We start from the raw sequence: 115,343 nt of genomic DNA, 5'->3' as shown, positions 1-115,343 counted from the left end.
TCGTGATGAAGTAATCACGTTGTCTGATAGTAATCCAGTAAGTCAAGACATAAAAAAGACATTAGATAATATTAAGACTCAAAAACAGGAAGATAAATTTGATTGGATAATACCTGTTTTGGTAGAAGAGAAGGTCGGATAAGTGTCATTTGGAAATAAGAATCTAGAATTGCGAATAATCGTAATGTATAAGTCATACCTCAAAAATTAAAGAGAGATGTTAGCTGAAAAAACAATAGCAAAAGAAGTTCTGAAAAAAGCGTTCGGTACATTATGTACTGCCAAAAGCATGACAGAACTATATGAAGAAAATTTTAAGACAGTTTCAAAATATGTACATGCTACATCCAGAGGGCACGAAGCGATTCAGATTGCTGTAGCTATGCAATTATTGCCTCAGGATTATGTGTTTCCATATTATAGGGATGATGCTATGTTGTTAGGAATTGGAATGAAGCCTTATGATTTGATGTTACAATTATTAGCAAAGAAAGACGATCCTTTTTCTGGAGGAAGAACGTATTATTCGCACCCCAGTCTGAAAGATAATGATAAACCAAAGATCCCTCATCAATCCTCGGCGACAGGTATGCAGGCTATTCCTTCTACAGGAGTAGCTTTAGGAATGCAGTATAGGGAACTAGTTGGTTTAGATGAGAATGTTAAGGAAAAACCTTTTGTGGTTTGTTCGTTAGGTGATGCTTCGGTAACGGAAGGAGAGATTGCAGAAGCATTTCAAATGGCAGCGTTAAAACAGTTACCAATATTATATGTGGTTCAAGATAATGGTTGGGATATTTCTGCAAATGAAGCCGAAACCAGAGCACAAAGCGCCTATGCGTATGCAGCAGGTTTTCACGGACTGGAAGCAATTACTATTGATGGAGCCAACTTTACAGAAAGTTATTTAGCTGTACAAGATGCAATTCGAACGATAAGAGAAGAAAGAAGACCAATTTTAGTGCACGCAAAAGTACCGTTGTTGAATCATCATACATCTGGAGTACGAATGGAATGGTATCGAGATGATTTGGAAGAAGCGAGATCTAGAGACCCATATCCAGTTTTAAAAAATCAACTACTGGACGCTGGTTTTGCTAAAGATGAATTGGATCGGATGGAAGCAGAAGTAAAAGAAACAGTTGCAAAAGATCTTCAGGAAGCAATGAAAGCGAAAGATCCCATACCGGAAGATTTGTTTACCCACGATTTTGCACCTACTTCAATTACAGAGGAAACAGGAGAACGATCTCCTTCTGATAAGGAAGCGGTAGTGATGGTTGACTGTGCTTTATTGGCTGTAGAAGAATTAATGCAAAAACATAAAGAATGTTTATTGTATGGGCAAGATGTTGGGGGTCGATTGGGTGGCGTGTTTAGGGAGGCAGCCACACTGGCTCAAAAATTTGGTGATGAACGCGTTTTTAATACTCCAATCCAAGAAGCTTTTATCGTTGGGTCAACCGTAGGAATGTCTGCTGTAGGACTGAAACCTATTGTAGAAGTACAGTTTGCAGATTATATCTGGCCTGGACTCAATCAATTATTTACTGAAGTAAGTAGATCTTGTTATTTGTCTAATGGAAAATGGCCGGTATCAATGATCCTGAGGGTACCAATTGGTGCGTATGGTAGCGGTGGACCTTACCATTCATCTTCAGTGGAGTCTGTGGTGACAAATATTAGAGGAATCAAAATCGCATACCCAAGTAATGGAGCTGATCTAAAAGGATTAATGAAAGCAGCATATTATGACCCTAATCCTGTGGTGATTCTAGAGCACAAAGGATTATATTGGTCTAAGGTAAAAGGAACCGATGCGGCTAGAACTATTGAGCCTTCTGAAGATTATATATTACCGTTTGGTAAAGCCAATATCGTTCAACAAATTTGGCAGAAAGATGAGAAAGAAACATTAACCATAGTAACCTATGGGATGGGAGTGCATTGGGCACTTAATGCAACAAAAGATTTAAAGGATGTTGTAGAGATCATAGACTTGCGAACACTCTATCCTCTAGATGAGGTAACCATTATGGAATCTGTAAAAAAGACCAATAAATGTCTAGTGGTAACAGAAGAACCTACAAATAATTCTTTTGCCAGAGCATTATCCGGAAAAATTCAGGAAGAGTGTTTTCGTTATTTGGATGCGCCAGTAATGATTGTTGGTTCGGAGAATATGCCTGCAATACCACTTAATAGTACATTGGAACAAACGATGATCCCATCTACGGAAAAAGTAAAAGAAAAGGTCAAAGAGTTGCTGAGATATTAACAGGATTATAGACATCAACACGAAGCCTCATTCATTTTATTATGGATGAGGTTTATTTTTTGGCTCGAATCTAAAAATGTAAGTTTTAACTTACATAATGAGATTAAATAAGCATTTTAAAGTGTTAAAATACTTTTTTTACAGATAAAATACACAAAAAGTTTGGTGGATTAAGAAATAGTAGTATCTTTACACCAGAGTTAATGAGTTAACGTTTTCATCCTCCCCAAGATGAAAACATTTATAAAAAGTGAGTTTTAATTTTAGAATAAGCCCCTAAATTAAGATGATTTGTGTGAAGAAAAAGAGCGTGGAGACGCTCTTTTTTGTTTTCCAATATTTTTACTAAATGTTCTCTATAATTTTCTTTGTACCCCAAAAATGTAATCTTTCACTTTTTCCAAACATATTTATCGAAAAGATGCTTTTCGCCATAGATTTAGTAAATACAATTTGTAGGTAAAAAACTACATTTTTTAACTTTTTAACTTTTTAAGTATGTTAAAATACTTTTTTTACAGATAAAATACACAAAAAGTTTGGTGGATTAAGAAATAGTAGTATCTTTACACCAGAGTTAATGAGTTAACGTTTTCATCCTCCCCAAGATGAAAACATTTATAAAAAGTGAGTTTTAATTTTAGAATAAGCCCCTAAATTAAGATGATTTGTGTGAAGAAAAAGAGCGTGGAGACGCTCTTTTTTGTTTTTCTAACTTTATTAGTTGAATCATCTATACTGCTATTACTTCCAAGAATGTAAAACTACTTATTTTTTAAACTTAATTAAAATTATTTATTCATTTAAATAAATGACTATCAATTGTTTATAATTTAATTTGATTTTTTTTGGATATTTTTTTAGGGTGTTTTTGATAGATATATGTTTTAGGGTTGTAAAAATTTTAAAAACGTAAAAAAACAATCATGAAAAAAATCATTTTATTATTAACCGTAGCCACTTCGATTATGTTTACATCTTGTAGTTCTGATGATGATAATTCTGGACCAGTAGATGCACAGGACAAATTTATTGGAGTTTGGAAAATAACTCAAGAGTTTGAGGATGGAGTAGAAGTGACTGTCGAGACCTGCGACTTACAGGATGTTCTTACAGTAACAGAAGATGAAAAATTTAGTGGTACCAGTCATGTTATGCAAAATGGTGCTTGTGTATTGGAAGATACATTTACAGGTACTTGGGAAAACTTAGGGAATAATAAATACAAGATTACTTCGGATATGGATGGAGCTGAAGCTGTAGAAGCAACCATTACTTTTTTTGCTAATACGATGACGGTGACATTTAATGATGAAGACGGGGAGTTTAGACAAATATTGACAAAAATATAAGAATCAGTAAAAATTCAAAAAGACAGCAGTTATGTTTATAGCAGTTGTCTTTTTTTATTAAAAATTAAAGCGAAAGACTAAGTCTGGTGTAAAACGAAGAGAGTTATTTTCGAAACCTTGTAAAAGAAAATCTTGATCTTGTCTAATTCCTTGGCTAATGGTGTTTTTTCTGTTATAAATGTTTCGTAAAGAAATACCAATCATTCCATTTACATTTTTATCAGAATTTATATTATATCTATAGGTAACAGAGGCATCCAGCCTATGGTATGATTTGAATCTACTAGAATTAATTCCTCTCGGATCAGTGACTCCACCATCAAGATCAGTATCATCACCGAATATTCTTGTATAAGGTCTTCCAGAAGCATAATTCCATCCTAAAGCGAATTCAAATTGATTGACTTTTAGCGTCTGTGAAAGATTAAATACGTGACGTTGATCAAAACTTCCATTGTAATAGGTGTCCTGCACTAGAGGAAAAGAAGTGATAGTTTTACTAAGAGAATATCCTGCCCAGAACCTATAGTTATTGACTCTTTTTTTTATTAAAAAATCAACACCTATTCGTTCTTCTTTTCCGAAAAATATATTAGTATCATCATCATCGGGAAGTGCTAGGTCTAATAATATCACATCACTTAAAGAAGATATATCTTTTATTTTTTTGTAATATCCTTCTATATCAAAATTCCACCCATTATACGTATACAAAGCGCCAAATGTAAATTGCATACTTTTTACTACTTTAATAAAAGGAATATCTATTTCTTCACTACTAGAAGAATTGTTAGAGAGAATCCAAATATTATCTGCAGCTGGAAGAGTTGGAATTCTCCCAAATACACTACTGCTATTAGTGAGGTTGTTAAGTTGTTGATTTTTTAGTTCTGCAGAAGTATTAAGTGTAAGATTATTCCATAATTTATAAGAAGAAAACATACGGGGCTCTATAAAAAAAGAACCAATATTACTTAATTGAGAGCCTCTTATACCAATATTTATAAATGTTTTGGATGTTTTGTATTTATATTCTGTGTATAAAGTGTGATTGTTTCCGCTTCCATTTAGGGAGATTCCATTTTCTTGAAAATCTGGTTCATTATCAGGAAAAATAGTTTTGATTTCATATTCCGCTTGATTATAGGTAAACTGATATCCTAGATCAAGTGATTGTTTTTTATCAATAGGTAAGTGTAACCTATATTCTCCTCCTATATCTTTAAGTGTATTGTTTAGAATTTCAGTATTATCATCAGTATCATTTGTTCTATCTTCTATTTTGCTATATCGCTGATCATAAGATGAAAAATAAAAATTCACATTTTGATGCACATTATTACGATACTTTTTATCCCAATTAAGACTAAAACCAAGATTTCGAACCTTTAGAATATCTTGTACTCCTACTTCCGTATTAAATTCTGGTATTGCGATACTTTTAATATTATCAAGTCTATTTTCGGCAAAAATAGAACTGAACTTTACCGTATTATTTTCATTGGGTTTCCAAAGGATTTTGAGGTTACTATCTGAAAAGTAAAAATCATCTTGTCTAGATCTTTCTTCTGCTGTAGCATCATCTCCCACATCTGGGATAGTCGCTCGGGTGTTTTGAAATACTTTTCTAACTAGATTGTTATAGGCTATATTTTGATAGATATCTGTGGTGGATCTGCGACCAGCAAGTAAAAACCCTATTTTATTTGATAAAGGGACTTTTATATACGCATCTACATGTGTTAAATTAAGACCTCCTCCCACTTGGTTTTTTTCAATAAGATCATCATCAGATTTTATATCAATTACTCCAGATATTCGATCTCCGTATCGCACACTGGTGCCACCACGATATACGGTTACACTTTTAGTAATATATGGATTAAACGAAGATATTTGATTAAAAAAATGGCCATTATGATACATCTTGATTCCATCCCAAAGCACTAAATTTTGGCCAGGAGTTCCTCCACGAATGTATAATCCAGCAGGATCTTCTGTTGGGCTGGCAATACCTGGGATCAATTGTAAACTTTGCAATACATCGGGTTCTACAAGTCCTGGTAGGATACGGAGTTTTTTCGTTGATATATTTACTGATGCATCTTGATTTTTTTGTATCCCTCCGGTAAGATATTCTTTAACAAGAACCTGACCTAAATTTTGGATTTCAGGTTGTAATCTAATAGTATCGCAATTAGTGGTTAACTTAGAAATTTTAATCGTTTGGTTTTTGTATCCTAAATATGATATGGATATAGAATCATAAAGGTGAAGTTGTAAATTAAAAGTACCTTTTTTGTTCGTAATTCCAACTGTTTTTTTATTTATGAGTATATCAGCTTGAGGCAGTTCAAATTGAGAGACTGCATCTATAACGATACCACAAATATTTTTTATAGTATCATTCTTGATTAAAATATAATCGTTTTCGCCTATTTTTTGTAATTGGTAAGAAGTCTGAAGCTCTAGCATCCTTTGTAATGAAGCAATAGACAAACTCTCTTTTTGTACATCTAGTAAGATGTTTTCTGCAACATCCACATCATAAGAAAGGTCGAACTTTAATTGGTTTTCAAAAGCTTTTAATATAATCAATAGGGGTTGAGTTTCAGATGTCTTTGGTATATCCACAGTTTGTGAATAACCAATGATGAAACCGAAAAATATTAAAAATGTAGTTAGTTTAAATAATCTCACTTATTTTTTAACGATATATTTTTTTTAGTATTTATTGTATAACTAATATTCATAGGTTCAAAACAAGTTTTCAATGCATTTTCAAGATCATTGTGTACAAAAAATCCAGAGAATAACCTATTAACATCAACCTCATTAGTAGTGATATGAATATCATATTGCCTTTCTAGTTCTTGGATAAGTTGTTGTAAAGTAACTTGACTAAATGTACTTTTACCTTGCATCCAACTCGGTCTAAATCCTTTAACTTCTTTGGAATCTATAGAGCCTTCGGTATTAGATTTAATGGCTTCTCCAGAAGTTAAAACAACTGTTTCTTTTGTGTTTCTTACTTGTATTTTTCCTTCAAAACATTGTACTTCTATATATTTATTTCGGGAATAAACATTAAATTCTGTTCCCAGAACTGTAACGTTACCATTTTTAGTTTTTACAGTAAAATTAGAACCTTTTTCTACATCAAAAAAAGCCTCTCCATTTAGGTAGATGATTCTATTCTTGGTAAAAGATTTTTTATCATATTCTATAGAGGAATCCGAATTTAAAGTAACTACAGATTTTTCTGGTAGTGTCCAAGTTTTAGTTTCGGCCATTTCCGTGCGTACCTCTATCGTAGTGAAAAACACTGTTCTCAATCCAAATAATATAACAACTACTGCCGCAGCGGCATATAACCAAAATCGGGGTTTAATTACTTTACTTTTGAGGATAGTCCTATATGCTTTGTTATACTCCTTTTGATTCTCAAATCCTTTATCTATATCAAAAACGGGGCGTTCAAATTTTTCAACCCCTTGTAAAATATCTTTATAGGCTAGATAATCTTTTGAATTTTCAAATTCTTGCTTCTCTTCTTTAGAGATATCATCTGCCAGCCATCTTCCTAGAAAATCATCCTTATCCATAATATTTGGTATTATTACTACATCTATAACAGGAAACCTTACAATACTTCATAGCGAAACTTACACATTACCTATTTTTTTTCTCAACTCTATTAATGCTAACTGCATTCTTTTTTCTATAGCTTTTACAGAGATATTAAGCATTTCTGCAATTTCTTTATACGTTTTCTTTTCTATTCTATTCAAAAGAAAAACTACTCTTTGACCTTCTTTCAGCCCTGCAATTGCTTTGTTTAAACGATCCATGAATTCCTTTTCTTCCATCTGAAATTCTGGGGATTCATTGGTATAATGTTTTTGTTCGGTAGATTTATATTTTAATACAATTTTTTGATGCTTGTAATCATTGATAGAAGCATTATTAGCGATTTTATATAGAAAACTCTTAGCCGCTCCAAAAATAATTTTAGAACAATTTGTCCAAAGTTTTGCAAAACTATCCTGCACAATATCTTGGGCTTTTTCCATGTCGCCATATTTATAATATAGGTAATAGCATATCTTTTCTGCATGTTCTCTATACAGTTGTTCATATACTTTCTCATCACAAACACTTATCGCATTTTCGGGCATTCGATATAAAATTTGGGTGAATTATAAGACTACAATGTATCTTTATTAAAGATATCAAATTACCAAGAATAACCTATAGAAAACTCTAAAATAGGTTCAAGAGTACTCGTCTCCGAATATATGGCTTCTATACCACTAGCCAAACCTATTGTAAATCCACTATTAAAAATCCATTGATAACCTGACTTAACAGCTCCTCCTATAATAAATGCTTCGTAATCATTGTTATTGGAGTCTGTGGGTTCCTCAACATCTACATCTTTATAACCACCGATTATCCCTGGACCTACAAACCAACCCTTAAGAGCATTTTTATGTTTTGATAAATAATATCTACCATCAATTTCTATTTGAACTATGTTTGTTGAAATAGTATACTGTCGTGAACCAATTCTATTGGTGTCAGAAGTATACGATTCTCCAAAAGCTTGAATATTTAAAGACCAGTTATTTTTTATAAGACGTTCATATTCGATGTTTATTCCAGATCCAAATAAGGTTGGTAGCGGTAATAATCGAATACTATTTTTATAAGTATTGTCTAGTATTTTATTCATATCACCAGTTTTAGTTTCTTGAGCGTTAATCATAATCGTGAAGAATACGATAACTATTTGAAATATAATGTTCTTTTTCATCTTGTTTTTTTAATTATTTTTAATTGTTTTTGAAATTAACAACCCTAAAACAAAATGAAAACATTATACCCTACCTGTAATTTGTTTATTTTTTCGTAAAAAGAGAAAAAGAAAGAAAAATACTACAAATAATAAAAAATTAATCGTTTTAAAAAGATAAAAAGCATTTAATTTAGATAAAACACCAAAAAAGTTTGGTAGATTAAAAAATTGTAGTATCTTTACACCAGAGTTAATGAGTTAGCGTTTTCATCCTCCCCAAGATGAAAACATTTATAAAAAGTGAGTTTTAATTTTAGAATAAGCCCCTAAATTAAGATGATTTGTGTGAAGAAAAAGAGCGTGGAGACGCTCTTTTTTGTTTTCTAATCTTTTATATGCCTTCTTAGGTTGACAATCTATAGTGTTTTAATGTAAAAAGCTTTTTCTATATTTTTAACGAACTTTAATTAACATTAAGGTTTAGAATTTCTTTGATCAGAGACTTACATTATTTTTTCAAAAAAACTATCAACTACTTTTGAAAATTATTTAATTCATAACTGCTAAGTCTTTAAATTTACTAGGTTGGTTATTCATTTGCGTAAGCTTTTGATTTATTTTTTTTTCAGAAGTATTAGATAGTAAATCCCATGCTATCGCTTTTCTATACCTAAAGACTTGATCGTTTTGTATTGGATCTATTACAATAAGATAGATCCATTTATTATCTAGGAGTGCTTTTAGATTTTTATTTTTCTCTACGATTTCAGAAACTCGCTCTATTGGTGCTTTAATCACTACTGAAAGGCGTAATGGTTTGTGGTATAGTTGGTCATCGGATTTATATAAGGATTGTAACGGTAGTCCTATCTTTAGATCTCCTCCGTTTCCTTGTACCACACCAAATTTACCCGTGATATTATGCGTAATTTTTGATCCTCCACCAAAAGTCTCATTATCCACAGTAGAGAAGTAGTAATGATTATTGATCCACTGTGTTACTACCATTGGTCCCTGCAGTATACCTTCTAATGATTTTCCCGTTATATCAAGCTTCCAGTTGTAAGAGTGCAGAAAGCATTTGCCTTCTAGGTTTATGTTTTGTGTCATACTTCTGGGACCAACTATAAATCCGGCATTTTTAGCTAATCCCCATTCCGGTCTTGTTTCAGCCCAATTATGTGCTTTTCGCTCAGCAGTTGTTATGCTTTTTATAGTGTTGCCGAATCTGTCTCCTGTAGCCGATTGTTGTGCTTTAGCTAAACTTACTTTTACGGCATTAAGATAAGGAATGTGAGATGTAGGAACGTTTGAGTCAAATAAAACAATTTCATCTGTGGTTGTATTATGTTCAGCTCCAATAAATAATGTGTCTTCTGGGATTTTAATTCCATATTTATCTCGTAGATCTTTTTTAACTTCGGGTTGGTTCGCCAATTTTGCCAATGTTCGGGCATTATTTCTTCCTGGGCTGGCTGCACAAGCACCACAGTCTAAACTGGATCCAAATGGATTATTAGCAGAGTGACTGCCGTGTCCTACAAAAAGTACTAGAGTCGAGAAACTTTCCCATCCCATAAGATCGAATCCTGATTTTACAATTCCCACTTTTTCATCTAAAGAGATCCCTATTGGCTCTTGATCATTATTTAAATTAATGTGTGGTTCACCTACCGAAGTAACTATCTGTGCCTGTTTCTTTTTTTGTTGATATAGTTTGCCAGGTAGGAGGGTTCTGGCAATTAGGTTTAATCCGTAGAATATCCCTGATCCTTCTACATACCCAAAGGCAGAAGGAAGCATGTTCTTCATACGTTTCAAGAAGTATTTTTTGAACTTTCTTATATCCTGTTTAGCATGGAATCGTTGAAATTTGTTCTCAGAATTTAACTGTGCTCTTTCTTTTACTTTATATGTTGATCCTACAATTGGAGGACACGACTTACGTACAATTCCATCCTCTAAGCTTTCGTAGTCCATTGCTATTCCAAAGAATCCCGCATAGCCATAAGTTTCATAATTTCCATTAGCTTCAATATGTCTTCGGATTAGTTCTGAACGGGTATCAATACAAAATACCATCTGAGCGTCAGGTTTTTCTTTACTGTTAGATGAGAAATCTTTTGTTGATTGTTGTTCTAGCGTTTTTATGAGTTGATTTTGCCAGCTTTGTTCCCAGGCTTTAAGCCAAATATAGTTTAGCGTTAATACGGTGTCGTTATTTTTAGTTGTATTTGTTTCTGGAATAATTTCAAATCCGAGACTTTTAGCAGTTAATAAACGTGCTGCAAGATAGTCAGACATATTTATCGGATATTGCTGTTGCCACTTAGAATCTGATTCCTCTCTATAATTAATATAACCAGTCCACCCTGGTAAAGCAGCAAGATGAGAAGTTAGGATATTTGTATATTCGTGTTCAGGGAATTCTTTTAATACCAATTCTAGCGCATCCAAACTGGTTTTAGGTATTTCTTTTAATGATCTTATGCCAGATTCGGCATCATAGATTACAAGATATCTCCAAGCATTATAAAACCCTTCACTTTTAAAAGGCATATTCCATTCGGCCAAACCCTCATCCATAAAAGCTGCTAGCCATTTAGCCATAATTCTGTCTAGTTCGTGTTGTGGATTATTTACTTCAGATAAGGTTAGCTGTTCAATACGCTCCAGATATACATTGGGAGATTCCGTAAAACCTTCTTGTACTAATAGTTTGGTTATTATTTTGGTGTCAATTTCACCGTTGTTCCAAGCTTGACGGTACATTGCTGCTTTTGGAAACACGCTGGCGTTAAGATCGTTTTGAGCTGATTTTACCGCTTCTTTAAAAGAACTGTTTTCATATCCTGATAATGGATTTGAAGCTACAAAGGTATACAGTGGCCAGGTTTTTCCTATAACTTTTGATGCTTTATCAATACTACTTAGAATAGCTGGATTCATATGGATTTTGATTTATACATTAAAACTGTTTTTTTATGTGGTTGCGATAGATTCATTAATTGAACATACAACCATGGTAACCTTTGGTACCCCCCTAATTTCATCATAAAGAATCCAAAAAGGAATATAATCCCAAAAACGATCTGTGTCCAGGATAATGGTAGCGAGTTGATTGTCATTGGAGTATCAACCATTAATATTGTTACACCATTAAACATTAAAGCATACAATCCAATTCCGGTAACGAAAAGGATTGGCATTAGTATAGTTTTTTGCAGCAGTGAAAGGCTGCGCTCCTTTGTAATATTATAAGTTGCTTGTCCTACAGTTATGGCAACAATAAGTATTAAAAAAATACTGCTATCCAGGTTAGTTCCTTTTCCTGTCCAAAAGGCAAAAAGAGCAGCTCCCATAGTCCCGAAAAGTAATACTATTATCGCCTGTAATGATTTAATACGTATAAGTAATGGCTTTTTTGGTGCTGTTTGAGCCACCTCTTCTCCTGATGAAAGAAATAAATAAGCTTTATAAAACCCGTGTAGAATTAAATGTGCTATTGCCGCATTAAAAAAGCCTAAACCACACTGCATGATCATGAAACCCATTTGTGCTATAGTAGAACAAGCTAATTTGTGCTTTACGTTTACCTGAAGCAATTTGGTAAATTGGGCTATGATAGCTGTTAATCCTCCTATAATAAAAAGGATATCTAATGTATTCGATACAACTAGTAGTGAGGCAAACAATGCGAGCAATATTCCGGACCCATTAACAAACCCTGCGTGCATTAAAGCAGATGCTGGCGTAGGAGCAGTCATTGCAGACAATAACCAACGATGAAAAGGATAAATGGCTGATTGTACAATAGCTGCAGCTATGATGAGTAAGGCAGAAGGAACGGTAACAAACATGGGTAAGTCACTGATAATCTCAGTAAGCTTCGATAGAGTAAATACATTACTATAAAAAGCAGGTAGCAATAATCCAGCTGTTAAGAAGAGGGTACCTGTCAGAAAATACTTTAGTGTAAATTTTGAAGCTTCTCTAGCTTCACCCCATTTCTTATTAATCCCAATTAATTGTGACATAAAAACAGCCATTAATAGCCAGCTTATGAGTAATAACACAATATGGTTTGCTATAACCAATAGCAGAACTGATGCGGTAAAACCTAAGCATAGAATTAAAAACTTACCTTGATACTTAAAACCATTTAGGTAATTACCTGCATAACTAGTAATGATGGCACTAAAAAACATTACTGTGGTCCAGATCAGCATACTAAAGCCATTGATGCGCAATAAATTTTTTATATCTATCGTTGGCATATTACTATAATTCAGAGTGATGAATACCAAACCTGCAGCGAACAACACCCAAAATAGGGATGCAATTACTTTGTAATATACCGGGGTTTGTGGTTGTGTGTTTGTATTCACAAAATTACGAGGAATATTGTTCACTGTACGATCTTGAAAATTCATTTTCGGTAGTTTTAATATTTTTATTTTCTAATAAATTTGCACTCGTTCTTTTTACTCGAGATTGTACTTTAATGATCAGTAAACCACCGATAATTAAGGAACAAACTAAAATTTCAGTAAAAAATAACTGATCATTGTTATAGGAAAGAGTGCAAAAGAATAACAGTGTAATACATCCCAAAATAGGTAAAACTTTTGTTTTGAATATTTCCATTATTAAATTATGATTTAATTAATCAATAAGACTTATAGTAAGCGTTCCGCTTATTTTTAGATTTTGGCCTAAAACTCTTATTTCATTGATAAAGTTGCGGGCAATTTCTTTTTCTTTTTCTAATTCTGAGATACGGCCATCAAGAGAATTGGTTTGGCATCCATGATCACCCTCTAACACTTGTAAACGTTGTAATTTGTGAAAATTAATTTTCTCATTGATCAAACTATTAATGACGTGCGAAGCTTCAGAGGGCGTAAATTCACCTTTTACTAATTCAATTTTTTGTTTAGTTGTCTCAGTTTTGATTAATTCTTGTGTTTCCATTAATTGTTTTTTTTAAAGTTAAACTACTTGATGAGTACAAAGGTTAGACAAATAATTCATATATTTTTATTTATATTTGTTATGTAACGCATTAATTTTATTTATGAATTATACACTGCATCAACTTCAGATTTTCTTAAAAATAGCTGAATTACAGAGTGTTACAAAAGCTTCTGAAACCTTACATTTAACACAGCCGGCAGTGTCAATTCAGTTAAAAAAATTTCAAGATCAGTTTCCTATTCCACTTACAGAAGTAGTAGGAAGACAACTTTATATAACGGATTTTGGGAAGGAAATAGCAGCAGCAGCAGAAAAAATACTGAATGAAGTATATGCCATAAACTATAAGACACAAGCATATGAAGGACAGCTTTCGGGTCGTTTGAAAATATCCGTAGTGTCAACGGGAAAATATGTTATGCCATATTTCTTATCTGACTTTATGCGACTTCATAAAAGTGTAGAGTTGATCATGGATGTGACCAATAAATCTCAAGTTGTGGAAAGCCTGGAGATGAATAAGGTTGATTTTGCTTTGGTATCTGTATTACCTAAAAATTTAAAAGTGAATACAGTACCATTAATGGAAAATAAACTTTTTTATGTAGCGAATAAAGATTTTAATATCAAAGCTAGGCTATCTAAAAAGAAACTCTTTGAGGATTATCCATTAATCTATAGAGAACAAGGTTCTGCCACAAGAAAAGCCATGGAAACATTTATTTTAAAGAATAAATTTTCAGTAAGAAAAAAGTTAGAGCTATCCTCCAATGAAGCAGTAAAACAGGCAGTATTGGCTGGTTTAGGTTGTTCAATAATGCCGTTGATAGGTATCAGAAAAGAATTGAAAAATGAAAATTTACAAATTATTCCTGTAAAAGGTCTACCTATAAAAACCACATGGAATCTAATCCATCTAAAATCAAAAAAACTATCTCCAGCAGCTGTAGCTTACATGGATTTTGTAGCAATAAAAAAAGAAGAGATAATCCAGAAAAATTTTGCTTGGGTAATTGACTTTTAAAATCATTTTACCAAAACAGATTTCTATAGTTTTTAAACACTTTTGGTGTATTCTTCTTTATATAACGAAGAATCTACATGTGCTTTCAGTTAAACCTAAAATCTTTAATCAAAAATGTTTTTTCATAGTGATAAATTTTGGCATAATTGGAAATAGATTAAAGCTGTCGCTAATGTCTCTTTAGTTCAATTCAATTATTGGTTAAAGTTTTGGCATGTATAGATTGACCAATTTTGATGTGATTCCCTTTCTAAAGCATACTATGGGATTAGCTCATAAGATATTTGTTAGATGCATAAAAACGTATAGAGAATTTGAAGAGAAACAGGATTTCGATCTGGTTAAAGATCCTGTTTTTATTTTATTGTATTTTGATTGGTAAAGGGTTGATAAATAAATCTTTATATTAGACCATACATTGGAAGACAAATTTTATGGATAATATATCGACGATTATTTTAGCGGCATCTCTATGTATCATCATGCTAGGGATGGGACTATCACTAGTTACGGCGGATTTTAAGAGAATACTTATGTATCCAAAAGCCATTTTAGTAGGGTTAACCAATCAAGTTATAATCTTACCACTAGTAGGTTTTGCCCTTGCATCTTTGCTTTCCTTACAATCCGAAATTGCTGTTGGGATTATGATATTAGCAGCTTGTCCAGGTGGGGCGACCTCTAATTTGATTTCGTATTTGGCAAAAGGAGATATTGCTTTGTCCGTAACATTAACTGCTTGTAGTAGCCTGATCACAATAATTACGATACCGTTTATAGTCAATTTTTCATTGTTTTATTTTTTATCCGGGGACCAAACCATCCAATTGAATGTAATGGAAACCATTGTTCAGATTTTAGTGATTATTATTGTACCAGTCGCTGTGGGCATGTTGATTAGAAAATACAATGAATCTTTTGCTTTAAAAATGGCTAAACCGGTAAAAATTGCTTCTGCATTGGTGTTAGTTTTAGTTATTGTTGGTATTTTGATTAAAGAAAAAGACAATTTCATGTCTTATTTTCGAGAAGCGGGTCTGATAGCTTTATTGCTCAATAGCTTAACAATGTTTATAGGGTACTACTCAGCTAAGTTATTCAAGGTTCATCATAAAGGTGCCATATCTATTGGAATTGAATCCGGTATTCAGAATGGCACGTTAGCTGTTTCTATTGCTATTGCCCTACTTCATAATACCTCATTTGCGATAGCTCCTGCAGTATATAGTTTGCTAATGTTCTTTACAGGAGGACTTGCGATTTTTTTCGGAATTTACAGTAAGAAATAAGAAAACCTGATATTTTCAAACTTTTCTTTTATTGAAGTTCGAACTTCAATGAAACAATAAACCAAATTTTGATGCAAAATAAATGAGCCCATTTATGAAGAATCTGTAAAACCCAAGTAGGATTATACTACTATTTTTGTGTATTTTAGATAAGGTATTGGGAATCGAACCCAAGACTCCCGCGATATAGTCGCGGTACTCTACCACTGAGTTATACCTTATTATTAATGCTATTATTACGCAAGGATGAGCACTTTAGAAATGATGGAATAGACCTATATTAGAAAACGTGAACATTTCAAACTTTAGACCAAAATTTTATTAGCACTCTTTGATAAAGCAGTGTTTTTATAATTTATTTTTGACAATTTGGATCCTGCCGTATGCCATTGCAAGAGAAATTGTAAGCCGCTGAGATAAAAAGGGTTGGTATGTTCTTAACTAAAAGTTGAGTGCTCTTCCAGTTATGCTAATAGTCAATTATGTTTTCAGTAAATCAATAAACTATAATATAAAAAAGGCGCCCTATTTGGCCGCCTTTATATATCTTGTGGTTGTATGTCGGTTTATCATCGCATACACTTCCCTTCTATATAATAGACACCATATTTATTCCGATCAGAACAAAATTCCCTTTGTTTACTAAAGAGGTGGTCTATGGTATGTTGTAAATTACTCGGTATCATATTTAGTTTTTTATCTTTTTAATTAGAAAATTATTATTGGTCTTTGGGTCATTTTGAATACAATGCAAAGATCAAATTTTTTTATAATTTTTCAAATATTTTAAAATTTATTTTACTGAAAATCAATTAGTTGTGTTTAAATCGAATCATAGGAATCCTTGTTTGTTTTTCAACGAATATTGGATGTTTTGGCAATCGTCTGTCGCTCTGATGCTTACTTTCCAAGTGTTATTCTTTATGTGCTAATTATTTTTTATTCATTTTAAAAAATTTTCAATAAAAAAAGCGCCCAAGAAATTGGACGCTTATAATTTTATATTATTTTACTTAAATCAATTCATACATAAGGATTAAAACAACCACATAACGTCCAATTTTGATAGGATAGTCCTATTACCCATCGATCATCACACTGACTAAACAGTGATTTCGGATTTATATATCATGTGCTTGTCTTCATTTGTACTACAAATATGGGATATTTGTAGTATAACATCCAAATTTCATTTAAAATGCCTAATCAGTTTATGCTTCTAGTGTAGATAAAATCCTCTTACATATCCTATTTGGCGGGTATTGAAAACATTTTCTTGCTTTAGACTATCAACAATTACTTACTACTTGATCCTTGTGATCTGGATAGTCTGTATTCTTCTGTTCTATTTTGGAGAAATTTAACGGATTTTGTTTCGTCTATATCTATATAAAATGTAATTCTTTATATTATCATCATCTAAGATTGGAAATAATACTACAACTCTTTCTTCTTTTGAGAATTTTTATATGATAGCGTATGCTATAGTACAATTCTCCTGTAAGGGCATCTAAATTCATAATAGCATATGTAAATAAGATAAAAGTTCCTGTTTGGTATAAACAGGAACTTTTTCACATATTATTTAGGAAGCTAACTATAATTGATTTTCCAAAAGTTCAGTTAACGCTTGTGTACGCTCATCTGTTTGATCTACATTAATATAACTGCTATGATCAATGGTCAATACACCTTCATTAAAACTATAGGCACTTTTTGCATAAGCATTATCTGCCTCATCCTTGATGATTATTTTTTTTAGAGTTTCCTGAAGGGCTTCTTTTCCTAATTCATCTGCTGTGATACCTTTAAAAGCATTGATAATAGGGGTAAAATATATCTCTGTAAACGAATTTTCCCAAATATGAGAGTATGAGTTTGTTGAAAGACTATCCCAATCTACTTCGAACGTTGGTTCAAACCCAGCTAATGTGTTAATTTCATTCACAAGTGTTTTATAGGTTCCTTCCTGATATGCTTTTACGATTCTTTTTTCTGCTAATCCCATAGATTTTTAAGTGTTAATTTGTATTTTATATTTTTAATGTTTTCAAAATTAGAGGAATCTTCAGTTTTCTTAAACACTGTTTATAGTAAAACTGATATCACCGAAAAAAGGGGTAAGGCATATCAAGAGTAGTGTCTTTATCAATAAGTGTGTTTTAAATTACATAGTATGATCCCTAAGTCCTTAATTATTTATATTTTTAGCTGCAATGACAGTACAGGATTTTATAAATTGGTTTGGTAATAACCCTAATTTGGTATTAGGCTATTTTGCCATAATTATAACGTGTTCGTTGATAGGGTTGCTTTTTGTAAAGCAATCAAATTTTAAACCTCCTATTAGTTACTTCTATGGAGTTTTAATTTATGCAGTCGCAATTCCTGGGTTATTAGCCCTGGTTTTACTGCTGTATAGCTTTTTCTTTCTAAAAACTAATTTACTTCAATTGGACGTGGTGACATACATTGTTCCTTTGGTTTCAATGATCGTGGCTCTGATTATTATAAACAAAACAGTCCCTATGTCACATATTCCGGGGTTTGGGAAATTATCAGGTCTTTTTATGATCATCATTATTACTTTTATCATTACTTACGTTGTACAGAGAATGTTTTTCGGGGTGTTTTTTGTAGGAAAATTTCAGTATTTGATGCTATTCTTTTTGGTGTTACTATTTGGACTGAAAATTGCCTGGGATCGAATGATAAAATAATGTGGCACAAAATAAATGTAACGTTTTGACAAAGGATTATACCAATAATATATAGGTGTTAGAGGAAAAATTGCTCTTATCTCCTTATACAACGCTTATTTTTTTAAATTTGTTTAAATTCACTGACCATGCTAAAAAATTTAAAATCCCTATTCATAGTTGATGATACTGAGGAAGAGAATAAGAAACCTGCAGATTCCGTAGAAAAAACGGATGCAGGTTCTGATCAAAAACCGACTGCTTCAACACCACCACCGCTTCCTAATAATCCTGTGACTGCTTCATCAGAAGGAGTATTGGATACTAAAATAGTTGAAAAATTATTGCAGGCCATTGAAAAAAATAATCTGGATGGTTTTGATTATCTGGAATATAAGAAATCCTTAAAAGCATTGGAGAAAATGCCAATGGATGAAGCCACTAAATATCGTTCTGCTTTTGCTACCGCTGCTACAATGGGAGTGACTTTAGACAAGCTTTTGCAAACTACTAATTTCTATATTGGTGTTTTGGATAAAGAGAATGAACAATTTTTAGGAGCTTTTAAGAATCAATTTGATAGTAAAGTATCCGGAAGAGAAAGAGAAATAGCTCAATTTGAATCTATTATCAAGGAAAAGTCAGAGGAAATTAAAAAACTGACAGAGGAAATTGCAAAACATCAACAACAAATAGGTGACTTAAAAACAAAAGTTGAAGAAAGTAATAGTAAGATCAATAAAACGCAAAATGATTTTAAAGTATCTTATCATCATCTAAAAGTTCAGTTTGAAGAAGATATTGTTAAAATGAAGAAATACTTAAAATAAATGGACAACAACTCATTGAAACCAAAAACATTTTGGAAAAAACCCGAAGGTAAAACCGGGATGCTATTTATGGGACTTTTAGGAGCCGGAGGATTATATGCATTGTATAAAGCCCTTCCTTTCCTCATTAATATAGTAGAAAACACCTTATATCTTGGGGTTTTATTGGCTGTTTTGGGAGCCCTCATTTATATCGTGTTGGATCCTAAGATGAGAAATCTTATTTTCTATATGTATAAATCCTTTATGCGATGGTTAACAGGACTTTTTATCCAGATCGACCCTATAGGAATTTTAAAAAGTTATATAGATGATCTTCATAGCAACTTAAAGAAGATGAATAAGCAAATAGCTGTTCTGAAAGGACAAATGAAACGTTTGCAAACCATCATCTATGATAATAAAAAGAACATTAATAATAATTTGAAGTTAGCTAGTGCCGCAAAAGAAAGGGATAAGAAAGGAATTATGATTCTTAAATCCAGAAAAGCAGGCAGATTGAAGGAGTCCAACCTGAAATTGGATGAACTCTATAAAAAGATGGAAATTCTGTATCGGGTTTTAGTCAAAATGTATGAGAACTCTGAAATACTTCTCGAGGATATCGAAGATCAGGTAATGGTAAAGGAGCAAGAACGAAAGGCAATCCGAGCTAGCCATTCTGCAATGAAATCTGCAATGAATATCATTGCTGGTAACAATGATAAGAAAGAGATGTTTGACCGGGCCTTAGAAGCGATTGCTGATGATGTAAGTATGAAGATCGGGGAGATGGAACGCTTTATGGAAATGTCAAACAATTTTATGGACTCTATCGATTTACAGAATGGAATATTTGAAGAAGAGGGTTTAGAATTACTCGAGAAATGGGAGAACGAAGGAGTTTCTCTTATTTTAGGAAATCAAAAAGACCTATTAGTGCACGATCAACATAGTGTGGATCTGGATGCACCTATAGTAAAAACCAAAACACAGAATAATCAATACTCAGACTTATTTAATTTTGAGGATTAAAACATAACACTAATCAAAAATCATGGCAAAAGGAAGATTAACACCGTTTTCAAAAATTTTAATTGTAGTACTTATTATTGGAGGATTGTATTTTTTACTAAATAAATTTGTAAGAAATAATCCAGAAGCTAAAGAAAAAATAGAAGAACTGACTTCTAGTGATAAAAGTGGTAAAACCAAAGACGGATACAAAGATGTGATCAATCTTGGAGTAGTAACTTGGGGAGGATATGCTGGTGGACAATATTTTAATGAAGGATTCAAAGCGAATACTGCATCAAGATTTTATAAAGACTACGGATTTAAAGTGAATTTTGAGGTAATTGATGACTTCGATGCTTCCAGAGATGCTTTTAAAAATGGTTCTATAGATTTAATGTGGGCTACCATTGATGCATTTCCAACAGAAGTAGAAGGATTGTCACAATACCAACCGCAAGTTGTATTCCAGGCAGATTGGAGCCGTGGAGGTGATGCTATTGTAGCTGCCAGAGGTATCAATAAAGTAAGCGATCTAAGAGGAAAGAAAATTGCTGTAGCGCCAATGTCACCATCACACTCATTTTTGATTTGGTTGTTAGAAGCTAGTGATATGACCACAAAAGATGTACAATTAATAGAAGTGCCAAGTGCTATTGACGCTGCAGATTCTTTTAAAAGTAATACGGTAGACGCCGCAGTTGTCTGGAGTCCGGATGATGCAGATTGTGTTGCTAAAGTAGCAGGAGCTAAAGTACTAGAAAGTACTAAAAATGCAACGCATATTATTGCCGATGTTTTTGTGTCTAAAAAAGAATTTATTGAAACACATAAGGAACAATTACAGGATCTATATGAAGGATGGATGATCGGAGCTTCAGAATTAAATAGTTCTGATAGTAATAAAAAGAAAGCTGCCAAAATTCTTGCGGAAGGATTATCACAGCCAGAAGATTTCTGTTATGATGCCATTAATAATGTACGTTTAGCAACACACGGTGATAACAAAGATTTCTTCGGATTAAACCCAAACTATACGGGTGTTACAGGAGAAGACCTATACAATAAGATGAAAGTTAAATATAATGCCCTTGGATATAGCACAGCTGGAGCAAAGAGCTGGAGATTATTGTCTACCAAGGATTTAGTGAATAAAACATCGCTTTCTGGAAACTCCCATAATGCAGAACAACAAAAACAATTTACAGCTGTTGATAAAAGCTTAGAGAAAAAAGAGTCATTATCTTCTAAAAAAGTAAGTATCAGTTTTAGAACAGGAGAGTTTCAATTAGACGAAAACTCTAAGCAATTAATAGATTTACAATTTACGCCAATAGCAAAGGCATTTGCGAACGCACGTATCAGGATTGAAGGAAATACAGATAATGTTGGATCCAGAGGACCTAACATTACTTTGTCCAAGAAAAGAGCACAATCGGTAGCAGATTACTTGATCCAAGAGCATAGTATGCCAACAAACAGGTTTATTATCATAGGAAATGGTCCTGATAAACCAGTTCCCGGATGTGAGCAAAATCAAAATGCAGATTGTAAGTCTAAGAACAGAAGAACAGATTTTGAACTGGTAGTAGACTAATGGTAGGGATCAAAAAACTGTTTGAACTTAGAGGGAGCTTAGAATCAAGGGATAAGACCATACTTACAATAATTGGAGCAGTGATTCTAATTGGCTTATGGTTTTTATTGGCAGAGCTTTTATCTACTTCAGTAATTACGCAAGATGAATCTATAGATATTTCTAAGATCACTCAAAGCGATCGAAAGTATTATGAAAGTGATTCGCTTTTAGTGGCTAGTTACGATGCTTTAGAAACAATGAGCATTGAGAAATTGACATCATTTGGACTAAAGAAAAACAAGGTATATCCTTTGTTACCTCCACCAATTAGGGTAATCAAAGCCTTTCCTGACCTGAACCAAAATGACGATGTTATCGGAAATACGTTTTATTCCATTAAATTAAACTTTTTGGGGTATCTGGTAGCTATTTTAATATCGATACCTATTGGTTTTTTACTAGGATTGATTCCGTTATTCAGAGGATTGTTTAGTCAGATTATAAATTCGTATCGTTTCATTCCATTAACCGCAGTAACCGGTATTTTTATCATGTGGTTAGGATTAGGAAGTGATATGAAGGTGTCTTTTCTGGCGTTTGGTATCATAGTCTATCTGATTCCTGTCGTCATACAGCGGATCGATGAGGTCCAGAATGTATATCTCAATACGGTTTTTACTTTGGGTGCTACATCCTGGCAGACGATCAGAACCGTATATATGCCTTATGTGTTCTCTAAGATTATCGATGATATACGAGTATTAACAGCAATTTCCTGGACCTATATTACCATTGTAGAAATGCTGAATAAAGGTGGCGGAATAGGAGAATTGATCTGGACGGCAAAACGACAAAGTAGAATTGATAAAGCTTTTGCAATACTAATAATCATTGTAGTTATAGGAATATTACAAGATCGACTTTTTGTAATGATCGATAGAATATTATTCCCTTTTAAGCATATTAACAAAGGAAACAAACACTAATATGGCATTACAGTTCACAGATAGTCCTCAGGCTCCTAATGTTATAGAGCTTAGAGGTGTATCTCAATCATATGATGGTGGAAAAACCAACATTATAGAAAATTTGGATCTACTAGTAGAAGATAAACCCATGCAGGGACAGTTTTCTGTCATATTGGGAATGTCTGGATGTGGAAAGTCTACTTTGTTGCGATACATCGCAGGATTACAGGAGCCGACCTCAGGGACAGTGTTGGTAAAAGGAAAAGCGGTAAGTAAGGAAAATAGAGTGAGTATGGTATTTCAGCAGTATTCCTCATTGCCTTGGATGACGGTGTTAGACAATGTTGGTTTGGGATTACGTTTTAAAGGGATCTCTAAGAAAGAGCGTGATGCAAAAGCGATGGAAATGATTCAATTAGTTGGATTGGATGGTCATCAAAAAAAATATGCCCAATATCCTACCCTTTCCGGCGGACAATTACAACGAGTAGCAATTGCTCGAAGTTTAATGTCCAATCCAGAAATTTTATTGATGGATGAACCCTTTGGAGCCTTAGATATCAAAACTCGTTTACAGATGCAGGATTTGCTGATTGGTATCTGGGAGAAGTTTAGCCCCACGATTTTATTTGTGACACACGATATACAGGAAGCAGTATACTTAGCAGATGATATTTATATTATGAAACACGCACCTTCACATTTTGTAAAACATATCGATATCGATCTACCATTTAATAGAACTAGAGAAACGAAGCGATTAGCACATTTTGATCAATTAGTACACGAGGTAGAAGACGCCATGATGCAGATTGATGCAGATAGTTAGAATCATAAATGGTTATAAGATGATATTGAATGCTGGTCTGAGCTTATCGAAGATCATAAAGACCATAACGATTCGATAAACCTAGGACAATATTTAATATAAACGAATTAGACAAAGTATGATCAATAGGAAATACCATAAAGCCACAGATCAGTTTTTTTCAAAATTAACACAAGAACATAAAACTTCTTTCTTTAAAGGAAAATCCGTCAATCCACTAAAAATTTTATCTATTTCATCTGCTTTTCCAACACTAAGCATTAAAGATGAAGATCTCTTAGTAATGTACTCTTTAAAAGAGTCTATAGATGAGTTAGATTTAATAATTACCACTAAGTGCATTCATATCGCAGAACACAAGATTATACTGGTAAAAGATGTATTTCAGGACGTAAAGTTTAGCGCTTTTCCAAAAGAACATATTAATTTATTAAATGATTTGGTAGATGATTTTTTGTTGACCAAAAAAGATGAGAGAAAGAGTTTATCAGATTTCACGAATAAGTTTAAGGATTTTGTAAACCAAAAAGAAGATACAACTCAGGAGTTTGATATCGATTATGAGTTTCTGCAAATTCTGAAAAATGAAGGTGAGAAGATTCAGAATCTGGCAGAAGATTTAAACAATAACAAACAATTTTCTAATACAATCAATGCCATTGTTCATAAAACGGATGATGCAATAGAGTTCAAAGCAGAACACGTGATTCTACAAGATATCATTAAGGTATTCAATATGATTTATCCATGGAGTGATAGTAAGAAAACAGTTGCGGATGCTAAGATAAAGTTTTTACTGGCTTTTATGTTCGAAAAATTACAAGGGAATGATATCATCACTTCGTTATCAATAGAGCGTATCAACAAGTTTGTAAAGTCCGAAAAATTTGACAAAAATATAGATATCATTAAAACCGCAAGTCTTTTTGATTTAGGAGAAGAATATAAAAATGAATTTTTACTACCATCTGTATTAAAACGATTGGATAGTCAGCATTTTGCTAATTCCGCATCTTTTTTGTATAGAATAGCTTCTCTAATTACCAAGGCTGATGGAACAATTTCTGAAGAAGAAACAGCTTTGCTAAAGAAGATCAATAGTAAACTACAACATCCAAAAGAGAGATTAGAAGGAGTTAAACAAACAGAGATCGACGAGAATGAAACGTTGGATGATGTGATGGATGAGTTGAATGTGCTCATTGGTTTAAGCAATATCAAAACTGCTGTAAAAGAGCTGTCTAACTTTCTAAAAGTCCAAAAACTAAGAGAAGAAAAAGGCCTGAAAAATGTGAATAATTCGTTGCACTCTGTATTTATGGGACCTCCTGGAACTGGTAAAACAACGGTGGCGCGATTGGTTTCTAAAATATACAGGCATTTGGGGTATTTAGAAAAAGGACATTTGGTAGAAACGGATAGAACCGGAATGGTAGCGGGCTATGTAGGGCAAACTGCATTGAAAGTAGAAGAAGTAGTGAAAACGTCTTTGGATGGAGTGCTGTTTATTGATGAAGCATATTCCTTAGCTAAGGATAATAAAAAAGATTTTGGAAATGAAGCTGTTGAGGTGTTACTAAAGAAGATGGAAGATCATCGAGATCAGTTGGTTGTGATCGTTGCCGGATATCCTGATGAGATGGAAGCGTTTATAGAATCGAATCCCGGATTGCAATCACGATTCAATAGATACTTTACTTTTGATCACTATAAGCCCAAAGAACTTATCGGAATTTTCGAATTGTTTTGCCTCAAAAATGATTTCATTTTGGCCAATGAAGCAAAAGAAAAATTAGAGTTCATTTTCGATAAGTTATACGAAAAAAGACATAAGAGTTTTGGTAATGCAAGAGTTGCCAGAAATTTATTTGAAAAAATTATCGAATATCAAGCAAATCGAATTGTAACTATTACTCCACTAACAGAAGAATTATTAAAGACAATCATTGAAGATGATATCCCACCGATCAATCAAACGGTAGATGATTATTTAAGGTTTCAGAAAGACGAAGAAGAAGAAGGGTAAATTAGCAGCCTATGCACATAGAAAAAGTCTTATCGTACTATCAGGATTGTTATAAACAAGAATTCAGAGATAATGATGTACTTAATTTTTTCGGGACTAAAGTTCATAAACGATTCTTTCTAAATACGACTGATCAGCTGTATCGTGAGGAGGATACCACCTTTATGAAGACTGATTTTGGTGAAGAATTATATAAGTATCTCGAAATTCATCGAAAAGAAAAGACATTTATTGCCTGTAGTTTTTTTATAACCGGAAAGCTTACTTTTTTAGGAAAAAAGCGAACTGTATGTGCACCACTCATAGTAACACCTGCTACATTAGAAATTAATAATGAAGCACAGTATCATGTCAATTATAATTTTGAAGAGAATAGAGCGAATGATGCGTTGTTAAATGTGTTGAAGTCCAATTTTAATCTCGATGATTCATTTGTGTTAGAGCTGAAGTCATTGATTAATGATCTAGCACCTGGTAAACAAGATACAGGAGCAATCGCCAGAAAGTTGAAAGAGAATATAAAAATTGATACGAGTGCGCTGGAAGGGGTACCACAACTTATTTCGGGAGAAAAAATTAGAAATCATCTAAAAGCGTCATCGCTAAAATTACTTCCTGCAATCGCTTTAGGTATTGTCGAGAAATCAAAATCTAGCAGAGATGTTTTGCACGAAATCGATGAAATCAAAGAAAGACATTTGTTTAATGATACACTCAGCGGTTTTTTCTCGAGAAGGAAAATTGAAATTAATTCTGAAAAGAGTTCAAAAGAAGCTGTATGTGTTCCTTCTAATCTTAGTCGGTCACAGTTGGATATTATTCAGGCCGTAAAATCAAATGATGTTACTGTAGTTATTGGTCCTCCGGGAACTGGTAAATCGTACACCATTGCTTCATTAGCTTTAGACCAAGTATATCATAATAAAAGTGTTTTGATCTGTTCTAAATCCGATCAGGCAATAGATGTACTTCAAGATAAAATAATACAAGATTTAGGAGTAAAAGGTCTTTCTATTAGAGCAGGTTCTGGTAGAAGTCACCGTACTACCTTAAGAAAGAAAATAGAATCAATTACTAGGTTTAGAAAATCTGGAGGAGATTTTTTTATTCCTAAAAAGCAAGCTGAAATTGATTATGCTAAAAATAAAATAAAGGAGATAAGCGAAGAAATACAAGAAAGAGAGGGTAGAGAAATTAAAAATGCTGAGCTGTTTTTGGATCACAAGCCTTCTTTTTTTAAAAGATTGAAGCGAAAATATGTTTCTAAAAAAGTATTAGAAGAATATCCTTTTTGGCAGCTAATAGAATTGTTGGATCATTATATTCACCAGAGAAATAAGCTGATTAAAGAGATCATTTCTTTAAAATACCAAGATAAAATTTCTAATTTATTGCAAAAAGATCGAACTTTTTCTCAACTATTGAAGCTTGTAAAAACTAAAGATGTCGTAGAAAGAGATCGTTTATTTCAGGATATCAATTTTATATCAGTATTACAATGTTTACCTATTTGGATTACAAAGTCTACAGATGTTAGCGATGTATTTCCTTTAGAAAACGATATTTTCGATATAGCTATTATAGATGAAGCTTCCCAATGTGATATTACGACAATGATTCCTGTATTGGCCAGAGCTAAAAAAGTAGTAGTCGTTGGTGATCCAAAACAACTAAGACATGTTTCTTTTTTATCTAGACAGGTAATGGAAAATACTGCCAATAATTACGGTCTGATAAAGGGAGAAGATGTTATGAATTATAGGGAAACGAGTTTCTTAGATTATGCGATGGAACGACTTCCTTCTAGCAGTAATATTCATTTTCTGGATGAACATTATCGCAGTGTTCCTAGTATCATCCGATATAGTAATCAGAAATTTTATTTTGATAAGCTAAAGGTAATGTCAGATTTACAAATCCATCATAAATCTTCTGCTATATATTGGGTTTTTTGTGAAGGTGAGAAACTAAAAGATGGAACGAATCTAAAGGAAGCTGAAAAAATTTTAGAGGATGTACAAAAAGTAATTGATCAAGAAATTCAAGTAGCGGCTGGCTTAGCAACGACCATAGGTATTCTTTCTCCTTTTAGAGATCAAGTAAATTACCTAAAGGACAAGATAGAAGAATATGATCTAGCCGCGATAAAGAAGCACAAAATAGCTGTTGGAACACCTTTCGAATTTCAAGGAGAGGAACGTGATCAAATGTATATCACATTTACCATTGATAACAACATAAGCAGTTCTGTTTTTCAGTATTTAGACAGAGAAGATGTTTTTAATGTAAGTATAACTCGTGCTAAACAAAAACAGTTTTTGTATTATTCCTTTGATCCCAAGAATTTTAAGAATAAACATTTATTAATTGATTATCTATCAGAGACTAGAATACACCATCAATATAATCGTGCAGAGGAATATATTGATAATTTCGCAACAGAAGTACACGAGGAATTAATTCAATTAGGAATCCAAGAACAAGATATTATTGTCAATTATTCATTAGCTGGGTATATAATGGATATTTTAGTAACTTTTAACCAAAGAACGGTGTGTATTGATCTGGTTGGATATCCAGGAACATTAGAAAAAACATTTTCTATAGAACAATACAAAACACTCTTTAGAACACAAATACCTATTATTACGATACCGTATACGTACTGGTTGCATAATAAAGAAGCATGTTTGGATCATATTGCAAAGAAGGTTAGAATTAAAAAATGATCATAAAAATGATATTTATTTAATTTCGAAAAGCCGGAAGAATGTAAGAGTATTTAAGATTGAAAAATCAAAAAGTGAAGATAATAAAATCATTATTTATCGGTGTCTTAATGATATCTATTACTATGGGATGTAATATAACTTCATTTAAAAAAGTAAATAATATGACTTATTTTGAAAAGGCTCATTTAATTAAGCAAAAGATTGAAAGAGGTGATTTGTTAATTGGATTGCTACAGACTGAAGATGTAGATTTAATGGTGGACTTATATACTAAATCTGGAGAGTCAGGAAACCCAGCAGGATGGTATGAACTAGGAATGAGTTATTATTTAGGAGCAGGTGTAGAACAAAATGCTAAAAAAGCTTTATCTTATTTTAGATTGGCAGGAGAATCAGGATATGGGATTGATGCTTGGATTAAATATCTGAGAGTCGCATATTTTGCTAATATTGAATCAATTCCTGCTGAAAAAGTCATAAATCTGGTTGAGAAATTAAAGGAAGAAGATCTTAGTGGAGAAGTATATTTGTTAAAAGGATATATGTTGTATAGAGGATACGCATATACAGAAAATTTAAAATCTTCTTTAAATGCACATTATGAATCTGCTAAAAAAGGCAACGCAAATGCTATGTTCGAGTTATGTGTTTATTTTGCTCAGGGAATCGGAGTAAAAGAAGATATAAAAAAATCGTTAGACTGGTGTGTCAAGGCTGCAGAAAAAGACAATATAAGAGCAATTTATAACCTAGCCACCTATTATGCAATGGGATATGAACATATTTTAAAGAATACAGATAAAGCAATTGAATATTACACGAAAGCAGCAAATCTGGGACATGGTAAAGCAGCAGCGCAATTATCAGCAATGTATACTGTTGGTGATGAAGTAGATAAAAATGAAGAATTGGCTAAGAAGTTTTATGAATTAGCTTTTGAACTTGATTTTCAGGTAGACATTTTTTTCGAAGATTTAGGTTTGGATGAAATAGAGATCGAAGATTAAGTAAAGAACGAAATGATCACGGAAAAAAAAATATCTAAATCCTTAGGACGGTCTATTAAATCACCGATTCGCGTAGGTAGTGTTGCAGATTTAAGAATAGATGTAAGTTCTTTTCTTCATTTTTTTAGACCTTTTTTTTCTACGTTACAGGATGATGTATATTTAGTAAGAAGCAAACAAATCACTTTTTTGAAAGCTACTTTTTCTTCGGATTTGGATGCTATAGAGAAACTTCATAAACCCTACTTTGAGGGGGCAAAATCAATAGATGCCTTGGCACATTGGATACAGCAATTAGATGAGAATCAAAAACATGAATTTGATCAGTTATCTACAATTACAAGACAACGCAACATTGCTACTTTTTTGATTGAAATTTGGGATGATCAGTATTTTGTAGAAAGAATAATAGAGCAAGGTTTTGAGCAAGATGTAGATGATTTTAGAGTATGGAAACGTGTTTTTAAACAAGCTAGTAGAAATGCTGTAGAGAACAAATTGTTTTTTGAATTGTTAAAAAGAATGGCTGCTTTGGTGAAAAAGATTCATCCAGAGATTAGGAAAATCCAGATTACTAGTCATTTTATGAGAACCATTTCTAAAGAAAAAATAAAAGGAGAAAATTCCCCAGAAGGAGTACATGAAGATGGTGCTCAATATTATGTCTGCATTGGTAATTAATAGACAAAACATAGTAGGAGCAGAGAGTCAGATTTATGAAAAAACAGATGCAACTAACAATGAACTTATTTATAATAAAGTGTTAGCGCCGGGAGAGTTTATTTTTCAAGCGGATACAGGAGAGGAATTTACTTTCGGGAATGATCTTTGGCATTACGTAACTTCTATTGAACCAGAAGATGTCTCAAAACCTGGAATACGAGATATCATTGGATTTGATATGGATATTTTAGAGTAACGATTCTCCAGTTGTTTCTTCTAGTATTTTTGATTCTTTTTCTATCTGTTTTTTGATAAGCTTAAAACTAGTCTTTTGATATAATTTACGTAATTCGTTTTTTCCTTCTATATCGAATTTAAAAGCAAGTGTCTGAATACATATAATACCTAATGATCGAGATGTCGTACCATAATTAGTTCCTAATTTTACGCTAAAACACCGTTCTAAAATGATAGTAATAAATTTGATGCATTTTTGGTGTTTTCTCATCCCAGCAATAAATATCAAGCCCTTAATTAAATCGATATTCTCTATATATACTTGTTCATACGTGCCATATATTTCATCCTTAGAATTATAGATTTTATTTCTTAATGTAACGCTTCTTAGTTTTAAATAAGCAGATGTACGAACGATATTATACAGGAAAATATCAAATTTATTTTTGTCTGTATTATCAATACACGTATTGATTTGTTTTACAGTATTTTGATTTATTTCTTGACTAAGTATTTTTAGGATTTTAGAAAAATTATGCTGATACTTTTCATTCATACCAGAAAGAAGTTTGTTTACGTGTGTTCCGAATGAATCTGGTAATAATTGAAAAACATATGAAGAAGGAACTAAACTTATTTTACTATTTTCTAGTATTATTCTATGAATAATACTTTTAGCTTCCATATATTCTTTGATAGGTAGGTATTGTATGGATTTAGAACGTAAAAAAGAATGTAAATAAGTATTAAGTTCTGGACTTATTTTATGATCTGAAGAATATTTTTGTAGTTGTCGTAATAAAGGGCGCAATGGATAATAGTAAGGATACGTATTTTTCCATAGTTGAAAAAAATGTGTAAAATCTGTATTGTTCAATCTCATTTTGGAATTAAGAACAAGTTGACTAAGAGCGAGTTTAAAGTTTTCGGGAATCTCTGATTTAGTTTTTATAAATCGTATGTGTTTTGATCGATCTTTTTGGGATATATTTGGTGTGATGAAATAGAAAAACTGCTTTTTAATTTCTGGGTGTGATGTGATTAATTTTTTATAATGTTCTAATGAATTAAAACCTATTTTATAAAGATCCTTATCCTCATAATTAGAGGTCATTTTGGCCTCTTCATAAATGTCAAACAATAACTCTTCAATTTGGGATATATCAGTGTTTTCAATATCCAAATCTATAGTTTCTACAATTCTTTTTTCGTCAGTTAGTGTATCAGGGTTAATGTGTGCTAGTTCTTCTTCTGTTATTTGTAGAGGTTTTTTTACTCCAAAGAATGATAGTATTTTATTGATATTAGTAGACATTAATTATAGTAAAACTATTTATTCCATTACTTTCTTCTAGTATTTTCGAATACTTTAATATTTCATTAGTAATCCAATAAAGAAAATCCCTTTTAAAAGAAACTTGCTGTTCTGATAAAAATTTATAAGATTTTAAGCTTGTAAACTTTGGTGCTCAATAGTTGTATCTATTAATTTTGAATTTTTGAGTAGCTTCTTCAAAGATCGTTTCAGATAATGCTGAAAAACTATCTTTAAATACTACAGTAGTATCAAGATCAATAGTATCTTCTTTAACTTGATCTTTACAAGAGATTTTTTCTAATTCCTGTTTAGTAATCTCAAACGTAGACTTTTTAACGCCAAAAAGAAAAGAAAGAATTTTATCAAATATCATTGGCCGGACTATTAAAGGACACTTTGATAAAAATTAAGACAACATACAACTAATGTCATCCAAAGAAGAACCATAATCAAAACTAAAATCTATATGGACCAAATCTCCTGCTTTTACTTCTTGGGTATTAGTGGTTTTTAATACTGTAGGAGGCATCAAACTATCAGTTCCTGTAAAATTAGATCCTTCTGTAACTTCAACATATGATTCCAGATACAACGCATTTATGGTTCCAGAGAATAATACCGGAACTGAAAAACTAAGTCGTACCCCTTGCCTTTTTTCTTTGAGTAATTCAATCTCATTGACTAAAAATTGTTGTGTTAGGAACATTGGTTGATGTCTTGTGAAATTCACCGGATAATGATGAATATCTGCATCAATTTCGGCTTCGCAAAGTCTTGCAAAATTTACAATCCTATTTGGGAATAGTTTTCCACTAGGTTTTAAAAATTCACGCATATGCTGAAAAATCTGTACCTGAAATTCATTAGCACAATAAATACTCATCAATTCGCCGACTACAAAATCCACTTTTTCCGGTAAATCAACCGTCAATGCATCTGCATAAATTACCTCCACTTTATCGGACCATGGATACTTAGCGATCTCTTTGTTTATGAAAGGAATCAGACCAGGATTGTTTTCGATCAAATATGCTTTTTTTACATATGGCATATATAATTTAGTTAGCGGGAGTGTACCTACCCCAATTTCGCAGACTGTAGCGTTCTTAAGATTATTATGGAGTTGAAATGCTTTATGAAACGCATCTACTCTTTGCGTATCAGTCTCCATGATTTTATAATAGATTTCAGGAAAACCAAAATGAGACTCATCAAATGTCTGTGCTTTTAATAGACTATATTTTAGTATGTCGTAATTGTCTATGATCTCCTCAAATAATTTTTCTTTCATTTCTACCTGATTGTTTTTAGTAAATATAATCATTATGAACCTCAAAGATATAAATCACTAGAAAACTCGAAAAGGAAAAAAACGCGAAAAAGTTTAAAACAAAGGGTAGGGTGTTTTTAAGATTGTGCGTTTTACAATAGAGAATAATAAAACCATACCTTAAAAATATACTTTTATGAACCAAAATAGCAGCAAATTTAGTGTAGACTTTAGTTTCAAAAAAATGCTTCTTATGATATTATTTTTTTGTATTCAACATAGTTTTTCTCAGATAAATAATAAGTCTTATGTTTTCGGTCATAGTCTGGTGAATCATAGTGCTGATCAATCCACACAAAATAGAAGTAACATCCCTGATTGGCTATATTTATTAGCACAACAGGCAGGTCACCAGTATTCTATAGATGGGCAGTTTGGTTTTCTACCATATCAACAATTACCTCCCATCTATCAATGGGGGTTTATTGATGCTCCTAATACCAGAACAAATGAATCGAATGATGATTTTGGTAGTTGGAACTATGATAATGTGATTGTTACGCTAGCTAACTTTATCCAACAGACATCATCACCTTCGCAGAATGCCTTCTGTGAGCAGCAATATATAGAAGATTGTAATGAGGATCCTAATGCGCTAAGTTCTGTTGAGGCGGTACTCAGGATTTTAGACTATACGAGAGAGGAAGAAGCGGATATCGACTTTTATATTTATGAAAACTGGCCCGAGTTTAACGGAACGTTTCCACCGACTTCTGAAGCCGAAGAGGATTTAGAATTTGGTGAGTTTTACGATTATACGAGAGGAGAATTCCACGATTGGTGGATTACACTACAAGACGAATTGCTACAGGTTAGACCAGATGCTCGTGTAAAATTAATACCTGTAGGACCTATTTTAGCAAATTTGTTTTCTGCTAATGGAATATTATCTGAAATATCTGCAACCACACTTTATGAGGATTCTGCACCTCACGGGTATCCTGTACTGTATTTTTTGACCGCTCTCATTCATTACACCGTGCTCTATGCAGAACAACCTCCTGCAAATTTTCAATTTCCTGATGCAGATTTATCAGCTCCTATCCGTATTCCGGATATCGTAAAAAATAATTACACAGCAATTGTAGATTTTATATGGAACAGTTTACAAGGATATACTTTTAGTAATGGTGAAAGTAGAGTCTTTCTGGATCGCCAGATATTATCAGTAGATGATCTATCCATACATACGCTAAAACCAATAATATATCCGAATCCTGGAAATGGTATTTTTAATCTTGAGTTACCTGATACGACAATATATCCGGTAAACATAAAGGTTATCAATACTATTGGCCAAGTAATTGATGAAATTTCCGTTACTGATCATCAATCAACGAATTTTAATTTAGATAAAAAAGGGACGTTTTTTCTAAAAATAGTTGGTGATCAGTATTCGGATATAGTAAAGCTGGTTGTACAATAACTTTACCAAATAAGAAAAAATCATACTGAGCTCATTGAGTAATTTGTACAGGACTATTTTATTTGGGAAATAGTTTCAATGAGCCGAAGTATGATTTCATAATGACATTGTATACTAGGTTTAGTTTATTTTGGGATTAATATTAAAGTCTTTATTAGTCACATCCAAGGTCTGTTCGAGATATCGGATCATTATTAGGGAAACAGTTTCCTGAATTAATTTGATCTGGAACATATCTGGATAAATTAGGGTCTCGTAAACTATTTTCAATAAAAGCTGTAAGGTTATCTATTTCGGTTTTATTTAGTTTTATATCACCAAATTGTTCTGCTAAGTTCGCTGTAGGTACTTCATTGCTTTGAGGCACTCCTTCGATTTTATATTCAATTACTTCTCTTACAGTACTAAAGGAACCTCCATGTCCATAAAATCCGCCATTGTCAGTTAGATTATAAAGAGTAGGGGTTTTAAACTTATAGTTATCCGTAGCAACCTTCGTAAAACCACCTCTTCCTTTTTTGACATCATCAAAATTTACTCCAGGTAATACAACAGCTTCATTTGAGTTATCAAAATCAGCCATGCCAAAGGCGTAGAAGTTTTTATCATTAAGAGCAGGACCGGTATGACACTGATAACATTTTCCTTTACCAAAAAATGCCTTTGCACCCTTTTTCTCATCGTTAGATAAAGCATCATAGTTTCCTTTTAGCCATTCTTGCCAAGGAGATTGATTGGGTAGTATGGTTCTTTCATAAGCTGCAATAGCAAGGGCTGCATTGGTTGTAGAGTACCTTTCGGTTACTGGAGAATCAGGAAAAGCATCATCAAACATTTGCTGATATCCAAAATCGGCTACAAAGTTGTCATCAACTAATAATCGGTGCACTCCTTGTCCTTTTATAGCTTGTACTTCAACACCTTCAAATCCTATAAAATTTTCTGGAATGTTCGTCCAATTAGCTTCTGTACCAAGATTTGTTCCAGAGCCACCAAATTGTCCGTTCCAGAGCATTATATCCTGATAAGCTACATTTAAAACAGTTGGAGATTTGATAGGTTGAATATCCGCATCACCTACTGATGCGTTGGGATCAAAAATTCTGCCTTCTCCGCTATTCCCAAAACCGACTCCAACTTCTCCGATCCCTTGTCTCAATCCAGCACTAAATCCTGCAGCAGCGTGGTGACAAGATGCGCAGGAATATGAAAATAAATTAGATGCTATAGTAGGATTTCCACCCGTACCGGTTTCATGAAACAACAATTTTCCTAATGCTACTTTTTCTGGGGTAATAGGGTTTAAAGGGTCTTGGGGAATCGTTCCATATTGATCACTTGGTGGCAATATGAAATAAGAAGCTCCGATACCGTCCGTAAGATTTTCAAGTGCGTCTAAAACTTGTTTGTCTAAGCCAGTTGGTTGCGTATTCGCTTTTGTAGCAATGCCAGTGTTTTCAAATCCTTGTATAGGAATGTACTCGTCTTTTTCACAAGCAACAACAGAAAAGATGATTAAAAAAAAGAAGATCTTCTTCATGGTAAAAGTTTAATTGAAAGTTGATTTATAATTTTAACGGTTAATTTGCTTTATAGACTAGGCCTACAGAAAAACCGGAGGCTCGATCATAGTTTCTTCCACTCATATTAGCAGTGTATCCAGAAGAAATACCAATACTTTGCTTATATATGGGGACATACAAGTCAAAATAGAAATTAGTATAATCTACTTCTGTTTCTGGTAATGCTGCAGCCCCACCAGCAGCTCCAAACTCGGGTGTGCCTATATCTAACCCATCTAAAGAATTTTGACTACCGACCTTTGCGTGAGCATAAAACCATTTGTTATAATAACCAAGTTTTGCACTAAATAATGTAGCATTGGGTATCTCAAAATCCGAATTTGTACGCAAACTATAAGCCGCTTGTAATTCAATAAATAGATTTGAAGAAGCATTGATTTGTATAAAACCACAGCCATCGAAAGTTGTAGCTCCACTACCTAACGATAGAATTCCTGCTTCTTCATAACCTCCCACGGGTACCGAAACTCCTGCTGCACCTCCAATAGCTATTTTAGAAGAATTTCTTACGTTTTTTTCTAAAACTTTTGCTTTGAGAAAAACACTTAAATCTTGTACGCCACTAACCTCATCAGTTTGTGATACTGGATCTAAAACTCCAGTTTCATTTCTCATAGATATATAGGGTAGAGTAACCGTTGTAGAAAGCCAATCGAGCATACCATATTCTCCATAAACACTAACTACAGACGACGAAATTTCACCCATTCCAGCAGGGTTAGCATCGGTAGCAGTAGTACCTCTAAAAAAATTATCATAACTTTTATAAGAGTAGGATGAGGCTAAAGTAAAATCATTTTTTTTTGGAAAAAAACCATTTATTATTGTTTGTGCGGGTATTGAAGAAAAAGAGATTATGAAGCATATAGTTATTGTTTTTTTCAAGTTGGTAATGTTGGACATAATTAATTGTATTTAGGTTTTAATGGGGTTGCGGTTTATGCAATTATACATACATCTAACAAACGTTCTAACCTAGCTGTTTAGGTTTGTGTGTAGGTAAAAAAATAGTCATCGCACTTTTAATCAAAGTGTTATGAAGAATGTGTGCGCAAAATAGTTAATACTAAATTAGAACTTAATTGTTGCTTGTTATCGGCGTTTTTTCATGATTTTTGTTCAGACTCCAGTTGTAATTGACATATTTTTTGGAAATATTCTTGTCTATATTTGTCGTGGAGTATTCATTTATAAAGTCGATGACATCTGTATGATTACTTACAAAGTCTTCTTGATACCATTCGAATAATTGAGAGATTCTAACTGTTTTGGAGTTAATCTGATTTCTTTGAGGGTCGTTAATAAATTCTCTGGTTCTGTCTTCTAAAGCATATGCGATATTAGAACTAGTATATGCTCTATTCCAAAGCCTTGGAGAGGACATAGATCCACAATTAAGTAAAAAATGAATTCTGGGATCTCCAAATTTTCTTAAAATATTATGTTCGATATCATCTAAGCTATATCGTACATCTTTAGATTTAAACGCTTTACGTTTCCAAGGGTTTTCTAACTCTTTTATAGATTCGATAGGGTATTCATCAAGAATCATTTTCATAACAGTTGCGTTGTACACATTAAGCCAATAGGCTAATTTTTCATTCTTATCCCAATGGTCTTCTGGAGATATATTTTGTAGATATCTAAAATACTTATAAAAAACAACGACATCGCTTGTCACTCCGTCGTAATCTACTAAACCATCTTCGGTTACATTTAGAACCAGAATTTGATCCCACGCAGAATGATCTACAGTCTCCTGAGCTTGAATGTTAAAATATGATAATGAAATAAAAATTAGGGAATAGATTTTAAAAGTCTTCATCTTGTTAGTTATTTTGGGGTTATTAAGTCGTTTTTATCAACTAAATAGAAGACTAAATTAGTAAAAAAAGAGACGTAAGGACGGTTGTTGTAGGTTTTGTAAAAACAAAAGAAATCTAATTCTTACAGGTTTTTGAAATTAAGTTGTAATTTGCTTACTGTTAAACCGTTTTGTCAATTACGGTTCTTTGTGTTTAAGGAAGCGCTCTTTTTTTGTATATCTGGAACGTTTTGATGAATGGGGTTCATCGGACTATTTTAATTAATTTTTTCAGATCTTTGTATTCCTGATATATCTAGAATATACTTAGGAACTGAAACTTCTCGTTAAGAAATAAATTACAAATTTTAAATATAATTTTTTGTATCATTTTTAACAAAATATCTGTCAGATGAACGGAAGAAATTTTTGATAAAACCGTAGTTGTTTTTTTAAAAAATAGAAAAAAACGGACAAATTGAGAAACCTTACAAAAAACTATAAATTTTAACATTAAATTAACATTTTGTTATGGTAATCAAGTAAGCTAATGGTTATTTATCGTTGTAATCAAAGTGTTAAAAATCTTAATATAGTGTGGAAAAACAGCATTTTTCCTGAAAACAACTTACTGTTTTTGTGTTTTTTGTTATTAAAACATTGTGAAAATTATAATCTGTTTTTGTAAGAAAAATACATTCTCCCATTCAACTAGTCACGCTATGAATAGACAAGCACCAAAGTAGTATCTTAGCAATGTTTTTAGCGTCATCAACACCGAGGTTATACATTAGAAGAATAAAGGATAATCTGTATAAGCCTAAAAACTAAGCAATACTATTTTTACAGTTACTATTAGTGATCTGATATCGATCAGGTTTTATTAAATGGAAATAGAAAAGAGATCTATTAAAAATTTAGAAGTATTTATCAAGGTTTTGGAATTTCAATATTTATAATGGTCCCTCTGCCTAATCGTGAGTCCATATGCATAGCCCCTGATAATTTTTGTATACGATTTTTAACACCTGATAAACCAATACCAAAAGATGTATTAGAAGTGTCAAACCCTTTACCATCATCTTCGAAAATAATATGAAAAAGGTTCTCTATAAGATCGATTTGGATTTGAATATTAGAAGCATTCGCATGTTTTATAGTATTTGTAATAAGTTCTTGAAAAACAGAGAATAAATTATTTTGAAAAGAGTGATCTATCTTGTTTATTTTTTTTTCTTGGTAAGTGGAAATTTTGATGCTCAGTTCACTTGCGTTACCAATGTTTTGAGTGTATTCTTTCAATAAATGAGTGAAGTTGTTTTGTTTGAATTTCTCAGGGATTAGATCGTGAGAAAGCATTCTTACCTGTTTATAGGTGTCGTCTAGTTGTTGAGATAAAAAATCAAAGTTTTCCATATTTTTTGGGGCAGTCGCACTAAACTGGAGTTTTATAGCGGCCAAATTACCTCCTATTCTATCATGAAGTTCTTGAGCAATGCGTTTTCTTTCTTTATCTTGGATACTTACAGAAGTTTTGATGAGTGTTAACTCTTGATCTTGAAGTAATGTTTTTATTTTTTGTTTTGCTATCTCATCTTGTTTTTTGATCAGTAAATCTTGGTTTTTTATTTTTTGGTAATAGAGAAAAAGCAAACCTGCCAAAGGTATTATAATGATAATAAAAGCGTAGGTAAGTGTTTTTTTTTGCGTTTGCTGTTTTTCTATTTCTAAAACTTTGAGTTCTTGATTTTTTTTTAAAACGGTTATTTCTTTTTCTTTCTTTAAGGTCTCATATTCTACCTCTAGTTTAGAAACCTCTTCATCCCTTTGTATTTTATTTATAGAATCTTTTAGATGGATCTTTTTTTCCATGTAGGCGATTACTTTTTCTGGTTGCTTTTCGATTAAAGCGATAGCTTTTAGACGGTCGTATACATATAATTGTTGTCTAAAATATCCTGATTGTTTCGCCATAGTTAATACATTGGTATATCCTTCTATCGCTTTTTTAAAGTTTTTTTGAAGCTGAAAGACCTCGCTAATATTTATTAGATTGTTTAAAGTAATAAGGGGATACCCGTGTTTTTTGGCTATAGGTAGTGATTTGTTAAAATAAACTAAAGCTTTATCGCCTTCACCCATTTCTAAATAGACAGCACCAATATTCATTAAAGATATTGCTACGCTTCTTTGATTATTATCCGCGATATAGAAGTCCAGTGCTTTTTTGTGGTAAAAGATTGCTTTTGTGTAATTTTTTAAATCTATGTGGCAAAGAGCTATAGACCCATAACTATTGGGATTCTCTTGGAATTCGAGTGTTGATTCAAAAATTTCTAAAGCTTTTTGGATGTTGCCACTAATCCGATAGGTTATGGCTAAATTTGCTGTATGCCAATATAATTCTTCAAGATCCTGAATTTTTTTGGCAGTTTCAATACCTTTTAAAGCCCATTTTTTACTATCTTCAATTAAATTTTTATCTCTTGATGCATTCGAAAGAAGCTTATAGGAAATAGATAAAGATTTTAAAGACAGTGTGTCATGTTTGCTTTTGTTTAATTGAAGAGCTTTTTTGCCATAATATAATGCGGAGTCAGTTGCATACGTACGATAATGGTAGGATGATAAAATATTATAAGCAGTAACTATGTTATTTTCAGAGTTAGTTCTTTTTAGTATTTCATGACTAATCCTAAATGCATTTTCTCTATCCTCATTTTCTGAGGTTAGATAATCACGAGCATTATCAAGTAATTCTCTGTCATTAGGTATGTTTTTTAATTGTTTACTTGTTTCCACTTGAGCAAAAAGCGTGTAGTTGGTAATCAAAAAAAAGAATACTATAAATGACTTTGAAAACATTAACATATGTAACTAAAAAATATAATTTTTATTGCTAATTCGTTGTTACGGATATCTTTTCTGATATTTCAACGGATAAGGAATGTCGGTTGTAATTTCCTTTAATAGAAAAACGAGAGTACTTTTGGTATTAGGAAAAAGCATTTTTTATTTCATAAGTTAGACTATTTTCTTTTGTGTTGGATCAAAAGTACTAATATCTTTTAATCATTTCATTGGAACTCTTAAGAAGTTAATTGTTGGTTAAAACAAGAATCAAGAATTTTAGCAATATTTTTTGCATCATCAACACCTCTATGATGTGTTCCCTCTAAAGGGATATCCAATATGCATAAAGCTCCTTTCATGCCAACTTTTTTTCGTAAACCTTTGGTCTTGTTAAAAAGCTCTTTTACATTGATATGATTTTGAGACAATGGGTATTCTATTTCTCGAAAACCACATTGACTTTTCATCATATTCAGGTCATATTGCCCATAACTAGCCCAAGTATGCTGATGCCCGTGATAATCAGTTCTCAAAATTTTACAAGCCTCTGTAAAGGAAACACCTTCTTGATTCAATAGGTCTTGGGTAATTGTTGTTAGTTCTGTACAGAATGTACTTACTTCTGATCGTTCTGGTCTGATCAGGATTCCGTCGTTTTTAGAAATTTTTCCTGTTTCTGTGTTTAATAAACAGATTCCTATTTCTATAATTTCGTTTACTTGTCCTTCTGGAATAGAACCATTCCAGCATGTAGCTTCTAAGTCTATGATTATAATTGTATTAGTAGTTGTCATTTTATTTTGTGTTATGGACCTCACAAGTTTTTTTAAGACGTGCGAGGTCTTGTTTGTAACTTTATTTTCGGAATAGTTACTAATTCCTTTCTGTCTAAGGGATCAATATTTTGATCTAATAGCCTGCTAGTAGCTTGTACTGCCCAGCATTTATCACTAGAGTGTATATTAGAATATAGTCCTAATAAATAAGAAGGCTCTACTATTGTCCACCCTTTTGCTGTGCGAGATGGAATAATAGCTTTTACAAAAAAATCAATAGTTATTCGGACTGATTTTTCTTGTTGATGAAAGACAGTTTTTTCATAACGTCTAAAATTTTCATCGCTTTTCAATTTATCATATCGCGTACATACTTTTCGGAAATCTTGTTCCTGTAATATGTACATTACCTCCGCTACATTTTTTGGGTCTACAAAAAGGTCAATATCCTTATGATCGTGAGCATGCTTATATTCTGTATGTCCTACAGGTGATAAAAAATGCCATGCCCAACCTCCAGAAAGGATGACTAATTCTTTTAATGGAGCTAGTGCGGCCAGTGCATATTGTATTCTATAGCCTGGCCATAGTTCTCCATATCTGTTTTTATTATGTGGAGCTCCCATATGTTTCAATTTTTTTGACCTGTCAGGTTTTTAAAACCTGACAGGTCTGGTTAAATTATTTCTTTTTCTTGTTTGCCTTTTTAGAAGATTTGTTAGTATTCTTATCTTTTTTGTTTTTACTCGTCTTCTTTTTGGGCATTTTATCTTTGATTCTTTTTTCATCGCCTTCAATATCACTTATAAAGTAATTGTTATAAGCATATATCTTAGCAGTCTTTAGAACTTTTAATGCTGCTTTGTATTCTTTTTTTTGTTCAAAAAGGATTCCTTTTTTTAAATACAATACAGCTTTATCTGTTCCTTTTAGTGTCAATGCAAAATCAATGAGTTTTTCTGCTTCGTCATAATCTTCGTTCCATAGTAAAACATTGATATATTTTGGATATACATCCAATGCGTATATATCTTCTGCTAGTGCTTGTTGGTAATACTCTTTTGCAGTTTCATAATTTCTTAGGTTTTCTGCATAGATTTGTCCCATTAAACATAGTGCTACTGGATTTTTTTCATCATATGACAATGCGTAGTTTAATGATTCTACGGCTTCCTCTAGGTTATATGGATATGCATCCAATGCCTGAAATAGGTATTTGTCTAGTAAATTTCCCATGATCCTAGTTTTTTAATTCGTTGCGTAAATCTTTTTTTAATTGTTGTCGATTAGACGCATACGATTGTTTTTTATAGTTTTTTTTAAAGTCAGTACCCTTAAATACTTTAATGGGATTCCCTCGTTCTACGTTTAGATGATTTTCCCATTGATCATCTAGTGATTTCTGAAGTTTAGTAAGTTGACTTTGATAGACTTTTTCTTTTAATCGTTCTATTGCGATTTTTTTATTTTGATGTTGTGATCTACTGTCCATCACTACTACTTGATCTCCTGTAGGATGATAGGTAGCGCGAACCGCAGAATTTACTTTGTTTACATTTTGACCGCCAGGACCTGAACTACGCATTGCCTGAAAAGAAATGTCTTTTTCTTTTATAGCTATGGTTTGTTCCTGTTTTACTTCATATATGCCGATAAACCAGTTTTTTCGTTTATGGTACTTCCGAAATTTGGAAGTGCCGATCCATTGAATGGTTCCTATCCACGACGCTATAAAAAGGTCTATTTCTTTTCCTTTTATCTGTATTGTTGCAGATTGTAAGGTTCCATTTTCAAAACCTTTTTCTCTTTGTAGTATGCTGTATGTATATCCGCTATTTTTAATGTCTTCAAGAAATAGTTTTAATACCTGCGCTACTACCCAGCAACATTCTGCGGGTCCTCGTCCAGCTGTTATTTGAATTATTTTAGTTTTCATTTTTACGTTTTTTTTAAACCTGTTCATTTTTTTCATTGATGAAAAAACGAACCAAAAAAATCTAGGCTTACGAAAGTTTGATTAAATTTATTGTTCAACACCTAAATTTTAGAAACTCGCTACGCTCAGACAGTCTAAAATTTTACGGTATTTTCACTTCAAATTTTACATCAAACTTTCGATAGGCCATTCTCCATTTTTATTCTTTTTTTGCGTTAGGGATAGAGCGGATACCCCACAGATGTCACACTGAGCTTGTCGAAGTGTTGTCGAAGTGTAACATCGAGGAGTATGAGCGAAAGCCCGACCCAAAGGGTAACGCCCAAATCATATCACTTATCCATTCGCACGATTTTTGGAGTGAATGTTCCGACTACCTCAACTAATTCTTGTTGATTAGCCATTACTTTAGTAATATCCTTGTACGCCATAGGTGCTTCATCAATTCCTCCACCAATCAGTGTAACATCATTTGCTTTTAATTGTTTTTTGATATCACTCTTGGTAAATTTCTCTTTACACTTTCTTCTGGAATGTAATCTTCCAGCTCCGTGTGAAGCAGATTGCAAACTTTCTGAGTTTCCTAATCCTCTCACTATAAATCCTGGCGCTGTCATAGATCCCGGAATAATTCCTAACTCGCCTTTGGCAGCAGGAGTCGCTCCTTTTCTATGGACAATACATTCCTCTCCGTTTACTTCTTGTTTCCAAGCAAAATTGTGATGATTTTCAATTTTTGCAACAGGTCGTGATCCCAATAATTTTCCGATTCTGGCATGAATATCATCGTGACATGCTTGCGCATAATCTCCAGCAAGATTCATTGCTAACCAATATTCCTGACCATCGTGCGTATTTAGATCTAACCAAGCTAATTGTTGTACGTGCTTTGGCAATGGACATTGTTTGGTTGCTAAATAGGTATAGTGTTTTGCAATATTAGCTCCCAATCCTCGAGAACCACTATGTGATAACACACCTATATACGTACCTACATCCAATCCCCATTCATTTTCTGCCTTTGTAATAGCTACAGTTCCAAATTCTACAAAATGATTACCACCGCCAGAGGTTCCCAATTGTTTATATGCTTTATCTTTTAGTCTTTTTACTAGAGGTATGTTCTTAAACTCCTCTCTTTCGAAGATCTCATGATCATGCTTTATTTTATGGGTTTCATACATCCCGAATTTGGTGTGCTCAGACGATATGTTTTCCAATTGATGCTTTTTCCCTTTTAAATAGGAGATAGCAATAGGATAAATTGTTAGACACATTCTACATCCGATATCCACTCCAACACCGTACGGAATCACTGCATTTTTTGTGGCAAGCACTCCACCAATGGGCAAACCATATCCGCTATGTGCATCTGGCATTAAAGCTCCCGCAACTGCTACTGGTAACTTGAGTGCATCATACAATTGGTATTTTGCTTGCTCATCGATTTCATTTTCGCCATAAATCTGAAATGGTGATCTGGTAGTTTTTAAAGCGTGTTTTTTTACTTCCACTGGCTTTAGTAAACTCTCAGCAATCTTACCCCATACCCCATCACCTTGATAGGCTTCTGGATGTAGTAATACCTTTTTAGCTTCTATTAATATGTGTTCTTTTTTTACTCTTTTTTGATATCGATTAATCTGACCCAATGTCACATTAATACTATTGTTTTTTGGAAAGCCTAATTTGATTAAGTCTTTTCCGCTTAATTTCTTTCCCATGATCTTTCTTCTTTTATAATTTCTGGAATCGTATATTTTTTTAGATCCCTTAATTTGCTATTCGTTTTTAGCTTTTCTTTTCTACTTTTGGAGATTTGCCAATAATCTCTCCAGTTGTATTGTTTTTGTACCTCTTCGAAGTATCCGTTTTTTAGTAATTGTTGCTCTAGTAATGCATCTTCACTTTCTAGTTGAGGATCAATTCGTTTGCTATACGTAACATATGCTTTCGTGAATTTGATCTTATAAGTACCTTTAGGTAAGTTGACATAAAACCGAAGTTTTAGTTTCTTATCCTTGGTATAATATCTAAAAGGAATACACATTCTCTGCGCACCATCACTTAACCTATTAAAGGTCCTACGGCTTATGGTTGGAAGTTCTTTGTTAATTAAATATTTTGAAGTTTCTTGAAGCCATTTTTTTTCGGCTTCTTCTTTAGTTCTTCCCCAAAATGATTTTTCTAACTTTTTATGTAATTCTTCAATGTATTTCTGATTTTTATATTTTTCTACATTTTTGGTAATTACAGATTCTTTAAACCAACCATGACGAATAGGTTTTTCTAATTTTATATAACCTAGATTTCGTTGTTCTTCCCAGATTTTACGCTGTCTTTTTTGAATACGACGAATTTCTTTTTGTCTTTGGCTTTTAATATGTGCCGGTTTCATTAGACATTTTATTTAATTCATAATTGTCTTACTAATGATTCCAGCATATCTCCTGATAACTGAAACTCTAACTGTTGTGGTTGTAAAATCTCATTTGATAATTACTTAAAAATTAATTTTTGTTGATTTTGTTTTCGAAAAGATCCAATTATGTGTAACGAGATTTCAGTAGCATTTATTAACCCGCTGAAAGAGTTACATATGACAATTGAATATGATTTAAGTTACTAGGAATAAAAAATCCGAAACTTTTTTTTGGCTTCGGACTTTATATCAAACTGTTGCAATCAGTTTATGAGTTATAGAAGTCCCGAAGCATATACATAAAAGAACCTCGTTCTCTTGGTGTATCTGTGTATATGTTTGTAAAGGTCATAGTACTTCGGTTATTAATGATTTATAATTTTATGTTTAGCAACACTTCGACAATGCCTGTCCTGAACTTGTCGAAGGGCTCAGTGTAACAACTACTTATTATGTTTAATGATTGCTGTATTGCGGTGCAAATATGAAACCTATTTTTCAGGTATGCAAATTATTATATGATTTATTTTTATGATTATCAGTTAGTTACACTTTATTTTGAGCAAGGAAATTCCTGTTCGTTTAGTAACGAATATTAATCTATTAGCTAACTAACTGTAATTCTTATGAGTGTCGTTCAAACAACATTTTATTGAGTGTTCATAGTTTCTAAAAGATAATACATAAAAAAAGCGTCCAATTTTTTTGGACGCTCTTTAGAATATATATTTTTTTAGTTTTTTATCTATGCCTTCGATTTGAAAACAGCTTTACAGCGTCCTTTTTTATGTGTACAAAATAGATTCATAGCTATTTAAAACTTGTTTTTTGTTCTTATTTAGAATGCAAATATGAGTTTAATATTAAATAAGTTCCAAATTTCAATAACAATTCATTTTGATTCTGAATAAGATTACAATACGTAATTCACTTAAGATATGATTTTTAAAACCCATATTTAATACCAATTTGCGCTCTCCATCGGGAGTTTTGTAAATCTATGTTCCAAGGTTGCTCATCTGGATCTACATTAAATTGATATTGTGGTTGTTCATTTTCTATTCCAACAAAATTGAGTAAACTAAAACTAGAGTTCACTACATTAGGTACGAATACCAAGCGTCCCCAATCACGATTAATAAAGTTAAATACATTTAGCATATCTAAAGATACTGTGATACTGTTTCCATTTTTTAGTTGTTTTCCATATTGCAATTTCATATCTAATTCGTGATTCCAAGGAGTTTTGGCTCCATTTCTTTCTACATAATTACCTCTTCTGCTTCTTAAATAAGAATTGTTCTCGATATAGTTATTTAATTGTTGCCACTGTTCATTTGCTGAGGTCATAATAATGCCATTATTATCTACAATATCTACTAGTTGTATTTCTGATTGGTCACTAGGCACGTAGATCAGGTCGTTTCTGGAGGAACCATCCCGATTAGGATCTCCTTGGTAAACGAATGAAAACGGACTTCCGGAACGGCCATTATATAAAAATGAAATAGAAGCTGTATTGGTTTTTCCAAAATTAATATCATAAGAATGTGTGGATACTATCTTATGTCTTAGATCAAAATTAGAAAAAGAAATAGTAGGTTCATTGCCAAAAATAGCTTGATTCCACTCGAAATTGGCTGCAGGAGAACTTCTTACAGTACTCGAGATATCCTTGCTTTTTCCATACGTATATCCTACAGTTCCTCTATAATTCCCTATTCTTTTAGAAACATTTGCTGTTATATTATAGCGGTATCCTTTATCTGTATTGGTTAATAGGAATACATTGGTAAAATTTGGATTAATTTTTATATCCTCACCTATTTGCAAAAAATAGGGACGATTATCTGCCCCAGCAAAATTTCCAAGTTCATTTCTGCGATTGATGGATTGAAAAAATAGTGCATTTAATACTTCGGTATACGTTCCTTCGAGGTTTAAATTCCATTGATGAGGTAATTTTGCTTCAAAAGCTAGATTCGTTTTCCATTCTCTAGGTAATGTAAAGTCATTATCAATTAAATTAATTTCGGTAAGATTAGATTGGATACTTCGCAAATCTGCTAGGTTCTCAGTAAGAGGAGTAGCATCTGTAGGTCGTAAATCAATATTAAAATATTCTGTTCCTGATATATATTCTACATATGCAAACCATAAATATGGAATTCTGCCAGAGAATAGTCCAGTGCCTCCACGTAATTTATATTTATTATTAGTATCAAATGAATAATTGAATCCTAATCGAGGATTGAATTGTGGTGCATTGGAGATCTTATTATCAAATTGACTAAACTCTGGAGTATTTAATACTTCCTGACTGATTGGTAAATTACTTGGTAGAAACTGTGTGTCGATTCGGATACCTGCGGTAACAGAAAATTGGTTAGAAACTCTAAATTGATCTTGTATGTATAACGCAGTTTCTATAACAGAAACGGTGGCAGATGGTCGACTAGTTACAAAATCAAAATCATTATTATTAATATTATATACACCGCGTATACGACTGGGACTATCATCTAGAAAGTCCTGTACGGATCGATATTCCCAACGTCCGTTCCACGCAGATAAGAATCCGTAATCTACATCATGAAATTGCGCTAATCCACCTGCGGTAATTGTATGTTTTTGCGAAGTATATGATATTTTATCAGCTAATTGTAAGGTAGAAAAATCAGTGCTATATACAGAAGCTTCTCGATAGGTTCCTGCAAATATGCGATTACTAGAATTAGAAGCAATTTGGATATGTGGAAATACTCGACCATCAAAATCTCTATCTTCTTTTACGGTATTATATCCTAATGTAAGTTGATTCGTAATTCCATTAGTAAGATTGGATTTTAACTCTAGCGCTAAGCTATTAGCTATACTGTTATGACGGTATCCTTGATTTCCAAAGTTAAATATAGAAGAACTCCATTCTAAATTATCGGCAAAACTGTTTACATAGTTATTACGTAAGGTAATTTTATGCTGATCGGATAGATTGTAATCCAGTCGAGCAAATATTTTGGTACTGGCAGTTTTAATAGAAGCGTTGGTAAAAGAACCTGGGTCATAATTGTATTCTGAAATTAGATGATCCGAAATTAATTGTACATCTTCTTCAGCGATATTAGAGGTAGCACTACCCGGAGCATTTAGTACAGGATTATCCGAGAGTGCCAGTTCTACATTTACATAATAAAACAACTTGTCTTTTATAATCGGTCCACCGATTCCACCTCCAAACTGAACGTCATAAAAGTTAGCGCTTTCTTGCTTGATACCATCCGCATACTTACCTAATAAAAGCTGATTGTTTCCGTATCCATATATTGCTGCTTTGGTGGTATTGGTTCCGTTTTTAGTTACCAAATTAATACTTGCACCACTAAAATTTCCGATACTTACATCGAATGGAGCTAGTTTTACAGAGAGTTCTTTTACGGCGCCCAACCCAATTGGTTGGGTTCTGGAGAGACTTCCTGGTGTTCCGTTTGCGGAGGATCCAGCCGCACCACTAGCTGGTTCCTGAAAACCGATCACATCGTTATTGGCAATACCATCGATATTAAGATTGTTAAATCGATTACTGGCTCCACCAAAAGAATTAAGGTTATTTTCTGTTAGATTTTTGGTGAGATCCTGAATACTTCTACTGATGGTTGGAGTAGTTCTAAGCTCTCGTTTTCCTAGTAAGGTTTCATTACCATTTTTCTGACTTTTCGAAGAACCTGTTACAACAACAGTTTCTAAGGATATGCTATCCTCCGACATCACAAAATTTTTAATGGTTGTATTCCCTAATTGAATCGTAACATTCTCCTCTATGAAGGTCTGAAAACCTACAAATGAAATCTGTAATTTATAGGTATTGGAAGGAGATAGATTGGTGATATTGTAAAAACCATTTTCTTCAGAAATAGTTCCGTATTTATAATTAGTAGAAACATCAATACATTGTATCGTCGCAAAGGGTATAGGGTTGTTTTTAGTATCTGTAAGTGTACCCTGAAGCGTTCCTGTGGTTTCTTGAGAAATGATTAGATAAGGTGTAAAAAAAATAAAAATGACGTTAAGAAAGAGTTTCATCTATTCGTATGTATTGGTTTTAATTTTCAGATGTAATTCGCCAATAATCTTCTCGGTTGGTACCAACAAAGTTTTTATGACTCATTTCATAAATTAAAATATAATTGAGTGTATCATCAACCTATAAGAACATGCTTATCGAAACACTTAAAAATGATGTAAGCGAATCAATGCTCTGTATTTCCCATAGGGTAATTCGTATTGTTTTTAATTAAATTGGAGTACTTGGTGTGGAACAAAAAATCTTTTCAAGTACTATGGAGTACGACTAGGAGATCCTTTGTTGTAATATATATGTGAAGAAATATGTGATAAAAGTACTTCTGTTACAGTAGGAATTTTATCTTCTGTACGAAGTATTATTTGTAAAACTCTTCTCAACTTTTTTAATAAAAATGGAAGTGTTTTGTATATGTTTATAATATCTGAAAAATGATCTAAATCATATAAAAAATCTAATTGATAAAAAGATGTATTATAAGATTTCAGATAGCTATATAGTTCTTTTCTTACATTAGACGTATTCCATTGAAATTCGGAAAACTCTTTTTGATGAAAAGCTTCTTTATGAATTCCTAAAAGATAAAAACCTCCATCATAAGAAGGACCAATTACAGATTGTCCTTTTTGTACCGTTTCTACTGCTTTTAGTAAGCGCGTTTTATTAAGATTAGGCGTATCATTTCCTATAGTGATTACTGCATCATATCCCTTCGCATAGATATCATTGATTGCGTTCGAATAACGCTCTCCAAAACTAGTTCCTAATTGTTGTTGTTCACTGTATACAAAATAATCTAATCCTGTTTTTTTGACTAAAGTAATTGTTCGCGAAGTAAGATTCGATTGTAATGAATTGTTCTTTAGGAAAGGTTTTCTCTTTATTTCTTCTTCTTGCGAAAGGGCAAAAATAAGAATTGCAATATTTCTTTTATTACAGATCAAAAAGGTGCTTTAAGGTATTAATTGTCATACTCAGTCAAGATAAAGAAATAAAACTTACAAAAGAATGAGGATTATTTTTTTAAAGTGTTTCTTTTATGAGTTACCTCAACGGTAAAAGTGATTCCCTAAATGAAAAGGTCATCTCACTCGATACCTATTGAGAATTGTCATTCGACTAGATATTTTTGAAAAAAAACAATCATGAAAGCATACTCAATTATTTTATCCGTTTTTAGTATTTGTATTCTATTATTTGGTTTCAAAAAGATCAAAATTTCAGAAAATCAAGAGATTACTGATGATTCAAGTAATGAACAGATTACAGAAGAAATTAAAATTAAGGAAGGAATACGTGTTCAGAATCTTACGCTATTTATGATTACAGGTGAAGAAAAAATATCTGGTAATATTTATAAAACCTTATCTGAAGTAATGAATACAAGAGAAGTGACGGTAAAAGAAACAGGAAATGTAAATCAATTGCTGTTGGATAATAATAGCGATGATTATATATTTATTCATTCTGGAGATATTGTAAAAGGAGGAAAACAGGATAGAACAATAAGTTATGATGTAATTATTCCTCCAAAAGCAAAGAATGTAGAATTACAAAGTTTTTGTGTAGAACAAGGTAGATGGAGACAACGTGGTAATGAAACTCTTTCTTCTTTTGCATCTAATACCAAAATGTTATCATCTAGAGAATTAAAACTTGCTGCAAGACACGAAAAAAATCAGAGTAAGGTTTGGGGAAAAGTAGCGGAACAGAAGGATCGTTTAAATGATAATCTTTCCAGAAAAAATGGGAAAACGGTAAATGTAGCCAATAACGCATCCAATACGAGCTTGCAATTAGCGCTAGAGAGTGACGAATTGGATAGTGCAAAAAAAGAATACTATAATAAGTTTAAGGACTTAATAACAACGGACAATACAATTGGATATGCATACGCAATCAATGGTAAAGTTTATGCAGTAGAGATCTATAATAATCAACGTCTTTTTAAGAATTTGTGGGATAAAATATTAGAGTCGATTATTGTCGAAGCTATTAGCGAACAAAATGATAAAGATTATGAGGCTTGTACAGTAAAAGATGTAACGACATTTATGGATGCAATTAAAACTGAAAATAAAGGTGTGGTTAAAAACGTCAATAAAACAACCAATTTCAGAACCGTTCAGAATAGCAAAGGGAATATCGTTTTTACTACGGAAGATACGGATAAGAAAAGGTGGATCCATAAAAGTTATATGAAAAATGAAAAGACAAATGCTGCTCAATCTAAAGAAGATTTTCCTTATAGAAGAATACAACAGCGCAATCGTTAGGTGTTTAGCTAACTTTAGTTGTATCGAAGTTTGGATTATAAAATAACAATAGCTCATATAAATCTTTAGCAGAATTCACCCCAACCATTGTATAAAATTTTCATCTATGGTATAACATAAATCCGTAATCATGAAACGTATACTAATTCTATTACTAACCGGAATAACAGTTTTTAGTTGTTCTAATGATGATGATAACAATGTAAATCCTAGTAACTGTGATCTTACAACTTTGATAAGTGCTTCGGAATATACGAATGCACCTTCAGATCAAGTAACAATTAATAGTGTAACAATAGCTGATACTTGTTTGGCAATTAATCTTAGTGCAGGTGGTTGTGATGGAAATACCTGAGTTCTAAAATTAATTGATTCAGAAAATGTTTTCGAATCGAACCCACCGCAAAGAAATTTGAGGTTATCACTTAAAAATGAGGAAGCCTGTCTAGCCTTTATAACACAAGAATTGGATTTTGATATTTCTAATCTACAAGTTGAAGGGAATCAAGTTTTACTAAACATAACAAATTCTGATCAAACTGTCTTATACGAATACTAGAAAACTTTAAAGTAATTTTATAAGTAGTTGGTTTAAAATTTTAGGGGATACTATATTTACTTTTATATTAGTTGCAATCTGTTATAGTGATTGTATAACTACTGTTATGCGTTTTTCCTTCATCAAGCTTTTGGATCCCTTCTTTTTCTTCAATATTTTGTGTTGTTTCTTCTACGTCCGCATATCCTAACCAAGGTTCGATACATACATAAGGAGCTTTGGGTTTTGCCCAAATACCCAGATCCGGAAAATCTTTAAAATCCATAGAAAGTACAGGTCCTTTTTCTTTATGAACAAGAGTGGCTTTTTCTGCTTTGATGTTTTTAAAAATAAGTGCATCATTATCAAAAATAGAATCGGTAAGCCAGATTTTGTGATCTTCTATGACAGATATAGTTTGATCACTAATCAATCCATTTGATGTAAGTACATAACAATCCGTATTGCTTATTTTTTCTAATAAGATATAATAAGCCTCATAGGTTTCTGACGGGTGTATAGGACAATTGAAAGCTGGATGTCCTCCAACTGAAAAAAACATCGGTTGCGAACCGTTATTATCTATACTATGCGAAATTCTGATTTGATTATTGATAAGTTCAAAACTAATAGTGAATTTGAATTTGAAAGGATAGCTCTTTAATGTTTCTTCTGAAGTAGATAGTGAGAATGATACTTGAGTAGGACTGTTTTGCGCTCCTATAATATTTTTATTATAACGAATGAATCCGTGTTTTGGTAAAGAATAGCTTTTCTCTTTATAGGTATATGATCCATTTTTTAGTCCGCCAATAATAGGAAAAAGAACAGGAGCTTGACTTGCCCATATATTGGGATCACCTTGCCATAAATATTCTTTGTTGTCTTTTTTTGATTTGATACTGGTTAATTCTGCTCCCGCAGTATCAATGGTAGCGATTAGTTGGTCATTTTCTAAGGTATGGATCATGTAAGTAGTATGGTTGGTTACAGTTACCACAAAGATAAACAAACAAGTAACTTCAGCATATCTATTTATAAAAACGGCTCTAAAAACCCGATTAACTTTGTTCCGTCTGCATTCCATCGAATACCATGTCCGCTAGGTACTCGAATCTCATATACAAGCTCATGTCTATAATGATAGAAGATGTTCCACCAGGTTTTATTCTGAATCATATCTGTAATCAGTTTGCGAACTTTTTCTTCTTTCTCGGTTGGATTCCCTTTCATTTCTCCCCAGAAATTATCTGTTGATCTTCCCATATGTTTTTCCCAAGCTCTGGTAGCCATGCAGATTTGATCATTAAAAGGGATGAAACAACTATTCAACAAATTCTTTTGTAACGGAGGAATGGCTTTCTCATTTTTTAAGGTAGCTGCAGTCCATCGTTGTCCAATCAATATCAAAAGATATTCGAACGGTGTGGTTTCTATGGTTTCTGCCCAATCTTTTGGAGTTGTATTTGGATGCTGTAACAATGTTTCAAAATTTTTAAATACTTCGGATAGTGGCGGTGTTATTTCTTCATCAAAATGGGGAAGCAGAAGGTTTTTAGGAACCCTAAACTGATTATATCGCTCCAGTTTTTTTGCAAGAATCAGTAGATGTTCTTCATGTAAAAAATCAGCATAGCGTTCCTTATAGGAGTCTGAAAGGAACTGTTTGCTGTTTTGTATGGTTTTTAATAGCTTCATTTTGTTTCTTAATTCTTTTCTTTTTTACATCGTCCAAAAAAGAAACAAAAAAGTCTAGGTTTACAAAAGTTTGTTTGAACTTATGGTTTAACACTTAAATTTTAGAAACTCGCTACGCTCAAACAGTCTAAATTTCACGGTATTTTCATTTCAAATTTTGCAACAAACTTTTGATAGGCCATTAAATGGATTTAATTAATTATCTCCCTTTGAAGAATATGATTATTATGCTTCCCACCAAAGTGTTTTTTTTGTAAAGAGGAAATTCAATATGCTCACCCTCATTTTTTCTATGAAGAATTGATTTACACTGATTACGATATTTTCTACGCAAAGATCTGCGATATTCCCAAGAATTACTTTTCCACCAAATTTTGGCACTTTTGGTTCTCTTTTTTCTTTTATGACTTGTTTTGTAATTGTAAAATTTCTTGTTTTCATAAGATTTCATCGGTATTAAATTTTAAGTTAAAAACTTAATACAGGGTTCTTTTTCTTGTTGCGATTTTTTATTTTTATTTGACACGCTGAGTCCTTCGACACCTGTCAGCCTTGGGAAGAAGCTCAGATTGGCATATGACTATATGTTTTTATTTCTCCTTTTTACTCTCCAAGGTGCATTGATTTGGAAATCTCCAGCCATAATACAACCGTATGGCATCACTTCATCAATCACAGTACCTAAACCGAACTCCTGCATTTGGTTTCTCACCGTTGCAGCATTTTTGTAGGCGCTCGGCAATTCAGAGATGTCAATTTCTTTAGAGTAAAATCGCACATCCAGACCTTTTGTTTCCATTTTAAAGATTTCTTCTCTGGTTTGTCCTTCTTTATTTCGTTTATGCTGTGTTCTACTCATATTTCTTCCAGCTCCGTGCGGTGCAAATCCTAGGTTGGTATCCGTGGTTGCACCTTCGACAATTAATACCGGTTCAGCCATATTCAACGGAATCAATCTCGGTCCTGTAATATCTGGCATAAAATTTTTGTCTAAGGGTGTTGCCCCTTTTGCATGATAAAATAAATCTCCTTCTTTAAACACAAAGTTATGCTCGTTCCAGTATCTGTTTTTAACCTCTACGCCTAACGTTTGTAAAGTTGCATCATGAATAACTTCGTGGTTTAATTTTGTCCATTTTCTGATGATTTGCAATGCCGACCAATAGGATTGTCCTTCTTCTGTATCAAAAGGAATCCATGCGTTTTGTTGCAAGGTGTCCGGAGATAAATCTCTTCTGAACCTGTTAGCAATATGCATTCCTTTTTTATACAATCTGGCACCAACACCTCTCGATCCGTGATGTGTGATCATCATGGTATTTCCTGTTTTGGCAGAAGTACCAACGAATAAGAAATGATTACCATCTCCCTGAGTTCCTAAATGCTCTCTAGCCATACTTATGTCTTTGTCTTCTCTAAGAAAAAAGTTGGATTTAAACTCGGCTAATAGCTCATCAGTCAGGTTGTATTGATGTCCCCGAGGTCTTCCTCCAGGGCCAAAATGTGTGTTAACTTGTGCTGCATCTAGTACTTTTTTAGGATCTGTTTTACGAAAATCAGTTAGCATCACAGAGCAACAGATATCAGCACTGTGCATTCCTGGATGGATCGCATTTTTGGCTATTACGACACCACCAACAGGAATGGTCCCTTTAGGACCGGCAGGACATGCGTCTGGCATCACCGCCCCGTTTACGATTGTTGGCGTTTTCATTAACTCCTTCATAGAGTCTGTTACTTTGGTAACATTATCTTTTTCTAATTGATTCTCTGCTTTAATATTAATTTTAAAGTCTATGGGTTTTTGATGCAGTTCCTGAATAGGCGGCAGTTTATATTGTTCTAAATATGCGTGCATTGCTTCGTCAGCTAGTTGATGTGTATTGATATATTCAATTGCTTTTGGAAACCACTTCCCAGATCTAAATCCTAAATCAATCAATGTCTTTCCTGTAATGCTAATTTTATTCTTCATGATATTATCTAATTGATGAAGCAAAGATGACACGTTTCTACGCAATAGTTTTGCGCAGGTATTATTTTTTAGATTAAACCTAATAAAATTTACTTAAATACTCAGGAAAAGGATGGATCTTCTTTTTAGGTTTCACTGAAAACCGGGTGATTTAAAAGACAGGATTTATTTATTTTTGTCAAATAAGAGGTTAAACAATGAAAATCCAAAAGTGCTTTCTTTTACTAGTAATAGTAGTTATTACAGGTTGTTCTTCTCAATCAAATCAATATACCCAACCAGAATATCTAGGAGATGGTATTGTCGATCTAGATAAATTGTCATTCGATTCTTTTAATGTTGAAAAGTTCTACGAAAAAGTATTAAAAGAAGGAAATCACTATTCAAAAGATTCTGTGTATAGTGGGCCTTATTACTCTTATTTCGACAAAAACAATATGAAACTTCCTTGCTTTCACTATTCGAGAGATCGAACCAATAGTACAGATAGTGTTGCAAAATACAATTCATTATTTTTTTCAAAATTATATACAATTACGAACTTAAATAATGTTCCGATGAGTATTGGTGCATCAACCTCTTTTGATAAAATTTTGGCTATTGATAGTCGGACTGTTAATGAGGCTCTCAAACAGTTCCAAAAAACTTTGGGTACTCCTATAGTAAAAAAGGAGCGTTTTGTGAGTACAGAGTACTTGTCTAATACCTGGGAGTTAGAAGACAAACATATAAGGTTGGTCGTAGTTGCCAGAGAGGACTATAATGAGTTTAGTTCTGATGACCTAAAAGTTGTAATCAATCAAAAAGATAATGAAATTTCACCCAAAAATCCTAAGGTTACATTTAGGATAATTATGTTTATTACGCATAAAATTTATAAAGAAGAGATAAAAGATATTCCAATCAATAAAGGTATCTGGGTATATTATTCTTCATCGTATTAAAAATCATTTAAAGACCAGGGAGTTTGATTTTTCTTCGTAATTGTACGCCCTTTCGTAATTCCTAAGCTACCGAATCAAATATAACTAGTATATCTTCATTAGAAACGGATACATATCATTCTGGAATTTTGGTATATAAAAAACCTACATGATCATCATTATTTAGGTTCGCAATCGCCAAAAATTGCTTTCAAATCCACAGCCTGCATGTATGTTTACTTCGCGCTTTTCATCCGTTTTTTATAGAAGAAGAGTATCCAAAAATTATGCTTTTTTAAAATCCAACCATTTTAATCGAATTATTTTTCTGCTGAAACGTACTCCTTTTGTTTCTTTTAATTGAATCCATATCGCTAACACGGCACCGATTACTACACAACCTATAGCTACACCGATGATATGTGTGGTCACCATCATAAATTCGGGATTGAGCATAATCACCATAATCATTAATGTTGATAACGGAAAGGATAGCGCAAGCAGGTTAATGGCCATAGAACTTTTAAATGTTTTTTCTTTTCCAAATTCTTTTTTCTCTTTCTCACCAATCCCGGCAATATGCGCATACGGCCAGAAGCTGCAAGCGCTCAGTGAAAATGCTAATATCCAAAGAATATCTTCTCGCACAGAAATCTTCGTGATCCATATAATTCCAGCACATATAAGCATCACTGCGCCGGCACGTAATAGGAGGATAGCAAGTAATTTGACGCATTGATCTTTACGGATTTTTACTGCTAGACCAATAAAAAGCATTACCAAAGGAGTCATTAACAAGCTTAATTTTAGTAAAACATCTTTTGCAATAGCAGGTAGACTTTCAAAAGTAAAACCAACAGTCATAAAACCTAATGCCACTAAAATAAAAACAGTAACGGGCTCTGATAACAAAGTAACTAATAATGATTTTAATTTTCCTTTTTCCTTTTTACGATAAGATTTATACTCAGAAGATTGTTTGAAATACCAATGCATCGCAATGCTATACAAGATGATTAACACAAAAACTTTGTTGCCTAAATCCGCCATAGCTGCTTTGGCAAGATATTCTTGTCCCAATATTTCTGCAATGAAAGGAAAACAAGATAACCCCGGTGCCAGTGACGGAATCATCAAGCGCATGGTTCTATAATCTGAGGTGTTTTTCTTAAAGCCTACGAAAGGTAGTACAAGTGGGAATGCATAAAACAAAAACAGGTTAATTCCTAAGGCTATAAAAGGTAGCCCTAATAGACTAGGATCTACTTCTATGCCCATCAGAGCAATAAAAATCGTAGCGGGTAAGGCAAGGTTCAGAATTATTTTCTTTAAGCCCTGTATTTCTGCTTTTGATTTGAATTTTCGTTTTAATGAAAATCCGATAACGATAAAAATTCCAAATAAAATAGTTTTCTGAATCGTTGTATCCATAAAATTATGCCAGAATTTCAGAAATTGATTCAGTAAAAATTTTCATTTCTTCCATAGTTCCTACGCTTACTCTACACCAGTTTTGATCCCAAAATGTAAAAGCACGTACTACCACTTTTTTATCATAAATCTTTTCTAAGAACTCATTTCCGTCCATTTGTATTGGAAAGATCAAAAAGTTGGTTTCGGAAGGCATACAGGTAATTTCCATCTGCTTCAGAAAATCGACCGTATATGCACGGGCTTCTATAATTTTTTGTTTACAAGAGGTTAAAAATTCAGTATCATCCATACTAGCACTGGCAGCAGCAATAGTTGGACCTGTAATACCCATTCCACCACGGGTGATCTCTTGAATTTTTTCTAATAAGGTGGTAGCGCCCAGCATATACCCAATACGTAAACCAGCCATTCCGTGAATCTTAGAAAAGGTTCTGGAAATGAGCACATTTTTGCCTTCTGCTACGAGAGATACCATACTATTGGCAGCTCCTGCATTTGTAAGTTCTATATACGCCTCATCTATAAAGACAGGAACTTTTTCTGATATTCGAGAACAAAAATCTTTTAACTTCTTCGCATCAGTAATAGTAGCGGTCGGATTATTTGGATTGGTGATATACACTAACTTAGTTTGCGCATCTATTGCGGCTTCCATCGCCTCAAGGTCGTGTTGATAATCTTCAGTAAGCTTTATAGATTTCCAATCTCCCCCAAACGCCCTGGCAACACTCACTAAAGACATATAACTAGGATCGGCACTTACGATATTTCCCCCGTTTTGAAAAAGAACTAGTGCTGTTTTTTCTAATAAATCTGATGATCCAGGTCCCATCATAATTTGATTAGCTTTTACCCCTTCTTTTTTGGCGATCTTTTGTGTTAGTTCACCTAATGGTTTCCAGGAATAATGATTGCCATCAAACACTTTTTTTTGGAATGCTTCTGCAGCTTTCTTAGAAGGTCCATATGGGTTTTCATTCCAAACCAAACGAGCCTTTACGGTACTCAAATCTGGAAATTCGGGAGGAGTGAATTCGTCAAAAACAGGGTTTTGATATAGGAATTTTTGATTATTTTGTTGTGCTTCAATTACGGCATTTGACCATATTTCTGAAGGTACAAAAGCCATAGCTCCGAAAGCTAAAACTCCTTTTTTTAACCATTCTCTTCTGTCGATTTGTGTTGTTGTCATGATAGCATGTGGTTACGTTTTCGTAGTGTAAATTACTAATAACTAGTGACAATAAAAGGTTCAAGTATTTAAAAATCAGCGTGTTGTTTTGGAGGATTTACATGAATTAACATAAAAAACAATAAAGAATAGAGAGCTTACGTATATGTAAAAAAATTAACTTTTTGAATAAGGTTATTGTAAAAAAAGGAATGAAATTTTGTTAGAAGTAAATATAGAAAACACACGCTATGAATTTATTTTCCGTTTTTAACATTGACCTGAGAAAGATATTTTTATTGTCGGATAAATATTTTGAGATCATCACTTTTTTTCATAGCATACGAAAGTGACTTATCACTAAAGGATTTCTCTGGTTTGTAATTGGTCAGTGATAAAACATTTGGTAATTTCATATTCCAAGAACCCGATTTTTTGCTTTCTCCGGGCATAATCATTACTACGTGTCCATATGTTTCTGCAGTATCGATAATCAATGCTAAACCACCTCGATTGGTATGCGCTAATGCCTGATCTATAGTTTCCTGAGTTACGGACCCTAATTGTAACCAGTTTTTAGACTGTGCTACAATCGGACGAATACTGTCATATACTACATATCCTAATTCAGGATCACTAAATTCTGTAAGTCCAAACGCTTTGGAAATTGTTTTGGTGATGCTGTTTCTACAATCATTTCGTTCAGTGGCAGCTTTTTTACAAATTACAAAATTTTCTACTTCCTTATTCAGGTCTATGTTGGTACGTTTATAAGTAGCGGTAGTTCGATCGTCAATGGTTGTTTTTGTGTCTTTGGATTTGTTTTCTTGCACAGTTTCCTTATCATTTTGTGTGTCTGTAGTTTTTTGTTTGGGATCGTCCTTGCAGGATAGTAAACAAATGATTAGTATAAATAGAGGTGCTAGTTTTCTCATGTTGTCTAGTTTTAGGATACTAATGATAAGTAAATTTTTGTACAGTTCAAAATGATTGTTGTTTCCAGTATCTGGGATGTTTTGTTTTAGTAATAATTTTAACGCTACATCGGTAGGGTTTTTCTGAGAATGACTGTTTATTATATAAAAGCGCTATAATGAAGAACATACGGGGTTATGTCTCCATTCATAATCGACTAGTCAGTCGTCAGTGAATATGTTTAACGCAGAAAACCAGGTGTAAGCCTGGTTTTCTTTTTTTAGTGTATTTGTATCACCATATAGTATACATTTTGATGATTGGGGATACTAAGCCGTGATTCTAAGTTCATTGTATAATGGATCTTTTTCAATCATAAGCAGTAACTTTTTTTTGACTTCAAATTTCTTTTTTCGAGTATATCCCTCCGTATACCCTGTGATTTTAGAAATTTCTTTGGCAGATTTTCCTTCAAAATATAGAAGCATTAAATTTTTATGATCACTACTTAATTTCTGGAAATGTTTTCGGTATAAATGCTCACGTTCTTGGTTTTCGATATCCTTGATTATGGATTCAGTTACGTGTTCGGCACTTATAAATTTTGTCTCATCATGAACTACCTTATGTTTATTGCGCAATCTAGTTCTCCAAGTGTTTTTGCAGATCCCATAAAAATAGTTTGTTAATGGAACGTTTATTTCTAAAGTTCCTGATTTTAGTTTTTGATACAATACTACTAATGCATCCTGAAAAATATCTTCTACATCCTGCATATTACCGTCGTTTCTAAGAATATATCCTTGGATATATCTTACATTATCTCGATAGAAAACTTTTAATGTCCGTTGATCTCCCTTAATGATTCCGGATATTATTGCCTGATCTGTATTCATTTTTCCCATTACTTTTTTTGTTTATACCGTTCGTTTTTGATTAGAATACTTAAATAGAATTTTACTTTTTTTGATGGTACAAACATAAATTTACTGGAGCGGAAGTCCTTACAGATTTCCGTAATCAGAGGATGTTTTTTTCAAAAAAATAGAAGAAATATTTTTCGATAATCTTATTTAGATCTTTTTTCGAAGTATAATATGTAGATTCCAATTTTTCATTGGAATGATAGGTTCTTTTGTAGTACTTTTTTATTTGTCATTCTGGCAAAAGCAAGAATCCAAAGTAGAAGAAAAGGTTATGAATTAAATCTAATTGAAGAACACTATAATAACCCCAAATCTTTTACAATGGCAACTAGATGTGTGGTGTTTTTTGCTTTAAAATCATCAAAGAGTTTACTCACTCTTTTGTCAATAGTACTTTCGCTGTTAGGCGATATTTTTTGTTTTTTTAATTTCTGTACAATTTCTTTTTTAGTAAAACCGAGTGCAAGTTCTTCTAATAACATAATATCGAAATCATCTAAGTTGATAATATTATCAGTAGTAGCATCCGTTACTTCTGCTGGGAGTACAGTATCACCCTTATATACACCTTGTATACAGTTTACTAAATCTTTTATTGCATGTTGGCCTTTGCATACATAGCCATTGATATCAAGTTTTTGGAATAACATATTTATCTTATCAGGTCTGCTTTCCTGAGAGTATACGATTACATGAATAGAAGGGTCTATTTTTCGAATGTCCTGTATGAGTTCTATACCAGAGGTTCTGGTCTGTATCTTGTGATCTTCTTTAAAAGAAAGATCCGTTATTAGTAACTCAAAAGGGCCGTTCTCTTGGTGCGCTTTTCTAAATTTGATATACGCATCATCACAATATTTAGCTTCTTCAATATCGATGATACCTACTTGGTCATTTAGTACTTTTACGATACCTTGATTGGCAATTTCATAATCTTCTGCTACCAATACTTTTGTAAACATATTTGATCCTTTTTAACACGGGATTTTAATCTCAGCTTTAAAGCTTTTGTTTTTTTGTTAGTCAAAGATAATAGTTCTGTTTATAGCTTGATTACGTTTTTCCGTATTGTAGGCTATTCTCGTTCGATTTTATCAGAAAATGGATTATGACCTACACTTCGACAGGCTCAGTGTGACATCTCACTGTGAGACTTCAGAATGACGAGAAAAATATTTAAATAACGTATTTGTCATTCCGGCGTATGCTGGAATCCATATTAGCAAGAAAGTTGACCTGTAATGCCTTTACTTTCTTTCTAGCTAGGAATAACAATCTCAGCTTTAAAGCCTTTATTTTTTTCTGAGTCAAAGATAATAGTTCCATTGATAGCCAGCATACGTTTTTCTGTATTGCGGAGTCCATTTTTTGACTTAATTTCTTCTTTTTGGATGCCTACACCATTATCAGAGTACTTAATTAATATTTTATTTTTTTCGTTTTTAAAGACCACAGCAACCAAATCTGCTTTACTATGCTTTTGCATATTGGTCATCAACTCTTGTAAAACTCGGTAGATGGTAATTTTTAAATTTTTATCTACAGTATCCCAATTAATTTTATCAATACCCCTTAGAACAAGTCTGATATTATTCTTGGTGTAATTGGTGAACATATCCGTTAACTCCTCTACATAGGTTTCATCTACTTCGAACTCACTATTTTCTCTAGAGATATCTCTGGCTTTGGTGTAGGCGGTATTCAGTTTTTTGGTAATCTGCGGATCGTGTGGATCGTTTTGATATTGCATCATTACCTGAAAAATATCATTACCAATTTCATCGTGTAACCGTTTAGAAATCCTGGTTTCTGTTTCATACGCTGCTTGGAACTCTACGATTTTGTTTTGTTGCGCTAAATACTTGGTTCGCTGCCGCGAGAAATAGATGATAAATCCAATGAATGTAGCAAGTAGTAAAATCCCAAGAAGATAAACGGTGTTTTGGTTTTGTACTTCCTGAATTTCTTCACTTTTCTGTTGGTTCTCTTTTTCTAAATTTTCACTTTCGAATCGGATTCTGGCAAATTTATCTCTAAATTGATTATCTCTTTTGGTTAGACTATCACTTAACTGGATATACTCCATCGCGTATTTTCTTCCTTCTTCTGGAGGAGAAACTTGTGCCAATAAATCATAAGCTTGTAGGAGTTCCGTGTTATCATTGACTAAAGGCGAAATGTCTTTAGTCTTTGTAGCATATTGTTTCGCAAGCTTATTGTTACCATTTGATTGATAGTATTCCGCTAAATGTAGGTTACTAGTTGATAAACCAATAACATCTTTTATACTATCTCTTATTTTATAGGCTTTATTAAATAAAGTTAGAGCACTATCATTAGTTTTATCGTTTAAAAATTTCACATACGCTAGATTATCTAGTAATCTAGCGTATCTTTTAGGCCTACTACTTAAAAAAACATTATACGATAATCCTCTTAGGTACTCTTTTTCTGCTCTGATGTATTTTTTTTGCGATTTATATATTGCTCCAGTGTTATTATGCATAAGTGTTATATACAGGGTGTCTTTTTTAGTGTTTTTAGCATATTCCACTGCTTTCTTGTTATACTTTATTGCATCATCATAACGGCCTAATTGTTTTGCAACAATACCCAGATTGTTATAAGATAAAGGTATATATTCTAGGTTTCTAGATAATTTAAATTTCTGAATGGCTTGTATAGTCAAATCTTCACTTTCACTATAATCGTTTACTTTTCTTGATAATTTTGCTAAATCAATTAATGTTCTCCCTTGATCAAAAGCATAGCTATTATGGGCAATGTTTTTACTATTATCTAATAATGTATATATTTTATTTGCTCTGTAAAAATATTTATAAGCGCTATCTAATTTTTTATTTCTATACCAAATAGCTTTATAATTATAGGATTTTGCCATTCCAATCGAATCTAATAGAGATATAGAAAGCACTAATGCTTTTTCGTTTATTGTTTTTAATTGGGAATAATTTTTTAAATAATAATATGCACTTGCTATTTCTTGTAATTTATCTACTTTAAATAACGAATCATCAAGCATATTAACAAGTTCTAAGGATTTTGTTAAATCAGACTCTCGTTCTTGAAGAGATCGTGACTTAATCCCTGCATTATTAATTAGGTTGTCAATTACGTTGGATGGAGATACTTTATCTTTTACGATTTCTGTATCTTGATTACAATTGATGAAAACGAACAAAATACAAGTCAATAAAGTATTCCACTTTAAGTACTTCATAGGGGATAATTAAATATCTAAATTAAAAATTATCTATGATAAGTATAAAAAAAGGAGGGATTATTTTGTAATAAACCCTCCAATGGTACTATTCCGTTAAAAAGAAAACATCAATTATTTAGTTTGATTTTTTTTATTATTAAAGGATTTAATGATTAGGTACCAACCTCTTCATCTTCATCTTCACTAAAACCTAAAGTTTCAACGTTTTCAACTCCAACCTCTTCATTGATAGAAGGAGGGTCGCAAGAAACCAAGTTTAGACCTAATAGTACGGCTAATAGTAAAAATTTTAAAGTTTTCATGTTGTTAGTTGTTTGATATTCCAATTGTTGGGGTACGTCCATAGGTTGCAACCCCAGTTGGTATGTGCCCACATACCTAATACCTATGGGAAATGATCAATAAGGTGGGAAAGTGATCCTAGTACAGTTGCGATACCTTACTTTCCCCTTTTCGGGTAGCGGCAAACTGCAGTTTGGATGGGTTTTGTCTTCGATGGAGTTTGTCTAAATACTTAGACATCTTTTCGGCTACGATTAGACTGATTGTTTAGCTCAGACTGATGTAGATCGGTAGACAAAACGAGTTTTGTAACCTTTTTTTAATAAGCGTCATAGAAATGTATACCTGGATACGTTCGATATATGAATGTTGTTATCTAACAATAAGTGTCTGATATAATCTGCCTTGTGTGTCTATTAGTTTGTCGATTAGCCATTAGCTTATCGTGAGTACTATGTGAACACTTTAAGGTTTTTGATACCTTTTTTTGATTTGTCGATGAAGACAAATCTGCTTATCGAGAGCTTACAACATCTAAACTATATGCGAAGTAAAGCTTTCTGTCACTAGCACTTCACGAATGTTTATGCTAGTTAATTTCAGCTTTGTTTCCAGTGCTGTCATACCTTTTGTATTTGGCACATTTACTGGAGTAGCATTAACAACCGAAGTGTGTAATCCTATTCCGTCGAAGCCTGCAAATGTATAGGTTAACAGATAATTTCTGATCTCCAGCTTCTTTTTAGAAAATTGATTAAACTTCATTGTAGTATTTTTTTGTTGTTAATTAAGTGAAACTTTGTTTTGAATTTATACTGCTTGATTACAGGACCTTAATTCAGTAGTTTCTTGTTGTTTTATTGTATAAAGTACAAATGTCTATTAGAAGTACGCATTCTTTTTGCGTAGTAAAAATTATTTATTATTTTTTCAAAAATATTTCAGATGGCTTCTAATAAAAATGCATTGATACGATATAAAACCATTGATCAATGTCTAAGAAATAAATATAGGGCATGGACATTAGATGATTTGATTGATGCATGCTCGGATGCGTTGTATGAATATGAAGGAAAAGATGTATATGTCAGTAAAAGAACTGTACAACTGGATATACAAATGATGCGGAGTGATAAGTTAGGGTATAATGCACCCATAGAAGTGTATCAGCGTAAATATTATCAATATGCAGAAGCGGAGTATAGTATTATGAATATTCCGGTGACAGATCATGATATTAAGATTATGAATGAATCCATACAGATATTACGTCAGTTTAAAGATTTTTCATTGTTTAAAGAGATGAATGGAGTTATAGAACGCCTCGAAGATTCGGTATATGCAAATGAAAAAGATAACATACCCATTATCCATCTCGAAAAAAATGATCAGCTAAAAGGATTAGAATATATTGATACCTTATATCACTCGATCCAAAACAAACAAGTAGTAAAGATTGGGTATAAATCTTTTAAAGCAAGAGATGAAACCCAACTATTAATTCACCCGCAATTATTGAAAGAGTTTAATAACCGTTGGTTTTTATTGGCCATAGGTCAAAAACGAAAAATATTAACCACGTTTGCTTTAGATAGAATTGAAAGTATTCATCATCCAGAAGAAAAGATTACTTATATCGATCAACATATTGATGGAGATGAATATTATAAGGATGTGATTGGTGTTACGGTTTCAGAAAATGTGGAGCCAGAATTTATAAAGTTTCGAGTTGATAACAGAAATGCACCTTACGTGATTACCAAACCGTTTCATAGTTCGCAACAAATTGTTTCACAAGATGAAAGAGGGGCTACTTTTAGTATACGTGTGCGGATTAATTTTGAATTAGAACGATTGATTCTTGGTTTTGGGGATAGTATAGAAGTATTAGAACCTAAAAAATTGCGAGCCAGAATTCATAAAAAATTAAAAAGAGCGTTACAGCGATATGAGCAAGTAGCTGCACTTAGGGAGTCTGACTCCAAAAAATAAAGAGATGTTTTTTTTATGAATATAAGATAAAAAAGGAGCTGTATCAAATGTGACACAGCTCCTTTTATATAGGGCCAATTTATTTTCCCAACATCAGAAATTCATTGCAAACAACTTCTGTGATATACCTTTTATTCCCTTCGGTATCATCATAGCTTCGAGAAGTCAATTTACCTTCGATGGCTACTTCCTGACCTTTGTTTACATATTTTTCAATAATTTCTGCTGTTTTTCCCCAAGCAACAATATTGTGCCATTGTGTGTCGGTGACTTTATCGCCTGCTTTGTTGTAATAATAATCGTTTGTTGCGATTGAAAATTTTGCCAGTTTTCTGCCAGAATCTAAATTTACAATTTCGGGTTCTTGTCCTAGGTTACCGATCAATTGTACTTTGTTTTTTAATGTATTCATAATATTATTTTTTTGATGCCTGTTTGGTACAAGCAGGTTATATATTCGTATCGAGTTCTGATGTTTCGATGAGGCAAACTTAGACTCAGACAATTGCCATATTCGGTTAGGAAGTGTTTATTTTCGGTTGTAAACGTTTGTAGTCGTTTGTATTTGTTTAAAAAAGTATAACTTTAATTAAAATATAATACCTTAGAAATACTAAAACCACGTACATAAAACTCATGAATGATTCTATTGTAGCCGTGTTAAAAACAATTTTTGACCGTGATTTAACAAAACTGAAAGCAGAGATAAACGCATATTCCCAAGAAGAATATTTATGGGTTGAAACAGAGGATATTAGTAATTCTGCCGGAAATCTCTGTTTGCATCTCGTAGGTAACCTCAATACCTATATTGGAGCAGCGCTTGGCAATACAGGATATATCAGGAAAAGAGATCAGGAATTTTCTTTAAAAAATGTGCCCAGATCAACGCTGATTTCCGGCATAAATGATGTTATGATCATCGTACAAGAATCTCTGGATAAAATGACAGAAGATGATTTACAAAAAGAATACCCTAGAGTTCTTATGGATAAGAATCCAAGTACGCTAAGATTTATGGTACATTTAACTACGCATCTGTCCTATCATTTAGGACAAATCAATTATCACAGAAGGATACTGGATACTATGGCTTAAAAAAGAATCATAGTATATACATTATTCGATGTCCTATTTGAAATACTGTTATGATAAGAAATATAGTAAAATTATTCTTTTTCTAGTGATTATCGTAGCAATGGCTGTGGGGTATCTTTATGTTAGATTGCATCATACCATAGAAAATGTTCTTGAAGCAAAAAGTAATTGGCGCAGCGAATTGTTAGATTTTCCGTTATTATTTGTAGACGATCTAAACTATGATGGAGAAGAACATATCCGATTTGTACCCAATTGGGGAGAAATCAATAGTGAAGATTTTTTTTTCATGTGTTTTTTGTGAAAGATATGATGATGCTACGTGCCAACATTCAATATGAGTATTGTATTGTTAGAGAAAAATATTTGGTTTTATCTATCACCTCAAGAGATGGGCCACCCTATTTGGAAAGAGCTTGGTGATGTTCATCTCAATATAAACTGTAAGTAAAATATAGTGCCTTTTTATAAATCTTTATTTGATCGTGAAACCAATAGCACACTAGCACATTATATAAAAAATGAATTACGAGATAAATTCATACTCATTAGTACAGATGGCCCTGATGATCGTGTTATAAAAACAAAACCACCTTTATGTTTTACAAAAGAAAATGCCAACGAAGTTTTGGGAGCTATAGATGAAGTTTTGAAAGCATATAACAAAAACGTGTGAAGTTATTAGGTAAACATTTTTAAAACCAGTACTATTATGATGCATTCCAGCCTTTACCAGAATTCATATTTGGTTACCATTAAAGTCCAATTTTAATACATTAATGGCCGTTGTTGATGAATCATTAAGAAGTGTATTTGCTTAAATAAAAATGAATAGAATACTTGAAAAAATAACAAAATTGAAATCGACAATTAATATCGTAATGATTCTGTTGATTATTGGCTGTCAACAGTCTGAAAAAGAAGTGGTAACGATTGCGGCAGCAGCTAATATGCAGTTTGCAATGGAAGAAATTTCTAAAACCTTTACCAAACAAACCGGGATACCGTGTAAACTGGTTATCAGTTCCTCGGGCAAATTGACTGCGCAAATAAAAGAAGGAGCTCCATACGATATTTTTGTTTCTGCAAATATGAAATATCCTAATGAGATTTACCGAAGTGATAGAGCTACTCTGGCACCAAAAATTTACGCCTTTGGTCAGTTAGTTTTATGGTCCCTATACGATGGTGTCGAACCTTCTATATCAAAGTTAACAGAGATAAATGTACAGCACATTGCCTTAGCAAACCCCAAAACAGCACCTTATGGTCAGGCCGCGATCGAGGTGTTGCAAAATTATGGTATTTATGATCAGGTTAAAGATAAATTAGTGTTTGGAGAGAGTATTGCTCAGACGAATCAATTTATTATTTCAAAGTCTTCAGAAATTGGTTTTACAGCGAAATCGGTGGTTTTATCTTCCAAAATGAAAGATAAAGGAAGTTGGGTAGCCTTGGATGAAAAAATGTATCTTCCGATTGAACAAGGTGTTGTAATGATTCGAAAAGAAAACCAAAAGCTCATAAGTACGCGACAATTTTTTGATTTTCTTTTTTCTCCAGAAGCCAAAAAAATACTAGAAGATTTCGGATATTTAGTAATTGAAAAATGAATGTTTTCTCAGGGCACATATCAGCTATTCAGGTAAATGAAAGTTTATCGATGGTTTCTGTTTGGATAAATACATATACTACACTCAAAACAATTTTAGTGGAAACTCCCAAAACAGCTTCTTATTTAAAGATAGGGAATACTGTAAACGTCTTATTTAAAGAAACAGAAGTCATTATAAGTACAGAAAATAGACTTTCGATTAGTGTTCAAAATAAAATGAAAGCCACCATTAAGAAGATTACAAAAGGAGTATTGTTAAGTAAGTTACTATTAAGTACAACGATAGGAGATATTGTTTCTATTCTTGCTACAGAAGTTCTGGAAGAATTAGTTTTGGAAGAAAACCAAGAGGTGATTGCTATGATTAAAACAAATGAAATTATGCTTTCGCAATGATAAATTGGGGCCCGATTATATTAACTGCGAAGCTTGCTCTGGTAACGACTATGATTTTATTAGTGGTTTCTATTCCGCTTGCGTATTGGTTAGCCCATACCAAATCTCGGATTAAACCTGTTATCGAAACATTAGTTAGTATGCCTTTAGTATTGCCACCAACGGTTTTGGGATTTTATTTATTGATGGCTTTTAGTCCGGGAAATGCTTTAGGAAGTTGGTTACAAGACTGGTTCGGTATCCGATTGATTTTTTCGTTTTCAGGATTGGTTATTGGATCCGTTATTTATAGTTTACCGTTTATGGTCAATCCGATTCAGTCTGGATTGGCAAGTTTGCCTGTTTCATTAACAGAAGCCTCCTATGTATTAGGGAAGTCAAAAATTAAAACCCTTTGTAAGGTTCTGTTACCTAATATAAAACCTTCTTTACTAACAGGAATTGTACTAGCTTTTGCACATACCGTGGGAGAGTTTGGCGTTGTACTTATGATTGGCGGAAACATTCCTGACAAGACCAAAGTAGTTTCTATTGCGATTTATGATGAGGTAGAAGCACTAAATTACAGCAATGCGCATACCTATTCTTTGATTTTATTTATAATCACCTTTGCGGTGTTGTTATCCGTGTATTTGGTTAATGGTGGATACCTAAAACGGTTTTGGAGATGATACAAGTTGATATTCAAAAAATGCTCAGTACCGCAAACGGAAAAATGTATCTGGATATTCAGTTGAATATAGAGAAAGGTCAATTTGTTACCTTATATGGACCATCTGGTGTCGGAAAAACATCCACACTCAGGATCTTAGCCGGATTGTTATCAGCGGATAAAGGACAAATCGTTGTTGACAATGCGATTTGGTTACAAACTGATAAGAAGATCGATCTTATCCCGCAAAAGCGTAAGATTGGTTATGTTTTTCAGGATTATGCTTTGTTTCCTAATATGACCGTTCGAAAAAATCTGGAGTTTGCATTAGAAAAAGGGCAGGATCATAAGATTATTGAGGAACTCGTTACTCTTGTAGCGTTAACAGAATTACAACATAGAAAACCGGGAACCTTATCAGGAGGTCAGCAACAAAGGGTAGCCCTGGCACGTGCGTTGGTTCGTAAACCGGAGATCCTATTGCTAGACGAACCACTTTCTGCATTGGATATAAAAATGCGCGGCAAACTACAGGACTATATCCTAAAAGTTCACAGACAGTATCAACTTACGACTATTTTAGTAAGTCATGATGCTGGAGAAATTATAAAAATGTCCAATACAATATACTGTATCGAAGACGGAAGAATTAAGAGGTCTGGTGATCCAGCGACTATATTTACCGACAACAAACTCAGCGGAAAATTTCAATTTACAGGGGAAGTGATTGCTATACTACAAGAAGAAGTGGTCTACATTGTGACTGTGCTTATTGGTAATAATGTGGTAAAAGTTATAGCTCAGGAATCAGAAATTGCCAATATAGCAATTGGAGATAAAGTTATCGTTGCTTCCAAAGCTTTTAATCCTGTCGTTCTAAAAATTACCGAATAACATGAAAATTCAAAAGGTTTCCATTCCTTCTAAATCATTGTTGTCTAAACAAACGTATGATTATTGTGATAGCTTTAAAAGCGAATTTATGGATCAAGAAGATACGATCGATATCCTTACTGTCACTAAAGCTTTTTTTCTGGTTCTCCTGCCTGGATAGAAAAATTATTTGCGTTACGAAATAAGACGGTATCGGTTTTTGGTTTGAAAACTGGTGATGAGATAAAAACAAAAGAAGAAGTGTTACAAAACTTTAAAGGATAAATCTGGGAACAGGTCGGGATTTTTAAAGTATTTGAAAGATACAACCATGAAATTATCTTAGGAGAAGATGGCAATCATCTTAATTTTAGAGTTTCTCTATTTTTAGAACCAAAACCAGATGAGAAGAAAGATTTTACAATTTCAATAATAGTTAATTTTAATAATTGGTTTGGAAGATTATACTTTTTTCCTGCAAAACCATTTCATAAATTGATCGTTCCTACAATGTTACAAGGTACAATTAAAGGATTAACTGCTCAGAATCCGTAATCGAATTGCCTTTGTACATTAGTTTCCAACCTAAAGAATTGGTAAGAATATAAATCTTTTGTAGTTCGCTAATCAATCGATTTTCAGCATTAGATTTTAAAGTAGAAGCTTCAATTTTTTCGTTAAGTTTTCGAATCACTTCGTCTTTGATGAGATTATGATCTTGTGGGTTGAACTGGTTAAAAAAATCTTCTTCCAGATCGTGATATTTGATATCTGGGTTGATGTTGATTTCGGCCTCAGGAATACGTGTAATCGTTAGTGTTTTAGAATCTTTGTCAATAGTGTGCTCTATCTTACTTAAATCATAGGAAACAGTAACACCAGCATTGACCACTACAATCGCTTTTTTTTCTGCTGTAAGTATATCCAAGTAATATTTTTTTGCATCTTTATAAGTAATCACTTCAGAGAAATGCCCTTCCGTTACCACTAATTTGCCAACATTTTTGATTTGGTTGAGAATAAGATCAGAAGACTGCAGTTCAGTTTTTTGTGTTTTGGAATGATTAATTAGATAAGTAATACCTAAGACCATACCTATCGCAATCAATGCACCTAGAAGAAAGTTACGCATATTTTAATGAGTCAAGTTCTGTATAAATGTACATAAAAAAATAGCCTTTCTGTTGAAGAAAAGCTATGTTGTCATTATGAGGAAGAAGTGCTATTTTAATTCTGGAGGATATTTCTCTAATATTGCACTCACGATCTGATTCATTTTTTCTTGTTTTTTATCTACCCTTTTTGTTAAGGCAGCTGTTCCCATCCCTTGCCAGATCAATTCGTTCTTAGAAGCATCAATTAAATCAATATACAAAGTACCTTCGGTAGTTCTGGACACGGTATTAAAACCATTATTCCAAAACCATGGGTTCCATCCCCATCCATACCCCAATCCAAAGTTGTTCTGATAGATATTTACATTTTCCTTTGTTTTTGTAAAGATGCTCACCAATATGTCTGGAGTTTGGGATTTAATAAACCCTTTAGCAGCCATATCAGCTTCAATTGCTCTTAGAATTCGTTTTTTATCGAGATCGCTTATTTCTGCTTTATCTATACCCGGCTTATAAAAGGCATAGCTTTTGTAACTACTAAAATTGGTTTGCCTATCATAATCAGAAGCTACTCTAACGGTGGAGCATGAGCTGAGTGTTATGATAAGGACTAGTGATAAAAGAGAGAAAAATTTCATAATCCTGTGTTTTATGTATTCGACAATATTTTTATATAATATAGACACAACAATCATACCACGAGCGCTATAAAAACTACTCTTTTGTATACTTGTTTGTCTTTTTATCATAACCATAGGGACAATGCCTACATCCGCTTTCGCAACAATACCCTCTTTTAAGATGGTATTGTTCTGTAAAGCATCGATACCCTTCAGGAGTAAGATAGTAGTCTCCTTCTTCGGGTTTTAGTGTTTTTTTTTGGTTGTTCATTTTTACAAAAGTACTATCTTGCGCTAAGATGCCAATTGTAGTTAACAAATATTTGATAGGTCGGCGCTTTGTGGGAATTGCCCTTTGGCCTTTTATTGTGGTAAAATATCATCATCTAAAGAGAGATGAAGTTTTTATAAATCACGAAAAAATTCACTTAAAACAGCAATTAGAGTTGTTTGTGATACCATTCTACTTTTTATATCTTGTGGAGTATGTAATTCGGTTTGTTCAATATCGAAATTCACAAGAAGCGTATCGTAATATTTCTTTTGAGCGTGAAGCGTACGAGATGGAAACAGAACTTTCTTACCTGAAGCATCGTAAACTCTGGAGTTTTATTAAATATTTTTAACCTGTTATGGATTTTTTTTCTTCGGAAGCTAAGATTTCAAAAAATGAAAAAATAGTTGATCCCATGCTTAAAAAGGCAGGAGTTTCAGTAGTTATGAAACGAGAAGATCAACTTCATAAGGATGTCTCTGGAAATAAATTTAGAAAACTGAAATATAACGTAATGGAGACTAAAAGATCAGGTTTTAGCACCCTACTAACTTTTGGAGGTGCCTACAGCAATCATATTGCTGCTACTGCCTCTGCTGGAAAATTAGTTGGTATAAAGACTGTTGGTGTAATAAGAGGAGAAGAACTGGCAAAGGATTTGAAACATACATTGTCCGAAAATGATACACTGCGATTTGCAAACGAACAAAGCATGATATTAAAGTTTGTTAGCAGAACAGCTTACAGGGAAAAAGCTTCAGCAAAGTTTTTAGAAGAATTAAAAGAAGAGTTTGGATCATTTTATATGGTTCCGGAAGGAGGAACCAATGCTTTAGCCATCAAGGGATGTGAGGAGATTTTAACTACAGGCGATAATGGTTATGATTATATCTGTTGTCCTGTAGGAACTGGTGGTACAATTTCAGGAATTATTAATTCAAGTTTGGCGCATCAGCAAGTGATTGGTTTTCCTTCTTTAAAAGGTAGCTTTCTTTCTGAAGAAATAAAAAAGTATGCTTATAAAAAAAACTGGAATTTAGTAGAGGACTATCATTTTGGGGGTTATGGCAAAATAAACACAGAGTTAATTGAGTTTATCAATACATTCTGGGATGTTCAAAATATAGCCTTAGATCCTATCTATACCGGAAAGATGATGTATGGTCTTTTTGATCAGATTAAGAACGGGGTTTTTACAAAAAATACTCGTATTTTAGCCATTCATACCGGAGGTTTACAAGGGATTTCGGGTATGAATAAAAAATTGTACAAAAAAAAGCTCCCGCTTATTAAAATTTGATATGAACGTGAGGAAAATTTTAATCTTGTTTGGTGTTACTACGCTCTTGATTTCTTGTGGAGGTAGCAAAAAGACAACAGCTGCTACAAGAACCCCAGCTGTTTCTGCAAGAAAAGCAGAGATCAGTAGAGAAATAAAAGAAATAAAAGAGCAGAAGGAAACAAAAACACCTCTTGCTACTGTTTCTTATAAAGAAAAAGTCCAGAATTATATATTTGAGTATGCCAATATCGCTAAACACGAAATGGTCCAATATGGTATTCCAGCCAGTATTACATTGGCTCAAGGAATCCTGGAGTCTGGAGCAGGTTATGGGGAACTCACAGGAAAAGCGAAAAATCATTTTGGAATTAAATGCCATGATTGGACGGGAGATAGGGTCTATCACGATGATGATCTTTCTCAGGAATGTTTTAGGAAATATGAAAAAGCAAGTCACTCTTTTAGAGATCACTCGTTGTTCCTAAAAAACAGAAGGCGCTATAAGAAACTTTTTACCTATAAACCAGATGATTATAAATCTTGGGCATATGGCTTGCGTGCTGCTGGTTATGCGACGGATAAGAAGTACCCTGTTAAACTTATAAGTATTATAAAAAGATATAATTTGGATAAGTTCGATGCTGAGGTTTTAGGAAAAAGATACATTGCCGAAAAACCCAAAAAATCTAAAAGGGAAACATCTTCTATAACAAAAAATGGCGAGTATGTGGTTCAGAAAGGAGATACGCTTTATTCTATATCAAGAAGACATAACATGAAAGTTGCTGAACTTAAAGCGTATAATAATTTAAAAGATAATGCAATCGCCATCGGACAAGTTTTGAAAGTAGAAGAGCCTGATGATGATTCTGAAGAATTTTAATCTAATATGATTTATAAAAGAAGTAGTGCTCTATTTAATGAGGCTCAAAAAGTAATTCCCGGAGGAGTTAACTCACCAGTACGTGCGTTTAAAGCAGTAGGAGGAGATCCAATTTTTGTCAAAGAAGCAAAAGGAGCGTATTTATATGATGAAGATGGAAATCGTCTTATAGATTATATAAACTCCTGGGGTCCAATGATTCTGGGGCACGCACATCCGCCAGTGGTACAGGCTGTTGTCGATAAAGCAAAAAAAGGAACCAGTTTTGGAATGCCAACCGAAATTGAAACTAAGATTGCAGAGTTAGCAGTATCTATGGTGCCTAATATAGACAAAATACGATTTGTAAACTCAGGTACCGAAGCCTGTATGAGTGCTGTAAGATTAGCGCGTGGATTTACCAAAAAAGATAAAATTATAAAATTTGCAGGTTGTTATCACGGACATAGTGATTCTTTTTTGATTCAGGCGGGTAGTGGTGCAGTTACTTTTGGCAGCCCTAATAGCCCAGGTGTAACGGCAGGTACTGCAAAAGATACTTTGCTAGCACGTTATAATGATTTAGCAAATGTAGAAAATATTGTTAAGTCTAATAAAGAAGAAATTGCTTGTATTATCGTAGAACCTGTTGCCGGCAATATGGGGTGTATTCCGCCAGTTAAAGGTTTTCTGGAAGGACTGCGTTCTCTTTGTGATGCAAATGATATATTGTTAGTTTTTGATGAGGTGATGACCGGTTTTAGGTTGGCAAAAGGCGGAGTCCAAGAATTAGTAGGAGTGCGTGCCGATATCGTTACTTTTGGCAAAGTAATTGGAGGAGGACTTCCTGTTGGAGCATTCGCTGCCAGAGATGAAATCATGAATCATTTGGCTCCTTTAGGTCCGGTGTATCAGGCCGGAACATTAAGTGGTAATCCGTTGGCAATGGCGGCAGGATTAGCCATGTTAACCGAGTTAAATGATAACACGGCTATTTTTGATAGTATTGGAAAAAAGACAGCGTATTTACATGAAGGAATGGCTAAGGTGTTAAAAGAGAAAAACGTGGTGCATACCATAAACCGAATCGGTTCTATGATTTCTGTTCATTTTTCTGAAGATTCGGTTATTGATTTCGAAAGTGCTGCCAAAGGGAATAATGAAACATTTAAGAAATTCTTTCATGGGATGCTGAATCAAGGAATTTATATTGCCCCCAGTGCTTTTGAAACCTGGTTTATTACAGAGGCTTTGACTTATAATGATCTCGATGAAACTATAAAAGCTGTGGCTATTACTGCGGAAAACTTATAAAATACAAAAGCCAATCTTGATCAGATTGGCTTTTGTATATGTGCTTTTTAAAATGAAAATTAAACTTTTGAGAATATAACTCACAAACTTTTCTATTTAGGATGCTTTTGGTAATGTGATGCAAAAAGTACTTCCTTTACCCAAGATACTTCTTACATTAATTTCACCTTTATTAAGTTCGACGAGTTCCTTACATATTCTTAACCCAAGACCAGTTCCAGTTTCTTGTTGTGTACCTTCTGTTGTAAAGGTTTCTTCTGCAAACAATTTACCTAAGTTCTCTTGTGGTATGCCTATCCCAGTATCCTGAAAACAGATCTCGTAATGTTTTTCTTTTTCTTCTGAAAGTAACGTGATTGAATCACCGGGTTTGCAAAATTTAATAGCATTTGCAATTAAGTTTTGCGACACTATAGAGAACATATCTTTATCAGCATACACCATAGTCGAATCTAATTGGTTATTAAGTTTGATATCCTTGAGCTCTGCTTTAGGTTCAAAAAAGGTAAATTTACTATTGATCACATCTTTGATATTAAATTCGGTTGGTTTAGCATTTAGTTCTTTCATTTGCGATTTTGACCAATTCAGCAAATTATTAAGCATAATTGAAGTTTGATGCGTTTTGTTTGCCAGTAAAGGAACGATTTGTTGAAATTCTTCTTTAGAGATAGCATCTTCTTTTAAAAGGTTTAAAGTTCCATCAAGACCGTGGATTTCATTTTTTAGATCATGTGATATGATAGAGAATAGTTTGTTTTTTACCTGATTAGATTCATTTAATTGTTTGATGTATCTCTTTCGTTCCCTTCTTGTTTTTACAATAAAAACCATGAAGATAAATATGAGTATTGAGACACCTAAACTGATAAAAGTAAATATTCGATATCTGTATAGTTCTTCTTTGGTTTGTAATTCTGTTTTTTTCTGTGCTTCCAGAAGTTTCAGTTGTTCTAATTCAGATTTGAAACGTTCCTCTGCTTGAGAGATTTTTTTTACAGTTTCATCAGATGAATTTTGATCTGCTATTTTCTGATACTTTTTTTGCCAGGCAAATGCTTCTGCCAAATTATTTCTAGCAGAATCTAATGTTGCAGAATATCTGTAATTCGTAAGTAACAATGGTTTCGTTTGTAGTGTTAATAATTCTGTACGAGCTTCAGCTAAAAGACGTTCGGCTTTTTCATATTCTTTGGTTTTTATAGCAATTAAGCCCAACTGCTGTTTAGCATTAGCGGCAACTTTATTATTTTGTGTTTTTACTGCGGCTTGGTACGAAGAGTCATAATATTTTTTGGATTTCTGATACTCTTTTTTACCGAGAGCTATAGAGGCTAATCGGTTGTAAGACAAAGATTCACTTAGTGTATTATTATTTTTCTTGCTAATCTTTAAGGCTTCTTTGGTAAGTACTTCTGCGCTGTCCATTCTTTTTTGAGCAATGTAAATCAAAGCTAAATTGCTAAGTGATGCGCCTAGTTTTTTTGAATTATATTGCTTTTTTAGTACTATTGATTTTTTATAATATTTTTCTGCCAGTTCATAATTATTAATATCCGAGTAGATATTGGCCATATTATTATAGGTGCTGGATAAGATTAAACCATCTTCTATTCTTTCAAAATATAGGTTGGCTTCCAGGATGTAATGAATCGCTTGTTCCGAGTTTCCTCTTCCTTGTTCTATGGTGGATTTATTATTATTAATGATCGCAAGCCCTCTGGGATAATTAGCTATTTTATAATAAATAATAGCTTTATCATAATTATGAAAAGCTTTGATGTGTTTCTGAGTATGGTTATAAATGTTACCAATTTGTTTATACACATCTCCAATTCCTCTGTTATATTGTATTTTTTTGGAAATGGATAATAGTTCTTCTTCGTATGATAATGCGATTTCGAAATTTCCTTGAACCCAAAGTTCTTTGAAATGTTTTATTGCGTCATCAAAAAGAATAGAATCTTTTTGAGTTTTTATTGTTGGAAGTATGCTGTCTAGAGATTTTTGTTGCGAAAAACAATAAGAATTCAGCAGCATGCATAGGCCTATGATAAGAGTAGTTTTTTTCATACATTCTATTTTGGGGAAACAGATTAAATGCAAAAATATTCCACAAATTACGTTTAAATATTTATTTAAAGCTATTTTTGTAGTATTATTCTTTCAAAAAAAATGTAATTTAGTTACGGTTTTAGCAGAACAACCTATTTTAACGTTTTTCACGGCTTGTGTTTAATCACTGGTATCGTAAGTTCGAATCAATAGTAGGATAGAAATTACACTACTTTTTTAGAAGTTATCGGGTAGTTTTTATTTCTTAGTATCCAACATTTTTTTCTCTAAGTCAATTATAGAGCATATAAATTCTTTTGCTTTTATTTCTTTGATTAAGTTATATGCTTTTCTGTTTTGATCTGCCCTTTCTGCTATTGTATATTTAAGATTCTGATATGTTAATCTAGCAGTTTTATTTTTTCTTAAATGATCTCTAAACAGCAAATGTTTATCTAATTCATCGCTATGTATTGGGCAAGCATATAAATGATGTGGTATGCTATCCAGAATTTTGTTTTGAACGGTTCCATTTCTTTTAAAAACTTCTCTATGAAGAATTCCCTGATTGCCATTATGATAATATCCTATACTAGCTAATCCAGTCTTTATTTTTTTAAAATCTGAATCTTTATTGTAGATAATATCGATATCAATGATTGGTTTGGATGCCAATCCCGAAACTGACGTGCTTCCTACGTGTTCAATTTTAATTGTAATTCCCGTTACAGCATTTTCAAGTTCCTTCTTTATACTCTGGAAATATTCTTTCCATTCTGAGGTATATTCCTGTATGAGCATAAGATAATCTACTTTTGGTGAGTCTTGTTTAGTAATTTAATTCTACTAAAAGTAATAGCGATGATTCAAGATTGCCATCAATAATGATATAATAAATATTGTTATTTTTTAGGCTCTAATATTAAAGAAACTCTCTCTAAAGCGTCCTGCAAGTGATAACGGGTCATTCTATCAGAAGTTCTACCTAATGCGTTTCTGATATCTCTCTGTAAGTTTTTAAGTTCTGCTCTTACAATTGGTCTGATATCACTTTGTGATACATTCACATTAGTTCGTCTTACGAAACGTCTTATATTAGCCGGAATTGGTGTTTGCTCTTTAGTCATTAAAAACTCTAATCGCTCAATATATGCTCTTTGTAGATTACGACGATATACATCGATTGATGCTCCTTTTCTTAGCTCACTCCATAGACCAGACCTAAGTTCTGTCATCATATCGATTAATGTATACGCATCTTTTTTATTGATCGCTTCGTTCTCAATAAGCCTGGCCATTCTTCCCTGATCTAACAGATTGTTCAGCGTTCTAGTCTGAAAACCGCGTACGCGTTCTACACTACCTGCGAATTCAATTTTGTTGAAAATCGTATCATCTAATAACCAATCTGGTGTAGTAAATAATTGATTTTGTATGAACTTCATAGCGCGCTTTTGGTTTTCTTTGGTTACATGAGTATATACAGCTCCTTCTTGATCATATGTCTTATAGTATTCATATACACCTCCTATATTAGAAGCAACGTGCCCCATATACCTATTATATTGACTTAATACCTGTCCGTACATGGTTTGTAGGTCATCATAATTCTTACCGTCTTCTGCTGTCCACTGGATTAAATTGGGTACAATTCTTTTTAGATTAGCAATTCCATAAGTACTTGCTTTAACTGCGTCATCTCCAAGATCTTCTGTTTGTGAGCTAGGGTCAATCACCCCAAACTGTTGTCTTCCGAAACGATATTTAGGATCGTCTGCGTGTTTTAATATCCAACTATCCAAGGTTTTCTTTTCTTCTTCCGCAGTAGTTCCAAGAATTGGTCGGTATCCCCATCGAATAGCATGTTTATCATAAATACCTATTTCTGGCATTAATGCAACATCTCCATCACCTGGTTGTGCGATATAATTAAAACGTGCATAATCCATAATTGATGGTGCTGTTCCATATTTTTTTGTGAATTCAGGATCACGGAGGGATTCCACAGGGTATGCTGTACTACTTCCCATATTATGCGGTAAACCTAAGGTATGACCCACTTCGTGCGAAGAAACAAATCTAATAAGTCGGCCCATCACTTCATCTTTGAAAGCGACCCCTTGCGCATCAGGGTTTATTGCTGCTGTTTGCACAAAGAACCAATTGCGCAGTAGCGTCATTACGTTATGATACCAGTTGATATCACTTTCCAAAATTTCCCCAGATCTGGGGTCACTTACGTGGGGTCCGTTTGCATTAGGAATCGGAGAAGCCAAATACCGCACAACAGAATACCGCGCATCTTCTGGACTCCAATCAGGGTCTTCTTCTTTAGTCGGAGGATCTTTGGCAATTATTGCTTCTTTGAAACCGGCTTCTTCAAAAGCTACTTGCCAATCTTCGATACCTTGTTTGATATATTTTCTCCATTTTTTTGGAGTAGCTCTGTCGATATAATACACAATTTGCTTTTTGGGTACAACTAACTCTCCTCTTTTAAATTTTTCAATATCTTCATCTCTTACTTCTAGTCTCCATTTATCTAAATATCGTATTGTCTTACTTTCCTGAGCTTCTAATCCGTAATCTGTTTGTCCTCTTGCGAACCATCCTACGCGTTGATCGAAATACCTTCGTTTCATTGGTGTTTCTGGGAGTAGGATCATTGAGTTGCTCATCTCTAAAGAAATGGTTCCTGTACTGGCATTAGAAGGGGGTTCTCCTGCGTTGTATGTTTTTACGTGTCGCGTTTCAATATTAAGAGGATAACTCCGTATAGAATCTATGTATGACAAGTTTGCGTCTAATCGTGTGATCTTATATCTTTTTCTTCTCGATGCAGGGAAACCAAGTGCTTTTACATCTTTTTTGAAAAGATCGGTAACTTCAATAACCGTTGCGTTATTTATAGAGTCTTTATGAAAGGCTTTTATAGGAAATGAAAACAGAACAGGTTCGAAATTAGAATTAACCACAGCTTCATGAATCGGTAACGAATCTGCCGCATACACCTGATAAGACACTACACGAAGTAGTACTTGTTTGTTTTTCTTTTGCCATCTAAGTACTTGTGTATTTTGCTTCCCTCCACCGAAACCTATACCCGTAGCGGTCTTTGCAATTCTTGTAACCATTAGCATTTCTCTATTAAACAGAGAATCCGGAATCTCATAGTAATAGGTGTTCTCTATATTATGTACTGTAAAAAGACCAGGGTCACTTTTCGCTTTTTCCGTAATGACCTCGCTGTAAGTTTTGATAGGATTTTTATCCTTAGCAGGTTTTTTAGCTGCAGTGGTAGCTGGTTGTTTTTCTTTTTTATTTTGTAATGATGAACAACTAGAAAGTGTAATGGTAAATACCAGTAAAAGATAGAACGTATTTTTGAGCATGAGTTGTTTTTTATCGCTCGAAGATAAATAAATAACAGAGCGTGATAAGTGAAAAGAACGTTAAAAACTATCAATCAGCACTTCAATATCTTATGAATTAGAAATTAATACTCTATAAGGCATAATCTTTTTTTAAACCTCACTTATAAAATAGTCTTAATCCAACATATAGTCTCATCTTTTATGAGTAAGATCGCTGATATAAATGATAGGTATCTTCAATGTTACTATTGATGTACCACTTCTAGTGTGGTTTGATATAAGTCTGATTTTAAAACGCGAGCTTTGAGCCAGGCATAAAAACTCATCGCAAATATATCCTCTTGATCAGGGCTGTTTTGGATTAGAGATTTTTCGATTTTAAATAAAAATTCTTTTGTATTTATAGTATTACCTTTTAGGTAATAATCGTTTGCCAGTGATAAAAACTCCAATACGCGATTCTCACCGTTATTTCTTAAATAGCTATTGTGTTTTTTCCTAAAACTTTTTATTCTGGACTCTACTAAATCCATGTGATCCAATTCTATATGTAACAATATTTCGGTCAGATTCTTTTTAATCACCCAGATGATTCCCGCTTTTTGCATATACCAGGTATCACTATGGTATAATTCATTGAAAAGCCTTAAAGCATCTTTCCATCTAGATTGCTGGAAGTAACATACAATCAATGATAATTTCAGGTCTAAAATATAAGTGGTTTGATCCTTGAAAATACTGTGATCAAAACTTTCTAATATGGAGATTGCCTTTGTCGCTTGACCTGTATAGTTATGGTTTAAAACTTCTAAAAGACAGTATTGTGGAAGAAACCTTTTGTAATATTTCTTTTGTTGCCTAGTCATTTGTTCCTCCATTTTTTTTAGATACCCAAGAGAATTTACAAAATCTTTGTTCCTAAAATATGAATTCGATACATAATAAAGTATCTGAATATGATAGAATAAATGTTTATGTGTAAGTTGTTCTTTTGATTCTATTTGTTGATACGTTTTTTCTACAAAAGAAAGAATCGAATGAAAATTACGTGTTACATTGGCTGCTTTATTAGCAATTTCTAAAATTTTGAATAATGATCTAAACGTCAGATCCTGATAAATTGAAATATCATAAGCGCGCAAAGAATCTTTAATGATCTTTGTGATATCATTCTCATTTTGCAAAAGTTTATTTTGAATGTTTGCATAAAAGAGATTTAAATTCTCTTCCTGTTTTAATAAAGTTTGATTACGTTTAAAATCCTGTATTACAATTTCTAAGGAGATGCTTGGGTCTACGTGAGCATATTGAATTTTTGTATAATAAATTTCATGTAATACACTAAAGAGATCATAGGTTTTAGCTTTTAATTCGGCTTTCTTGATGGTTTTTAAAGCAATTTTATACTGTTTTTGCTCAAAGAAAATTCTACTGGCCAGTAATAGTTTGAAAATTTCCATCTCTTCAGAGGTTTCGTTTTCAAAACTTTTGCTGGCAATAAAATCAATAAGGTTATCGTGCAGTCTTTTACACAGTGCATGAAAAGCACCTTTTGACTTTTTTCCATATATCTGAATATCTAAGTTTTTATTATCTGGTGAGGTATCCAAAAGCTTGAATAACTGAATGTTTTTAGTATCATTTCTTTTATTCTTTTGCTTAAGAACATGAATGAAAATCCTTTTTTCTTCAACGGATAAGGTTCTAATTATAGTAGAGAGTGTATTCATTATATCGTAAGTATATAGGGATTAAATATAACTTTAAAATTGAAAAAATGAATTAAAGCAATGAAATATATCGTAAGTTTTTTATGAAAATAGAGTTTTTAAACTGATCAAGTCGTTGCAAATTTGTCCTGTTCAAAACAAACAATTGAAATAAAAATTAATCATCAAAATCAATTATTATGGATTACAAATTTAGTAATGATGTAACAGAAGAGGTTAGTAATGACAACATCGATAAAAAAGAAATCAAGGTGTATGATCAAAAACCAACAGCTGCCTTTATAGGGGCTTCATGGGTAGCGTTGTTAGCAGGTATGGTGTCTTTTTGCACAGGTTTGTGGAATGCAGATATGCTGCTCAACGAGAAAGGCTACTACTTTACTATTCTTTTATTTGGGTTGTTCTCTGCAGTATCCGTACAAAAAAACGTACGAGATAAGTTAGAAGGATTGCAGGTAACAGAAATCTATTATGGAATTAGCTGGTTTGCCGCCTTGGCATCCATCGTTTTATTGATCATTGGATTATGGAATGCCGATCTGGATCTAAGTGAAAAAGGATTCTATGGAATGTCATTCACCCTTAGTTTGTTCTCAGCTATCGCAGTGCAAAAAAATACCAGAGATAAAAAATTTATTGAAGCAAAAGAAGTGTAATTGGAAAACAAATCAAAAGGAGGAACTGGATGATTACAGTTCCTTGTTTTGATGATTAGAGAAGGCAGCTACAGAGCTGTGGCTGTCTTTTTTATTTAGAAATAACTCTTATGAAAGATACCAGAAGACGTGCGCACGCATTCTTTCTGGTTTTATTAGGGTTTTTAATCCTTTGTGTCCAAAACAATATGGGTCACAGGTGGTGGAGCCTCTTTGATATTTGTATTGACAATACCATTCTTTATTAGTGTGGGAGTTATTTTCGGAGCCATTGTTTTCTATGGTATAAGGCCTTTAATCAATAGGAGAATGATAGTGTACTTACTGACCTGCTTTTATAATTCGCTGTTAGTAGGGACATTGTTGATGTTTCCTTTTGAATAAATACATTTTATAAAACCGTCAAAACATGATTTCAAAATTTCAAAATGAATTAAAAGAACTGGTCACAGATCAGGTAATCTCACTAGAGATCGCAGATAGGATTTCTTCATATTTTGATCAAAAGCAAGCACCTAAACCCAATAGGTTATTTACTATATTCGGAATTTTTGGAGCGTTGTTGATAGGATCCGGAATCATTCTGATGCTGGCGCATAATTGGGATGATTTCTCCAGATTGACAAAAACCATAGTAGCATTTGTCCCTCTAATTACCGGGCAATGTATCACAGGATTTTCCATAATTAAAAATAAAAGCCGTACGTGGAAAGAAGCTTCAGGCACCTTTTTGTTTTTTGCGGTAGGAGCCAGTATTTCTTTAGTAAGTCAGATTTATAATTTATCGGGTGATTTAGGGTCTTTTTTAAAAACCTGGATCACCCTTTGTTTACCATTGATTTACTTGCTTAGATCTCATGCAGTAATGCTATTGGTTATCTTGTCAAGTACTTATTATGTAGCAGAAGTTGGCCTTTGGAATTATAAAAATGATAGTATTACTTGGTGGTATTTGGTTTTTATATTGGCAATCATACCCTATTATATACTAGAGATAAAGAATCAATTATTAAGCAATGCAGCCACAATTTTTAATTGGATGATACCGGCAAGTATAGCAGTCGGACTCGGGGCATTTATAAATGATAATGAAGAATTAGGCTTTGTCGTGTATATGACTCTTTTTGGCATATATTATAATTTAGGAAGGCATCCATTATTCAAAGAATTAAGAACACTAAGAAATGGATTCTTGATTCTTGGTTCTTTGGGGACGACCATTGTATTGATGATATGCACTTTTAGATGGTTGTGGGCAGAAATTCTTGATACCACGATGTATGTTTCTCAGGAATTCTATATCTCTTTGGTTTTAGAAATTGTGGCAATATCAGTGTTACTATTTAATATCATCAAGGAAGGAATCCGATCTGTTAATTTATTTCAGGTATCGTTTCTGATATTCTCGGTGTTATTCTACTCATTTTCTGGAATGACCACACTACCAATGACCTTAACCAATATATTGGTTTTTACTTTGGGTATTTCTGCTATTAAGATTGGGACAGACAAATATAATTTTGGAGTTCTTAATTATGGATTGCTGGTCGTTTCCATACTAATCATCTGCAGGTTCTTTGATACAGATATGAGCTTTGTGATTCACGGATTGTTATTTATTACTATCGGTTTGGGTTTTTTTCTAACCAACTACATTATGTTAAGAAGGCAACAGAAAATGGTAAAACAATAAAAATTGGACATATGAAAATCATGTATTTATTAATTTTATTCGTTGTGTTGGCATTGGCTCAGATTTACGTTCCAACTCAGATGATTTTAGGGAGTGAGGATATTTTAAACTCAGGAGTAGCTTATAAGTTTAAAACAAGACCTATTGATCCTACTGATCCCTTTAGAGGGAAGTATATCACACTCCAGTACGAGATGAATCATTTTGAAACGAACGATACTACCTATGTAGTAGGTGAGGAGATTTATATCTATCTTAAAAATGATGATAAAGGTTTTGCGGAGGTCTCTGAAATCAGTAAAACGTCCTTAGAAAGTGAAGCTGACTACGTGACCGCCAGAGTAACGTATTATTACAAAAACAAGGTTAATTTTCAGTTACCATTCAATATATTTTATATGGAAGAAACAAAGGCGTATGATGCAGAGCTGGCATATACGAGAGCCAATAGAGATAGTCGTTTGGATAATGTATATGCATTAGTATATATCAAAGATGAAGATGTAGTTCTTAAAGATGTATTTATAAATGAAATCCCGATACAAGAGTACGTTGAGAAATAATTTATATCTGAAGGAATTAAACCTTTTTTAACAGCGGTAGTCATAATAACGAAGAACAAAAAATAAGGATTATTATGAGAACACTATCAAAAATGTTTGTATTAGGTTTTTTGTTATCTACAGTAACTATCTCTTGCACAACAACAGTTCGAGTACGTCCAACAAATCGGGTAATGATCACTAAAGTACATCGTCCTAAAATTGTATTTCATAACAATGTAAAATACTACAGAAGCGATGGTGTTTGGTATGTAAAAAAGAATAGAAGGTATGTAACTGTCGCAGCTCCGGTAGGACTTCGTGTAAATACGTTACCCGCAGGATATAGGGTGATTACAGTAAGAGGTGCAAGATATTACAGGCACAAAGGAGTCTATTACAAAAGATCTGGTAGGACCTATCTGATAGTACAGGTATAGCGAGTTTTAGATTAAATTGGTTAGTTTAGTTAAGAAAATTCCTTGAGGTTTTATAAAAAAGCTCAGGGTTTTTTTATTGGTGACCCACTTCGACAGAAAAAGTTACAGGGCAACGCATTCGAAAAACTGAATTACCAAGCTTCTTCAATTTTTATACGTTCTCCATTTTGGTAAGAAGCTATAAAGGCACCTCTAAAGCCTAAACGGACTAACTCTCTACGAAATTTTTTAGCCTCCGATAATGAAGCAAAATTACCAAGTGCATATTTATTAAAGCTACCTGCTTTGATCTCTTTAAAATTAACAAATTTCTCAGAGTAAAGCGATAAATCTTTTTTCTCGAAAGCTCCTATCTGAACCGCATACACTAATTGATCTTTTAAAGAAGCTTTCTCTTGCTCTTCATCCATATCGTTTCCAGAGGCATTAATCTCCTGATCCATCGATAAATTTTTGATAGTTTCTTCAAGTTCAGCAATTTTATTCTTTAGCATCATTGATTCTTTGTTAGCTTCGCTTTTAGCGATCATTCCATCAGAGGTGCTAAATTTCATAAAATATACAGTTCCTGCAATTCCTAGAAGAGCTATAATTCCCAATATGATCGTAGCGATTTTAAACTTTCTGGTATTTTCCTGTTCGTCAGAAAGGGCTTTGTTATGAGCGTAGTTAGTAGCTCTTTTTTCTTCTTTTGCTTCATCTATTTGAACCTGAAAATTCAATAGTTCATCATCACTGATATAAGGCATGAGTTGTGGTTTTAATGTGGTCAAATATAGGTGATTATTGTTTTATCCAAAAATTATATTACTGATAAACCGTAGTTTCTTCATTGAGTGTACTCGTTTTTTATGTTTATTGTTAATAATAACAGTAGCGGAATATAGGAATAAAAAGATTGTAAAATAAGGTGCAAAGTAATCCTTATAGGAAATAACTTTTCTGTTTCATAAGTAAGAATGGATAAATGTAGGATTTTTCTAAAGAAGAGTAGTAAAAAGGAAATCGGGGACCACATAACGGCAATTAATTACATCACATCGAATACCTGTAAAGGCTGGAAATATTATAAACACTAGTACGTTATCTCTTTTTCGGTAGTCTATTTTAAAGATCTTTCCCACCCTAATCAAAAATAGAGTACTGCTGGTTTTATTGTACACAAAACTTAACCAACGTGAGCGTAGGCATATACCTAAGGGTACTTTTATTATTTTTTCTTGTATTAAATATAAGCTTGTTGCTTTCAGAGTTTATTTTGAAAGTAAAAAAAGTAATACGCGAATGTATATTCAGGTCAACTTCAGTACCGATCAATAATACCATGAATTCTTTGAGTAAAAATGCATGCAATTATAAATTGTTTGCCCGTCTTTATCATTCTTTTATAAAAACCAACATAATAAAAACCGACCATTATGATACGTAAACTATTAATCAATTGCGTAGCAGTATTTTTATTTGCTTTTAGTTATGCGCAAACTGTTACTTTTCAAACAGATGATGGCTTAACCGCCAAAACCATTTGTAAGGGAACTGATATTCAATTAAACCTCAGCATAGATCCGCCTAGGCCATCTGGTGGAACCAGTACATATAACGTACAATGGGAAAAAACAGTCAACCCCACGTTTATCAGGAACTGTCAATTTCCAAGTCCTGATGATTCTTGTTCTTTTTATCGAGAAACACCATTAGAAACAACTACTTACACAGTGACCGTTAATGGAGGTCCCTCGGGTTCTGTGAGAAGTACAGTTACCGTAACCGTAGAAGAAGTACCCAATCCAGGTTTAAATACTACGATGTTCTTATGTGGTAGATCCGGTATGATTAATTTATTTGATGAACTAGATGGTGGTCCGCAACCTGGCGGTGTGTGGAGTAATGGCACAGGGACTTATGATACAGCAGATCCTAATGGAGGTGCATTTACATATACCATTGATAATGGAGGCGCTTGTCCACCAGTTAGTGCAATAATAACAGTAAGATCTTGTGGGGATAATGACGCTGATGATGATGGAGTACCTGATGTAACGGACAATGATGATGATAATGATGGTATTCCTGATGTTATAGAAGATGGTTTTTGTACCGCTGCAACGACTTCACCTATATTTATTTTGGAAGAAGATTTTGGTTTCGGGGGGCCAACAAGAAGTAGGTATGCAGAAGGGTTAGGTTTAACATATAACCCAGTGTTACCACAGGACATTAATGGAAACGATGGGGAGTATAATGTGGCTACATCTACCCACTATCGCACTAATGTAGGATTTGATGCAACATTTTTGGCTACAGATCGTATAGGAGATGTTGATGCCGATGGAAATACAGATGGTAGGTATCTAGCTATTAATATGAAATCAAGTGCATTTGCTGATAAACCAGTTTTTGTGGCAGAAAACCTGCCTGTCCTTCCTGGAATTGAATATGATTTTACAATGTCTATAGCAGGTCTGAATAATAATACAGATGAAATAAAGGCAAGTCTAACGATAGAAGTAGTGGATCAGGCTACAGGTACCCCTCTTTTTAGTGAGGATTCTGGAGAAATATCTAATGGCACAGATGAATGGATTCTTGTACAAAGTTCTTTTGTTCCAGATGCTACTGTTAATGTTGTGACTATAAGAGTAATCAATAGGCAAGGGACAGATGGTGATGGTAATGATATTGGGATAGATAATATTTTTCTTTCTACCAACGCTTGTGATTTTGATCGTGACGGAATTCCTAATTCTCAGGATCTGGATGCTGATAATGATGGTATTTATGACATTGTAGAATCTGGAAATGCAGCAGCAGATGGAAACGGAGATGGACGTTTTGACGGGCCTATTGATGTAGATGGAACATCGACTACAGTAGTGCATAATGTTATTAATTCTGATGCAGATGCCAATCTAGATTTCCTGGATATTGATGCAGATGGTGATGGTATTATTGACAATATTGAAGGGCAGTCTACAGCTGGCTATATCTCACCAAGTGGTATCGATGGAGACTTTAATGGAGTTGATGATAGTTATGATACCAATGGAACTGCAATTGCTCCGGTGAATTCTAACACAAATACAGCTCCCGATTACATAGATAACAACTCAGATCCCGTGTCAGGTGATTGTCTGGAAGATACGATAGAAGCCTATGATACTGATCAGGACGGGATTCCGGATTTGCTGGCTGGTGGTTCTGATGTAGATGGAGACGGATTGGATGATGCTTTTGATACAGTCGTATTAGATCGATTAACTGGCGCAACTAATGCAAATAATGGAGGTACAGTCCCTACGGATTTCCCCAATAATCACAATCCGTTAACAGTAGAAAGAGATTGGAGGGAAGAAATAGGGGATGTAGATCTTGATCCTCTTGCGATTATGGTATGTGATCCTGTGGATTTGTTCGATGAGTTACCTGAGGGAACGCTAACTACAGGTAGTTGGAGTGTGCCGGCAACCGGCACAGCATTAACAGGTGGTCATTTAGGAACATTAGATCCTACCGCTACAGGTGTCTTAGACGGAGAATATATATATACACTTCCGGTATTGACGGCAGGATGTCCACCTATTAGATATCTGATAGATGTTACAATTGATGATACATGTCAATGTCCTGATATAGATGAGCCAATTGTTCCCGCAACACCTATAACTACTTGTATAGATGCTGCACCTTTACCTTCTGTAACGGTAACACTTACGTCTGGATTAGAGGGACGTTGGTACTTAGCTGATGGAGTGACTCCCATCGCAAGAGCTCAGAATACAGATACATTTACGCCTATAAGAGCAGAGTTGGTATTGGGGGACAATTTATTTAGAGTAGAAGCATATGAACCCGTAGGAATGTGTGCCAGTGATCTGGTTGACGTAATTATTACAGTCACTGCTCCTCCAGAGGCGGGAGAACCTAATGACACGCCACCAGTTCCGGTTACTTTGTGCGAAGGAAACACTGCTATTATTAACTTATACGACGAACTGACCGGAGAAGATACAGGAGGCGTTTGGACAGATCCAACGGCGACAGTTATTCCAGATGGTACCATTACTGCAAGTACAAATATTGAAGGGGACTACAGCTATACTGTATCCAGCAATGGATGCACAGACACAGCCATAATCACTGTAGAGATAAGTACTGTTCCTACGTTAGCTTTTGGAGAAACAACCTGTGCTGCTGATCGAGCTACTTATAACGCATCTTTTATCACTAACGGTAGCTGGAATATTTCGATAGACCCTGTTGATGCAGGAACTGTTGATGTAGTTAATTCGATGATTACAGCAATAACAGATGGAGTTGATATTACAATTACTGCAACAAATCCAGATAATACTTCTTGTGTAGCTATGCTGATGATTACAGCACCTGATTGTAGTTGCCCTGATGTCGCAGAGCCTACTAATCCTAGTAACGAAAGTATATGTGTTGGTTCTACAGCACCAGTGTTATCGGTTAATGTATTACCCGGCCAGACAGCAAACTGGTATGACCAGGATGGAAATTCCTTACGGATGGACAGTGCAACATTTACTCCGACAGACACTGATATAGGAGATTATGTGTATCGTGTAGAAGCTTTTGATACCACAGAAAACTGTGCTAGTGGTCGTATCGAAGTTTTTTATCAGATTCTGGATGTTCCGATTATTGACCCTATAGATGCCATCTCTGCTTGTGAATCTTATGAATTACCAGAACTCGAGCTTGGAAACTATTTTACAGAAATGAACGGAGTGGGGACGCAACTCAATCCAGGTGAAATAATTAATACAAGTCAGGTAGTTTATGTGTATGCAGAAACAGGTACAACTCCTAATTGTTTTGATGAGAAACCGCTGGATATTACCATTAATCAATTGCCTAACCCTGTAGCGCCAGTTAATCCAGGAGATCGTTTTTGTGAGCGTTATACCTTACCAGCATTGCAAAACGGACAGCAATATTTTACAGGACCAGATGGGGCCGGTACACAGCTAAATGTCGGAGATATTATATTAGAAAGTCAAACGATTTTTTTACGAGAAGTTGATGGCATTGGTTGTGAAAACGAAGTTTCATTTTTTGTAGAGATTACAAATGTTGAAGAATTAGAGATTGAGCCGGGAATCATATGCGTAGGGCCTAATACAGCCACTTCTTTTCTGATCAACACAGAATTAAGCGATATAGACTTTTCTTTTGACTGGAGTTTTGAAGGAACAATCATTCCCGGAGCTACACAATCTACCTATGAAGCAACCCAGGCAGGAACCTATACCGTAACATATACAGATGTGGTTTCTACATGTGAAGGAAGCTCGCAGATCACTATTACCGGAGTGAATGCCCCACAGAGCTTGGACCTTCAATTGTCATCAGGGTCTTTTGCAGATAACAGTGATATCATTGCTACGGTAACTGGAGATAGCACGTATCAATATATCCTTGACAATGGAAGCCCACAAGACAGTAACATATTTACAAATGTTCCACTAGGATTGCATGAGGTAACTGCCATAGATACCAATAGATGTGGTTCTGTTACGGCGTCCATTTTCGTTGTTGGATTTCCTGCATTTTTTACCCCTAATAATGATGGATTCAATGATCAATGGGGAGTTGTAGGAAATGTAGATACTCCAGAAATGGACATATTTATTTTTGACCGATATGGAAAACTTCTTCAACAATTGAATAGGGATAATCAATGGGATGGGACTTACGGTGGGAAACCGCTTCCAGCTACAGACTATTGGTTCGTGGCAGAGTTTAAAGATGGATCCGCTACCTACAGAAGACACTTTACACTAAAACGATAATGGGAATATTATTTCTTTATTTCAAAACAAGCAAGATGAAGTTTACAAAAATATATCTAACAGCAATAATGATGTTGCTGTTAACAAGAATTGGAAGTGCTCAGGAAGGGCTATCAATATACTCAGATTATCTAACAGATAACTATTATTTATTACATCCATCGATGGCAGGAGCAGCTAATTGTTCGCAGGTCAGATTAACTGGTCGCAGAAACTGGGTTGGTGAAGAAGATAGCCCCGGTTTATATACGGCTGCATATAACGGAAGAATAGGTAATTCTCAATCAGGAATCGGTGCGATTGTATATAACGATAAAAATGGTTTTTCTTCTCAAACAGGTGGATATGTTACCTATGCACATCATTTGATGTTTTCGAGTAGTGAGGCAGATTTGAATCAACTTTCTTTTGGACTAAGTGCCGGTATCATTCAATATAGATTGGATCAAACAAGATTTGACCCCAACGATCCTTTGGTTGGACCAGGATCCATTAGTGAAAGCGAGTTTAATATGGATGTGGGTTTTTCGTATAATCTGTATAACTTTTACACGCATGTAACCGCGAAAAATATATTGAAGAACTCAGGTGTCAATAATGACTTACAACTAGTTAACAACTTGCGTAATTATCTGGTGTCTGTTGGGTACGTGTTTGATCGGCCCGGCAAAACTTTTTCGTATGAACCTTCCATTTTATTTTCTCACAGAGAAGGAGTAAGCCAATCTAGTATTGATTTCAACCTGAAGATCTACAGTGATATGAATTTCGGAAAATTATGGGGAGGATTGTCTTACCGAAGAAGTTTTGACTCAATAGATTTTGTAGATGGGTCCGAAATTACGACTCAATCCCTAAACTATGTTACGCCTTTTATCGGAGTTAATTTTGGAAAATACATGTTTGCTTATACCTATTCCTATCAATCCAATCCGGTAACATTTAATAATGGCGGTTTTCATCAAATCACCTTAGGAATTGACTTTTCGTGTAGGTCAAAAAAGTATGCGTGTTATTGTCCGTGGGTAGAATAGCTTTCTTTATTGAAGTTGAGTGATTAGAACAACCTGTGATGTTTTTTATAAGGCAATAGTTTGACCTTAATTTAAAGAACAGATAACAACAAGTTTATTGTGGCAAAATACCTTTGTGTGAAAATAAACACACGATGAATAGAAGAAATTTTTTTGAAAAATCTTTGTTAGTTGCTGGGGGCTTTATGATTGCTCCTATGTATATCAGTTGTAATGACGATGATGATATGGATATCAGTATTCCAAATCTTAATACAGATAATTTTTTTGAAGGCGTAGCAAGTTTTGATCCTACAGATTCTAAAATTATCATATGGACACGATTTACACCGGATTCCGGGAATCCTAATATTATAATTAATTGGCAAGTTGCTTCGGATCGAAATTTTGAAAGTGTTGTGCGACGTGGTGAATTTATAACGGGAGCAGATAGAGATTATACTGTAGCTATAGATGTTCAGGAATTACCATCTCATAGTAAGTTTTACTATCGTTTTTTTGAGTTAGAAACGCAAACAACCTCTGTAATCGGAGAAACTATTACACTTCCTTCTTTAGGTGATACGGTAACTGACGTAAAATTGGCTGTATGTTCCTGTGCTAATTTTGCAGGAGGATTGTTTAATGTATATGGTGCAATGGCAAACTCTGAAGCTGATGTTATTGTCCATTTGGGAGATTATATTTATGAATATGGTGAAGGAGAATACGGCACTAATGAGAATACCTTGGCCTTAGATAGAGTGCATCAACCAGCTAATGAAATTATATCGCTTTCTGATTACAGAGCTCGGTACAAACAATATAGAAGCGACGCTCAACTGCAACTGGCACATCAGAAAAAACCGTTTATTTGTGTATGGGATGATCACGAAGTTACCAATGATGCCTATACTGAAGGAGCAGAGAATCATCAGGATTCTGAAGGATCATATGAGGTAAGAAAACAAACCGCTATTCAGGTTTATAGTGAGTTCTTACCAGTAAGATCGGAAGACCCTTCTAAAATTTATAGAACATTTGATTTTGGCAATGTACTAAGCTTGCATATGCTCGATACCCGAATTATTGGTAGAAATAAGCAACTTTCTTATGATGATTTTTTTAGTCCAGATACAGGATTAGATGCAGTTGCATTCCAGACAGCATTACAAGACCCTAACAGGACACTACTGGGGTCAGAACAGCTGAACTGGCTTTCTGGAGCAGTTTCCGTAAGTAGCTCCAATTGGCAAGTATTAGGTCAACAGGTATTGATGGGTAAAATGTTTATGCCATCAGAGCTTTTAATATTAATAGGAAAACTTGTAGCCGAAATAGGAGCTTTAGGAAGTGCTACTCCAGAGACTGCTGTGGCTTTTCAAACAGTATTAATCGAATTGACAACGATTAAATCAAGACTTTTAGCTGGAGATCCCACACTCACACAACAAGAAGCAGCAAGAGTGCAGACCGTTATTCCATACAACCTAGATGCCTGGGACGGATATTTTATAGAGAGAGAACAGCTTTTTACAATACTAAATGGAAAGAAAACAGTTTGTTTGGCAGGTGATACGCATAATGCTTGGTACAGCAAATTAAAAGATACAAATGGACAGGAAATAGGAGTAGAGTTTGCTACCTCTTCAGTTTCTTCTCCGGGTTTTGAAGGGTTTTTAGGTGTTGACACAAATCAAGCTGCCAGTTTTCAGCAAGCTTTGGAGATATTAATTGATGACTTGCAATATATGGATGCTACACAAAGAGGGTTTTTACAAGTTACCTTTACACCAACTACCAGTGAGGCGCAGTGGAATTTTATAAATACTATTGCTGCAGAGAATTATGCAGTTGTTGTAGGGGAAACAGTTTCTTATAGCTAGCGTGTTTTTGTATATACGTCGTTAGTCAAAACGCAACCTATGCGGGTTGCGTTTTTTATATTGTATATTTTGATATGATTTACTCAATAACCTCTACAATCAGACTGTCATCTGTTTTGGTAACTTTGGTCAAACCATGTTTAGAAAGACCTTTCATTCCCTTATCCCAAGCTTTATTACTTAAGCCAGAAGCTGATTTTAGATCTGCCAAAGCCATGCTTTGTTGTTTTTTGATGATCTCAAAAATCGCCTTTTCGTTATCATTCAGCTCTACAGCTTTCTTTTCGGGTCTCATCTGTGGAAAAAATAGCACTTCTTGTATCGATTGATTATTGGTTAGATACATAATCAAGCGATCCATACCGATTCCCATTCCAGATGTTGGTGGCATGCCATATTCTAATGCTCTGATAAAATCATTGTCGATAAACATCGCTTCATCATCTCCTTTTTCACTTAGTTTTAATTGTGCTTCAAAACGCTCTCTCTGATCAATAGGGTCATTCAACTCAGAATATGCATTCGCAATTTCTTTACCACAAACCATGAGCTCAAAACGTTCTGTAAGCTCCGGATTGTCTCGGTGCTCTTTGCATAACGGACTCATTTCCTTAGGGTAATCTGTTATGAATGTAGGTTGAATGTAGTTTCCTTCACATTTTTCACCAAAAATCTCATCGATCAACTTTCCTTTACCCATCGTTTCATCTACTTCAATACCCATACCTTTAGCAGCTTCGCGAATTTCGCTTTCAGATTTTCCGGTAATATCAAACCCTGTAAAGTGTTTGATAGAGTCAGTCATCGTTACCCGTGCATACGGAGTTTTGAAATTGATGGTATGTTCCCCAAAAGTAGCTTCGGTAGTTCCGTTAACTGCTATCGAGCAGTGTTCAACCAGGTTTTCAGTAAATTCCATCATCCAGTTATAGTCCTTATAGGCTACATAAATCTCCATAGCGGTAAACTCTGGATTATGCGTACGATCCATTCCTTCGTTTCTAAAGTTTTTAGAAAACTCATACACCCCATCAAAACCACCTACGATTAATCGTTTTAGATATAACTCGTTAGCAATTCGCATATATAATGGAATATCTAAAGAATTATGGTGCGTCACAAAAGGACGTGCCGCTGCACCACCAGGAATAGGTTGTAAAATTGGAGTTTCTACTTCAAAATACCCTTTGCTGTTAAAGAACTCGCGCATCGCATTAAAGAGTTTTGTTCTTTTTACAAATACATCCTTAACTTTTGGATTCACTACCAAATCTACGTATCGCTGGCGGTACCTCAATTCGGGATCGGTAAACGCATCGTGTACTTTTCCGTCGGTATCCGTTCTTGGTTGAGGTAATGGTTTTAGGGTTTTACTTAATAAGGTAAAGTCCTTAACCATGACTGTTTTTTCGCCTACCTGAGTGGTAAACAGTTCTCCTTCTACACCAATAAAGTCGCCAATATCGAGTAGTTTCTTATAGACTTCATTGTATTTGGTTTTGTCCTCACCAGTACAGATTTCATCTCTGTTAAAATATACCTGAATACGGCCTTTAGAATCCTGTAATTCGGCAAAAGAAGCTTTTCCTTGTATACGTCTAGACATTAATCTTCCTGCAATGATTACTTTTTTTCCTTCTTCGTATTGCTGTTTGATACCCTCAGAAGTATGGTCTACCGGAAATAAAGCAGCCGGATACGGATTGATACCAAAGTCGCGTAGCGATTGTAGTTTTTCTCTTCTTACAAGTTCTTGTTCTGATAATTGCATAATGCTGCCGTTTTAAGCGTGCAAAGATACAAAGTATCGTATAATCTTTCAATTGATTTTTAATCATAGTAGAGTAGAAACGGTATTATATGAAAAGTTATGAGTTACGGTTGTAGAAATTAACTGAAAATGATCTCAACCCCTATGTTGTTCTTCAAAAAACACTTAAGGAACATTGATTTAATAAAAATCAATCAAAAATATAGTAAACCTACTTAATCCCTAGATAAATATACTTGTCAAGTACCTCCAGATAGTGATATAATGTTAATTTTTTTGATAATTATATCGTGTTTTTTGAGTACACATAGGTGTAGAGTTAATCTCAGACTCCGAGTAAATGTTATAGATTATTGTCCTATTTGTAGATAGCATCTTGGTGCATCTAGATGATTTTGTTTGTGGTTCTATAAGAAGATTCTACGGATTTAGATGGTAAACTAGATACAAAAACTCTAAACCTATTGTATTCACGACTATTCTTACATGGATTGTAAATCCGAACTATTCAATAGCCCAAGGGTTTTCTTCCACACCTGTTAAAATTAATAACAGAATCTAAATTTCTTACTTTTTTAACACTTTATTCTTTTAAGGATCAGTACATTGTGTTTGTAACACGAATCAGAGTACAATTAATGCTATGGGGATAGCAGCATCGTAATCTTTATAAAATATATGTGTATTTGTCTATAAAAGTACTATAAGCAACAGTGTGTTGTGATACACATTAGTTTTGTAAATGAGCAATGATATACGTTGTACGCGATCAACAAAAAAAGTAATCAATGACATTGCAAAAAAACCTTTTGGGGCTGGTTTTTTTCTTTTTTTTAAATTCAACATTTTCTCAGCAAAAATCATTAGGATTACCTAATGTAATGGGTGATACTTATGATTTTATAAAAACAGCCAATCTATATCAAAATCCAGCAGCAGATGTAGCTGTACAACCAAATATCACTAAGAATCCAAAAGAATCGGACGTTGATCATTCTTTGTCAGACAACACCGCCATAGTACCTAATGCATCAGAAAACTTTTTGATAAAACCCTTATCTATAAACTCTGAGAATTCTGACTATGCACCAAGCTTTTATAAGGGAGAGCTCGTATTTGCTTCTTCTCGCAATAGCAAATCCCTGACTGTGATACTACAGGAAAACACGAACGAGCCTTTCTCGGATTTGTATACCACCAGTAAAAATATACCTGATAAAGAAATATCAAAACTAAAAGGAGCGGTCAATACCAAATTTCACGAATCTTCTGCCACCTTTAGCCCGGATGGCAAAACGGTGTACTTTACTAGAAATAATTACTCTGAAAGAAAGTTTAAAAGAAATACAAAAGGTTGCGTCTTATTAAAAATATACAAAGCAGATTACAATAACGGCAAATGGAAAAACGTAAAAGAGTTACCCTTCAATAGCAACGAATACTCTACTGCACATCCAGCTCTATCTCCTGATGGAAAATTCCTGTATTTTGCCAGTGATATGCCAGGTAGTTATGGTAAGTCTGACATCTACGTAGTGGCTATACATAAAGACGGAAGTTATGGCACTCCTCAAAACTTAGGAAGCCTGATCAACTCTGCTGGTAGAGAAACGTTTCCGTATATAAGTGATAAAGGAACCTTGTTTTTTACCAGTGATGGCCATGTTGGTTTTGGGGGATTGGATATTTTTATGGTCTTGCCTGATACAGATAAGGGTTGGCAAATTTACAATATGGGAGCTCCTATAAATAGCTCTAAAGATGATTTTACCTTTATCATTAATGAGGAAAATATGATGGGATATTTTGCCAGTAACCGTTCTGGCGGTAAAGGTAGTGATGATATTTATGGTTTTAAACAAATGATTTCGCTTCAAGAATATCGTGATCAAACACCTAAAATCAAAAGAAAGATCCAAAGGCATATTGAGGTAAAACCGACTACAGAAGAAATTACATCATTTTAAACCTTATAGTTTTTATTTTGATAATTTCTTTAGAGCAGCAAGTTTAGTGTTGATTTCCTCATTTTTTTCAAAAGTTAAAGACTTTTCATAATACATGATAGCATCAGGAATGTCTTTTGTTACTACTAGTTTGTTTGCTAAACTTATATATGTTTCCGCTTCGTTAGGAAACAGCAGGATATTAAATTTCAGTATTTCTACAGCTTCTTTCTTCTTGCCTGTATAAAACAAAACATTGGCATAGGTGTTCAATTCGTATAAACTTTTTGAAATACTACTATATTCTTTTGCAAGAGATTCAGAATATTTGGCAAGGTATTTCAGACCTTGTGTTTCAATAATTGTGTTCACTTTAGTGACTAAAGGATAGTTAGGCGTATAGTTTCCTGATAGAATATCGCTAATATCTTCTTCGATCGTTTTTTTAGGAGATTCTACTATACGGTTAACTTCCTTACCGTTTTTATAAAAAATAAAGGTGGGCACACGATGAATGTTCAAACCTTCGTGTTCACCTCCAGTGCTTTGTTTATAGTACTTTCGATCTGCTTGCACCGCAATAGTCGTTAATCGGTTTATCGGAAAACCACTGGCATTTAATACCTTGTAAAAACTTGGAACTTCTTTTTTACTATCTCCACACCATGTACCCATAAACATTATGATGGTGTACTCCTGTAAACTTGTTTTTATACTATGCACTACCTTTTCATTAGGGGTATACGATTCATAATTTTTAGAAAACCAGTTATGGTAAGGAGCGGTGTTTAGTTTTTGAAAATTTATTTTCCCAACAAGATGAAAGACTCCTTTTGTAGTATTAATTTCCTGATTAAAGCTTTGTCCAATAACAGGGGAAGATATCGTAACAAAAGTCAGTAGGTATAGTATTGTTTTCATGAGTGTATAGTTAGTAGTTAGCATAAGATCAAGTATATTTTTCTTATTGGATAGATTTCAGCCCAAGTATTATATGTGTCTGTCTATCCGGCTATTATAATACTCGGGTTGTTGAATGAGTCGTAATTTATTTTTCGTTTTATTAGCATTCTTTTATGGCAATAAGAAAGTTGCCGAGTAATGCTTACAAAATAAATGGTTGAACCAACCACATTTTTTCAAGCAGAGTTAAGACCTAGCATCTCGAAGTTTGCTTTTCAGGACTTTAAAAATAACTTTCTATGGGATTCTTCTTAGTTACCGAAGGACTCTTTACTTACTTATAGGAACTCCGCTTGATGGACTTTTAACCTTTGGTGTCACCATTGCTTTTACTTTTAGAATTTGTTTTCCTGTGGCGGTATTAGTTGTGATTGTAACTTCCTTGTTTTGTAAGTTAGGTTTGCCATTGGTATTAAAGGTGATTAACATTTCTTTGGACGTACCGGGAGCAATGGGTTCTTTTGGCCAGTTAGAAACAGTGCAACCGCAACTTCCTTTCGCATTAACAATCACCAACGGTGCATTACCTGTATTAGTAAAAGAAAATGAATGTTCTAGGATGTCACCTTCTGCAACGGTCCCAAAATCAAATTCAGTTTCTGCAAAAGTCATCACTGGAGCTGCGTCTTTATTGAAAATGTTTTGATCAGTTTGCATAGCAATTGTTTCTGAAGAGTTGTTTTTTTTAGTTTGATTGCTACAAGAGATCATAAGACCAGCAGTAATCGTCAATAATAATACAAAAGCGTTTTTAGTTTTCATGTCTTTTTAATTTATAAGTTCTTAATAGATATCGTATTCTAATTCTGAATCAAAACTCTGGACATGTGATGAAAAAAACAATGAAAGTAAGGTGGAGATAGGGACTAGACCCCCGATGGAAATTTGAGTTTTAATAGAAAAACCTATTTAAAATTACTTATTCTTGTATAGTGTTTTTACCTCTTCACGGCTTTCTACACCTATTTTCTTGTACAAATTATTAATATGTGTTTTTATTGTACTCACACTTAAAAATAGTAAAGAAGCGATTTCTTTATTGGTCTTCTCCTGTAGAATGAGATCTAATATTTTTTTCTCTTGTTGGGTAAGTTTCTTTTCTGTAATCTTATATGAGTTCTTATATTTTTTTAATTTCAGAAATTGAATAACGTTTACTAATCCGGATAGCACGAACAGCAAAGAGAGAATCCATAACCAATAGGTAGTGGTCTCATTAGTAATTGCAACAGAGAATTTATCTGCTGCCAGTTCAGTTCTATATTGTTGCACATACGAACTGTTAGGATACTTGTTTTCTAGCCTTTTTGACAATGCATCATAATAAGTGTTCTTTTTTAAATCCTGTAAATAATAAGTGTATAGATTATTTGACTTATTTGACAGAAAAGAATAAATATATAATTCTGTTAGTGGTTCTTGTTGGTTTATACCGTATTCCTGTAAGGTCTGAAACCACTTTTTAGTGTTTACTTTTCTGTTAGTTTTACTACGATAAGAATTAAATGCATATCGCATGTTTTCGATTATAGAATCTACCTGTAAGAAAGCACTGCTTCGTTCGTTTGTTGATACCACTTCACAAAACACTTCGTGCTCTTGTGTAAAAGGTAAATAGATGGTATCCGAGTTTTTAGCAATAAAAATAATTTCTTTACTATTCAGACAGATGCCATTGAAATGAATAGATTCTTCACCTGTTTCTGAGCAATTTTCGGTATGAATACGATACAGGCTGTTTTGAGAGGGTAGATTATTGTCTGTAAACACAAAATATCCCGTACTGTCTGGTTGTACTTTTTGGATAATCTGTTCAGGATAAATTCCTGACATTTGTCGGTAATCTTCGATCAACGACAAATAAACATTATTGTCCTTATTACTAGGATCCACATAACCCGAAAATTGATATTGACTCCAAAGTGTAGTATAACCGGTTAACAAAGTGATACAAAGAATAATTCTTATGTGTTTCATAACGTAATACCTGGTCTTTTTATAGAAACTATGCCAAGATAAAAATAATTTTAGGATAGGGATGTAACATAATAAGATATAAGACTACCTATAATTGTATTATTTAATTTATTTTTGTTTATGAGTATTTGGAGAGTTTTATTATCGATTTTTTTTCCGCCGCTAGCAGTTTTAGATAAAGGTTGTGGATCAATTATCATTGTACTTTTGTTAACCTTGTGTGGATGGGTTCCTGGAGTTATTGCAGCACTAGTGATCATAAATAATCCAAACAGCTGATTTTTAGAGTTTAATACCTTGTAAAACTCCTGATATTTACAAAAATTTAAAAGAAATTGAAAAAATTTAATGTATGAAAAAAGTTTCACTCTTTATACAAGTACTGTTGGCAGTAACACTTTTAGTCGGATGTCAGTTTTCAGAAGATTTACACATTAATGAGGATGGAAGTGGAAAAATATCTTTCAGTTTTGATGGTTCTGAAATTATGGAAATGGCAGGAGACAAAGTAAACGAAGGAAAAGAAGAAATCATAGATTCTACCTTGGTTTTCAAAGAATTTCTGGAAGAGAAAAAAGATAGTATTGCTACATTACCAAAGGAAGAACAGGAAAAGTTAAAAAAACTGGAGAATTTTAAGATGCATATGCTGATGAACCCTGAATCCTTGGAGATGAAATTTGATCTCTATTCAGAATTTACAACGGTAGAAGAGCTAGACGACGTGTTTAATAGTTTTAAAACGGCATCTTCTATTGGAAATAAAAACACACCTAGTCCGGCTGCTAGCCCGGTAGGAGACCCTTTATCTAGTTCTGAAGGAGAAGATCCTACGCGAGTGGTATATTCTTACAAAAAGAATAAATTTAAAAGAGTTACAGAAATTCTGGATAGAGAAAAACTAAAAAAGAGTCTAGACAGCATAGAACAGATGAGAATGTTTTTAGCAAGTTCTAAATATAAAATCAATTATCACTTTCCCAAAAAAATAAAAAAGATTTCCTCTGATAAGGCATTATTTAGCCAAGATGGAAAAAGTTTTACATTAGAAGTTGGTTTCCTCGAATTTATGGAAAATCCTAAAGTATTGGATGTAGAAGTAGAGTTGGGAAAATAAAAAAATGCTTCTTTTCTTAGTATAGAAAAAGGATAAATGAATAAGAAGATTGAAATACAAGAATTGGGGTTAAAGGACTTTAAAGAAACCTGGGAATACCAAGAGGCACTCTTTAAAGAAATTTTGGATACCAAAATCAAGAACAGAAGAGAGGCTGCCAATCTGGATACAAGCAACTACTTTCTTTTTGTAGAACATCCCCATGTGTATACCTTAGGAAAAAGTGGAGACATTAGTAATTTGTTATTAAACGAAGAACAACTACAAAAAAAAGGAGCTACCTTTTATAAGATTAATCGTGGTGGAGACATTACATATCACGGACCAGGACAAATTGTTGGATATCCTATATTGGATTTAGATAATTTTTTTACAGATATTCACAAATATCTGCGTTTTCTGGAAGAAATGGTTATACTAACCTTAGCAGAATACGGAATCAAAGGAGTTAGAAGTGATGGAGAAACGGGAGTTTGGCTAGATGTGGGTACACCTTTCGCCCGCAAAATTTGTGCAATGGGTGTAAGAGCCAGCAGGTGGGTTACTATGCATGGTTTTGCTTTTAATGTAAATGCAGATCTGGGCTATTTTGATAATATTATTCCGTGCGGTATCAATGACAAAGCGGTCACTTCTTTACATGTAGAATTATCGGTAGAAAAGGTTGATATTTCTGAAGTAAAAGAAAAACTACTAAAACATTTTACCGATCTTTTTGAAGCAGAGATGATACAACAAAAAACCGAAGTATAGTGTACTCCGGTTTTTTTTGACTAAAAACTAAACAAATCAAATAGGTTGGGGTTAATTTATCTTATATCCCTCAAACCAACTACCGGTTCCATCTACCCGAACGTCTTCTCCAGTAGTAAAGTTTCTGAGGTTGACATATATTTCTTGACCTACAGTTAAGTAGTAAATACCGCTGACATTGATTTTTACATCATCTCCATCCATAATCTGACTGTAGCGCGCGCTACTATCTACATTAAAGTTGATTCTAAAGAATGCATCGGTAACAAAATTAGATTGTCTTACTACCGATTGTAAGTAATAATAACCGGTTTCTGGAACCACATACCTTTTGGTTGAGGTATTAAAAGCATTTCTGGTATCATACGTTACAATATCCCAAATATCAGTTTCTATAGTTGTACCGCCGTCTAAATCTTTTACCGCAAAGCCGTTTCCTCTAACCTTAAACACCACCGGCGTAGTAGTAGCGGTAGCATTATCTACATAGGTTTTTACGGCTCTTTCTGTTGGGACAGCATTGTTACTATTGCTTCCCAAGCTTTCATCTGTAGATATTTCGTTTACTGAGACGCCATTTTGTAATCTTAAATCTCCATTTACATCTAATTTAGCCGTAGGATTTCGGTCAATACCTACATTTCCACTGTTTATGTTGTTAATATCATTTCCGTTGGAAATCCATCGGTTATCTCCAGATGTTATGGCATAAGGTACTGCCATGAGTTCGTTAGTTCCTACTTCAGCCCCGTTTAATGAAACCGTTATATAAGATGCAATACCTCCCCATTGCAATGTGCTAAAATCACCAGTTACCGGAGCCCCATTACCAATAAGCAAACTAAAAACACCGTTTGCACTCGTGGTAACCGTATGGTTTTCCACATAACTAGCAGCTATGTCTGGTGCTCCAAATTTGATAGCAATTTGTATATTGATTGATTGATTATTCAGAATTTCTCCGCCAGCATTTTTGGCCACACCCTGATAGTTGATAAAGTTTTTTTGTGCGGATTGCGCGGATAGCAATGTGCAAAAGAATAACGCGCTAACCATTATTAAATTAGTTATTATTTTTTTCATGATTTTAGAATTTCGAAAGTGAGATTAATTTTTAATAATTTTAAATGTTTTGGTATCATTTACTTCGGTATTAAATAGCGTAAGCATATAGATTCCTTTTGCCAATGAGCTAATATTAATTCGATCTCCTTGAGGAGAAGGACTTACTTCTCTGCTAAGAACTTTTTGACCACTTACATTGAATATAGACAGTTGGTAGTTGGCGATATCTGGTATTCTGATTGTAAAAAAATCTGATACGGGATTAGGATACACTACAATTGCTCGACCATCCGTTTGAAATTCTGCTGTAGATAATATATTTTGCGCAGCGATTCCTGACCAGAACCCTTGTTCTACGGATTGCGAATCTGATATCGTTCTGATAAAAGTTTCACCAATTGTAAAAGTGATAATATGAGATGTATTAGCATTGGTGCCGCCAGCATTAGAAACAACATTGGTATCTATGGACTGTGCATTACTAACAAAAGCTAAACAGTATAAGAGAAACGTACTTATAGTTTTTACGACCATGGTTTTTAAAGTTTTTGAAGGTGATTTTGTTATTGAGAAAAGAATTGTTGCCAAGTTCAATGGAAAAACTGAAAAAATCAGTAATCGATTTTTTCAGTTTTAGTTCCTGATTTAATTTCTGAAAATATCATTGATTCCCGAACCACTTACGGTTAGATCATTATTGGATAAATCTTCATCGTTATTATGATCATTTCCATCGATAAAGATATCAGGGTCATAACTCAGAACGATTCGATAATCAGGTGGGAATTCGCCTTCTGCTGGAGATGAGGAATTCCAAGGCCTCATATAACTAACTGTTAATGTTTCTCCTACAGCTAGATCGGTAAAATTTACTGTACCAACCAAATCTCCCGGAGCGGGTGCTCCCAAATTTCTTTGATATAAAAGGATAGCTTGTTGTCCTGTAGAGGAGTTAAAATCAGATTCGCCAGTGTTTGTAACAGTTCCTGTAATAGTAGCAGTTCCTGTAAAATCACTGCTCCCATCTCTTACAATTGAAAAAGTAATGGAAGACGCTTCTAAATCAATAGTTCCTAATGCGGCAGCATCGTCATCGCTATCACACGAAATGAATAAAGCTGTAAGCAATACTACCGATAAAATTTTTAAAGTTTTCATGACATTTTAATTACGTTATTTCACATTAGTGCGATACGTAATCAAAAAGTTAACATAAGAATTATATTATATCGATAGGGATTCTAATTTATCTGATAAATCAGAATGCTATTTTCTTCTCCCTGTACAGTAAATTCCAGATTAGGATCTTTATCCATATTGCCAAGGCTAATAATAGAATTGCCATACACAGGAAAATTAGGAAATAGTTCAGCGTTACTATCGTATAGGTATACTTTTTTAGCCTGTATGTCGGTAATAGCTACATAGATTTTGTTGTTTATATAGAATATTTGAGGCGTTGTATAAACTCCAAAATCAAGTTCCAGCGTTCGCTCTTTGATGGATAATTTGTTTTCAGAAAAAGTAACCAGTGTTTTATTAGTAGCCGCTAATGAGCTGTTTTCATTCAGTTCTTTATCTGTCAATAATATAGTGCCATCGGATTGAATCTGAATAAGCTTTCCGTCTTTGGTAAGAGATGTAAATTTATTTTCATATTGTTGCCATTGATTCTCAGAAAAACTAACATTCTGTTTTACATCAACCCTGGTTCTTCCTAATCGATCAAGGATGTTAAGCTTTCCATTTTCTTCAGACATAAGAATGTAATCTTTACTGCCGATACGGATATGATGAGGAGGCAAGACCAGATTAGTTGAAGTCCCTTTAAACCCAAACCCGCTTACAATTTTCCCTTCTGCATCAAACATGGTTATATCCTTTCCTTGTGTAATTAGGATTCGATACCGTTTGTTCTTATCATAATCAAATAAAGACAATGGTTGTGTAATTGGTTTTTCGAATTTTTTAGGATATGGCGGTACGTCGTTACCATCTCTGTCTACTAGATATAAGGTGGTTTCTGTATTAAATAAGAGCTGATACCTTCCGTTTTTATAAATATCAATTTGCTGGATATCACCCATAATGGCACCATTAATCTGTTTTTTCCAGAAAATACTTCCTTTTTTAGAAACTAAATAAAGATTATTATCTACATCCTGTATAGCGATATCCATACCTTTGGTTCTGTGATTTTGAACCAGAATTGGCCTGTTTAAAACCTTATTTTCTAAAGTAGTAGAGGCTGTTTGGGTTACCGAGGTTGCAGCACCTTTGCTAACGTTCTTCTGGAAAACCCCATGGATATGTGCAAAGTTATTTTCTTTTGTGATTTGTAATGCGGCCATTGCATATCCTTTGGTATTGACCTCATTCCACTGTTTTTTATAAGATTCTGCTACGTTACGAACCACATAATCTTTAAGTTTCTTAGTAGAACCTACCATCAATATAGAAGATTCATCAGATAGTTTTTCCATAGCATTCGTATAGAACACCTGCTCCCCAAGTATGGTTTTATTGAGGATATTTGCAATAATTGCTTGCAAACTATTTTTAGATGATCCGAATACAATATGACTCTCATATACAAAATAAAATTTTGCTTCAAACTCGGGCATAAGCGGTTTTAGTAATCCAGAAAAAGTGGTTGTTTCTTCGTAGCTGAAAATATCAATGTTTCTGTACGACCCAGAAGCGGTTCCTGCTAATTGTTCCAAAGTGTTTTCAGGGGCTAGGGATGTTAAGGTGAATACTGTTTCGTTTTCCATAAAAATCATTCCGATTTCAGAAACCCCGGATAGCAATTCATCTAGTTCATCAGGAATATTTTCTATTTCGCGATCTTGGGCTAATGCCAAATTCTTTTTCAAGATATAAAAATCGTCATAGGTAAACGACACAAAACCATTGGCCGTAACAGGAGTTACTTTTGCAATCTTGTTTTCCTGAGCAATAGTATTGTCAAAGATACCGATCGTACTCGATAAAGAATCTTTTTCTATTGCAATACCATCAATGTACATAGCATTTTGTTCTAACTTGGCATCTACTGATATCCATCCGCTAAAATTCGATATTTCTGAAAAATCCGTACTAGGTAATAGGGAATTATGAATTTGGCTAAGCTGTTTTCCATTCATTAAAACAGATACTGGGTTTTTGGGGTCAGAAACATCGTATGCTTTGATAAGATCTTCACTAACAGATGTCTTGTTTTCTTGCTGTCGAATAGCATTTTCTATCAATATCTGAGATGAAGAAGCTATCAATAAACTATCTTGTTTAGTAGCATAAAATGTATTGTTGCCAGAGATTACTTTATGTATGATCTTGTTCGAATACGTTATGTTTTCAATATTCTTTTGACCCAAAGAATCTTTATCAACGATAGAAGCGTCAAATTTAGATATATACGTGTACTCAAAATCATTTTTACCAATCGGAGAAAAACACAACAATCCTTTAGATTGGTTGATTTGATTTAATATTGGAAGCTTTTTGAAATACGTAAAAAATTGAATTTCACTATTTTTTTTCAGGAAATCATTGTCCCTTAGCATATTCCTGGTTTGTTCCAGGTCATTGATTTTTAAGATTACCTGAGCATCCTGAGGGATATAATCAATAAGTGTGTTCGGTTTTTCTGTAGTTGTGTTACAAGCTAAAACAATTGTTGATAGTAGAATTACAACTATTTTTTTCATGTGTTTGTTTTCCTTTTTATTCTTAATTCTATGTAAGCCCCATTATTTCGCACTTAATTGCCAAACATGTCTTAAACACCAAAGATAATTATTTGAATTCTAGTGTAAGCTGTTCTGGCAACAATCTAAAACTTTTTCTGTGATATTTAGTAATTCCATATTTTTGTATCGCCTCTCGATGCTCTGCGGTGGGATATCCTTTGTTTTTTTTCCAGTTATACATTGGGAATTCTTCGTGTATCTTTTCCATAAATTCATCCCGATAGGTCTTTGCCAATACAGATGCTGCTGCGATATTCATAAACTTAGCGTCACCTTTGATAATGCAAGTATGTGGGGTCGTATGATAAGGTTTAAACCTGTTCCCATCGACAGAAATATGTTCTGGCTGTGGTGTTAATTGCGCAATAGATCGTTGCATGCCTAGTATCGAAGCGTTTAAAATATTGATCTCATCAATCTCTTCCATATAGATGTGTGTCACACCATAGGTGATAGAACAGTCTTCTAATAGTGGGCGCAATGTTTTTCTTTTGGCTTCACTAAGCTGTTTAGAGTCATTTAAGACATCATTGCTGAAATCATCAGGAAGGATAATGGCTGCCGCAGTTACCGGTCCTGCCAAACAACCACGACCAGCCTCATCAGTACCGCATTCGATGAGATCAGGTTTTAATTTTAATTTGAGCATGCTACGAAGATAATGTATGATCAGAACATCAGAAAACTATTTTTGAGAATCAGGAAAAAAACTTAAGACTAAAACGAACAATCAGGAGCATTAACTTTCGTTAAAAAAGTATATTTTTGCCAACAGTTTACGATATAGATGAAAAAGAACATAGTATTTATAATTGTACTTCTTACAGGATATATAACATTTGCTCAGGAAGGAAATGAAGAAGAGATAAATGAAGGAACACAAACGATTCCTACTAGACCTGAATTTAGAAGAAGTGAAAAATCATTATCTAAAAACAATAAGAAAAAACCTCCTGTAACCGATTATAAAATTATTGATATCCATAATGATACTACATTTGTAGATACCACATTAACTATTCAAAGAGATTATAACTTTAATTACTTGCGCAGAGATGATTTTGGGTTGCAACCATTAAACAATGTAGGTCAGAGTTACAATAGTCTTATAAAAGTAGAAGAACGTGATCATTTATTGCCATTGTTTGGAGCCAGAGCAAGGCATTTTAATTTTATGGAAGTAGAAGATATCCTATACTACAACGTTCCTACGCCACTTACAGAATTGTATTTCAAGACTACGTTTGAGCAAGGACAGCAATTGGATGCTTTTTTTACCGTAAATACCTCTCCAAGATTAAACCTTTCTATTGCGTACAAAGGAAACAGATCGTTAGGTAAATACCAACATGCACTGACTAGCACAGGTAATTTTAGAGCAACCGCAAACTACGCTACAAAAAACGACCGATATCGAATGAGAACACATTTTGTGTCTCAAGATCTTCTCAATGAAGAAAACGGAGGGTTGTCAGCAAGTGGATTACAACAGTATCTTAGTAGCACAGAAGAATTTCAGAATGCTGATGATTTTGCTGATAGAGGAGCGATAGACGTTAGTTTTGAAAATGCAGAAAGCATTCTATTGGGCAAAAGGTTCTATCTGAATCATAGCTATTCTATTATCAAAAAAACAGATAGCAGTGCTACCAATGTTGCTATTGGTCATATATTAGACATTACAGATAAGTCTTTCCAATTTGACCAGACTACACCAGTTGATTTTTTTGGAGAATCCTATGAATCCGGAGCGCTGACTGATAAAGTGGCGTTAGAAGATTTTAGTAACCAGCTGTTTGTAAAAGTGAATAATGATTGGTTAGGAACTCTAACCGTTAATGCCAAAACTTCTAATTATAATTATGGATATAATACAATAGTGAATTTAGGAGAGAATATCGATGACAGTGTCGAAATTACTAACAGGCTTAAAGGAGATATTTATGCTATTGGAGGCTCGTATCAAAAAAATTATAAGGGTTTTCAATTAGCAGCCAACGGGATGTCTATCGTATCAGGAAATTTTGATGGCAATTATGTAAATGCATCTGCAGGATATCAACTTAAAGATTATGGATTGCAGTTAGGAGTCAGCGCAAATTCGGTAGCGCCTAATTATAACTTTTTATTGTATCAGAGTGATTATGTTGGATATAATTGGCAAAACTATAATAACGATACGAGTCAGAATTCTTCTTTAGTCAATTTCAAAAATATCGAAACTCGAAAGATTCAAGCAAACCTAAAGATAAAAAAACTGGCTAATATTGAAGCTAGTTATACTACCATCGATAATCACACCTATTTAACAAAAAATCAAGATTCATTGACAGTTCCAGAGCAGTTTGGAGAAAGCATAAATCTTTTGAAGCTTAAGCTAACACAAACATTGAATTTAGGTTGGTTGGGCTTTAATAATACCATAGTTTATCAAAATGTTGGCGGTGCTGTTAATTCAGCAACCAACGGAAATATTAGCAGAACCTATAGTGTATATAATGTACCAAACATAATAACAAGAAATAGTGTTTATTATCAGGATCATTGGTTTAAGCGAGCATTGTTTCTGCAAACAGGTGTAACATTTAAATACTATTCGGAGTATGATGCCGATGGATATGATCCTGTGTTATCAGAATTTTATGTGCAAAGTCCAGAAGAAATACTATCGTTTAATGGACCTGATATAAAACAAACTTTTGGAGGTTTTCCACAATTCGATATCTTTTTTAATGCGAAAATAAGACAAACCCGTATCTACTTTAAGGTAGAGAATTTTGGAGAAGCATTTAGCCAAAATAATGAATTTTCTGCTCCCGGATATGCGCCTCGTGATGCCGTGATCCGTTTTGGACTAGTTTGGAATTTCTTTTTATAAAATTTGGGCGTATCCCTACATTACATTTCAGGTCGGGCTATCCGCGCTACATGGTAGCTAGCTGCTATCCCTTACGCAAAGGATTTACCGTGTGGCCAAAATAAGATAAATCGTTCTTTTCAGGCGGTTATTGATGGAAAGGCATTCAGCATTTTGACGTATCTTTGAGAAACATTACACAACATTTTATGAGTACTGCCAAAAAACGAAATATCTCTTTTTTAGGACCTGAAAGTTTTACTGGGATCAAACTGGAAAAACCTGCAGAATATGCAGCTGGAGTTCCTGGAGTTAAAGTAGCACTTCAGCACGTTTTTAGAGAAATGGGTGTTGTAAAGTCTATGAGCGGTCTTTTTAAGATGAATCAAAAAGATGGGTTTGATTGCCCTGGCTGTGCCTGGCCAGATCCCGAAAAACCTTCTAAGCTTGGCGAGTATTGTGAAAATGGAGCAAAAGCACTGGCAGAAGAAGCAACCAATCAAAAAGTAGACCGTGATTTTTTTGCTAAATACTCTGTAGAAGAACTCTCTCATTGGTCAGATTATCAAATCGGTAAAAGCGGAAGGTTGACAGAACCTATGGTCCTGAAACCTGATAGTATATATTACGAACCAATATCTTGGAAAGAAGCTTATGAATTAATTGCTCATAAATTACGCGAATTGGATTCCCCGGATCAGGGAGTGTTTTATACTTCAGGAAGATCTAGTAACGAAGCCGCTTTCCTGTATGGTTTGTTTGTCAGAGCTTTTGGCACTAATAATATGCCTGATTGCTCAAATATGTGTCACGAATCTAGTGGAGTAGCATTGAGTGAGACTTTGGGAATAGGCAAAGGTTCTGTAAAGCTAACGGACTTTGATCAAGCAGAAATAGTAATGGTGATTGGGCAAAACCCAGGGACAAACCATCCAAGAATGTTGTCAGCTTTACAGAAATGTAAAGAAAACGGAGGAAAAATAATTAGCATCAATCCTCTGGAAGAAGCAGGACTTATTAGATTTAAAAACCCTCAGGAGATTAAAGGGATAGTAGGTTCAGGTACTTCATTAACCGATATACACCTTCAGGTAAAAATAAATCAGGATGTCCCTTTGTTAAAAGTAATTCAAAAAAAATTGGCGGTTTTAGATAAGGAGAGCAAAAACGTATTTGATCATCAATTTATTGATACGTATACCGATGGTTACAAAGAGTTATTAACAGATTTTGATAAATATTCCGAAAAAGAGTTAATCAATTTATGTGGAGTAGATGAAAGCTTAATTAACAAGGCTGTTAATTTGCTGGCAACAAAGAATAAAATTATAATTTGCTGGGCAATGGGATTAACCCAACATAAAAACGGAGTCAATAATATAAAGGAATGTGTAAATCTTTTGTTGCTCAAAGGAAGCCTGGGCAAATCAGGTGCAGGAACCTGTCCGGTCAGAGGGCATAGTAATGTTCAGGGAGATCGTACTGTAGGGATAATGCATCACGTATCTCCTACGCTGAATAAAATTATCAAGAAAACGTTTGGTTTTACTCCTCCGGATAAAGAGGGCTTAGATACGGTACATGCTATAGAAGCAATGAATAAAGGTAAAGCAAAGGTGTTTATAGCGCTTGGAGGTAATTTTTTGTCTGCAGCGTCCGATACAAAATATACAGCAGCGGCACTTCAGAACTGTGAGTTAACGGTCAATATAAGTACTAAGTTGAATAGAACGCACCTAGTGGCAGGCAAAACAAGTTTGATATTACCAACATTAGGGCGCTCAGAATTGGATCAAAAAGATGGAAAACAGAGGTTTATTACGGTAGAGAATAGTATGGGAAAAGTACATCGCTCTAAGGGGGTGTTACGGCCGGCATCAGGCAATCTTATGAGTGAACCCGAAATCATTGGTAGAATAGCAAACACCTATTTTAAAAGCGATCATCCCGTACAATGGAAACAACTTAGTGAGGATTATGGGTTGATTCGAGAAAAAATAGAAGCTGTAGTTGAAGGTTTTAAAAATATAGACACTAAGTCAAAAGGAACAGGTTTTTATTTGCCTAATAACGTGAGGGATCTGGATTTTAGTAAACTTCCAAATGGGAAAGCGCAATTTAGTTGTTGTGATTTGCCAAAACACACACTAAAAGAAAATGAATTTTTGTTAATGACAATTCGTTCACACGATCAATTCAATACCACTATCTATGGTTTGGATGATCGTTACCGTGGTGTGTATAATGAGCGCCGTATCGTTTTGATGAATACTTTGGATATGAACATGTGTAATTTAAAAAAGCTTGATGTCGTTAATATGATCAGTAATTACGATAATAAAAAAAGAAAGGCATCCAGTTTTTTAGTGCTACCTTACAATATACCCGAGGGTAACCTGGCCGCGTATTTTCCTGAAACCAATGTTTTGGTTCCCCACAACCATTATGCAGATAAAAGTAACACGCCGATTAGTAAATCCATTATCGTAACCTTAGAAAAGCCTTCTAATTAATTTATTTTTTTGGATGTAAATTAAAGGTTTCGAGGTTATTATAAAAAGGTTAAAATTTTCTTTTATTTTTTTATTGTTGATTAGAAAAAGGGTTGTATGTTTGCACCCGCAAAACGGGATAATGTTTTGTTAGTTCTTT

At 33.7% G+C, this 115,343-nt stretch carries 101 protein-coding genes and 1 tRNA gene (1 of these 102 running past the window's edge); 48 read left to right on the top strand and 54 right to left on the bottom strand.

All coding sequences use genetic code 11. The annotated features are described in order from the left end of the window. The 3 genes from ACWGOQ_RS15975 to ACWGOQ_RS15965 form a co-directional block, all read left to right on the top strand. Positions 1 to 142, top strand: the final stretch of a protein-coding gene (locus ACWGOQ_RS15975; protein ID WP_452059146.1) for a branched-chain amino acid aminotransferase. 932 nt of this gene lie to the left of the window's left edge; only the last 142 of its 1,074 coding nucleotides appear in the window; its start codon lies beyond the left edge, outside the window; its stop codon occupies positions 140 to 142. Positions 143 to 217: 75 nt separating this feature from the next. Continuing rightward, positions 218 to 2,278, top strand: coding sequence for an alpha-ketoacid dehydrogenase subunit alpha/beta (locus tag ACWGOQ_RS15970; RefSeq protein ID WP_452059145.1), 2,061 nt, complete (start codon positions 218 to 220; stop codon positions 2,276 to 2,278). 926 nt (positions 2,279 to 3,204) lie between these two features. Then, positions 3,205 to 3,630: a lipocalin-like domain-containing protein gene (locus tag ACWGOQ_RS15965; protein ID WP_452059144.1), complete on the top strand. Its 426-nt coding sequence runs from the start codon at positions 3,205 to 3,207 to the stop codon at positions 3,628 to 3,630. 57 nt (positions 3,631 to 3,687) lie between these two features. On the opposite strand, the gene ACWGOQ_RS15960 is transcribed toward ACWGOQ_RS15965, so the two are convergent. From ACWGOQ_RS15960 to ACWGOQ_RS15930, 7 genes are all read right to left on the bottom strand, one after another. Continuing rightward, positions 3,688 to 6,228, bottom strand: coding sequence for a TonB-dependent receptor (locus tag ACWGOQ_RS15960; RefSeq protein WP_452059143.1), 2,541 nt, complete (start codon positions 6,226 to 6,228; stop codon positions 3,688 to 3,690). 98 nt (positions 6,229 to 6,326) lie between these two features. After that, the gene (locus ACWGOQ_RS15955; RefSeq protein ID WP_452059142.1) at positions 6,327 to 7,235 is read right to left on the bottom strand and encodes a FecR family protein; all 909 of its coding nucleotides are present in this window, start codon (positions 7,233 to 7,235) and stop codon (positions 6,327 to 6,329) included. 60 nt (positions 7,236 to 7,295) lie between these two features. Further along, a complete protein-coding gene (locus tag ACWGOQ_RS15950; RefSeq protein WP_452059141.1) occupies positions 7,296 to 7,808 on the bottom strand; it encodes an RNA polymerase sigma-70 factor in 513 nt (170 codons plus the stop codon). Positions 7,809 to 7,867: 59 nt separating this feature from the next. After that, positions 7,868 to 8,446: a DUF3575 domain-containing protein gene (locus ACWGOQ_RS15945; protein ID WP_452059140.1), complete on the bottom strand. Its 579-nt coding sequence runs from the start codon at positions 8,444 to 8,446 to the stop codon at positions 7,868 to 7,870. A gap of 531 nt (positions 8,447 to 8,977) precedes the next feature. After that, positions 8,978 to 11,377, bottom strand: coding sequence for a DUF2309 domain-containing protein (locus ACWGOQ_RS15940; RefSeq protein WP_452059139.1), 2,400 nt, complete (start codon positions 11,375 to 11,377; stop codon positions 8,978 to 8,980). After that, on the bottom strand, positions 11,374 to 12,861 hold the full coding sequence (locus tag ACWGOQ_RS15935; protein WP_452059138.1) for a proton-conducting transporter transmembrane domain-containing protein: 1,488 nt from the start codon (positions 12,859 to 12,861) through the stop codon (positions 11,374 to 11,376). Before ACWGOQ_RS15935 ends, ACWGOQ_RS15940 begins: the two co-directional genes overlap by 4 nt. Before the next feature lie 232 nt (positions 12,862 to 13,093). Continuing rightward, positions 13,094 to 13,402: a hypothetical protein gene (locus tag ACWGOQ_RS15930; protein WP_452059137.1), complete on the bottom strand. Its 309-nt coding sequence runs from the start codon at positions 13,400 to 13,402 to the stop codon at positions 13,094 to 13,096. Between the two features lie 103 nt (positions 13,403 to 13,505). Here ACWGOQ_RS15930 and ACWGOQ_RS15925 point away from each other — a divergent pair, with 103 nt between their 5' ends. The 3 genes from ACWGOQ_RS15925 to ACWGOQ_RS15915 all read left to right on the top strand — a co-directional run bounded on the left by ACWGOQ_RS15925 (position 13,506) and on the right by ACWGOQ_RS15915 (position 15,718). After that, positions 13,506 to 14,429, top strand: coding sequence for a LysR family transcriptional regulator (locus ACWGOQ_RS15925; RefSeq protein WP_452059136.1), 924 nt, complete (start codon positions 13,506 to 13,508; stop codon positions 14,427 to 14,429). 214 nt (positions 14,430 to 14,643) lie between these two features. Further along, entirely contained in the window at positions 14,644 to 14,811 is a 168-nt protein-coding gene (locus ACWGOQ_RS15920; protein ID WP_452059135.1) for a hypothetical protein, read from the top strand. 52 nt (positions 14,812 to 14,863) lie between these two features. Next, positions 14,864 to 15,718, top strand: coding sequence for a bile acid:sodium symporter family protein (locus tag ACWGOQ_RS15915; RefSeq protein WP_452059134.1), 855 nt, complete (start codon positions 14,864 to 14,866; stop codon positions 15,716 to 15,718). A gap of 149 nt (positions 15,719 to 15,867) precedes the next feature. Here ACWGOQ_RS15915 and ACWGOQ_RS15910 read toward each other — a convergent pair. Then, positions 15,868 to 15,939, bottom strand: a tRNA-Ile gene (locus ACWGOQ_RS15910). A gap of 1,376 nt (positions 15,940 to 17,315) precedes the next feature. Further along, positions 17,316 to 17,726 carry a hypothetical protein gene (locus tag ACWGOQ_RS15905; RefSeq protein ID WP_452059133.1) on the bottom strand — a complete coding sequence of 137 codons (411 nt, stop codon included), beginning with the start codon at positions 17,724 to 17,726 and terminating at the stop codon, positions 17,316 to 17,318. Positions 17,727 to 17,934: 208 nt separating this feature from the next. Between ACWGOQ_RS15905 and ACWGOQ_RS15900 the strand changes: the two genes are divergently transcribed. The 11 genes from ACWGOQ_RS15900 to ACWGOQ_RS15850 all read left to right on the top strand — a co-directional run bounded on the left by ACWGOQ_RS15900 (position 17,935) and on the right by ACWGOQ_RS15850 (position 30,300). Continuing rightward, positions 17,935 to 18,438, top strand: a complete 504-nt coding sequence (locus ACWGOQ_RS15900) for a hypothetical protein (RefSeq protein WP_452059132.1) — start codon at positions 17,935 to 17,937, stop codon at positions 18,436 to 18,438. Between the two features lie 128 nt (positions 18,439 to 18,566). Next, positions 18,567 to 19,247: a hypothetical protein gene (locus tag ACWGOQ_RS15895; RefSeq protein WP_452059131.1), complete on the top strand. Its 681-nt coding sequence runs from the start codon at positions 18,567 to 18,569 to the stop codon at positions 19,245 to 19,247. Further along, positions 19,248 to 20,261, top strand: coding sequence for a hypothetical protein (locus ACWGOQ_RS15890; protein WP_452059130.1), 1,014 nt, complete (start codon positions 19,248 to 19,250; stop codon positions 20,259 to 20,261). A 22-nt stretch (positions 20,262 to 20,283) separates the two neighbouring features. After that, positions 20,284 to 21,837, top strand: a complete 1,554-nt coding sequence (locus ACWGOQ_RS15885; protein WP_452059129.1) for a phosphate ABC transporter substrate-binding/OmpA family protein — start codon at positions 20,284 to 20,286, stop codon at positions 21,835 to 21,837. Continuing rightward, on the top strand, positions 21,837 to 22,805 hold the full coding sequence (locus ACWGOQ_RS15880) for an ABC transporter permease (protein WP_452059128.1): 969 nt from the start codon (positions 21,837 to 21,839) through the stop codon (positions 22,803 to 22,805). The genes ACWGOQ_RS15885 and ACWGOQ_RS15880 overlap by 1 nt, the downstream gene beginning before the upstream one ends. 1 nt (position 22,806) lies before the next feature. Continuing rightward, positions 22,807 to 23,616, top strand: a complete 810-nt coding sequence (locus ACWGOQ_RS15875; RefSeq protein ID WP_452059127.1) for an ABC transporter ATP-binding protein — start codon at positions 22,807 to 22,809, stop codon at positions 23,614 to 23,616. A gap of 118 nt (positions 23,617 to 23,734) precedes the next feature. After that, a complete protein-coding gene (locus ACWGOQ_RS15870) occupies positions 23,735 to 25,642 on the top strand; it encodes an AAA family ATPase (protein WP_452059126.1) in 1,908 nt (635 codons plus the stop codon). 11 nt (positions 25,643 to 25,653) lie between these two features. Then, a complete protein-coding gene (locus ACWGOQ_RS15865; protein WP_452059125.1) occupies positions 25,654 to 28,371 on the top strand; it encodes a DEAD/DEAH box helicase in 2,718 nt (905 codons plus the stop codon). A 74-nt stretch (positions 28,372 to 28,445) separates the two neighbouring features. After that, positions 28,446 to 29,381 (top strand): tetratricopeptide repeat protein, encoded by a 936-nt coding sequence (locus ACWGOQ_RS15860; protein WP_452059124.1) that lies wholly within the window; start codon positions 28,446 to 28,448, stop codon positions 29,379 to 29,381. Positions 29,382 to 29,393: 12 nt separating this feature from the next. Then, positions 29,394 to 30,062: a 2OG-Fe dioxygenase family protein gene (locus tag ACWGOQ_RS15855; RefSeq protein ID WP_452059123.1), complete on the top strand. Its 669-nt coding sequence runs from the start codon at positions 29,394 to 29,396 to the stop codon at positions 30,060 to 30,062. Next, positions 30,043 to 30,300, top strand: coding sequence for a 2OG-Fe dioxygenase family protein (locus tag ACWGOQ_RS15850; protein ID WP_452059122.1), 258 nt, complete (start codon positions 30,043 to 30,045; stop codon positions 30,298 to 30,300). Before ACWGOQ_RS15855 ends, ACWGOQ_RS15850 begins: the two co-directional genes overlap by 20 nt. Here the strand turns inward: ACWGOQ_RS15850 and ACWGOQ_RS15845 are convergent. The 3 genes from ACWGOQ_RS15845 to ACWGOQ_RS15835 form a co-directional block, all read right to left on the bottom strand. Continuing rightward, a complete protein-coding gene (locus ACWGOQ_RS15845) occupies positions 30,292 to 31,596 on the bottom strand; it encodes a hypothetical protein (protein ID WP_452059121.1) in 1,305 nt (434 codons plus the stop codon). The two genes, ACWGOQ_RS15850 and ACWGOQ_RS15845, sit on opposite strands and share 9 nt — an antisense overlap. 154 nt (positions 31,597 to 31,750) lie before the next feature. Next, a complete protein-coding gene (locus ACWGOQ_RS15840) occupies positions 31,751 to 31,972 on the bottom strand; it encodes a hypothetical protein (protein WP_452059120.1) in 222 nt (73 codons plus the stop codon). 33 nt (positions 31,973 to 32,005) lie between these two features. Beyond that, a complete protein-coding gene (locus ACWGOQ_RS15835) occupies positions 32,006 to 32,890 on the bottom strand; it encodes an rRNA adenine N-6-methyltransferase family protein (protein WP_452059119.1) in 885 nt (294 codons plus the stop codon). Between the two features lie 232 nt (positions 32,891 to 33,122). Here ACWGOQ_RS15835 and ACWGOQ_RS15830 point away from each other — a divergent pair, with 232 nt between their 5' ends. Next, the gene (locus ACWGOQ_RS15830; RefSeq protein ID WP_452059118.1) at positions 33,123 to 34,355 is read left to right on the top strand and encodes a T9SS type A sorting domain-containing protein; all 1,233 of its coding nucleotides are present in this window, start codon (positions 33,123 to 33,125) and stop codon (positions 34,353 to 34,355) included. A 154-nt stretch (positions 34,356 to 34,509) separates the two neighbouring features. Here the strand turns inward: ACWGOQ_RS15830 and ACWGOQ_RS15825 are convergent, their stop codons facing one another. From ACWGOQ_RS15825 to ACWGOQ_RS15770, 12 genes are all read right to left on the bottom strand, one after another. Next, a complete protein-coding gene (locus ACWGOQ_RS15825) occupies positions 34,510 to 35,895 on the bottom strand; it encodes a cytochrome-c peroxidase (protein WP_452059117.1) in 1,386 nt (461 codons plus the stop codon). Between the two features lie 40 nt (positions 35,896 to 35,935). Beyond that, positions 35,936 to 36,841, bottom strand: coding sequence for a transporter (locus ACWGOQ_RS15820; RefSeq protein WP_452059116.1), 906 nt, complete (start codon positions 36,839 to 36,841; stop codon positions 35,936 to 35,938). A 175-nt stretch (positions 36,842 to 37,016) separates the two neighbouring features. Further along, positions 37,017 to 37,763, bottom strand: a complete 747-nt coding sequence (locus ACWGOQ_RS15815; RefSeq protein ID WP_452059115.1) for a DUF547 domain-containing protein — start codon at positions 37,761 to 37,763, stop codon at positions 37,017 to 37,019. Positions 37,764 to 38,672: 909 nt separating this feature from the next. Beyond that, positions 38,673 to 40,544: a tetratricopeptide repeat-containing sensor histidine kinase gene (locus tag ACWGOQ_RS15810; RefSeq protein ID WP_452059114.1), complete on the bottom strand. Its 1,872-nt coding sequence runs from the start codon at positions 40,542 to 40,544 to the stop codon at positions 38,673 to 38,675. A gap of 287 nt (positions 40,545 to 40,831) precedes the next feature. Further along, positions 40,832 to 41,389: a 3'-5' exonuclease gene (locus ACWGOQ_RS15805; protein ID WP_452059113.1), complete on the bottom strand. Its 558-nt coding sequence runs from the start codon at positions 41,387 to 41,389 to the stop codon at positions 40,832 to 40,834. Positions 41,390 to 41,421: 32 nt separating this feature from the next. After that, on the bottom strand, positions 41,422 to 41,997 hold the full coding sequence (locus tag ACWGOQ_RS15800) for a hypothetical protein (protein WP_452059112.1): 576 nt from the start codon (positions 41,995 to 41,997) through the stop codon (positions 41,422 to 41,424). Between the two features lie 55 nt (positions 41,998 to 42,052). Next, on the bottom strand, positions 42,053 to 42,607 hold the full coding sequence (locus ACWGOQ_RS15795) for a tetratricopeptide repeat protein (RefSeq protein WP_452059111.1): 555 nt from the start codon (positions 42,605 to 42,607) through the stop codon (positions 42,053 to 42,055). A gap of 4 nt (positions 42,608 to 42,611) precedes the next feature. Continuing rightward, positions 42,612 to 43,307, bottom strand: a complete 696-nt coding sequence (gene prfH / locus ACWGOQ_RS15790) for a peptide chain release factor H (protein WP_452059110.1) — start codon at positions 43,305 to 43,307, stop codon at positions 42,612 to 42,614. Positions 43,308 to 43,639: 332 nt separating this feature from the next. Further along, positions 43,640 to 45,031 carry an RtcB family protein gene (locus ACWGOQ_RS15785; protein WP_452059109.1) on the bottom strand — a complete coding sequence of 464 codons (1,392 nt, stop codon included), beginning with the start codon at positions 45,029 to 45,031 and terminating at the stop codon, positions 43,640 to 43,642. Continuing rightward, complete coding sequence (locus tag ACWGOQ_RS15780; protein ID WP_452059108.1) at positions 45,016 to 45,705, bottom strand: hypothetical protein; 690 nt, start codon at positions 45,703 to 45,705, stop codon at positions 45,016 to 45,018. Before ACWGOQ_RS15780 ends, ACWGOQ_RS15785 begins: the two co-directional genes overlap by 16 nt. Positions 45,706 to 46,674: 969 nt before the next feature. After that, positions 46,675 to 49,809, bottom strand: coding sequence for a TonB-dependent receptor (locus tag ACWGOQ_RS15775; protein ID WP_452059107.1), 3,135 nt, complete (start codon positions 49,807 to 49,809; stop codon positions 46,675 to 46,677). A 255-nt stretch (positions 49,810 to 50,064) separates the two neighbouring features. Continuing rightward, positions 50,065 to 50,754 carry a TIGR04282 family arsenosugar biosynthesis glycosyltransferase gene (locus ACWGOQ_RS15770; protein WP_452059106.1) on the bottom strand — a complete coding sequence of 230 codons (690 nt, stop codon included), beginning with the start codon at positions 50,752 to 50,754 and terminating at the stop codon, positions 50,065 to 50,067. Positions 50,755 to 50,955: 201 nt separating this feature from the next. Between ACWGOQ_RS15770 and ACWGOQ_RS15765 the strand changes: the two genes are divergently transcribed. After that, positions 50,956 to 52,086 (top strand): ARPP-1 family domain-containing protein, encoded by a 1,131-nt coding sequence (locus ACWGOQ_RS15765; protein WP_452059105.1) that lies wholly within the window; start codon positions 50,956 to 50,958, stop codon positions 52,084 to 52,086. A 130-nt stretch (positions 52,087 to 52,216) separates the two neighbouring features. Beyond that, positions 52,217 to 52,441 carry a hypothetical protein gene (locus ACWGOQ_RS15760; protein ID WP_452059104.1) on the top strand — a complete coding sequence of 75 codons (225 nt, stop codon included), beginning with the start codon at positions 52,217 to 52,219 and terminating at the stop codon, positions 52,439 to 52,441. A gap of 271 nt (positions 52,442 to 52,712) precedes the next feature. On the opposite strand, the gene ACWGOQ_RS15755 is transcribed toward ACWGOQ_RS15760, so the two are convergent. The 4 genes from ACWGOQ_RS15755 to ACWGOQ_RS15740 form a co-directional block, all read right to left on the bottom strand. Continuing rightward, positions 52,713 to 53,594: an aldose 1-epimerase family protein gene (locus tag ACWGOQ_RS15755; protein WP_452059103.1), complete on the bottom strand. Its 882-nt coding sequence runs from the start codon at positions 53,592 to 53,594 to the stop codon at positions 52,713 to 52,715. Between the two features lie 65 nt (positions 53,595 to 53,659). Further along, positions 53,660 to 54,322 carry a tRNase toxin domain-containing protein gene (locus ACWGOQ_RS15750; RefSeq protein ID WP_452059102.1) on the bottom strand — a complete coding sequence of 221 codons (663 nt, stop codon included), beginning with the start codon at positions 54,320 to 54,322 and terminating at the stop codon, positions 53,660 to 53,662. Between the two features lie 225 nt (positions 54,323 to 54,547). After that, positions 54,548 to 54,763 carry a hypothetical protein gene (locus ACWGOQ_RS15745; RefSeq protein ID WP_452059101.1) on the bottom strand — a complete coding sequence of 72 codons (216 nt, stop codon included), beginning with the start codon at positions 54,761 to 54,763 and terminating at the stop codon, positions 54,548 to 54,550. 139 nt (positions 54,764 to 54,902) lie between these two features. After that, positions 54,903 to 56,297 (bottom strand): RtcB family protein, encoded by a 1,395-nt coding sequence (locus tag ACWGOQ_RS15740; RefSeq protein WP_452059100.1) that lies wholly within the window; start codon positions 56,295 to 56,297, stop codon positions 54,903 to 54,905. Between the two features lie 197 nt (positions 56,298 to 56,494). On the opposite strand from ACWGOQ_RS15740, the gene ACWGOQ_RS15735 reads away from it, so the two are divergent. Beyond that, positions 56,495 to 57,241 (top strand): hypothetical protein, encoded by a 747-nt coding sequence (locus ACWGOQ_RS15735; RefSeq protein WP_452059099.1) that lies wholly within the window; start codon positions 56,495 to 56,497, stop codon positions 57,239 to 57,241. 264 nt (positions 57,242 to 57,505) lie between these two features. On the opposite strand, the gene ACWGOQ_RS15730 is transcribed toward ACWGOQ_RS15735, so the two are convergent. From ACWGOQ_RS15730 to ACWGOQ_RS15695, 8 genes are all read right to left on the bottom strand, one after another. Continuing rightward, positions 57,506 to 58,651, bottom strand: coding sequence for an AEC family transporter (locus tag ACWGOQ_RS15730; RefSeq protein ID WP_452059098.1), 1,146 nt, complete (start codon positions 58,649 to 58,651; stop codon positions 57,506 to 57,508). 4 nt (positions 58,652 to 58,655) lie between these two features. After that, complete coding sequence (locus ACWGOQ_RS15725; protein ID WP_452059097.1) at positions 58,656 to 59,846, bottom strand: pyridoxal phosphate-dependent aminotransferase; 1,191 nt, start codon at positions 59,844 to 59,846, stop codon at positions 58,656 to 58,658. Positions 59,847 to 60,121: 275 nt separating this feature from the next. Then, complete coding sequence (locus tag ACWGOQ_RS15720; RefSeq protein WP_452059096.1) at positions 60,122 to 60,760, bottom strand: hypothetical protein; 639 nt, start codon at positions 60,758 to 60,760, stop codon at positions 60,122 to 60,124. Between the two features lie 309 nt (positions 60,761 to 61,069). Next, positions 61,070 to 61,645 carry an RNA polymerase sigma factor gene (locus ACWGOQ_RS15715; protein ID WP_452059095.1) on the bottom strand — a complete coding sequence of 192 codons (576 nt, stop codon included), beginning with the start codon at positions 61,643 to 61,645 and terminating at the stop codon, positions 61,070 to 61,072. A 317-nt stretch (positions 61,646 to 61,962) separates the two neighbouring features. Continuing rightward, complete coding sequence (locus tag ACWGOQ_RS15710; RefSeq protein ID WP_452059094.1) at positions 61,963 to 62,628, bottom strand: DNA-binding response regulator; 666 nt, start codon at positions 62,626 to 62,628, stop codon at positions 61,963 to 61,965. Positions 62,629 to 62,924: 296 nt separating this feature from the next. Then, positions 62,925 to 64,907, bottom strand: coding sequence for a tetratricopeptide repeat-containing sensor histidine kinase (locus ACWGOQ_RS15705; protein WP_452059093.1), 1,983 nt, complete (start codon positions 64,905 to 64,907; stop codon positions 62,925 to 62,927). Positions 64,908 to 65,062: 155 nt separating this feature from the next. Beyond that, on the bottom strand, positions 65,063 to 65,212 hold the full coding sequence (locus ACWGOQ_RS15700) for a hypothetical protein (RefSeq protein WP_452059092.1): 150 nt from the start codon (positions 65,210 to 65,212) through the stop codon (positions 65,063 to 65,065). Positions 65,213 to 65,726: 514 nt separating this feature from the next. Continuing rightward, the gene (locus ACWGOQ_RS15695) at positions 65,727 to 65,957 is read right to left on the bottom strand and encodes a hypothetical protein (protein WP_452059091.1); all 231 of its coding nucleotides are present in this window, start codon (positions 65,955 to 65,957) and stop codon (positions 65,727 to 65,729) included. A 180-nt stretch (positions 65,958 to 66,137) separates the two neighbouring features. Here ACWGOQ_RS15695 and ACWGOQ_RS15690 point away from each other — a divergent pair, with 180 nt between their 5' ends. Further along, positions 66,138 to 67,184, top strand: a complete 1,047-nt coding sequence (locus ACWGOQ_RS15690) for a helix-turn-helix transcriptional regulator (RefSeq protein WP_452059090.1) — start codon at positions 66,138 to 66,140, stop codon at positions 67,182 to 67,184. 79 nt (positions 67,185 to 67,263) lie between these two features. Here ACWGOQ_RS15690 and ACWGOQ_RS15685 read toward each other — a convergent pair whose 3' ends face one another. Then, positions 67,264 to 67,596 carry a single-stranded DNA-binding protein gene (locus tag ACWGOQ_RS15685; RefSeq protein ID WP_452059089.1) on the bottom strand — a complete coding sequence of 111 codons (333 nt, stop codon included), beginning with the start codon at positions 67,594 to 67,596 and terminating at the stop codon, positions 67,264 to 67,266. A gap of 224 nt (positions 67,597 to 67,820) precedes the next feature. Here ACWGOQ_RS15685 and ACWGOQ_RS15680 point away from each other — a divergent pair, with 224 nt between their 5' ends. The 9 genes from ACWGOQ_RS15680 (at position 67,821) to ACWGOQ_RS15640 (ending at position 72,373) form a co-directional block, all read left to right on the top strand. Further along, the gene (locus ACWGOQ_RS15680) at positions 67,821 to 68,282 is read left to right on the top strand and encodes a DUF1572 family protein (protein ID WP_452059088.1); all 462 of its coding nucleotides are present in this window, start codon (positions 67,821 to 67,823) and stop codon (positions 68,280 to 68,282) included. Positions 68,283 to 68,310: 28 nt separating this feature from the next. Next, positions 68,311 to 68,586, top strand: a complete 276-nt coding sequence (locus ACWGOQ_RS15675) for a hypothetical protein (protein ID WP_452059087.1) — start codon at positions 68,311 to 68,313, stop codon at positions 68,584 to 68,586. Between the two features lie 153 nt (positions 68,587 to 68,739). Next, entirely contained in the window at positions 68,740 to 68,958 is a 219-nt protein-coding gene (locus ACWGOQ_RS15670) for a hypothetical protein (RefSeq protein WP_452059086.1), read from the top strand. Between the two features lie 151 nt (positions 68,959 to 69,109). Continuing rightward, on the top strand, positions 69,110 to 69,895 hold the full coding sequence (gene modA / locus ACWGOQ_RS15665) for a molybdate ABC transporter substrate-binding protein (protein ID WP_452059085.1): 786 nt from the start codon (positions 69,110 to 69,112) through the stop codon (positions 69,893 to 69,895). After that, positions 69,892 to 70,293 carry a TOBE domain-containing protein gene (locus tag ACWGOQ_RS15660; protein ID WP_452059084.1) on the top strand — a complete coding sequence of 134 codons (402 nt, stop codon included), beginning with the start codon at positions 69,892 to 69,894 and terminating at the stop codon, positions 70,291 to 70,293. Before modA ends, ACWGOQ_RS15660 begins: the two co-directional genes overlap by 4 nt. After that, positions 70,290 to 70,964, top strand: a complete 675-nt coding sequence (gene modB / locus ACWGOQ_RS15655; protein WP_452059083.1) for a molybdate ABC transporter permease subunit — start codon at positions 70,290 to 70,292, stop codon at positions 70,962 to 70,964. The genes ACWGOQ_RS15660 and modB overlap by 4 nt, the downstream gene beginning before the upstream one ends. Continuing rightward, complete coding sequence (locus ACWGOQ_RS15650) at positions 70,961 to 71,839, top strand: ABC transporter ATP-binding protein (protein ID WP_452059082.1); 879 nt, start codon at positions 70,961 to 70,963, stop codon at positions 71,837 to 71,839. The genes modB and ACWGOQ_RS15650 overlap by 4 nt, the downstream gene beginning before the upstream one ends. A 1-nt stretch (position 71,840) precedes the next feature. Next, complete coding sequence (locus tag ACWGOQ_RS15645; protein WP_452059081.1) at positions 71,841 to 71,999, top strand: hypothetical protein; 159 nt, start codon at positions 71,841 to 71,843, stop codon at positions 71,997 to 71,999. 104 nt (positions 72,000 to 72,103) lie between these two features. Then, complete coding sequence (locus ACWGOQ_RS15640; protein WP_452059246.1) at positions 72,104 to 72,373, top strand: DUF2867 domain-containing protein; 270 nt, start codon at positions 72,104 to 72,106, stop codon at positions 72,371 to 72,373. On the opposite strand, the gene ACWGOQ_RS15635 is transcribed toward ACWGOQ_RS15640, so the two are convergent. The 3 genes from ACWGOQ_RS15635 to ACWGOQ_RS15625 form a co-directional block, all read right to left on the bottom strand. Next, positions 72,345 to 72,950: a DUF4230 domain-containing protein gene (locus ACWGOQ_RS15635; protein WP_452059080.1), complete on the bottom strand. Its 606-nt coding sequence runs from the start codon at positions 72,948 to 72,950 to the stop codon at positions 72,345 to 72,347. The two genes, ACWGOQ_RS15640 and ACWGOQ_RS15635, sit on opposite strands and share 29 nt — an antisense overlap. Positions 72,951 to 73,040: 90 nt before the next feature. Continuing rightward, the gene (locus ACWGOQ_RS15630) at positions 73,041 to 73,571 is read right to left on the bottom strand and encodes a DUF4136 domain-containing protein (protein WP_452059079.1); all 531 of its coding nucleotides are present in this window, start codon (positions 73,569 to 73,571) and stop codon (positions 73,041 to 73,043) included. A gap of 76 nt (positions 73,572 to 73,647) precedes the next feature. Further along, positions 73,648 to 73,824 (bottom strand): C1orf53 family protein, encoded by a 177-nt coding sequence (locus ACWGOQ_RS15625; RefSeq protein ID WP_452059078.1) that lies wholly within the window; start codon positions 73,822 to 73,824, stop codon positions 73,648 to 73,650. Between the two features lie 28 nt (positions 73,825 to 73,852). On the opposite strand from ACWGOQ_RS15625, the gene ACWGOQ_RS15620 reads away from it, so the two are divergent. From ACWGOQ_RS15620 to hemL, 4 genes are read left to right on the top strand one after another with little or no spacing between them, the layout of a single operon-like run. Then, positions 73,853 to 74,179 carry a hypothetical protein gene (locus tag ACWGOQ_RS15620; RefSeq protein ID WP_452059077.1) on the top strand — a complete coding sequence of 109 codons (327 nt, stop codon included), beginning with the start codon at positions 73,853 to 73,855 and terminating at the stop codon, positions 74,177 to 74,179. Between the two features lie 6 nt (positions 74,180 to 74,185). Beyond that, a complete protein-coding gene (locus ACWGOQ_RS15615; protein WP_452059076.1) occupies positions 74,186 to 75,127 on the top strand; it encodes a 1-aminocyclopropane-1-carboxylate deaminase/D-cysteine desulfhydrase in 942 nt (313 codons plus the stop codon). 1 nt (position 75,128) lies between these two features. Next, entirely contained in the window at positions 75,129 to 75,992 is an 864-nt protein-coding gene (locus ACWGOQ_RS15610; protein WP_452059075.1) for a glucosaminidase domain-containing protein, read from the top strand. A 6-nt stretch (positions 75,993 to 75,998) separates the two neighbouring features. Then, positions 75,999 to 77,285 carry a glutamate-1-semialdehyde 2,1-aminomutase gene (gene hemL / locus ACWGOQ_RS15605; protein ID WP_452059074.1) on the top strand — a complete coding sequence of 429 codons (1,287 nt, stop codon included), beginning with the start codon at positions 75,999 to 76,001 and terminating at the stop codon, positions 77,283 to 77,285. Positions 77,286 to 77,381: 96 nt separating this feature from the next. Here hemL and ACWGOQ_RS15600 read toward each other — a convergent pair whose 3' ends face one another. The 4 genes from ACWGOQ_RS15600 to ACWGOQ_RS15585 all read right to left on the bottom strand — a co-directional run bounded on the left by ACWGOQ_RS15600 (position 77,382) and on the right by ACWGOQ_RS15585 (position 84,444). Next, positions 77,382 to 79,358, bottom strand: a complete 1,977-nt coding sequence (locus ACWGOQ_RS15600; RefSeq protein ID WP_452059073.1) for a tetratricopeptide repeat-containing sensor histidine kinase — start codon at positions 79,356 to 79,358, stop codon at positions 77,382 to 77,384. Positions 79,359 to 79,598: 240 nt separating this feature from the next. Further along, positions 79,599 to 80,141 carry a GrpB family protein gene (locus ACWGOQ_RS15595; RefSeq protein ID WP_452059072.1) on the bottom strand — a complete coding sequence of 181 codons (543 nt, stop codon included), beginning with the start codon at positions 80,139 to 80,141 and terminating at the stop codon, positions 79,599 to 79,601. Between the two features lie 101 nt (positions 80,142 to 80,242). Further along, positions 80,243 to 82,732, bottom strand: a complete 2,490-nt coding sequence (locus tag ACWGOQ_RS15590; protein ID WP_452059071.1) for a zinc-dependent metalloprotease — start codon at positions 82,730 to 82,732, stop codon at positions 80,243 to 80,245. Between the two features lie 227 nt (positions 82,733 to 82,959). After that, positions 82,960 to 84,444 (bottom strand): hypothetical protein, encoded by a 1,485-nt coding sequence (locus ACWGOQ_RS15585; RefSeq protein WP_452059070.1) that lies wholly within the window; start codon positions 84,442 to 84,444, stop codon positions 82,960 to 82,962. 179 nt (positions 84,445 to 84,623) lie between these two features. Between ACWGOQ_RS15585 and yiaA the strand changes: the two genes are divergently transcribed. The 4 genes from yiaA to ACWGOQ_RS15565 all read left to right on the top strand — a co-directional run bounded on the left by yiaA (position 84,624) and on the right by ACWGOQ_RS15565 (position 87,775). Next, positions 84,624 to 85,100, top strand: coding sequence for an inner membrane protein YiaA (yiaA, locus tag ACWGOQ_RS15580; RefSeq protein ID WP_452059069.1), 477 nt, complete (start codon positions 84,624 to 84,626; stop codon positions 85,098 to 85,100). Between the two features lie 409 nt (positions 85,101 to 85,509). Beyond that, on the top strand, positions 85,510 to 86,793 hold the full coding sequence (locus ACWGOQ_RS15575) for a DUF2157 domain-containing protein (RefSeq protein WP_452059068.1): 1,284 nt from the start codon (positions 85,510 to 85,512) through the stop codon (positions 86,791 to 86,793). Between the two features lie 11 nt (positions 86,794 to 86,804). Further along, the gene (locus ACWGOQ_RS15570; RefSeq protein ID WP_452059067.1) at positions 86,805 to 87,356 is read left to right on the top strand and encodes a GDYXXLXY domain-containing protein; all 552 of its coding nucleotides are present in this window, start codon (positions 86,805 to 86,807) and stop codon (positions 87,354 to 87,356) included. A 74-nt stretch (positions 87,357 to 87,430) separates the two neighbouring features. Then, positions 87,431 to 87,775 carry a DUF6515 family protein gene (locus tag ACWGOQ_RS15565; protein WP_452059066.1) on the top strand — a complete coding sequence of 115 codons (345 nt, stop codon included), beginning with the start codon at positions 87,431 to 87,433 and terminating at the stop codon, positions 87,773 to 87,775. A 131-nt stretch (positions 87,776 to 87,906) separates the two neighbouring features. Here ACWGOQ_RS15565 and ACWGOQ_RS15560 read toward each other — a convergent pair whose 3' ends face one another. After that, on the bottom strand, positions 87,907 to 88,524 hold the full coding sequence (locus ACWGOQ_RS15560) for an SPOR domain-containing protein (protein WP_452059065.1): 618 nt from the start codon (positions 88,522 to 88,524) through the stop codon (positions 87,907 to 87,909). 669 nt (positions 88,525 to 89,193) lie between these two features. On the opposite strand from ACWGOQ_RS15560, the gene ACWGOQ_RS15555 reads away from it, so the two are divergent. From ACWGOQ_RS15555 to ACWGOQ_RS15545, 3 genes are all read left to right on the top strand, one after another. Beyond that, a complete protein-coding gene (locus tag ACWGOQ_RS15555; protein ID WP_452059064.1) occupies positions 89,194 to 93,591 on the top strand; it encodes a T9SS type B sorting domain-containing protein in 4,398 nt (1,465 codons plus the stop codon). Between the two features lie 35 nt (positions 93,592 to 93,626). Continuing rightward, positions 93,627 to 94,625, top strand: a complete 999-nt coding sequence (locus tag ACWGOQ_RS15550) for a PorP/SprF family type IX secretion system membrane protein (protein ID WP_452059063.1) — start codon at positions 93,627 to 93,629, stop codon at positions 94,623 to 94,625. Between the two features lie 134 nt (positions 94,626 to 94,759). After that, positions 94,760 to 96,490, top strand: a complete 1,731-nt coding sequence (locus tag ACWGOQ_RS15545) for an alkaline phosphatase D family protein (protein WP_452059062.1) — start codon at positions 94,760 to 94,762, stop codon at positions 96,488 to 96,490. A 79-nt stretch (positions 96,491 to 96,569) separates the two neighbouring features. On the opposite strand, the gene lysS is transcribed toward ACWGOQ_RS15545, so the two are convergent. Next, positions 96,570 to 98,261, bottom strand: coding sequence for a lysine--tRNA ligase (lysS, locus tag ACWGOQ_RS15540; protein WP_452059061.1), 1,692 nt, complete (start codon positions 98,259 to 98,261; stop codon positions 96,570 to 96,572). 788 nt (positions 98,262 to 99,049) lie between these two features. Here lysS and ACWGOQ_RS15535 point away from each other — a divergent pair. After that, positions 99,050 to 100,228: a TolB family protein gene (locus ACWGOQ_RS15535; protein WP_452059060.1), complete on the top strand. Its 1,179-nt coding sequence runs from the start codon at positions 99,050 to 99,052 to the stop codon at positions 100,226 to 100,228. A gap of 12 nt (positions 100,229 to 100,240) precedes the next feature. Here ACWGOQ_RS15535 and ACWGOQ_RS15530 read toward each other — a convergent pair whose 3' ends face one another. The 3 genes from ACWGOQ_RS15530 to ACWGOQ_RS15520 form a co-directional block, all read right to left on the bottom strand. Beyond that, positions 100,241 to 101,128, bottom strand: coding sequence for a thioredoxin domain-containing protein (locus tag ACWGOQ_RS15530; RefSeq protein WP_452059059.1), 888 nt, complete (start codon positions 101,126 to 101,128; stop codon positions 100,241 to 100,243). Positions 101,129 to 101,440: 312 nt separating this feature from the next. Then, positions 101,441 to 101,932, bottom strand: coding sequence for a DUF1573 domain-containing protein (locus tag ACWGOQ_RS15525; protein WP_452059058.1), 492 nt, complete (start codon positions 101,930 to 101,932; stop codon positions 101,441 to 101,443). A 153-nt stretch (positions 101,933 to 102,085) separates the two neighbouring features. Then, positions 102,086 to 103,147, bottom strand: coding sequence for a response regulator transcription factor (locus tag ACWGOQ_RS15520; RefSeq protein WP_452059057.1), 1,062 nt, complete (start codon positions 103,145 to 103,147; stop codon positions 102,086 to 102,088). Between the two features lie 120 nt (positions 103,148 to 103,267). On the opposite strand from ACWGOQ_RS15520, the gene ACWGOQ_RS15515 reads away from it, so the two are divergent. The 3 genes from ACWGOQ_RS15515 (at position 103,268) to lipB (ending at position 105,017) form a co-directional block, all read left to right on the top strand. Further along, positions 103,268 to 103,426 (top strand): YqaE/Pmp3 family membrane protein, encoded by a 159-nt coding sequence (locus ACWGOQ_RS15515; protein ID WP_452059056.1) that lies wholly within the window; start codon positions 103,268 to 103,270, stop codon positions 103,424 to 103,426. A gap of 73 nt (positions 103,427 to 103,499) precedes the next feature. Continuing rightward, the gene (locus tag ACWGOQ_RS15510) at positions 103,500 to 104,264 is read left to right on the top strand and encodes a hypothetical protein (RefSeq protein ID WP_452059055.1); all 765 of its coding nucleotides are present in this window, start codon (positions 103,500 to 103,502) and stop codon (positions 104,262 to 104,264) included. A gap of 36 nt (positions 104,265 to 104,300) precedes the next feature. Further along, positions 104,301 to 105,017 carry a lipoyl(octanoyl) transferase LipB gene (lipB, locus tag ACWGOQ_RS15505; protein WP_452059054.1) on the top strand — a complete coding sequence of 239 codons (717 nt, stop codon included), beginning with the start codon at positions 104,301 to 104,303 and terminating at the stop codon, positions 105,015 to 105,017. Between the two features lie 51 nt (positions 105,018 to 105,068). Here the strand turns inward: lipB and ACWGOQ_RS15500 are convergent, their stop codons facing one another. The 5 genes from ACWGOQ_RS15500 to rnhB all read right to left on the bottom strand — a co-directional run bounded on the left by ACWGOQ_RS15500 (position 105,069) and on the right by rnhB (position 110,483). Continuing rightward, the gene (locus ACWGOQ_RS15500) at positions 105,069 to 106,100 is read right to left on the bottom strand and encodes a DUF8740 domain-containing protein (protein WP_452059053.1); all 1,032 of its coding nucleotides are present in this window, start codon (positions 106,098 to 106,100) and stop codon (positions 105,069 to 105,071) included. Between the two features lie 24 nt (positions 106,101 to 106,124). Further along, positions 106,125 to 106,616, bottom strand: coding sequence for a T9SS type A sorting domain-containing protein (locus ACWGOQ_RS15495; RefSeq protein WP_452059052.1), 492 nt, complete (start codon positions 106,614 to 106,616; stop codon positions 106,125 to 106,127). 111 nt (positions 106,617 to 106,727) lie between these two features. Continuing rightward, positions 106,728 to 107,240 carry a hypothetical protein gene (locus ACWGOQ_RS15490; RefSeq protein ID WP_452059051.1) on the bottom strand — a complete coding sequence of 171 codons (513 nt, stop codon included), beginning with the start codon at positions 107,238 to 107,240 and terminating at the stop codon, positions 106,728 to 106,730. An 83-nt stretch (positions 107,241 to 107,323) separates the two neighbouring features. Continuing rightward, positions 107,324 to 109,792, bottom strand: coding sequence for a ribonuclease HII (locus tag ACWGOQ_RS15485; RefSeq protein WP_452059050.1), 2,469 nt, complete (start codon positions 109,790 to 109,792; stop codon positions 107,324 to 107,326). An 88-nt stretch (positions 109,793 to 109,880) separates the two neighbouring features. Continuing rightward, positions 109,881 to 110,483, bottom strand: a complete 603-nt coding sequence (gene rnhB / locus ACWGOQ_RS15480; RefSeq protein WP_452059049.1) for a ribonuclease HII — start codon at positions 110,481 to 110,483, stop codon at positions 109,881 to 109,883. 138 nt (positions 110,484 to 110,621) lie between these two features. On the opposite strand from rnhB, the gene ACWGOQ_RS15475 reads away from it, so the two are divergent. Next, on the top strand, positions 110,622 to 112,712 hold the full coding sequence (locus ACWGOQ_RS15475) for a putative porin (RefSeq protein ID WP_452059048.1): 2,091 nt from the start codon (positions 110,622 to 110,624) through the stop codon (positions 112,710 to 112,712). Between the two features lie 188 nt (positions 112,713 to 112,900). Then, complete coding sequence (locus ACWGOQ_RS15470; protein ID WP_458202829.1) at positions 112,901 to 115,204, top strand: FdhF/YdeP family oxidoreductase; 2,304 nt, start codon at positions 112,901 to 112,903, stop codon at positions 115,202 to 115,204. Positions 115,205 to 115,343: the final 139 nt, after the last annotated feature.

The organism is Aquimarina ulvae (assembly GCF_053613295.3).
This window is presented reverse-complemented; position numbering and strand designations above follow the sequence as displayed.

Bases quoted from the DNA above. Each gene is read 5' to 3' on its own strand.
- ACWGOQ_RS15520 (WP_452059057.1), bottom strand. From the start codon at position 103,147: ATGAAACACATAAGAATTATTCTTTGTATCACTTTGTTAACCGGTTAT.
- ACWGOQ_RS15800 (WP_452059112.1), bottom strand. From the start codon at position 41,997: ATGGGAGCTCCACATAATAAAAACAGATATGGAGAACTATGGCCAGGC.
- ACWGOQ_RS15495 (WP_452059052.1), bottom strand. From the start codon at position 106,616: ATGGTCGTAAAAACTATAAGTACGTTTCTCTTATACTGTTTAGCTTTT.
- ACWGOQ_RS15710 (WP_452059094.1), bottom strand. From the start codon at position 62,628: ATGTTTACAAAAGTATTGGTAGCAGAAGATTATGAAATTGCCAATCAA.
- ACWGOQ_RS15610 (WP_452059075.1), top strand. From the start codon at position 75,129: ATGAACGTGAGGAAAATTTTAATCTTGTTTGGTGTTACTACGCTCTTG.
- ACWGOQ_RS15815 (WP_452059115.1), bottom strand. From the start codon at position 37,763: ATGAAGACTTTTAAAATCTATTCCCTAATTTTTATTTCATTATCATAT.
- ACWGOQ_RS15630 (WP_452059079.1), bottom strand. From the start codon at position 73,571: ATGAAATTTTTCTCTCTTTTATCACTAGTCCTTATCATAACACTCAGC.
- ACWGOQ_RS15940 (WP_452059139.1), bottom strand. From the start codon at position 11,377: ATGAATCCAGCTATTCTAAGTAGTATTGATAAAGCATCAAAAGTTATA.
- ACWGOQ_RS15615 (WP_452059076.1), top strand. From the start codon at position 74,186: ATGGATTTTTTTTCTTCGGAAGCTAAGATTTCAAAAAATGAAAAAATA.
- ACWGOQ_RS15745 (WP_452059101.1), bottom strand. From the start codon at position 54,763: ATGAAAACAAGAAATTTTACAATTACAAAACAAGTCATAAAAGAAAAA.
- ACWGOQ_RS15695 (WP_452059091.1), bottom strand. From the start codon at position 65,957: ATGAAGTTTAATCAATTTTCTAAAAAGAAGCTGGAGATCAGAAATTAT.
- modB (WP_452059083.1), top strand. From the start codon at position 70,290: ATGATAAATTGGGGCCCGATTATATTAACTGCGAAGCTTGCTCTGGTA.
- ACWGOQ_RS15920 (WP_452059135.1), top strand. From the start codon at position 14,644: ATGTATAGATTGACCAATTTTGATGTGATTCCCTTTCTAAAGCATACT.
- ACWGOQ_RS15705 (WP_452059093.1), bottom strand. From the start codon at position 64,907: ATGAAGTACTTAAAGTGGAATACTTTATTGACTTGTATTTTGTTCGTT.
- ACWGOQ_RS15730 (WP_452059098.1), bottom strand. From the start codon at position 58,651: ATGGATACAACGATTCAGAAAACTATTTTATTTGGAATTTTTATCGTT.
- ACWGOQ_RS15560 (WP_452059065.1), bottom strand. From the start codon at position 88,524: ATGCCTTATATCAGTGATGATGAACTATTGAATTTTCAGGTTCAAATA.
- ACWGOQ_RS15755 (WP_452059103.1), bottom strand. From the start codon at position 53,594: ATGATCCATACCTTAGAAAATGACCAACTAATCGCTACCATTGATACT.
- ACWGOQ_RS15570 (WP_452059067.1), top strand. From the start codon at position 86,805: ATGAAAATCATGTATTTATTAATTTTATTCGTTGTGTTGGCATTGGCT.
- ACWGOQ_RS15500 (WP_452059053.1), bottom strand. From the start codon at position 106,100: ATGAAAAAAATAATAACTAATTTAATAATGGTTAGCGCGTTATTCTTT.
- ACWGOQ_RS15935 (WP_452059138.1), bottom strand. From the start codon at position 12,861: ATGAATTTTCAAGATCGTACAGTGAACAATATTCCTCGTAATTTTGTG.
- lysS (WP_452059061.1), bottom strand. From the start codon at position 98,261: ATGCAATTATCAGAACAAGAACTTGTAAGAAGAGAAAAACTACAATCG.
- ACWGOQ_RS15490 (WP_452059051.1), bottom strand. From the start codon at position 107,240: ATGAAAACTTTAAAAATTTTATCGGTAGTATTGCTTACAGCTTTATTC.
- ACWGOQ_RS15965 (WP_452059144.1), top strand. From the start codon at position 3,205: ATGAAAAAAATCATTTTATTATTAACCGTAGCCACTTCGATTATGTTT.
- ACWGOQ_RS15515 (WP_452059056.1), top strand. From the start codon at position 103,268: ATGAGTATTTGGAGAGTTTTATTATCGATTTTTTTTCCGCCGCTAGCA.
- hemL (WP_452059074.1), top strand. From the start codon at position 75,999: ATGATTTATAAAAGAAGTAGTGCTCTATTTAATGAGGCTCAAAAAGTA.
- ACWGOQ_RS15930 (WP_452059137.1), bottom strand. From the start codon at position 13,402: ATGGAAACACAAGAATTAATCAAAACTGAGACAACTAAACAAAAAATT.
- yiaA (WP_452059069.1), top strand. From the start codon at position 84,624: ATGGATTACAAATTTAGTAATGATGTAACAGAAGAGGTTAGTAATGAC.
- ACWGOQ_RS15725 (WP_452059097.1), bottom strand. From the start codon at position 59,846: ATGACAACAACACAAATCGACAGAAGAGAATGGTTAAAAAAAGGAGTT.
- ACWGOQ_RS15750 (WP_452059102.1), bottom strand. From the start codon at position 54,322: ATGAAGCTATTAAAAACCATACAAAACAGCAAACAGTTCCTTTCAGAC.
- ACWGOQ_RS15685 (WP_452059089.1), bottom strand. From the start codon at position 67,596: ATGAATACATTAAAAAACAAAGTACAATTGATCGGTAACCTAGGACAA.
- ACWGOQ_RS15660 (WP_452059084.1), top strand. From the start codon at position 69,892: ATGAATGTTTTCTCAGGGCACATATCAGCTATTCAGGTAAATGAAAGT.
- ACWGOQ_RS15575 (WP_452059068.1), top strand. From the start codon at position 85,510: ATGATTTCAAAATTTCAAAATGAATTAAAAGAACTGGTCACAGATCAG.
- ACWGOQ_RS15590 (WP_452059071.1), bottom strand. From the start codon at position 82,732: ATGCTCAAAAATACGTTCTATCTTTTACTGGTATTTACCATTACACTT.
- ACWGOQ_RS15895 (WP_452059131.1), top strand. From the start codon at position 18,567: ATGCTAAAAAATTTAAAATCCCTATTCATAGTTGATGATACTGAGGAA.
- ACWGOQ_RS15820 (WP_452059116.1), bottom strand. From the start codon at position 36,841: ATGTCCAACATTACCAACTTGAAAAAAACAATAACTATATGCTTCATA.
- prfH (WP_452059110.1), bottom strand. From the start codon at position 43,307: ATGAAAACTAAAATAATTCAAATAACAGCTGGACGAGGACCCGCAGAA.
- ACWGOQ_RS15675 (WP_452059087.1), top strand. From the start codon at position 68,311: ATGTCCTATTTGAAATACTGTTATGATAAGAAATATAGTAAAATTATT.
- ACWGOQ_RS15680 (WP_452059088.1), top strand. From the start codon at position 67,821: ATGAATGATTCTATTGTAGCCGTGTTAAAAACAATTTTTGACCGTGAT.
- ACWGOQ_RS15715 (WP_452059095.1), bottom strand. From the start codon at position 61,645: ATGGGAAAAATGAATACAGATCAGGCAATAATATCCGGAATCATTAAG.
- ACWGOQ_RS15740 (WP_452059100.1), bottom strand. From the start codon at position 56,297: ATGAAGAATAAAATTAGCATTACAGGAAAGACATTGATTGATTTAGGA.
- ACWGOQ_RS15925 (WP_452059136.1), top strand. From the start codon at position 13,506: ATGAATTATACACTGCATCAACTTCAGATTTTCTTAAAAATAGCTGAA.
- ACWGOQ_RS15845 (WP_452059121.1), bottom strand. From the start codon at position 31,596: ATGTCTACTAATATCAATAAAATACTATCATTCTTTGGAGTAAAAAAA.
- ACWGOQ_RS15735 (WP_452059099.1), top strand. From the start codon at position 56,495: ATGAAAATCCAAAAGTGCTTTCTTTTACTAGTAATAGTAGTTATTACA.
- ACWGOQ_RS15585 (WP_452059070.1), bottom strand. From the start codon at position 84,444: ATGAATACACTCTCTACTATAATTAGAACCTTATCCGTTGAAGAAAAA.
- ACWGOQ_RS15825 (WP_452059117.1), bottom strand. From the start codon at position 35,895: ATGAAGAAGATCTTCTTTTTTTTAATCATCTTTTCTGTTGTTGCTTGT.
- ACWGOQ_RS15565 (WP_452059066.1), top strand. From the start codon at position 87,431: ATGAGAACACTATCAAAAATGTTTGTATTAGGTTTTTTGTTATCTACA.
- ACWGOQ_RS15885 (WP_452059129.1), top strand. From the start codon at position 20,284: ATGGCAAAAGGAAGATTAACACCGTTTTCAAAAATTTTAATTGTAGTA.
- ACWGOQ_RS15880 (WP_452059128.1), top strand. From the start codon at position 21,837: ATGGTAGGGATCAAAAAACTGTTTGAACTTAGAGGGAGCTTAGAATCA.
- ACWGOQ_RS15900 (WP_452059132.1), top strand. From the start codon at position 17,935: ATGACAGTACAGGATTTTATAAATTGGTTTGGTAATAACCCTAATTTG.
- lipB (WP_452059054.1), top strand. From the start codon at position 104,301: ATGAATAAGAAGATTGAAATACAAGAATTGGGGTTAAAGGACTTTAAA.
- ACWGOQ_RS15760 (WP_452059104.1), top strand. From the start codon at position 52,217: ATGAAACGTATACTAATTCTATTACTAACCGGAATAACAGTTTTTAGT.
- ACWGOQ_RS15765 (WP_452059105.1), top strand. From the start codon at position 50,956: ATGAAAGCATACTCAATTATTTTATCCGTTTTTAGTATTTGTATTCTA.
- ACWGOQ_RS15510 (WP_452059055.1), top strand. From the start codon at position 103,500: ATGAAAAAAGTTTCACTCTTTATACAAGTACTGTTGGCAGTAACACTT.
- ACWGOQ_RS15865 (WP_452059125.1), top strand. From the start codon at position 25,654: ATGCACATAGAAAAAGTCTTATCGTACTATCAGGATTGTTATAAACAA.
- ACWGOQ_RS15795 (WP_452059111.1), bottom strand. From the start codon at position 42,607: ATGGGAAATTTACTAGACAAATACCTATTTCAGGCATTGGATGCATAT.
- ACWGOQ_RS15550 (WP_452059063.1), top strand. From the start codon at position 93,627: ATGAAGTTTACAAAAATATATCTAACAGCAATAATGATGTTGCTGTTA.
- ACWGOQ_RS15950 (WP_452059141.1), bottom strand. From the start codon at position 7,808: ATGCCCGAAAATGCGATAAGTGTTTGTGATGAGAAAGTATATGAACAA.
- ACWGOQ_RS15645 (WP_452059081.1), top strand. From the start codon at position 71,841: ATGAAAATTCAAAAGGTTTCCATTCCTTCTAAATCATTGTTGTCTAAA.
- ACWGOQ_RS15870 (WP_452059126.1), top strand. From the start codon at position 23,735: ATGATCAATAGGAAATACCATAAAGCCACAGATCAGTTTTTTTCAAAA.
- ACWGOQ_RS15600 (WP_452059073.1), bottom strand. From the start codon at position 79,358: ATGAAAAAAACTACTCTTATCATAGGCCTATGCATGCTGCTGAATTCT.
- ACWGOQ_RS15890 (WP_452059130.1), top strand. From the start codon at position 19,248: ATGGACAACAACTCATTGAAACCAAAAACATTTTGGAAAAAACCCGAA.
- ACWGOQ_RS15850 (WP_452059122.1), top strand. From the start codon at position 30,043: ATGTCTGCATTGGTAATTAATAGACAAAACATAGTAGGAGCAGAGAGT.
- ACWGOQ_RS15805 (WP_452059113.1), bottom strand. From the start codon at position 41,389: ATGACAACTACTAATACAATTATAATCATAGACTTAGAAGCTACATGC.
- ACWGOQ_RS15830 (WP_452059118.1), top strand. From the start codon at position 33,123: ATGATATTATTTTTTTGTATTCAACATAGTTTTTCTCAGATAAATAAT.
- ACWGOQ_RS15875 (WP_452059127.1), top strand. From the start codon at position 22,807: ATGGCATTACAGTTCACAGATAGTCCTCAGGCTCCTAATGTTATAGAG.
- rnhB (WP_452059049.1), bottom strand. From the start codon at position 110,483: ATGCTCAAATTAAAATTAAAACCTGATCTCATCGAATGCGGTACTGAT.
- ACWGOQ_RS15700 (WP_452059092.1), bottom strand. From the start codon at position 65,212: ATGAAAACTTTAAAATTTTTACTATTAGCCGTACTATTAGGTCTAAAC.
- ACWGOQ_RS15690 (WP_452059090.1), top strand. From the start codon at position 66,138: ATGGCTTCTAATAAAAATGCATTGATACGATATAAAACCATTGATCAA.
- ACWGOQ_RS15775 (WP_452059107.1), bottom strand. From the start codon at position 49,809: ATGAAACTCTTTCTTAACGTCATTTTTATTTTTTTTACACCTTATCTA.
- ACWGOQ_RS15780 (WP_452059108.1), bottom strand. From the start codon at position 45,705: ATGAAACCGGCACATATTAAAAGCCAAAGACAAAAAGAAATTCGTCGT.
- ACWGOQ_RS15530 (WP_452059059.1), bottom strand. From the start codon at position 101,128: ATGAAAACAATACTATACCTACTGACTTTTGTTACGATATCTTCCCCT.
- modA (WP_452059085.1), top strand. From the start codon at position 69,110: ATGAATAGAATACTTGAAAAAATAACAAAATTGAAATCGACAATTAAT.
- ACWGOQ_RS15535 (WP_452059060.1), top strand. From the start codon at position 99,050: ATGACATTGCAAAAAAACCTTTTGGGGCTGGTTTTTTTCTTTTTTTTA.
- ACWGOQ_RS15650 (WP_452059082.1), top strand. From the start codon at position 70,961: ATGATACAAGTTGATATTCAAAAAATGCTCAGTACCGCAAACGGAAAA.
- ACWGOQ_RS15625 (WP_452059078.1), bottom strand. From the start codon at position 73,824: ATGAACAACCAAAAAAAAACACTAAAACCCGAAGAAGGAGACTACTAT.
- ACWGOQ_RS15835 (WP_452059119.1), bottom strand. From the start codon at position 32,890: ATGAAAGAAAAATTATTTGAGGAGATCATAGACAATTACGACATACTA.
- ACWGOQ_RS15905 (WP_452059133.1), bottom strand. From the start codon at position 17,726: ATGGGATTAGCAGAAAAAAGAATCGTAAAAGCATATCAGGAAGGAACC.
- ACWGOQ_RS15525 (WP_452059058.1), bottom strand. From the start codon at position 101,932: ATGAAAACTAAAAACGCTTTTGTATTATTATTGACGATTACTGCTGGT.
- ACWGOQ_RS15595 (WP_452059072.1), bottom strand. From the start codon at position 80,141: ATGCTCATACAGGAATATACCTCAGAATGGAAAGAATATTTCCAGAGT.
- ACWGOQ_RS15555 (WP_452059064.1), top strand. From the start codon at position 89,194: ATGATACGTAAACTATTAATCAATTGCGTAGCAGTATTTTTATTTGCT.
- ACWGOQ_RS15485 (WP_452059050.1), bottom strand. From the start codon at position 109,792: ATGAAAAAAATAGTTGTAATTCTACTATCAACAATTGTTTTAGCTTGT.
- ACWGOQ_RS15970 (WP_452059145.1), top strand. From the start codon at position 218: ATGTTAGCTGAAAAAACAATAGCAAAAGAAGTTCTGAAAAAAGCGTTC.
- ACWGOQ_RS15915 (WP_452059134.1), top strand. From the start codon at position 14,864: ATGGATAATATATCGACGATTATTTTAGCGGCATCTCTATGTATCATC.
- ACWGOQ_RS15855 (WP_452059123.1), top strand. From the start codon at position 29,394: ATGATCACGGAAAAAAAAATATCTAAATCCTTAGGACGGTCTATTAAA.
- ACWGOQ_RS15620 (WP_452059077.1), top strand. From the start codon at position 73,853: ATGCCAATTGTAGTTAACAAATATTTGATAGGTCGGCGCTTTGTGGGA.
- ACWGOQ_RS15955 (WP_452059142.1), bottom strand. From the start codon at position 7,235: ATGGATAAGGATGATTTTCTAGGAAGATGGCTGGCAGATGATATCTCT.
- ACWGOQ_RS15840 (WP_452059120.1), bottom strand. From the start codon at position 31,972: ATGATATTTGATAAAATTCTTTCTTTTCTTTTTGGCGTTAAAAAGTCT.
- ACWGOQ_RS15785 (WP_452059109.1), bottom strand. From the start codon at position 45,031: ATGGGAAAGAAATTAAGCGGAAAAGACTTAATCAAATTAGGCTTTCCA.
- ACWGOQ_RS15635 (WP_452059080.1), bottom strand. From the start codon at position 72,950: ATGCGTAACTTTCTTCTAGGTGCATTGATTGCGATAGGTATGGTCTTA.
- ACWGOQ_RS15720 (WP_452059096.1), bottom strand. From the start codon at position 60,760: ATGAGAAAACTAGCACCTCTATTTATACTAATCATTTGTTTACTATCC.
- ACWGOQ_RS15470 (WP_458202829.1), top strand. From the start codon at position 112,901: ATGAGTACTGCCAAAAAACGAAATATCTCTTTTTTAGGACCTGAAAGT.
- ACWGOQ_RS15945 (WP_452059140.1), bottom strand. From the start codon at position 8,446: ATGAAAAAGAACATTATATTTCAAATAGTTATCGTATTCTTCACGATT.
- ACWGOQ_RS15475 (WP_452059048.1), top strand. From the start codon at position 110,622: ATGAAAAAGAACATAGTATTTATAATTGTACTTCTTACAGGATATATA.
- ACWGOQ_RS15545 (WP_452059062.1), top strand. From the start codon at position 94,760: ATGAATAGAAGAAATTTTTTTGAAAAATCTTTGTTAGTTGCTGGGGGC.